General features: G+C 71.3%; 106 protein-coding genes and 3 pseudogenes (2 of these 109 cut by a window edge). 62 read left to right on the top strand and 47 right to left on the bottom strand.

The genetic code is table 11. The annotated features are described in order from the left end of the window. The 3 genes in view from tdh to ACIPJI_RS22965 are tightly spaced (at most 44 nt apart) and all read left to right on the top strand, a layout consistent with a single transcriptional unit that may run on beyond the window. Positions 1-440, top strand: the 3' portion of a protein-coding gene (tdh, locus tag ACIPJI_RS22975; protein WP_402248440.1) for an L-threonine 3-dehydrogenase. The gene continues 589 nt to the left of window position 1, outside the view; the window shows 440 of its 1,029 coding nt (coding positions 590-1,029); its start codon lies beyond the left edge, outside the window; its stop codon occupies positions 438-440. A 44-nt stretch (positions 441-484) separates the two neighbouring features. Further along, on the top strand, positions 485-1,678 hold the full coding sequence (locus ACIPJI_RS22970) for a glycine C-acetyltransferase (protein WP_189472117.1): 1,194 nt from the start codon (positions 485-487) through the stop codon (positions 1,676-1,678). Next, the gene (locus ACIPJI_RS22965) at positions 1,675-2,589 is read left to right on the top strand and encodes a LysR family transcriptional regulator (protein WP_402248438.1); all 915 of its coding nucleotides are present in this window, start codon (positions 1,675-1,677) and stop codon (positions 2,587-2,589) included. The genes ACIPJI_RS22970 and ACIPJI_RS22965 overlap by 4 nt, the downstream gene beginning before the upstream one ends. 111 nt (positions 2,590-2,700) lie before the next feature. Here ACIPJI_RS22965 and ACIPJI_RS22960 read toward each other — a convergent pair whose 3' ends face one another. Continuing rightward, positions 2,701-3,210 (bottom strand): SRPBCC family protein, encoded by a 510-nt coding sequence (locus ACIPJI_RS22960; protein WP_005307704.1) that lies wholly within the window; start codon positions 3,208-3,210, stop codon positions 2,701-2,703. A gap of 343 nt (positions 3,211-3,553) precedes the next feature. Here ACIPJI_RS22960 and ACIPJI_RS22955 point away from each other — a divergent pair, with 343 nt between their 5' ends. The 3 genes from ACIPJI_RS22955 to ACIPJI_RS22945 all read left to right on the top strand — a co-directional run bounded on the left by ACIPJI_RS22955 (position 3,554) and on the right by ACIPJI_RS22945 (position 5,631). Next, complete coding sequence (locus ACIPJI_RS22955) at positions 3,554-3,919, top strand: hypothetical protein (protein ID WP_402248436.1); 366 nt, start codon at positions 3,554-3,556, stop codon at positions 3,917-3,919. Positions 3,920-4,254: 335 nt separating this feature from the next. Then, positions 4,255-4,656 carry a GNAT family N-acetyltransferase gene (locus ACIPJI_RS22950; protein ID WP_402248751.1) on the top strand — a complete coding sequence of 134 codons (402 nt, stop codon included), beginning with the start codon at positions 4,255-4,257 and terminating at the stop codon, positions 4,654-4,656. A gap of 207 nt (positions 4,657-4,863) precedes the next feature. Beyond that, positions 4,864-5,631, top strand: a complete 768-nt coding sequence (locus tag ACIPJI_RS22945) for an NPP1 family protein (RefSeq protein WP_402248434.1) — start codon at positions 4,864-4,866, stop codon at positions 5,629-5,631. Positions 5,632-5,800: 169 nt separating this feature from the next. On the opposite strand, the gene ACIPJI_RS22940 is transcribed toward ACIPJI_RS22945, so the two are convergent. Then, positions 5,801-7,078: a ricin-type beta-trefoil lectin domain protein gene (locus tag ACIPJI_RS22940; protein ID WP_402248432.1), complete on the bottom strand. Its 1,278-nt coding sequence runs from the start codon at positions 7,076-7,078 to the stop codon at positions 5,801-5,803. Positions 7,079-7,316: 238 nt separating this feature from the next. Between ACIPJI_RS22940 and ACIPJI_RS22935 the strand changes: the two genes are divergently transcribed. Next, complete coding sequence (locus ACIPJI_RS22935; RefSeq protein WP_402248430.1) at positions 7,317-8,585, top strand: MFS transporter; 1,269 nt, start codon at positions 7,317-7,319, stop codon at positions 8,583-8,585. A gap of 129 nt (positions 8,586-8,714) precedes the next feature. Then, entirely contained in the window at positions 8,715-9,173 is a 459-nt protein-coding gene (locus tag ACIPJI_RS22930; protein WP_402248428.1) for a heme-binding protein, read from the top strand. 88 nt (positions 9,174-9,261) lie between these two features. On the opposite strand, the gene secD is transcribed toward ACIPJI_RS22930, so the two are convergent. Beyond that, positions 9,262-11,592: a protein translocase subunit SecD gene (gene secD / locus ACIPJI_RS22925; RefSeq protein WP_402248426.1), complete on the bottom strand. Its 2,331-nt coding sequence runs from the start codon at positions 11,590-11,592 to the stop codon at positions 9,262-9,264. 160 nt (positions 11,593-11,752) lie between these two features. Further along, positions 11,753-12,175 carry a hypothetical protein gene (locus ACIPJI_RS22920; RefSeq protein WP_402248424.1) on the bottom strand — a complete coding sequence of 141 codons (423 nt, stop codon included), beginning with the start codon at positions 12,173-12,175 and terminating at the stop codon, positions 11,753-11,755. A gap of 322 nt (positions 12,176-12,497) precedes the next feature. Between ACIPJI_RS22920 and ACIPJI_RS22915 the strand changes: the two genes are divergently transcribed. Genes ACIPJI_RS22915 through ACIPJI_RS22905 form a run of 3 tightly spaced genes read left to right on the top strand, consistent with a single transcriptional unit; the run spans position 12,498 to position 14,919 of the window. Continuing rightward, positions 12,498-13,265, top strand: coding sequence for an ABC transporter substrate-binding protein (locus ACIPJI_RS22915; protein ID WP_356619612.1), 768 nt, complete (start codon positions 12,498-12,500; stop codon positions 13,263-13,265). After that, the gene (locus ACIPJI_RS22910; protein ID WP_402248423.1) at positions 13,232-14,062 is read left to right on the top strand and encodes an amino acid ABC transporter permease; all 831 of its coding nucleotides are present in this window, start codon (positions 13,232-13,234) and stop codon (positions 14,060-14,062) included. Before ACIPJI_RS22915 ends, ACIPJI_RS22910 begins: the two co-directional genes overlap by 34 nt. A gap of 53 nt (positions 14,063-14,115) precedes the next feature. Continuing rightward, complete coding sequence (locus tag ACIPJI_RS22905) at positions 14,116-14,919, top strand: amino acid ABC transporter ATP-binding protein (RefSeq protein WP_356619480.1); 804 nt, start codon at positions 14,116-14,118, stop codon at positions 14,917-14,919. A 66-nt stretch (positions 14,920-14,985) separates the two neighbouring features. Here the strand turns inward: ACIPJI_RS22905 and ACIPJI_RS22900 are convergent, their stop codons facing one another. The 3 genes from ACIPJI_RS22900 to ACIPJI_RS22890 all read right to left on the bottom strand — a co-directional run bounded on the left by ACIPJI_RS22900 (position 14,986) and on the right by ACIPJI_RS22890 (position 17,927). Beyond that, the gene (locus ACIPJI_RS22900) at positions 14,986-15,636 is read right to left on the bottom strand and encodes a DUF4360 domain-containing protein (protein ID WP_189472143.1); all 651 of its coding nucleotides are present in this window, start codon (positions 15,634-15,636) and stop codon (positions 14,986-14,988) included. A gap of 303 nt (positions 15,637-15,939) precedes the next feature. Next, positions 15,940-16,899 (bottom strand): hypothetical protein, encoded by a 960-nt coding sequence (locus tag ACIPJI_RS22895; RefSeq protein WP_402248420.1) that lies wholly within the window; start codon positions 16,897-16,899, stop codon positions 15,940-15,942. Next, positions 16,896-17,927: an SPFH domain-containing protein gene (locus ACIPJI_RS22890; RefSeq protein WP_307710078.1), complete on the bottom strand. Its 1,032-nt coding sequence runs from the start codon at positions 17,925-17,927 to the stop codon at positions 16,896-16,898. The genes ACIPJI_RS22895 and ACIPJI_RS22890 overlap by 4 nt, the downstream gene beginning before the upstream one ends. Positions 17,928-18,066: 139 nt before the next feature. On the opposite strand from ACIPJI_RS22890, the gene ACIPJI_RS22885 reads away from it, so the two are divergent. Next, a complete protein-coding gene (locus ACIPJI_RS22885) occupies positions 18,067-18,888 on the top strand; it encodes a class I SAM-dependent methyltransferase (RefSeq protein ID WP_402248419.1) in 822 nt (273 codons plus the stop codon). A 69-nt stretch (positions 18,889-18,957) separates the two neighbouring features. After that, on the top strand, positions 18,958-19,455 hold the full coding sequence (locus ACIPJI_RS22880; RefSeq protein WP_307710080.1) for an HIT family protein: 498 nt from the start codon (positions 18,958-18,960) through the stop codon (positions 19,453-19,455). 97 nt (positions 19,456-19,552) lie between these two features. On the opposite strand, the gene ACIPJI_RS22875 is transcribed toward ACIPJI_RS22880, so the two are convergent. After that, positions 19,553-20,296 carry a carbonic anhydrase gene (locus tag ACIPJI_RS22875; RefSeq protein WP_402248418.1) on the bottom strand — a complete coding sequence of 248 codons (744 nt, stop codon included), beginning with the start codon at positions 20,294-20,296 and terminating at the stop codon, positions 19,553-19,555. Positions 20,297-20,394: 98 nt separating this feature from the next. Next, positions 20,395-21,528 (bottom strand): DNA polymerase III subunit beta, encoded by a 1,134-nt coding sequence (gene dnaN / locus ACIPJI_RS22870; RefSeq protein WP_402248749.1) that lies wholly within the window; start codon positions 21,526-21,528, stop codon positions 20,395-20,397. Between the two features lie 107 nt (positions 21,529-21,635). Between dnaN and ACIPJI_RS22865 the strand changes: the two genes are divergently transcribed. From ACIPJI_RS22865 to ACIPJI_RS22855, 3 genes are all read left to right on the top strand, one after another. Then, positions 21,636-22,664: an endonuclease/exonuclease/phosphatase family protein gene (locus ACIPJI_RS22865; RefSeq protein ID WP_402248416.1), complete on the top strand. Its 1,029-nt coding sequence runs from the start codon at positions 21,636-21,638 to the stop codon at positions 22,662-22,664. Between the two features lie 224 nt (positions 22,665-22,888). After that, a complete protein-coding gene (locus tag ACIPJI_RS22860) occupies positions 22,889-23,851 on the top strand; it encodes a lytic polysaccharide monooxygenase (RefSeq protein ID WP_402248414.1) in 963 nt (320 codons plus the stop codon). Positions 23,852-24,061: 210 nt separating this feature from the next. Further along, on the top strand, positions 24,062-25,039 hold the full coding sequence (locus ACIPJI_RS22855) for a glycosyltransferase family 2 protein (RefSeq protein ID WP_402248412.1): 978 nt from the start codon (positions 24,062-24,064) through the stop codon (positions 25,037-25,039). On the opposite strand, the gene ACIPJI_RS22850 is transcribed toward ACIPJI_RS22855, so the two are convergent. Next, a complete protein-coding gene (locus ACIPJI_RS22850) occupies positions 25,014-26,537 on the bottom strand; it encodes a DUF6056 family protein (RefSeq protein WP_402248410.1) in 1,524 nt (507 codons plus the stop codon). The two genes, ACIPJI_RS22855 and ACIPJI_RS22850, sit on opposite strands and share 26 nt — an antisense overlap. A 482-nt stretch (positions 26,538-27,019) precedes the next feature. Here ACIPJI_RS22850 and ACIPJI_RS22845 point away from each other — a divergent pair, with 482 nt between their 5' ends. Both ACIPJI_RS22845 and ACIPJI_RS22840 read left to right on the top strand, forming a co-directional pair. After that, positions 27,020-28,072: a LacI family DNA-binding transcriptional regulator gene (locus ACIPJI_RS22845; protein WP_402248408.1), complete on the top strand. Its 1,053-nt coding sequence runs from the start codon at positions 27,020-27,022 to the stop codon at positions 28,070-28,072. 391 nt (positions 28,073-28,463) lie between these two features. Beyond that, entirely contained in the window at positions 28,464-30,659 is a 2,196-nt protein-coding gene (locus tag ACIPJI_RS22840; RefSeq protein ID WP_402248407.1) for a discoidin domain-containing protein, read from the top strand. A gap of 127 nt (positions 30,660-30,786) precedes the next feature. Here ACIPJI_RS22840 and ACIPJI_RS22835 read toward each other — a convergent pair whose 3' ends face one another. Together ACIPJI_RS22835 and ACIPJI_RS22830 are read right to left on the bottom strand one after the other, a co-directional pair. Continuing rightward, on the bottom strand, positions 30,787-31,422 hold the full coding sequence (locus ACIPJI_RS22835; protein WP_356619501.1) for a hypothetical protein: 636 nt from the start codon (positions 31,420-31,422) through the stop codon (positions 30,787-30,789). Continuing rightward, positions 31,419-33,092, bottom strand: coding sequence for a protein kinase (locus tag ACIPJI_RS22830; RefSeq protein ID WP_402248405.1), 1,674 nt, complete (start codon positions 33,090-33,092; stop codon positions 31,419-31,421). The genes ACIPJI_RS22835 and ACIPJI_RS22830 overlap by 4 nt, the downstream gene beginning before the upstream one ends. 254 nt (positions 33,093-33,346) lie before the next feature. On the opposite strand from ACIPJI_RS22830, the gene ACIPJI_RS22825 reads away from it, so the two are divergent. Continuing rightward, entirely contained in the window at positions 33,347-34,480 is a 1,134-nt protein-coding gene (locus tag ACIPJI_RS22825; protein WP_402248404.1) for a S1 family peptidase, read from the top strand. A 162-nt stretch (positions 34,481-34,642) separates the two neighbouring features. On the opposite strand, the gene ACIPJI_RS22820 is transcribed toward ACIPJI_RS22825, so the two are convergent. After that, positions 34,643-36,277, bottom strand: coding sequence for an FAD-dependent monooxygenase (locus ACIPJI_RS22820; protein ID WP_402248402.1), 1,635 nt, complete (start codon positions 36,275-36,277; stop codon positions 34,643-34,645). 247 nt (positions 36,278-36,524) lie between these two features. On the opposite strand from ACIPJI_RS22820, the gene ACIPJI_RS22815 reads away from it, so the two are divergent. Then, on the top strand, positions 36,525-36,794 hold the full coding sequence (locus ACIPJI_RS22815; RefSeq protein WP_307710092.1) for a hypothetical protein: 270 nt from the start codon (positions 36,525-36,527) through the stop codon (positions 36,792-36,794). A 58-nt stretch (positions 36,795-36,852) separates the two neighbouring features. Here ACIPJI_RS22815 and ACIPJI_RS22810 read toward each other — a convergent pair whose 3' ends face one another. Further along, complete coding sequence (locus tag ACIPJI_RS22810; protein WP_402248400.1) at positions 36,853-37,482, bottom strand: helix-turn-helix domain-containing protein; 630 nt, start codon at positions 37,480-37,482, stop codon at positions 36,853-36,855. A gap of 43 nt (positions 37,483-37,525) precedes the next feature. On the opposite strand from ACIPJI_RS22810, the gene ACIPJI_RS22805 reads away from it, so the two are divergent. The 4 genes from ACIPJI_RS22805 to ACIPJI_RS22790 all read left to right on the top strand — a co-directional run bounded on the left by ACIPJI_RS22805 (position 37,526) and on the right by ACIPJI_RS22790 (position 41,392). Further along, positions 37,526-38,230 carry a response regulator transcription factor gene (locus ACIPJI_RS22805; protein ID WP_402248747.1) on the top strand — a complete coding sequence of 235 codons (705 nt, stop codon included), beginning with the start codon at positions 37,526-37,528 and terminating at the stop codon, positions 38,228-38,230. A gap of 7 nt (positions 38,231-38,237) precedes the next feature. Further along, a complete protein-coding gene (locus tag ACIPJI_RS22800; RefSeq protein WP_402248398.1) occupies positions 38,238-40,238 on the top strand; it encodes a sensor histidine kinase in 2,001 nt (666 codons plus the stop codon). A 102-nt stretch (positions 40,239-40,340) separates the two neighbouring features. After that, the gene (locus ACIPJI_RS22795) at positions 40,341-40,682 is read left to right on the top strand and encodes a sortase-dependent protein (protein WP_402248396.1); all 342 of its coding nucleotides are present in this window, start codon (positions 40,341-40,343) and stop codon (positions 40,680-40,682) included. An 80-nt stretch (positions 40,683-40,762) separates the two neighbouring features. Then, positions 40,763-41,392, top strand: coding sequence for a class F sortase (locus ACIPJI_RS22790; RefSeq protein ID WP_402248394.1), 630 nt, complete (start codon positions 40,763-40,765; stop codon positions 41,390-41,392). A gap of 45 nt (positions 41,393-41,437) precedes the next feature. On the opposite strand, the gene ACIPJI_RS22785 is transcribed toward ACIPJI_RS22790, so the two are convergent. Both ACIPJI_RS22785 and ACIPJI_RS22780 read right to left on the bottom strand, forming a co-directional pair. Continuing rightward, the gene (locus ACIPJI_RS22785; RefSeq protein WP_402248392.1) at positions 41,438-42,313 is read right to left on the bottom strand and encodes a PaaX family transcriptional regulator C-terminal domain-containing protein; all 876 of its coding nucleotides are present in this window, start codon (positions 42,311-42,313) and stop codon (positions 41,438-41,440) included. Then, on the bottom strand, positions 42,310-42,954 hold the full coding sequence (locus ACIPJI_RS22780) for a GNAT family N-acetyltransferase (RefSeq protein WP_402248390.1): 645 nt from the start codon (positions 42,952-42,954) through the stop codon (positions 42,310-42,312). Before ACIPJI_RS22780 ends, ACIPJI_RS22785 begins: the two co-directional genes overlap by 4 nt. A 105-nt stretch (positions 42,955-43,059) precedes the next feature. Between ACIPJI_RS22780 and ACIPJI_RS22775 the strand changes: the two genes are divergently transcribed. Beyond that, complete coding sequence (locus ACIPJI_RS22775) at positions 43,060-44,124, top strand: alpha/beta hydrolase family protein (RefSeq protein WP_402248388.1); 1,065 nt, start codon at positions 43,060-43,062, stop codon at positions 44,122-44,124. Between the two features lie 132 nt (positions 44,125-44,256). On the opposite strand, the gene ACIPJI_RS22770 is transcribed toward ACIPJI_RS22775, so the two are convergent. Next, positions 44,257-44,997 carry an NAD(P)-dependent oxidoreductase gene (locus ACIPJI_RS22770; RefSeq protein WP_402248387.1) on the bottom strand — a complete coding sequence of 247 codons (741 nt, stop codon included), beginning with the start codon at positions 44,995-44,997 and terminating at the stop codon, positions 44,257-44,259. 97 nt (positions 44,998-45,094) lie between these two features. Between ACIPJI_RS22770 and ACIPJI_RS22765 the strand changes: the two genes are divergently transcribed. The 4 genes from ACIPJI_RS22765 to ACIPJI_RS22750 all read left to right on the top strand — a co-directional run bounded on the left by ACIPJI_RS22765 (position 45,095) and on the right by ACIPJI_RS22750 (position 48,335). Then, positions 45,095-45,775 (top strand): TetR/AcrR family transcriptional regulator, encoded by a 681-nt coding sequence (locus tag ACIPJI_RS22765; protein ID WP_402248385.1) that lies wholly within the window; start codon positions 45,095-45,097, stop codon positions 45,773-45,775. 116 nt (positions 45,776-45,891) lie between these two features. Continuing rightward, positions 45,892-46,461, top strand: a complete 570-nt coding sequence (locus tag ACIPJI_RS22760; protein WP_402248384.1) for a DinB family protein — start codon at positions 45,892-45,894, stop codon at positions 46,459-46,461. A gap of 381 nt (positions 46,462-46,842) precedes the next feature. Further along, entirely contained in the window at positions 46,843-47,046 is a 204-nt protein-coding gene (locus ACIPJI_RS22755) for a hypothetical protein (RefSeq protein ID WP_356619530.1), read from the top strand. Between the two features lie 335 nt (positions 47,047-47,381). Further along, positions 47,382-48,335, top strand: a complete 954-nt coding sequence (locus ACIPJI_RS22750) for an immunity 49 family protein (RefSeq protein ID WP_402248382.1) — start codon at positions 47,382-47,384, stop codon at positions 48,333-48,335. Positions 48,336-48,458: 123 nt separating this feature from the next. Here the strand turns inward: ACIPJI_RS22750 and ACIPJI_RS22745 are convergent, their stop codons facing one another. Then, positions 48,459-49,013 (bottom strand): pyridoxamine 5'-phosphate oxidase family protein, encoded by a 555-nt coding sequence (locus ACIPJI_RS22745; RefSeq protein WP_402248380.1) that lies wholly within the window; start codon positions 49,011-49,013, stop codon positions 48,459-48,461. Positions 49,014-49,142: 129 nt separating this feature from the next. Here ACIPJI_RS22745 and ACIPJI_RS22740 point away from each other — a divergent pair, with 129 nt between their 5' ends. The 6 genes from ACIPJI_RS22740 (at position 49,143) to ACIPJI_RS22715 (ending at position 52,273) form a co-directional block, all read left to right on the top strand. Continuing rightward, entirely contained in the window at positions 49,143-49,391 is a 249-nt protein-coding gene (locus tag ACIPJI_RS22740) for a shikimate kinase (RefSeq protein WP_402248378.1), read from the top strand. Further along, a complete protein-coding gene (locus tag ACIPJI_RS22735; RefSeq protein ID WP_402248376.1) occupies positions 49,367-49,810 on the top strand; it encodes a hypothetical protein in 444 nt (147 codons plus the stop codon). Before ACIPJI_RS22740 ends, ACIPJI_RS22735 begins: the two co-directional genes overlap by 25 nt. 24 nt (positions 49,811-49,834) lie before the next feature. Further along, on the top strand, positions 49,835-49,990 hold the full coding sequence (locus ACIPJI_RS22730) for a hypothetical protein (protein ID WP_402248374.1): 156 nt from the start codon (positions 49,835-49,837) through the stop codon (positions 49,988-49,990). A gap of 10 nt (positions 49,991-50,000) precedes the next feature. Further along, positions 50,001-51,221 carry an MFS transporter gene (locus ACIPJI_RS22725; RefSeq protein WP_402248372.1) on the top strand — a complete coding sequence of 407 codons (1,221 nt, stop codon included), beginning with the start codon at positions 50,001-50,003 and terminating at the stop codon, positions 51,219-51,221. A 302-nt stretch (positions 51,222-51,523) separates the two neighbouring features. Beyond that, on the top strand, positions 51,524-52,066 hold the full coding sequence (locus tag ACIPJI_RS22720) for a GNAT family N-acetyltransferase (protein WP_307710112.1): 543 nt from the start codon (positions 51,524-51,526) through the stop codon (positions 52,064-52,066). 39 nt (positions 52,067-52,105) lie between these two features. Then, positions 52,106-52,273, top strand: coding sequence for a hypothetical protein (locus ACIPJI_RS22715; protein WP_356619622.1), 168 nt, complete (start codon positions 52,106-52,108; stop codon positions 52,271-52,273). A gap of 131 nt (positions 52,274-52,404) precedes the next feature. Here ACIPJI_RS22715 and ACIPJI_RS22710 read toward each other — a convergent pair whose 3' ends face one another. Continuing rightward, positions 52,405-52,818, bottom strand: coding sequence for a DUF3995 domain-containing protein (locus ACIPJI_RS22710; RefSeq protein WP_402248370.1), 414 nt, complete (start codon positions 52,816-52,818; stop codon positions 52,405-52,407). Positions 52,819-53,033: 215 nt separating this feature from the next. Between ACIPJI_RS22710 and ACIPJI_RS22705 the strand changes: the two genes are divergently transcribed. Continuing rightward, positions 53,034-53,396 (top strand): DUF952 domain-containing protein, encoded by a 363-nt coding sequence (locus tag ACIPJI_RS22705; protein ID WP_402248369.1) that lies wholly within the window; start codon positions 53,034-53,036, stop codon positions 53,394-53,396. Between the two features lie 68 nt (positions 53,397-53,464). Here ACIPJI_RS22705 and ACIPJI_RS22700 read toward each other — a convergent pair whose 3' ends face one another. Both ACIPJI_RS22700 and ACIPJI_RS22695 read right to left on the bottom strand, forming a co-directional pair. Next, the gene (locus ACIPJI_RS22700) at positions 53,465-53,851 is read right to left on the bottom strand and encodes a VOC family protein (protein ID WP_307710116.1); all 387 of its coding nucleotides are present in this window, start codon (positions 53,849-53,851) and stop codon (positions 53,465-53,467) included. A gap of 32 nt (positions 53,852-53,883) precedes the next feature. After that, positions 53,884-54,498 (bottom strand): dihydrofolate reductase family protein, encoded by a 615-nt coding sequence (locus ACIPJI_RS22695; RefSeq protein ID WP_402248367.1) that lies wholly within the window; start codon positions 54,496-54,498, stop codon positions 53,884-53,886. A gap of 230 nt (positions 54,499-54,728) precedes the next feature. On the opposite strand from ACIPJI_RS22695, the gene ACIPJI_RS22690 reads away from it, so the two are divergent. Genes ACIPJI_RS22690 through ACIPJI_RS22675 form a run of 4 tightly spaced genes read left to right on the top strand, consistent with a single transcriptional unit; the run spans position 54,729 to position 58,953 of the window. Continuing rightward, positions 54,729-55,751: a LacI family DNA-binding transcriptional regulator gene (locus tag ACIPJI_RS22690; RefSeq protein ID WP_402248365.1), complete on the top strand. Its 1,023-nt coding sequence runs from the start codon at positions 54,729-54,731 to the stop codon at positions 55,749-55,751. Positions 55,752-55,805: 54 nt separating this feature from the next. Beyond that, positions 55,806-56,930: an aldose epimerase family protein gene (locus tag ACIPJI_RS22685; RefSeq protein ID WP_402248364.1), complete on the top strand. Its 1,125-nt coding sequence runs from the start codon at positions 55,806-55,808 to the stop codon at positions 56,928-56,930. Between the two features lie 34 nt (positions 56,931-56,964). Next, positions 56,965-57,582 carry a dihydrofolate reductase family protein gene (locus tag ACIPJI_RS22680; RefSeq protein WP_402248362.1) on the top strand — a complete coding sequence of 206 codons (618 nt, stop codon included), beginning with the start codon at positions 56,965-56,967 and terminating at the stop codon, positions 57,580-57,582. Between the two features lie 54 nt (positions 57,583-57,636). After that, the gene (locus ACIPJI_RS22675) at positions 57,637-58,953 is read left to right on the top strand and encodes a hypothetical protein (protein WP_402248360.1); all 1,317 of its coding nucleotides are present in this window, start codon (positions 57,637-57,639) and stop codon (positions 58,951-58,953) included. A gap of 236 nt (positions 58,954-59,189) precedes the next feature. Here the strand turns inward: ACIPJI_RS22675 and ACIPJI_RS22670 are convergent, their stop codons facing one another. After that, positions 59,190-60,227 carry a PRC and DUF2382 domain-containing protein gene (locus tag ACIPJI_RS22670; RefSeq protein WP_402248358.1) on the bottom strand — a complete coding sequence of 346 codons (1,038 nt, stop codon included), beginning with the start codon at positions 60,225-60,227 and terminating at the stop codon, positions 59,190-59,192. A 198-nt stretch (positions 60,228-60,425) separates the two neighbouring features. Here ACIPJI_RS22670 and ACIPJI_RS22665 point away from each other — a divergent pair, with 198 nt between their 5' ends. Next, on the top strand, positions 60,426-60,812 hold the full coding sequence (locus ACIPJI_RS22665) for a VOC family protein (RefSeq protein WP_307710123.1): 387 nt from the start codon (positions 60,426-60,428) through the stop codon (positions 60,810-60,812). Further along, a complete protein-coding gene (locus ACIPJI_RS22660; RefSeq protein WP_356619559.1) occupies positions 60,809-61,444 on the top strand; it encodes a TetR/AcrR family transcriptional regulator in 636 nt (211 codons plus the stop codon). Before ACIPJI_RS22665 ends, ACIPJI_RS22660 begins: the two co-directional genes overlap by 4 nt. 7 nt (positions 61,445-61,451) lie before the next feature. On the opposite strand, the gene ACIPJI_RS22655 is transcribed toward ACIPJI_RS22660, so the two are convergent. Further along, positions 61,452-62,342 carry an LLM class flavin-dependent oxidoreductase gene (locus tag ACIPJI_RS22655; protein ID WP_307710125.1) on the bottom strand — a complete coding sequence of 297 codons (891 nt, stop codon included), beginning with the start codon at positions 62,340-62,342 and terminating at the stop codon, positions 61,452-61,454. Positions 62,343-62,501: 159 nt separating this feature from the next. On the opposite strand from ACIPJI_RS22655, the gene ACIPJI_RS22650 reads away from it, so the two are divergent. The 4 genes from ACIPJI_RS22650 to ACIPJI_RS22635 all read left to right on the top strand — a co-directional run bounded on the left by ACIPJI_RS22650 (position 62,502) and on the right by ACIPJI_RS22635 (position 69,674). Further along, entirely contained in the window at positions 62,502-63,980 is a 1,479-nt protein-coding gene (locus ACIPJI_RS22650; RefSeq protein WP_356619562.1) for an ornithine decarboxylase, read from the top strand. A gap of 214 nt (positions 63,981-64,194) precedes the next feature. Next, positions 64,195-66,369: a SpoIIE family protein phosphatase gene (locus ACIPJI_RS22645; RefSeq protein ID WP_402248355.1), complete on the top strand. Its 2,175-nt coding sequence runs from the start codon at positions 64,195-64,197 to the stop codon at positions 66,367-66,369. A 176-nt stretch (positions 66,370-66,545) separates the two neighbouring features. Next, a complete protein-coding gene (locus tag ACIPJI_RS22640; RefSeq protein ID WP_307710128.1) occupies positions 66,546-67,274 on the top strand; it encodes an SDR family NAD(P)-dependent oxidoreductase in 729 nt (242 codons plus the stop codon). Between the two features lie 174 nt (positions 67,275-67,448). Continuing rightward, entirely contained in the window at positions 67,449-69,674 is a 2,226-nt protein-coding gene (locus ACIPJI_RS22635) for a catalase (RefSeq protein ID WP_402248353.1), read from the top strand. A 69-nt stretch (positions 69,675-69,743) separates the two neighbouring features. Here the strand turns inward: ACIPJI_RS22635 and ACIPJI_RS22630 are convergent, their stop codons facing one another. Continuing rightward, complete coding sequence (locus ACIPJI_RS22630) at positions 69,744-70,490, bottom strand: class E sortase (RefSeq protein WP_402248745.1); 747 nt, start codon at positions 70,488-70,490, stop codon at positions 69,744-69,746. Between the two features lie 211 nt (positions 70,491-70,701). Here ACIPJI_RS22630 and ACIPJI_RS22625 point away from each other — a divergent pair, with 211 nt between their 5' ends. Beyond that, a complete protein-coding gene (locus ACIPJI_RS22625) occupies positions 70,702-71,094 on the top strand; it encodes a helix-turn-helix transcriptional regulator (protein ID WP_307710607.1) in 393 nt (130 codons plus the stop codon). A gap of 56 nt (positions 71,095-71,150) precedes the next feature. Beyond that, positions 71,151-71,600, top strand: a complete 450-nt coding sequence (locus ACIPJI_RS22620; protein ID WP_307710131.1) for a VOC family protein — start codon at positions 71,151-71,153, stop codon at positions 71,598-71,600. 75 nt (positions 71,601-71,675) lie between these two features. On the opposite strand, the gene ACIPJI_RS22615 is transcribed toward ACIPJI_RS22620, so the two are convergent. The 3 genes from ACIPJI_RS22615 to ACIPJI_RS22605 form a co-directional block, all read right to left on the bottom strand. Continuing rightward, positions 71,676-72,812 (bottom strand): aromatic acid exporter family protein, encoded by a 1,137-nt coding sequence (locus ACIPJI_RS22615; protein ID WP_402248351.1) that lies wholly within the window; start codon positions 72,810-72,812, stop codon positions 71,676-71,678. 299 nt (positions 72,813-73,111) lie between these two features. Further along, a complete protein-coding gene (locus tag ACIPJI_RS22610; protein ID WP_356619572.1) occupies positions 73,112-73,993 on the bottom strand; it encodes a YegS/Rv2252/BmrU family lipid kinase in 882 nt (293 codons plus the stop codon). A 29-nt stretch (positions 73,994-74,022) separates the two neighbouring features. Further along, positions 74,023-75,621 carry an FAD-binding oxidoreductase gene (locus tag ACIPJI_RS22605; protein ID WP_356619574.1) on the bottom strand — a complete coding sequence of 533 codons (1,599 nt, stop codon included), beginning with the start codon at positions 75,619-75,621 and terminating at the stop codon, positions 74,023-74,025. Positions 75,622-75,706: 85 nt separating this feature from the next. Here ACIPJI_RS22605 and ACIPJI_RS22600 point away from each other — a divergent pair, with 85 nt between their 5' ends. Both ACIPJI_RS22600 and ACIPJI_RS22595 read left to right on the top strand, forming a co-directional pair. Next, entirely contained in the window at positions 75,707-76,306 is a 600-nt protein-coding gene (locus ACIPJI_RS22600; protein ID WP_356619576.1) for a TetR/AcrR family transcriptional regulator, read from the top strand. Beyond that, the gene (locus ACIPJI_RS22595; protein ID WP_402248348.1) at positions 76,303-77,928 is read left to right on the top strand and encodes a glycerol-3-phosphate dehydrogenase/oxidase; all 1,626 of its coding nucleotides are present in this window, start codon (positions 76,303-76,305) and stop codon (positions 77,926-77,928) included. Before ACIPJI_RS22600 ends, ACIPJI_RS22595 begins: the two co-directional genes overlap by 4 nt. A 136-nt stretch (positions 77,929-78,064) precedes the next feature. Here the strand turns inward: ACIPJI_RS22595 and ACIPJI_RS22590 are convergent, their stop codons facing one another. Further along, positions 78,065-78,478 carry an SRPBCC family protein gene (locus ACIPJI_RS22590; protein ID WP_402248346.1) on the bottom strand — a complete coding sequence of 138 codons (414 nt, stop codon included), beginning with the start codon at positions 78,476-78,478 and terminating at the stop codon, positions 78,065-78,067. A gap of 399 nt (positions 78,479-78,877) precedes the next feature. Between ACIPJI_RS22590 and tgmA the strand changes: the two genes are divergently transcribed. Next, positions 78,878-79,069: a putative ATP-grasp-modified RiPP gene (tgmA, locus tag ACIPJI_RS22585; RefSeq protein ID WP_159682530.1), complete on the top strand. Its 192-nt coding sequence runs from the start codon at positions 78,878-78,880 to the stop codon at positions 79,067-79,069. Positions 79,070-79,081: 12 nt separating this feature from the next. Beyond that, the gene (gene tgmB, locus ACIPJI_RS22580) at positions 79,082-80,011 is read left to right on the top strand and encodes an ATP-grasp ribosomal peptide maturase (protein WP_307710138.1); all 930 of its coding nucleotides are present in this window, start codon (positions 79,082-79,084) and stop codon (positions 80,009-80,011) included. Positions 80,012-80,105: 94 nt separating this feature from the next. Here tgmB and ACIPJI_RS22575 read toward each other — a convergent pair whose 3' ends face one another. After that, the gene (locus ACIPJI_RS22575) at positions 80,106-80,504 is read right to left on the bottom strand and encodes a DUF1992 domain-containing protein (RefSeq protein ID WP_402248743.1); all 399 of its coding nucleotides are present in this window, start codon (positions 80,502-80,504) and stop codon (positions 80,106-80,108) included. 528 nt (positions 80,505-81,032) lie between these two features. On the opposite strand from ACIPJI_RS22575, the gene ACIPJI_RS22570 reads away from it, so the two are divergent. The 3 genes from ACIPJI_RS22570 (at position 81,033) to ACIPJI_RS22560 (ending at position 83,481) form a co-directional block, all read left to right on the top strand. Continuing rightward, on the top strand, positions 81,033-81,503 hold the full coding sequence (locus tag ACIPJI_RS22570; RefSeq protein WP_402248344.1) for a hypothetical protein: 471 nt from the start codon (positions 81,033-81,035) through the stop codon (positions 81,501-81,503). After that, on the top strand, positions 81,500-81,892 hold the full coding sequence (locus tag ACIPJI_RS22565) for a peptidase inhibitor family I36 protein (RefSeq protein WP_402248342.1): 393 nt from the start codon (positions 81,500-81,502) through the stop codon (positions 81,890-81,892). Before ACIPJI_RS22570 ends, ACIPJI_RS22565 begins: the two co-directional genes overlap by 4 nt. A 755-nt stretch (positions 81,893-82,647) precedes the next feature. Continuing rightward, on the top strand, positions 82,648-83,481 hold the full coding sequence (locus tag ACIPJI_RS22560; protein ID WP_356619583.1) for a CAP domain-containing protein: 834 nt from the start codon (positions 82,648-82,650) through the stop codon (positions 83,479-83,481). A gap of 121 nt (positions 83,482-83,602) precedes the next feature. Here ACIPJI_RS22560 and ACIPJI_RS22555 read toward each other — a convergent pair whose 3' ends face one another. Then, positions 83,603-84,433, bottom strand: coding sequence for a DUF427 domain-containing protein (locus ACIPJI_RS22555; protein WP_356619585.1), 831 nt, complete (start codon positions 84,431-84,433; stop codon positions 83,603-83,605). 386 nt (positions 84,434-84,819) lie between these two features. Here ACIPJI_RS22555 and ACIPJI_RS22550 point away from each other — a divergent pair, with 386 nt between their 5' ends. Next, positions 84,820-85,809, top strand: coding sequence for an aldo/keto reductase (locus tag ACIPJI_RS22550; RefSeq protein ID WP_402248339.1), 990 nt, complete (start codon positions 84,820-84,822; stop codon positions 85,807-85,809). A gap of 187 nt (positions 85,810-85,996) precedes the next feature. Continuing rightward, positions 85,997-87,427: an amino acid permease gene (locus ACIPJI_RS22545; RefSeq protein WP_356619589.1), complete on the top strand. Its 1,431-nt coding sequence runs from the start codon at positions 85,997-85,999 to the stop codon at positions 87,425-87,427. Between the two features lie 549 nt (positions 87,428-87,976). On the opposite strand, the gene ACIPJI_RS22540 is transcribed toward ACIPJI_RS22545, so the two are convergent. Further along, complete coding sequence (locus ACIPJI_RS22540) at positions 87,977-88,537, bottom strand: hypothetical protein (protein WP_402248337.1); 561 nt, start codon at positions 88,535-88,537, stop codon at positions 87,977-87,979. Between the two features lie 712 nt (positions 88,538-89,249). Between ACIPJI_RS22540 and ACIPJI_RS22535 the strand changes: the two genes are divergently transcribed. Together ACIPJI_RS22535 and ACIPJI_RS22530 are read left to right on the top strand one after the other, a co-directional pair. Then, complete coding sequence (locus ACIPJI_RS22535; RefSeq protein WP_402248335.1) at positions 89,250-90,935, top strand: ribonuclease J; 1,686 nt, start codon at positions 89,250-89,252, stop codon at positions 90,933-90,935. 116 nt (positions 90,936-91,051) lie between these two features. Continuing rightward, positions 91,052-91,780, top strand: coding sequence for a spermidine synthase (locus ACIPJI_RS22530; RefSeq protein WP_356619593.1), 729 nt, complete (start codon positions 91,052-91,054; stop codon positions 91,778-91,780). A gap of 121 nt (positions 91,781-91,901) precedes the next feature. Here ACIPJI_RS22530 and ACIPJI_RS22525 read toward each other — a convergent pair whose 3' ends face one another. The 10 genes from ACIPJI_RS22525 to ACIPJI_RS22480 all read right to left on the bottom strand — a co-directional run bounded on the left by ACIPJI_RS22525 (position 91,902) and on the right by ACIPJI_RS22480 (position 103,600). Next, positions 91,902-93,749 carry a glycoside hydrolase family 15 protein gene (locus ACIPJI_RS22525; RefSeq protein ID WP_402248333.1) on the bottom strand — a complete coding sequence of 616 codons (1,848 nt, stop codon included), beginning with the start codon at positions 93,747-93,749 and terminating at the stop codon, positions 91,902-91,904. Positions 93,750-93,793: 44 nt separating this feature from the next. Continuing rightward, complete coding sequence (locus tag ACIPJI_RS22520) at positions 93,794-95,131, bottom strand: diacylglycerol kinase family protein (RefSeq protein WP_402248331.1); 1,338 nt, start codon at positions 95,129-95,131, stop codon at positions 93,794-93,796. A gap of 39 nt (positions 95,132-95,170) precedes the next feature. After that, positions 95,171-95,617: a hypothetical protein gene (locus tag ACIPJI_RS22515; protein WP_402248329.1), complete on the bottom strand. Its 447-nt coding sequence runs from the start codon at positions 95,615-95,617 to the stop codon at positions 95,171-95,173. A gap of 211 nt (positions 95,618-95,828) precedes the next feature. Continuing rightward, positions 95,829-96,236, bottom strand: a complete 408-nt coding sequence (locus ACIPJI_RS22510; protein WP_402248327.1) for a hypothetical protein — start codon at positions 96,234-96,236, stop codon at positions 95,829-95,831. Positions 96,237-97,128: 892 nt separating this feature from the next. Beyond that, on the bottom strand, positions 97,129-97,737 hold the full coding sequence (locus ACIPJI_RS22505) for an RBBP9/YdeN family alpha/beta hydrolase (RefSeq protein ID WP_402248326.1): 609 nt from the start codon (positions 97,735-97,737) through the stop codon (positions 97,129-97,131). Continuing rightward, positions 97,734-99,017 (bottom strand): MFS transporter, encoded by a 1,284-nt coding sequence (locus ACIPJI_RS22500; protein ID WP_402248324.1) that lies wholly within the window; start codon positions 99,015-99,017, stop codon positions 97,734-97,736. Before ACIPJI_RS22500 ends, ACIPJI_RS22505 begins: the two co-directional genes overlap by 4 nt. Before the next feature lie 105 nt (positions 99,018-99,122). Beyond that, positions 99,123-100,037, bottom strand: a complete 915-nt coding sequence (locus ACIPJI_RS22495) for a TauD/TfdA dioxygenase family protein (protein WP_402248323.1) — start codon at positions 100,035-100,037, stop codon at positions 99,123-99,125. A 48-nt stretch (positions 100,038-100,085) separates the two neighbouring features. Then, entirely contained in the window at positions 100,086-101,060 is a 975-nt protein-coding gene (locus ACIPJI_RS22490) for a quinone oxidoreductase family protein (protein WP_402248321.1), read from the bottom strand. A 125-nt stretch (positions 101,061-101,185) separates the two neighbouring features. Beyond that, on the bottom strand, positions 101,186-102,238 hold the full coding sequence (locus tag ACIPJI_RS22485) for a 3-keto-5-aminohexanoate cleavage protein (RefSeq protein WP_402248319.1): 1,053 nt from the start codon (positions 102,236-102,238) through the stop codon (positions 101,186-101,188). A 339-nt stretch (positions 102,239-102,577) separates the two neighbouring features. Next, positions 102,578-103,600, bottom strand: coding sequence for an AraC family transcriptional regulator (locus tag ACIPJI_RS22480; protein WP_402248317.1), 1,023 nt, complete (start codon positions 103,598-103,600; stop codon positions 102,578-102,580). A 168-nt stretch (positions 103,601-103,768) separates the two neighbouring features. Here ACIPJI_RS22480 and ACIPJI_RS22475 point away from each other — a divergent pair, with 168 nt between their 5' ends. After that, complete coding sequence (locus ACIPJI_RS22475; protein WP_402248315.1) at positions 103,769-104,836, top strand: TauD/TfdA family dioxygenase; 1,068 nt, start codon at positions 103,769-103,771, stop codon at positions 104,834-104,836. Further along, positions 104,833-106,326 (top strand): long-chain fatty acid--CoA ligase, encoded by a 1,494-nt coding sequence (locus ACIPJI_RS22470; protein WP_402248313.1) that lies wholly within the window; start codon positions 104,833-104,835, stop codon positions 106,324-106,326. Before ACIPJI_RS22475 ends, ACIPJI_RS22470 begins: the two co-directional genes overlap by 4 nt. A gap of 366 nt (positions 106,327-106,692) precedes the next feature. On the opposite strand, the pseudogene ACIPJI_RS22465 reads toward ACIPJI_RS22470, so the two are convergent. The 3 genes and pseudogenes from ACIPJI_RS22465 to ACIPJI_RS22455 form a co-directional block, all read right to left on the bottom strand. After that, a pseudogene (locus ACIPJI_RS22465) lies at positions 106,693-107,031 on the bottom strand (hypothetical protein); the annotation flags it as partial. Positions 107,032-107,264: 233 nt separating this feature from the next. After that, positions 107,265-108,611 carry a hypothetical protein gene (locus ACIPJI_RS22460; RefSeq protein ID WP_402248312.1) on the bottom strand — a complete coding sequence of 449 codons (1,347 nt, stop codon included), beginning with the start codon at positions 108,609-108,611 and terminating at the stop codon, positions 107,265-107,267. Between the two features lie 26 nt (positions 108,612-108,637). Further along, a pseudogene (locus tag ACIPJI_RS22455) lies at positions 108,638-108,854 on the bottom strand (DUF308 domain-containing protein); the annotation flags it as partial. Positions 108,855-109,274: 420 nt separating this feature from the next. Here ACIPJI_RS22455 and ACIPJI_RS22450 point away from each other — a divergent pair. After that, a pseudogene (locus ACIPJI_RS22450) lies at positions 109,275-110,482 on the top strand (DUF2252 domain-containing protein). A 128-nt stretch (positions 110,483-110,610) separates the two neighbouring features. On the opposite strand, the gene ACIPJI_RS22445 reads toward ACIPJI_RS22450, so the two are convergent. The 3 genes from ACIPJI_RS22445 to ACIPJI_RS22435 form a co-directional block, all read right to left on the bottom strand. After that, positions 110,611-110,808: a hypothetical protein gene (locus ACIPJI_RS22445; protein ID WP_356625171.1), complete on the bottom strand. Its 198-nt coding sequence runs from the start codon at positions 110,806-110,808 to the stop codon at positions 110,611-110,613. A gap of 131 nt (positions 110,809-110,939) precedes the next feature. Beyond that, positions 110,940-111,467, bottom strand: a complete 528-nt coding sequence (locus ACIPJI_RS22440) for a hypothetical protein (RefSeq protein WP_402248310.1) — start codon at positions 111,465-111,467, stop codon at positions 110,940-110,942. 18 nt (positions 111,468-111,485) lie between these two features. Then, positions 111,486-111,522, bottom strand: the final stretch of a protein-coding gene (locus ACIPJI_RS22435; RefSeq protein WP_402248741.1) for an MFS transporter. Its footprint extends 1,589 nt past the window's final position; 37 of the gene's 1,626 nt are visible here — the last part of the coding sequence; its start codon lies off the right edge, out of view — the gene reads right to left on this strand; the stop codon is at positions 111,486-111,488.

The raw sequence follows: 111,522 nt of genomic DNA, 5'->3' as shown, positions 1-111,522 counted from the left end.
GCGAGTCCAGGCTCGCGCTCGCCCGCAAGGTCGGCGCGACCCTCGCGGTCAACGTCGCGGAGACCGACATCGCCGCGGCGCAGCAGCAGCTCGGTCTCAAGGAAGGCTTCGACATCGGCCTGGAGATGTCCGGCCGACCCGAAGCCGTACGCGACATGGTCGACAACATGACGCACGGCGGTCGTATCGCGATGCTCGGCCTGCCTGCCCAGGAGTTCGCCGTCGACTGGTCGAAGATCGTCACGTCGATGATCACCATCAAGGGCATCTACGGACGGGAGATGTTCGAGACCTGGTACGCGATGACCGTCCTGCTCGAAGGCGGTCTCGACCTCAGCCCCGTGATCACCGGCAGCTACGGCTACCAGGACTTCGACGCGGCCTTCGACGAGGCCGCCACCGCCCGCAGCGGCAAGATCATCCTCGACTGGACCGTCTGAGTCCCTGTCCCCGCGTCCGAGCCCCCGACCTAGGAGAACTCCTCATGTACGCGTCCGTCCGCGACGACCTGCGTGCCACGATCGACGAGATCCGCGATGCCGGTCTCTACAAGCCCGAGCGCGTCATCGGCACCCCGCAGAGCGCGTCCGTCGCCGTCACCGCGGGCGGCGCCCCGGGCGACGTCCTCAACTTCTGCGCCAACAACTACCTCGGTCTCGCCGACCACCCCGAGGTCGTCGCCGCCGCCAAGGACGCGCTCGACCGCTGGGGCTACGGCATGGCGTCCGTCCGCTTCATCTGCGGCACCCAGGAGATCCACAAGGAGCTCGAGCAGCGTCTCGCCGCGTTCCTCGGCCAGGAGGACACGATCCTCTACTCCTCCTGCTTCGACGCCAACGGCGGCGTGTTCGAGACGCTCCTCGGCCCCGAGGACGCCGTCATCTCCGACGCCCTCAACCACGCCTCCATCATCGACGGCATCCGCCTCTCCAAGGCCCGCCGTCACCGCTACGCCAACCGCGACCTCGCCGACCTCGAGCAGCAGCTCAAGGAGACGCAGGACGCCCGCCGCCGCCTGATCGTCACGGACGGCGTCTTCTCCATGGACGGCTACGTCGCCCCCCTCGACGAGATCTGCGACCTCGCCGACCGCTACGACGCCATGGTCATGGTCGACGACTCGCACGCCGTCGGCTTCGTGGGCCCCGGCGGCCGCGGCACGCCCGAGCTGCACGGTGTGATGGACCGCGTCGACATCATCACCGGCACCCTCGGCAAGGCCCTCGGCGGCGCCTCCGGCGGCTACGTCGCCGCCCGCGCGGAGATCGTCGAGCTGCTGCGCCAGCGCTCCCGCCCGTACCTCTTCTCCAACTCCCTCGCCCCGGTGATCGCCGCCGCCTCCCTCAAGGTCCTCGACCTGCTGGAGTCCGCCGGTGACCTGCGGGAGAAGCTCGCCGCCAACACCAAGCTCTTCCGCACCGAGATGGCGGCGGCCGGCTTCGAGATCCTGCCCGGCGACCACGCCATCGCGCCCGTCATGATCGGCGACGCCGCCGAGGCCGGACGCATGGCGGAGCTGCTGCTCGAGCGCGGCGTCTACGTCATCGGCTTCTCCTACCCGGTCGTCCCCATGGGGCAGGCCCGGATCCGGGTCCAGCTGTCGGCGGCGCACTCCACCGAGGACGTGACGCGGGCGGTGGCGGCCTTCGTCGACGCACGCGCGACAATGGGCGGGTGATCGACCCCCGGCGGCTGCGAATCCTGCGGGCCGTGGCGGACCACCGTACGGTGACCGCCGCGGCCTCCGCGCTCTACCTCACCCCCTCGGCCGTGTCCCAACAGCTCAACGCGCTGGAGCAGGAGACCGGCCACGCCCTGCTGATCCGCAGCGGCAAGGGCATGCGGCTGACGGTGGCGGGCGACATCCTGCTCACGCACACCCACGCCGTCCTGGCCCAGCTGGAACGGGCGGAGGCGGAGCTCGCCGAGTACGCGGGGGGCGTGGCCGGCGAGGTGAGCGTCGCCGCGTTCGCCACCGGTATCGCCGAGGTCGTGGCCCCGGCCATAGACCGGCTCTCGAAGACCCGCCCGGGCATTCGTGTACGCGTGCGGGACGCGGAGGGCGACGAGAGCCTGCCGCTCGTGCTCGACGGGGCTGCGGACCTCGCGGTGGCGGTGGAGTACCGGGGAGCTCCCGGCGCGGGCGACCGCCGGCTCGCCCGGGTGCCGCTGTACGCCGAACCGTTCGACGCCGTGCTGCGCGCCGACCATCCGCTCGCCGCGAAGGACCGTGTGGAGCTCTCCGAGTTCGCCGACAGCGACTGGATCGGGCCCTATCCGGGCAATCCGTGCCACGACATGGTGCTCTTGGCGTGCGAGCTGGCCGGCTTCGAGCCGCGTCTGCTGCATTCTTCCGACGACTTCCGTGCCGTCGTCGCTCTCGCCGGAGCGGGCGCCGGGGTCGCGCTGGTGCCGCGTTCCGCTCTGCGCGGCATGGAACTGCGCGACACGGTCGTGCGCCCTGTCGCGGGCCCGGCGGCCACCCGCCGGGTCTTCGCCGCGGTCCGACTCGGCGCGGAGGCCCATCCGCTGATCCGGCCGGTGCTCGATGCCCTGGCGCACACCGCGCAGGGTCTGTCCACGGACTGACCGACGGCGTCCGGCGCCGGACGGGGCGCACGGGCCGCGATCACGGGAGCGGCCCCACCGTGGCAGAGCTGCCGGCGGACCACCCGGCCCGGGGTCGGGCCGGCCGGGGCGCTAGGAGACCTCGGCCTCCATCGCCTTCTTCAGGTTCTCCAGTGTCGTACGGATGTTGCGGCGCTGGAACTCGGCGAAGGTGTGGCCCCGCGTCGCCAGCTTGTCGAACGTGTTGGCGACGACGTCGGGCCAGGCGCGGCGGTCGTCGATCCAGGTCTCCGTCACCCGCGTCCCGCCGCCGGCGGCGCGCTCGAAGCGGTACTCCCAGGTCGCGATGCGTCCGGGCAGCACGGGCCGCCGCCTGCCGATGGCGCGTACCCGGAACGCGAACCGCTCGCCGGGATCGGCGGCCGTGACGGTGCAGCGGGTGGTCCAGCTGACCGGCCCGCGCGTGTTGCGGCCGTCGAAGACCATGCCCACGTAGGCCTGTTCGCCACCGCTGCGCACGGTCGCGCCGCGGTTCTCGGGGCTCCAGCGCCCCATCAGCGCGGGATTGCTCACATGCGCGTAGATCACCGAGGGGGCGGCGCCGATCACGACGCTGTCCGAGACGCTGAGTATGCGGACCATGCGTACGACTCCGATCATCGTGGGCGTCCGACGCTATCGCGCCGCGTCCGGTCGTCGTGCGGAGGGGCGGCTTTGTCCAAGTCCGCTCTGCTGTCCGGCTGTTGGGCAATGTGGTGCAAACGCGTACGGCGTGCCGCGGCGGTGCGGACGGACGCGCCGAGGACCGTGCCCGGCCGGATTCCGGCACCGTGACCGTACGGCGGACGGCCCCTGGGGCGAACAGACGGCCGGGGCTCGAGCGAGAAGTCTCGGCGAGAGCACGTCGTGGCGCTTTGCGGACCGGCCCTGTGGGCAGCTTCAATACGGCCAAACCTCTCATAAGGCGCGTGATCGGAGAATCGCGATGCTTATTCATGCGGTTGACCGGGGAGTCCTGGTCGTCACGATCCGCGTCGACATCGACATCACCGCCCGGGCGGTCACGGCGGAGAACATCGCACGTCTCGTCCGCTGCCATCTGCCGCTGCCGGTGGTCATCGTGCTCGCGGCGCCGGTGATCGGTGCCGCCACCCTCAGCGCGGTGCTCCGTGTCCACCGCGCGTGCAGCGGCCTGCGGGTCCCCCTGTCCGTCGCCACACCGAGCGCCGCCGCTCGACGCGTGCTGAGGGCGAGCGCCGATCCCTCCCGCTTCCCGCTGGGTGTGTTCGCCACGGCCGACAGCGCGATCGCCGCCGCGGTCGCCGCCACCGCCCACGACGCCTCGGCGTGAGAGGCGTGACCGGCCGTCGTCGGCGTGAGGGGCGTGTACCGCCGTGACCGCCCGACCGTCGGCGTGACGGCGTGACCGTTGCACCCGTGTGCGGTCGTAGTGGTCGGGCATGGCCGTCACGGCGGGCGGCGCCGTCCGTGGCGGTCGGCGTGAGGTGACGGCCCCCGCCCCTGGGGGGACGCGTGGCCGGCGGCAGCGGGGAGAGCGCGGGCGGCGGGGCAGCCGCGTCCGCCCGTCATCTCACGGCAACGCTATTGCAGTTGACGGCCTCGCGATGGACACGGTCTTCTGTGGCCGTGTCCCCACTTCGAATCCAGCAGGTGGACGGCGATGCCATGCTCCGTGACTGGCAGCACGTCCACAACACGATCATCCCTTCGCACGTCCTGTCGCTCGACGAGGTCCGTGAGCGCTCTGGGCGCCATCGCCTGACCGTGGCGTACCTCGGCGACGTCCTCGTCGGCTGCTCGACCGTTCGTCCGCCGGCGGACGGCACTTCGACGGCCACGGTGATCTCCAGGGTGCTCCCGGCTCACCGTCGCCAGGGCATCGGCGGACGGCTCTACGAGCGGGAGTTGGCGCAGGCGCGCGCACTCGGCGCGGACGTGATCGAGACCGTCGTGCTCGCGTCCAACGAGGACGGGCTCCACTTCGCCCGGTCCCGGGGGTTCACCGAGATCGAGCGGTATCTGCTGCCGGGCGACAGCGTGCCCTACATCGACCTCCGGCTGGCCTGAGGTCGGCATGCCCGGCGGCCCGCGAGGGTGAGGTCGGCCGCCGAGCGGCGCACCGAGTGCCACGCACCGTACGGCGCGGCGCCCGGCCGCCCCGCATCCGGACGGGGAGGGGCAAAGCGTGGTGGCGTCAACGAGGTTGGCACGGATTGATATGGGCATGCCAATTGAGCCGCGTGCCCCACACCGCCGGCCGACCAGGAGGACGCATTGCGCAGCACATCACGAATCCGCAGGGTCTCGCTCGTTCTCGGCAGCGCCGTCGTGCTCGTCATGGCGTCTTCCGGCAGCGCCGTCGCCGCCCCGCCCGCAGCCCTGCCCGCCAACGCGGACGGACTCGAGCAGACCTTCCAGCCGGCCTACGACTACGACACGGACGGGTGCTATCCCACACCCGCCATCGGACCGGACGGGACCATAGCCACCGGACTCAACACGACCGGTGCGGTCAACGGCCAGTGCCGTGACGCATGGGACCTCGACAACACCAACGGATACGCACGCCACAAGTGCAACAACGGCTGGTGCGCGATCATGTACGGCCTCTATTTCGAGAAGGACCAGGCCGTCGCCGGCAGCGGACTCGGCGGGCACCGCCACGACTGGGAGCACGTCGTGGTGTGGGTGCAGAACAACGAGGCGCGGTACGTGTCCACCTCCGCCCACGGCGACTTCGACATCCACGGCCGGGACCGCATCCGGTGGGACGGCACACACCCCAAGATCGTCTATCACAAGGACGGTATAGGCACGCACTGCTTCCGCCCGGCGAACTCCAACGACGAGCCGCCGGAGAACCACTACCACGGATGGCAGTTCCCCCGGCTTGTCGGCTGGAACGGCTACCCGGCGGGCCTGCGCGACAAGCTGAGCCAGGCTCAGTTCGGCAGTGCCGTCTTCGGTCTGAAGGACGGGAACTTCAACCACCACCTGGAGAAGGCCAAGCCGGCCGGTATCCCGTTCGACCCCCACGCCTGAGGGGCTGCGGGGAGCGGATGCCTCTTCACGGACCGTCACCCGATGGCGACGGTCCACAGACTCGCGGCCCGGGCATCCTTCGGCGGATGCCCGGGCCGCAGGCCTTCTTGGGCGGCAGGCGGACCGTGAGTGGCGCGGCACCGGACCGGGGAGAGGCCGCTTCAGCGGTTCATCTGGTGACCGTCCACTTCTGGTTGGCGGCTCCGGTACAGGTCCAGAGCTGGAGCCGGGTTCCGTTGGCGGAGCTGTTGCCGCTGGCGTCGAGGCACTTGTTCGCCTGAGGGTTGACGATGTCGCGTGCCCCGTTGGCGTCCCAGCGCTGGGCTCCTGAACCGTTGCAGTCCCAGAGTTGTACGAGGGTGCCGTCGGCGGTGCCGCCGGAGGCGGCGTCGAGGCACTTGCCGAGCGCCCGGATGGTGCCGTCGGCGCCCACGCTCCAGCGCTGGGCCGCGGTGCCGTTGCAGTCGTAGAGCTGTACGGGGGTGCCGTTGGCGGTGTTCGCTCCTGCCACGTCCACGCACTTGCCGCCGATGCCGGTGATCGGCCCGCCGGTGGCCGGGCTGTCGCCCGTGGTGACCCGCACATGGTCCACGACGAGCTGCTGGGGGAAGACCGTGCTGCCGTCGGGGTCACCGGGCCAGTAACCGCCGACCGCGAGGTTCAGGATGATGAAGAACGGCTTGTCGAACACCCATTGGCGACCGCCCAGATCGGCCGGCGTACGGGTCTGGTAGACGTTGCCGTCCACCGACCACGTCACCTTGTTGGGCGACCAGTCGACGGCGAACGTGTGGAAGGCGTCCGCGAAGGCCTGGCCACCGGGGAGCGTGTATCCGGCACCGATGCCGCCGGAGCCCGAGTAGCCGGGGCCGTGCAGGGTGCCGTGGACGGTGGAGGGTTCGAAGCCGACGTTCTCCATGATGTCGATCTCGCCCGAGGCGGGCCAGCCGATCTGCCCGATGTCGTTCCCGAGCATCCAGAAGGCGGGCCACATGCCCTGCCCGCGGGGCACCTTGAGCCGGGCCTCGACCCGGCCGTAGGTGGTGGTGAACTTGCCCGCGGTGTTCAGCCGGGCCGAGGTGTACTCGCAACGCCCGTACCAGCACTGGTAGTTTCCGGGGTTCTCGCGCCGGGCGGTGATGACCAGGTGGCCCTGCCCGTCGAGCGCGGCGTTCCGGTTGCCGGCCGTGTAGTACTGCCGCTCGTGGTTGTTGACGTTGTCGCCGGTCTCGATGTGCCACTTGCCGCTGTCGACTGCGGAGCCGGCGGGCCCGTCGAAGTCGTCGGAGAACGTGACCGCGGCGGCCGCGGCGGCCGGCCGGAGGGCGGAGTTCGCCTGTGGTGACGGTGCGGGCGCGCCGGTCGCCAGGCCGGTGCCGACCGTGGCCAGGACCAGTACGGAGACGACGGTCGCGAGCAGGCGCCGTGGGGAGCGCGGGGAGTCCATGACTCTCCCTTCCGAGGCGTGAGGGAGGAAGGGGCTCCTGTCATGGATATGACAGGGCTTAGTTCATTACGTGATTTAAGAAGTGAGCTAAGCGGCTGTCAAGGGTTTGGTACGGACCTGGCGGGGGTGCTGCTCCAGGTGTCACCACTCTGCAAAATGGAGCGCTTGCAATCAAATGCGTCTGCAACTATTGTTGACGCTCGTAAGGCGCACTCGCAAACCTCTGAAAGGTCCTCCCATGCCTCTTGCGCTGCTGGCCCTGGCTGTCGGTGCCTTCGGCATCGGCACAACCGAGTTCGTGATCATGGGGTTGCTCCCCGAGGTCGCGGCCGACTTCGGGGTCTCGATCCCCACCTCGGGTCTGCTGGTGACCGGCTACGCCCTCGGCGTGGTCGTCGGCGCCCCGCTCATGACCGCACTCGGCGCCAAGGTGTCCCGCAAGCGGATGCTGATGTTGCTGATGGGCCTCTTCGTCGTGGGCAACGTCCTGTCTGCCCTGGCGCCCACCTTCGGCATGATGCTCACCGGCCGGATCGTGGCCTCCCTGGCCCACGGTGCGTTCTTCGGCATCGGCTCCGTCGTGGCGGCAGGACTGGTCGCCCCGGACAAGAAGGCGGGCGCGATCGCGATGATGTTCACCGGTCTGACCGTCGCCAACGTGGTCGGTGTCCCCGGGGGCACCCTGATCGGCCAGTCCATCGGCTGGCGCACCACCTTCATGATCGTCGCCCTGCTCGGTGTCATCGGCCTGGCCGGCATCGCCCGGCTCGTCCCCGACATGCCGAAGCCTCAGGGCGTGCGGCTGCGTGACGAGGTGGCGGCCTTCAAGAACGCCCAGGTGCTGCTGGCCATGGCGATGACCGTGCTGGGCTTCGGCGGCGTGTTCGCCGCCATCACCTACATCGCGCCGATGATGACCGATGTCGCCGGCTTCGCCGACACCTCCGTCACCTGGCTGCTCGTCCTCTTCGGAGTCGGCATGGTCGGCGGCAACCTGCTCGGCGGCAAGTACGCCGACAAGCACCTCATGCCCCTGCTCTACACGACTCTGACCGCACTGGCCGTGGTCCTGGGCCTGTTCACCGTCACCGCGCACCACAAGGTCCTGGCCGCGATCTCGATCCTGCTGATCGGTGCCCTCGGGTTCGCGACCGTGCCCCCGCTGCAGAAGCGCGTGCTGGACCAGGCCCACGGCGCCCCGACCCTGGCCTCCGCCGTCAACATCGGCGCCTTCAACCTCGGCAACGCGCTGTCCGCCTGGCTCGGTGGCATCGTGATCGCCGCCGGCATGGGGCTCACAGCCCCCAACTGGGTCGGCGCGGTCCTCGCCGTGGCCGCGCTCGTCCTCGCGGTTCTCTCCGCCTTCCTCGAAGGCCGGGAGTCCCGCGGAGGCAGCCGTGTCCTCGCCGGGTCCACGGCCGCGGGTCCGGCCACCGCAGCCGTCGGCACCACGCCCGCGGCCGTGACGACCGCAGAACCGGCACCGGTCACAGCGGCACGCCGCTGACGCCCGCGACCACCACCGCAGAACCGCACCGCAGAACCGCACCGCAGAACCGCACGGAGCAATCAGCGGAACCGCCCCGCACGAAGCAATCAGCGGACCCGCACCGCAGCAGTCAGGAGAACCATCCCCATGAGCACCACCGCCGCCGCCACCGCCCCGCTGACCGTTCAGGACGCGGAGACCCTCCTCGACACGGCCCGCGCCGCCGCGGAGGCCGCCGGGGTCACCGTCGCCGTCAGCGTCCTCGACGCGGGCGGCCACCTGCTGGCCTTCCGCCGCGACGAACGGGCGGTACTGATCGCCGGCGAAACCAGCACCCGCAAGGCGTACACCGCGCTCCAACTGGGCGCCCCCACCGCCGACCTCGTCGACGCCGTGCAGCCCGGCGGCCTCTTCCACAGCCTGCCGACCGCGCTCGACCGGCCGCTGCTCTTCATCGCCGGCGGCATACCGGTCTTCCGCGACGGACGCCTCGTCGGTGCCGTCGGAGTCGGCGGCGGCGCTCCGGAGCAGGACCACGGCTTCGCCACCGCTGCTGTCACCGCGCTGGAGGGTGGCACGCGCACGGACGGGGACCTCGCCGCCTGACGTCCGAGGAATCCGACCCGGCCCGCCCGCCGCCGCTGTGGCATCACCCGCCGCAGCGGCGGCGCCGCATGTCCGGCCGGGCCGTGGGTCAGACCACCGCGCCCGAACGGTCCCTCGCCCTGCCGCGCTCCTTCGCCGGCTTCACGCGCCCGGCCCCACCGGCACCGCGTGACTCGGGGTACCGGGACTGGAGGACGAGCGCCACGGGCATCGCGGTGAAGACGGTGGACGCCATTCCCAGCACCACTCCCGCGAGCAGGGCGATCGAGAAGTCGGTCAGCGAGTCACCCCCCAGGACGGCCAGCGCGACGAGGACGAACAGCGCCCCCATGCCCGTGTTGACCGTCCGGGGCAGGGTCTGCGCGACGGCCCGGTCCGCCAGGGACTCCAGTGGGATCGAGCCGCCGGCCCTGCGGAGTTCGCGCAGCCGGTCGAGCACGACGACCGTGTCGTTGACCGAGTAGCCGACGACGGTCAACAGCGCGGCGAGGAAGACGCTGTCCATCGGCTTGCCGAGCCAGGCGAACAGACCCACGACCAGTGCCACGTCCTGCGTCATCGCGACGACGGCCGCCGTCGCGAACGTCCACCGGAAGCGCACGGACAGGTACAGAAGTTGTGCCGCGACGGCGACGCCGAGCGCGATCAGCGCGTACAGGCGCAGCTCGCTGCCCAGGCTGGGCCCGATGAGATCGTCGCGTTCCACGGTCAACTGCCCTGCCACGTCGTCGAGCGCGCCGCGGATCCGTTCCTGTTCGTCGTCGCCGCTTTCCTTGGTGCGTACGGAGATCCCGTTGTCGTCGGTCGACTGCACGACCGCGTCGGGGAATCCGGCGCCGACGACCGCCTCGCGGGCCGTGTCGGCGTCGACGGACCGCTCGGCCGTGTACTGCACGACCCGGCCGCCGGTGAACTCCACCCCGAACTCCACCCCGCGCACACCGATCCCGGCGACCGCGAGGAGCAGCAGCCCCGAGCAGATCCCGAGCCAGCGGCGCCGGTGCCGCATCAGGCGCGGTGTACGCCGGGCGAGCCGCTCACGCAGCCGCCCCGGCCCGGCCATGCCGGTCAGCTCGGGACGGCGCCGGACGTACGGCACGCTCAGCGCCCACTCGGCGAGCAGCCGGGTGATCAGCATGGCCGAGACCATCGACGCCAGCACGCCGATCGCCAGGGTCACACCGAAGCCCTTCACCGGGCCGGTCGCGAATACGAACAGCAGCCCGGCGGCCAGCAGTGTGGTGATGTTCGAGTCGGCCACCGCGCTCCACGCCTTGCTGAACCCGGTCCGCAGCGAGGACTTCAGGTCGCGCCGCCGGGCGCCGCCCCGGCCTTTCGGGCGTGCGAACTCCTCTCGCGCGCGTTCGAAGACGAGCACGTTGGCGTCCACGGCGATGCCGATGGCCAGCACGAACCCGGCGAGTCCCGGCAGGGTGAGCGTCGCCCCGAGTGCCACGACGGCGGCGTACGAGATCAGCCCGTACAGCGCGAGCGCCACCGTGGCCAGCAGGCCGAGGAGCCGGTACACGACGATGACGAACAGGCCGGTGCAGAGCAGTCCGATCACCGCCGCCGCTGCGCTGGCCCGGACGGCCTCCGCGCCCAGCGTCGGCCCCACGGTGCTCTGTTCCACGGTCGTCACCGGGACGGGAAGCGCGCCGCCCTTCACCAGAGCGGCCAGGTCGCGGGCCTCGTCCGGGGTGAACCCGCCGGTGATCTGCGCGGAGCCGCCGGTGATGCCCGCACCGCAGGGCACGCTGCTCTGCATGCCCGGCGCCGACACCACCGCGTCGTCGAGGACGATCGCGACCCTGCGCGCGGGATCGGCGGGTGCCGCGCAGGCCGCCTCGCCCGTGATGCGTGCCCACTGCTTCGCCGCGTCGTCGCGGAAGGAGAGGTCGACGGTCCAGCCGCGGCCCTCGAGGGTGTCGAGCACCGCCTCCGCGTCCTCGACCCCGTCACCGGTGAGGGCGGGCGGGCCGAGCCGCAGGAACTGCCCCGGTGCGTCGGGGTCGGCGAGGACGCGCGCGCCGTCCTTCCCGGAAGGGCCCGCGGGCCCCTCCGAGGTGCCGGTGACGGGGTGGAAGGTCAGCTGGGCGGTGCGGCCGACGACCTTCGCGGCCTCGCGCGGGTCCTTCAGGCCGGGAAGTTCGACGATGATGCGCCGCTCACCGGAGCGCGCGAGGGAGGGCTCGGTGACACCGAGCCCGTCGACGCGCCGGCGCAGCACCTCCATCGCCCGGTCCGTGGCCTCCCGGTCGGCGGTCACGGTGGGGGAGTCCCGGGTCTCGAGGACGATACGGGTTCCGCCCCGCAGGTCCAGGCCGAGCCGGGCCGGTGTGGTCAGGGCGACGTACAGGGACACGGCGACGACGGCGAGCGCGATCAGCGCCCGCCAGAACGTTGCGCGAGATGACATGGGTGCTCCACGGGCAGCACGCAGGCGCACCCGGCGCCTGCGCTGATTGAGGACGCGAGGAAGAGGACGTCACGCGCACCGGTCCGCGGACACGTCGCGGTACCGGACGGCGGACGCCTTGGGGTCCCGTCGGCGGATCGCGGTGACGGGCCCCGGAACGTCAGCTGCGCCAGGTGGAGGGAGGACCGCGGGTGTGCCGCGGGTCGTACGCGCCGGAGGGCGGGGCCCGCTCCTGGCGCGGGCCGGCCGCCTCACGGCCGTGCAGGGGAGGGGTGTGCGCGGACACCGGAGCACCGGGCAGCGCCGGGGGAGTGCCGGGCGGCCGTTGGGTGTTCTCCGCGGCCAGGAGTTGGGGGACCGCCGCGACAGGCCGGGCCTGGAGTGTGTGGGGCACGGTCCGGTGCGCCGCGACGGGGCGTAGGGGAGTACCCGCGCCCGCCTTGGCAGGCGCCACCGCGACGGGGCCGGCGACAGCCTGCGCACCGTGGCCGGTGGCGCCGGTGAGAAGGAGGAACACAGACCAGACGCCGAAGAGGGCCGCCGGCAGTGCGGTCGCGAGGACGAGCCGGACCCGTCTCCCCATCCCGCCCTCCCTCACCGGTCGTCGCTCCCTGGGGACGTCCGAGATCCCGCCGGACGTCTGCCGCCGCTCAGCCTAGAGCCTGGGGAGCGCACCGCCGCCGTGGGTGTCCGTCTCCCCGGAGTGTCCGAAGGATGGAACACCTGGTGGACGGCTCCGGCGCACCACGCATCCCGTGGCTTACGATCTCGGCGGACGGTCGCGGACGGCGGCCTTCTGTGTCCCCCCACTCCTGGAGGTCATCGTGTTCGGGACGGCCAGCGGCCATCGCAGCCACCGCAGCAGCTTCCGCGTCCGCGCCACAGCCGGTGCCGTGGCTGCCGGGATGTTCCTCGCCGTCGGATGCGGCTCGTCCGACGAAGGACCGGGCGAGGCCGCGGGAGGTGTCCCCGTGGTCGAGAAGGGCAAACTGACCACCTGCACCCACCTGCCCTACCCCCCGTTCCAGTTCGAGCAGGGCGGCAAGGTCGTCGGCTTCGACGTCGCGCTGATCGACCTGGTGGCGAAGAACCTCGACGTCGAGCAGAAGATCCTCGACACGCCGTTCGAGAACTTCAAGACCGGTGCGTTCCTCAACTCCGGGGAGTGCGACCTCGCCGCTGCCGGTATGACCATCACCGACGAGCGCAAGAAGAACGTGGACTTCTCCGTCCCCTACTTCGACGCGACCCAGGCGCTGCTGGCGACCAAGAAGAGCGGCGTGACGTCGCTCGACGAGGTCAAGTCCGGGAAGAAGAAGCTCGGCGCCCAGGCCGAGACCACCGGCGAGAGCTACGCCAAGAGCCAGGGCTTCGACCCGGTCGCCTTCGAGAGCTCGGACGCGGTGCTGAACGGGCTGCGCACCGGCCAGGTCGACGCCGTGATCATCGACTACCCCGTCGTCCAGGGCTGGCTCAAGGACAAGGCGAACGCTGCCCAGTTCGCCCTCGGCCAGAACATCGAGACCGGTGAGCAGTACGGCTTCTCGGTGAAGAAGGGCAACGACAAGCTGCGCGCCGCCATCGACAAGGCGATCCAGGACGCCCGCGCCGACGGCACCTACGACAAGCTCTACAAGCAGTGGATCGGCCCGCTGCCCAAGGCGCAGTCGTGACCTCACGCCTCACCCGCCGCCAGCGGCGGCGGGTGTCGCAGGGCATCCAGTACGCGGTCTTCGTCGCGGCGCTCGTCATGGTCGGCCTGCTGGCCGACTGGGACCGTCTGCAGAACCAGTTCGCGCAGAAGGACCTCGCCTCCGAGCTGTTTCCCGCCATCATCACCACCGCGCTGCGCAACACGGTGGTCTACACGGTGTCCGGTTTCGTCTTCGGCCTGGTGCTGGGTCTGGTCATCGCGCTGATGCGGTTGTCGTCGGTCGCCCCGTACCGGTGGGTGGCGGGCGTCTACATCGAGATCTTCCGCGGTCTGCCCGCGCTGCTGATCTTCATCTTCGTCGGTGTGGCCGTGCCGCTGGCCTTCCCCGGCACCGAGATCCCCGGCGGCACCTACGGCAAGGTCGCCCTCGGTCTCGGTCTGGTCGCCGCCGCCTACATGGCGGAGACGATCAGGGCGGGCATCCAGGCGGTGCCCAAGGGACAGATGGAGGCCGCCAGGTCGCTGGGCTTCTCGCACGCCAGGGCCATGGTCTCGGTGGTCATTCCGCAGGCGTTCCGGATCGTCATTCCCCCGCTCACCAACGAACTGGTCCTGCTCTTCAAGGACTCCTCGCTGGTGCTGTTCCTCGGTGTCACCCTCGAGGAGCGCGAACTGACCAAGTTCGGCAGGGACCTGGCCAGCCAGACCGCCAACTCCACCCCGATCCTCGTCGCGGGGCTCTGCTACCTCCTGGTGACCGTGCCGCTCAGTTTCGTGGTGCGCCGCCTCGAGGTCCGCGCCGACAAGGCGAGGTGAGGGTTCTCATGCCGGTCGGGTCGCAGTCGTCGGGAAGCGGGAGCAGCGGGATCATGGACAGTACGGACCGCCCCGAGATCGAGATCCGGGGCCTGCACAAGTCGTTCGGTGACAACCACGTGCTGCGCGGCATCGACCTCGACATCGCCCGGGGCGAGGTGGTGTGCGTCATCGGCCCGTCCGGCTCCGGCAAGTCGACGCTGCTGCGCTGTGTGAACCTGCTGGAGGAGCCGACCGCCGGCCAGGTGTTCGTGGGCGGCACGGAGGTCACCGACCTCGATGTCGACATCGACGCCGTCCGCCGCCGGATCGGCATGGTCTTCCAGCAGTTCAACCTCTTCCCGCACATCAACGTCACGGAGAACCTCACGCTGCCGCAGCGGCGGGTCCTGCGCAGGGACAAGACGAAGGCCGCGGAGGTGGCACGGCGCAATCTGGAGCGGGTGGGTCTCTCCGACAAGGCCGACGCCTTCCCGTCGCAGCTCTCCGGCGGTCAGCAGCAGCGGGTGGCCATCGCCCGGGCGCTGAGCATGGGACCGGAGGTGATGCTGTTCGACGAGCCGACCTCCGCGCTCGACCCGGAGCTGGTGGGCGACGTCCTCGCGGTCATGCGACAGTTGGCGGCCGAGGGCATGACGATGATGGTCGTCACCCATGAGATGAGCTTCGCCAGGGAGGTCGCCGACCGTGTGGTCTTCATGGACGGCGGGGTGATCGTCGAGGAGGGGCCGGCGGAACGGGTCGTGGGTGACCCACAGCACGAACGCACCCGGAACTTCCTGATGCGCATCCTGGATCCGGCCGCCGCCGAACAGCCGGGGGACACCGGCTCGGAAGGCCCCGCCAAGGAGCTGTGACCCCGCACGGGGCACCTGCCCGGTGCCCCGGCCGGGCGTGGGCGTTCCCGGCCGGGGCCGCGCGGATCAGCGTCCCGGGCACTCCTTCCAGGCCAGGTGATAGATGGTGCTGATGTCACCGTCGGTGGAGTCCATCGTCATGAAGCTGGTCTGCGACGGGTCCGACGTGCCCGCACTGACCCGCAGCTCCGTGTTGATGTTGAAGTTGCGCTGGACACCGCAGGGCGCCCACACCAGCTGCGCCCAGTCCGTCTCGTCCGTGGCCTGCCAGTTGTCGTCGTACGGGCCGCGGAACGAGTGCGTGCGCGACTCGGTGTTCGGCGAGCCCTGGAAGTAGTACGACGCCTTCTCGGTGCTGCTCGCGCCGGGCTGGAGCGAGGCATAGCCTCTGTAGTCGGCGCTGGCGACCGCGTACGTGAATCCGTGCGGTACGTGCACGATCAGATTGAGCTGGCAGTTCTTGCGGAAGGCCGTGCTCGGCGCGCCGCCGCCGACCTGGGCGAGGTAGTCGCTGTACGTCACGGTGAAGGCCGTGTTGTCCTGTGAGACGGCGACGGCGGCCGTCCCCGCGGGACACCCGGAGCCGTTGACCGTCGCCACCTCGATCACGATCTTGTCCGGCGGCGGGTCGGTGATGACGGACGGGCTCTGTTGCGAGGGGATCGCGGAGGCGAACAGCGCGGCCAACGCGCCGCTCACCAGCAGTCCACCGGTCATGGGTTCTCCAATCCATTGCTGTCGGTGCCGGGCGGACCGGGCATGGGGATGCCCGGCCGTCAGGTGGGGGGTGCGGCCGTCCGCTCGCGTGGCGTGGGCCGTCACGGACCAAGTGCGCTGGACCGTCCTGTGATTCGGCCGTGGCATGCCGGGCTTGGTTGAAGAGTCATGCACATGACACGTACGGCCGATGCTCCCGGGCGTTCGCGGCCCGGGAGTTGGTCGAATGGTAGAAACCGATGGAGGGGAGGACTAGAGCGATGTCCGGCCAATCGGCAGGCCGGCCCGGCGGTGGCCGTCGGCTCAATCCAGCAGTCGCAGCGAGACGTCCGCGATGCCCAGGGATACCGACTGCCCCCATGTGAGGCTCAGGGCGTCGCTCTCCATACCGTCGCCGAAGACGACCAGCCGGTCCGACTCCACGGTGATCCGCAGCCGTTGTCCGCGCCCCAGCGCACCGGCCACCTTGCTCGTCCCGGTCGCCGGGGACGGCCAGGCCTCCCTGACGAACCACACGAGCCGCGGCTCGACGGGGCCGGGCAGCGCGAGCGTGCTGCCCCGCTCCTGCCACAGCGAGCGCAGCCAGCCGGTCGCGCCCGTCCCCGTGCCCACCAGCACGCCCGAGGACGCCTGGGCCTCCCCGCCGGATTCCTCCCCACCGGATTCCTGCCCGCCGGATCCCTTCCCGCCGGATCCCTTCCCGCCCGGTCCATCGCCGTCCTCGTCCAGCCGGTAACGGGCGGTCTGGTGCCCGGGGCGCCCGAGGTAGATCTCGTTCAGCGCCGGCAGCCGCTGGGTGTCGTCGGCGACCGCCTCCACCATGGTCAGTTCGTCCGCCGAGCGTCCGGGCAGCACGGCCGAGCGGAGCAGCCGCCGCGCGTCCTCGACACGGTGGCGCACCAGAACCCCCGGATTGCGGCCCGGTTCCGTGTCGATACCCACCACCGGCTGGCCGGCGAGGTACTTGGCGGTGTTGGCCACCAGCCCGTCCTGGCCCACCACGACCACCACGTCCTCGGGTGCGAACAGGAACCGGTCGAGGTCCGCACGCTCCACCCTGGTCTGCCGCCACTGGAGCGGAACGGCGGCCGCCACCTCCGCCAGCGCCCGCTGCGCCCGATGGTGCCGCAGGGCCACGTCGCGGATGCTCCGGCCCCGCGAGGCGAGGAAGAAGTCGGCCTGGCCGTGGGTCCCGTGCCGGGCGAGCAGCTCCTCGTACTCGGTGGTCCGGTGCACGAGGACGGCCCGCGGGGCCAGGCTCACGAGCCGCCTCCGCCGCCTGCCCCGCCCGGCTGCCGCTGTCCGCCGAGCCGGGCGAGCAGACCGGTGAGCACGTCGGGGGAGAGGGTGACGCTGTCGATCCGCGGCAGGTTCTCGGCGAGCCGGGTGACCGCCAGGGCGTGCAGGGTGGCGGGATCCACGTCGCCGTGCACCCGCAGCCAGGCGGCCTGGGCCCCGGCACGCGCCGCGCCGACCGCCTCCGCCGCCTCGGCCTCCGCCCGGGCGAGGCGCACCTTCCGCTTCGCCTCCGCCTCCGCCCGCACCGCGTCGGCCGCCGCGCTCTCCTCGGCCTGGCGTCGCGCGTTGGTGCCGTTCTGCTCGACCAACTGCTCCTCGCGCCTGGCCAGTTCGATCTTGCTGGCGAGTTCGTTCTCCGCGATGGCGCGCTCGCGCTCCACGGCGACGGCGCGGCGTTCGTACGTCGCGCGGTCCGCCTCCTGCTGGATCTGCTCGCGTGCCGGGGTCCGCAGGGCGCGTTCGACCTCCGGTTCCGGCCGGATCGCCACGACCCGCACGGCCACCACTTCGATACCGGTCGCCGGCAGGCGGGGCTCGGCGGCCAGCCCTTCCGTGATGCGCCCGCGTACGGACGCGACTCCGTCGGCGAGCGCCGACGACAGCGGGGTGCGCGCCAGCACGTCGAGCGCGTGCTGCTGCGCGGTCTCCGTGAGCAGGGTGGCGATCTGCTCCAGCGGCGCGGCGCGCCACGCGCCGGTGTCCGGGTCGATGGAGAAGTCCAGACGGGCGGCGGCCGTCGAAGGCTCGCTGATCCGGTACGTCACGGTGGCCTGCACCGAGACGTCCTGGAAGTCGGCGGTGCGGGCGTGGAACGACACCGCGAGCTCGCGGTCGTCGACCGGCACTTCGGAGAGCGCGGCGGTGAGTGCGCGGAACCAGAAGCTGAGGCCCGTGCCGTCGTGGGCGAGGCGTCCGCGCCTGTGGTGGCGGACATGGGCGGTGGGTGCGGCGCGCAGGTGGCGCCAGCCGAGACGTGCGGTGATGTCGGCCATGACAGAACCCCCTCTTTTCGTCTCTCTGACGATATAACTCAAGGGGGTTATCGTCAATACGACGAAAGGCGGTGGTCGGGCCGTGTTCGAGGAAGGCGCGGAGATCCTGACGGCACGCCAGGCGCTACGCTGATCCGCGATGTTCACCGAACAGGGCCCCACATTCCGCGAACTCGCCGTCCAGGCGCTCTCCTCCATCGAGCACGGCTACGACCTGCTCGCCCCCAAGTTCGACCGCACGCCGTTCCGCACCCCGGACCGGCTGCTGGAGGCCGTAGCCGCCGCCCTGCGCCCGCTCGGCCCCTTCACCGCGGGCCTCGACATCTGCTGCGGGACCGGTGCGGGCATGGATGTGCTCCGGCAGGTGTGCCGGGAGCGGGCCGTGGGCGTCGACTTCAGCGCGGGAATGCTCGCCGCCGCGGCCTCCCGGTCCGCCGCGGCCGCGGGTCCACCGGACCTGGCCGCGTCCCCCGCCCCGGCCCCGGCCGCCGGGCACGCCGACCCACCAGGCGTCGTCCAGGACGGGCCGGTCGTCTCCTGGGTACGGGCCGACGCGCGGGCGCTGCCGTTCGGCCCCGCCTTCGATCTGGCCGTGAGCTTCGGCGCGTTCGGGCACTTCCTGCCCGGAGAGCGCCCGCTGCTGTTCGCCCAGGCACACGCCGCCCTCCGCCCCGGGGGCTGCTTCGCGTTCCCGGTCATGGCACCGCCCGGGCCGAACTCGCTGCTCTACTGGACGCTGCTCGGATTCGACGCGGCGATGCGGATCCGCAACGCCCTGTGGCGGCCCCGGTTCGTCATGTACTACCGCACCTTCCCGCTCTCCGCCGTGCTCAGGGACCTCGAGCGCGCCGGATTCACCGTGGAACTGCTTCCGTTGACGAACCTGGGCCGGCTCCCGGACGGCAGCCCCCGCGCCCGCCTGGTCGTCGCCCGAGCAGCGGTTCTCGAGCGGGACGACTGACAGGCGCCGCAAGGCCTCATCGGTCGGCGTTCCCGGAATCGCCACCACCTTCGCGGGTAGGTTGAGGCCGTGGACGGTGATTGGCGGACGGATCGGATCGGGGCCGCTCTGCGAGGCGAGAACCCTACGGTGCTACGGCGGCTCGAGTCGGCGTTCGCGGTGATCGGGGACGTTCAGTTCCTGCCGGGTTACTCGGTTCTTCTCGTGGACGACCCGGCAGTTCAGCGGCTGTCCGATCTGCCGAAGGCCAAGCGGTCGGCGTTTCTGTCCGGCATGGATCAGCTCGGAGAAGCGGTTGAGCGGGCCTGTCGGCGGCGGGACCCTGATTTCCGCCGGGTCAACTTGGAGATCCTGGGGAACACGGACCCGTTCCTGCACGCACATGTCTGGCCCCGTTTCGACTGGGAGCCGAGCGAGTTGGTGGGCAGACCTGTGTGGCTGTATCCGCCGGACCGGTGGAAGGACGAGCGCTTCGGACTCGGTCCGCAGCATGACGTGCTGCGGGAGGCGATCGGCAGCGAGCTGGACCGGTTGCGTTCGACGGCGCAGGTCGCCGTGGAGTCATAACGGTGGGCATCGTCGGCGCGCGGAGACTGCCGCGCCGAACGCCGGGGCCCTGCCGGGACGGCCGAGTCGCCCCGGACGGCCCGGCTCTGCGGAGACGTCAGACGACGGTGTGCACCAGCTGTGAGGTCAGTTCGTAGCGGGCGCCGACGACCGCGAGCTTCCCGGTGGCGATCCTCTCCGCGAGGTCGGGCTCCTGGGCGAGGAGGCGCGTGACCATCCGGACGTTGCGGGTGATCGTGGAGTCGACGCGTGCCGCGCCCTGCTGGGAGTGGTCTATGGCCGGCCGTATCCGATCGGCGATGTACTGGATGTGAGCGGGGAGTTCCTCGCCGGTCTCCTCCGCGTGCACCGCCGCGGTCACCGCGCCGCAGGACTGGTGGCCGAGCACCATGACCAGGGGTATGTCCAGCTCCAGGACCCCGTACGCGACGCTGCCGAGGACCGCCTCGTCGAGCGCCTCGCCGGCCGACCGCACGGTCATCAGGTCGCCGAGGCCCTGGTCGAAGACCAGTTCCGGCGGCACCCGCGAGTCGATGCAGCCGAGGACCACGGCAAAGGGTGCCTGACCGGATATCAGCTCCTCCCGCACGGACGAGGTCTCGTGCGGATGCTGCTGCCGGAAGGTCCGCCAGCGGCGGTTGCCGGCCGCCAGCTCACGCAGGGCCTGCGCGGGGGTGTCCGGCCGGGGGCGGCGGGCCGTTGCCGGTCCGGGGGACGCCGATGCCGGCGTGCCTCCCATTACGAGGGCGCCGGAGGCCAGGGCCCCGCCCGCGACGGCGGCGCGCAGCAGGGTACGCCGGCTTCCGCCGACGGATGAGTTCGTTCGCGGTGTCTGCTTCACGAAGCGAAGGTAGATCCATCGGCAGCCGGCGCGTTCGTTCATGTGTTTTCTTTGCGCATGCTTGATCAATCCATGCCCTGAGGGACGGTGACAGCTCGTCAGGCCGGTGACTTCACCGACATCAGCAGATGCTGATGGGAGTGCTGTCCGGCATCGCCGGCCGGCCGCGTGCCGGTATCCGCCGCGGCGCTGAGCAGCGCCCGCTGCCCGGGCCCCAGCAGCCGGAACCGCACGCTGTCCGTGTCGAACGACGACAAGGCGTCCACGAGATACGACGGGTTGAACGCCACCGTCATCTCCGGGGCGCCCTCCAGGGCGGCGGGCAACTGCTGGGAGGCGACATCGTCCTCGTAGCCGGCGTGGAGACGGACCGAGTCCGCGGAGAACGACAACTGCAGCGGGCTGTCGCCCTCCGCGACCACCGACACCCGCTTCACCGCCTCGAGCAGCGGCGCCCTGGCCGTGAGCGCCACGGCACCGTCCGGCAGGGCGAAGAGCTTGTCGTGCCGCGGCAGCCGGCCGTCGAGGAGCCGGGTGCTGAGCCGCCTCCCCGCGTTGTCGAAGCCGATCGTGCCGCCGTCCAGCGCGATACGGACCGTGCCCGACCGGTCCAGCGACCGGGCGATGTCGGAGAGCCGCCGCGCAGGCACCACGACATCGGCGGACGCCTGCGGCGACAGGGGCTTCCAGCCCAGCGTGCGCACCGCGTACCGGTACCTGTCCGTCGCCGCGAGCGTCATCGTCTCCCCGTCCACGCTCAGACGGATGCCGGTCAGCACTGGCAGCGAATCGTCGCGCCCGGCAGCCACCGCCACATGCGCCACGGCGGCGGCGAACACCTCCGCGTCCACCGCACCGCAGAATTCGGGCAGCGCGGGGATGGCCGGACGCTCCTCGCACGGCAGCAACGACATGCCGAAGCGGGCGCCGGCGCTGCTCATGGCGAAACGCCCGCCGTCGAGGGCGCACCGCACCGTCCCGCCCGGCAGGACCCGGCAGATGTCCAGCAGTCTGCGGCCCAGGACCAGCACCTGTCCGGGCTGCTCGACGTCCGCCTCGACCTCGATCCGGGCCGAGGCCTCGTGGTCCAGCCCCGAGACGCGCAGCAGACCGCCGGCGCGTGCCTCGAGCAGCAACCCGCCGAGCACGGGCACGGGGGACCGTGCCGGCAGCACACGCGCCGCCCACGCGACCGCGTCCGCCAGTGCCCCGCGCTCCATCCGGAACTCCATCAGCAGCCCTCTTTCCTCGGTGGTGGGGACGCTATCGGCCGCCACTGACAACGCCCGGCCGGGAAGCTGGCAAGATCGTCGGTCCGACGGGGAAACGGAGCGATGGCATGAGCGACGCGGACGGGCACCGCACGGCGGTGCCCAGGCCCTTCGCGCAGCGGCTCGGCATCCGGCTGCCCACCAGGGGCAGTTGGGGAACGGACCACCGCGGCCACTCGCGCTTCCGCCGGGGCCGCGTCCTCGCGGCCCTCGCCGTACTCGTCGCCTGCCTGCTCGCCTTCCACTTCGCCGTGCCCAACACCGTCGGCAGGATCGGCAGTCTGCTGGAGACGTTTCTGCCGTGGCTGGGTCTCGCCGTTCCCCTGCTGCTGGTCGCGGCGTTGCTGCGCCGTTCCGTCACCGCGCTCGTCGCTCTGCTGCTGCCCGTCGCCGCGTGGTCGTTCCTCTTCGCGCCCCTGCTGCCGCCCGCGTCGGGGGAGCGGGCCGGCCTCGTGGCGGTGCAGCACAACGTCAGCGACGTGAACACCGACCCGGCAGGCACGGCACGGGCCCTCCTGCGTGTACGCCCGGACCTCGTCGCCCTCGAGGAGGTGACGCCCGCCGTGCTGCCCGCCTACGAGAAGGAGCTGGCGCGGCACCTGCCGTACCACGCGGTCGTGGGGACCGTCGGCCTGTGGTCGGCGCATCCTCTGGAGGACGTGCGGCCGGTGGACATCAAGCCGCGCGGTTTCGGGCCGGGGTGGAACCGCGCCCTGCGCGCCACGGCGGTGACCCCGCAGGGCCCCGTCGCCGTCCACGTCGCTCATCTGCCCTCGGTGCGCCTGGGACTGCACGGCTTCAGCTCGGCGTGGCGCGACGAGAGCGCCGGTCTGCTGGGCGCCGCGCTCGCCGCCGAGAAGGAGGCCAGGGTGATCCTGCTGGGCGACCTCAACGGCACCGTCGACGACCGTGGTCTCGACCCGGTGCTGGCACATGTGGGGGTGGCGGGACCGGGTTTCGCGTTCAGCTGGCCGGCGTCGTTCCCCGTGGCAAGGATCGACCAGATCCTGGCCCGGTCCGCGGCGGTGACGCGTGTCCGTTCGCTGCCCGCCACCGGCAGCGACCACCTGCCGATCGCCGCCACGATCACCCTGTGACGCGCTGCCTGGCCGCCCGCCGGGCGCTTCCCACGTCACCGCACTGCCTGCCGGGCGGCCGCCCCTGTGACCGCACAGCCGGCCGCGCGCCCACGACGACTGCCCGCGCAACCGGCCGCGCGCCCGGCCCCGTGACCGCCGGCACGCCCGTCCTCACAGTGAACGCCCGCGCCGCCCCGCCCGTACTCCACGGCAGCCGTCGAGCCCGAGGAGGTCAGCAGCCGATGTCCGGACGTCGCCGTACCCCTGTTGCCGTCGCCGTTGCCGCACTGACCGGCGCCGTACCGCTGTTGCTGGCCACCGGCGGCCCCGCCCTGGCCCACGGGACGCCGACCGACCCGGTCAGCAGAGCCGCCGTCTGCGGGCTCGACGGAGCGCAGCGCGCGTCGGGCGCGTGCCGGGCCGCCGTCGCCGCGAACGGGGGAGCCGCGATCGGCGCGTGGGACGACCTGCGGCTGCCCGGCGTCGAGGGCAGGGACCAGGAGGCCGTACCCGACGGGCAGTTGTGCAGCGCGGGCCTCGACGCCTACCGCGGCCTGGACACCGCCCGCACGGACTGGCCCGCCACACCGCTGAAGGCCGGTGGCACGTTCACCCTCACCTACCGCTCCAGCATCCCGCACGAGGGAACCTTCGAGCTGTACCTGACCCGGCAGGGGTACGATCCGTCCGCGCCGCTGCGGTGGGCCGACCTCGACACCCGCCCGTTCGCGACGGACACCGATCCCGCGCTCACGGACGGCGCCTACCGGATCAGCGGACGTCTGCCGGCGGACCTCACGGGGCGGCATGTGCTCTACACGGTATGGCGGAACACGGACACCCCTGACACGTACTACTCGTGCTCGGACGTGGTCCTCACACCCGGGGACGGCGGGCAGGCCACGACGCGGCCCGGAACCCCGCCCGCGCAACAGCCCTACGACCCGGCCGGCCGGACCTCCGGCCCGGCGACGCCGGGATCGCCCGACGAGCCCGCCCCCTCCCAGGCGCCCGGTGAGCCGGCACCCGGTGAACCGCCGGCCGGCGCCCCCGCTCCGGCACCGTCCTCCGGCCAGGCCGCCCCGGCGCCCGCGGGCAGCGCGTCCGGCGACCGTCCCACGGTCCTGTTCGGTGCGGCAGCAGCCGCCCTCGCCCTCGTCTCCGTCTGCGGATCGGTGGTCCTGTGGCGACGGAACCGTCTCTGACAGCACGTCACCGAAGGGCAGTACGTCACTGAAGGGCCGCGAGACCGGCGTCCCGGCGGGGGCACGCCCTCCGACAGCTCAATTGCGGGTGACGAACAGGCACCGGAGCCATCATGAGAGCAACCTCCGCGGCCCGCCGGCCCTCTTCCCTCCATGCAACGGGCCCACCGGGAAGCACAGCCCGCCCGCACCACAGCTGCATGGAGTGACATGACAACGGTCCATACTTCGGTCGTCGTGCCGTGCTTCAACGAGGACGACGTGCTCGACCTGTTCCATCAGGAACTCGTCGCGGCACTCGAGCCGACCGGTACGGAATTCGAGATCTGCTACGTGGACGACGGCAGCGGCGACGGCACCGGCGCGCGCCTCAAGCAGCTCGCCGCAACGGACCCGCGCGTCCGCTACACCTCCTTCAGCCGCAACTTCGGCAAGGAGTCCGCGATGCTCGCCGGACTGCGTATGTCCCGCGGGGACGCCGTCGTCCTCATGGACGCCGACCTTCAGCATCCGCCCCATCTGCTGCCCCGAATGCTGGAACTGCACCACCACGGCTACGACCAGGTCGTCGCCCGCCGCGACCGCACCGGCGAAGGCACACTGCGGACGGTCCTCAGCCAGGGCTACTACCGGCTCGTCCGCCGCTTCATGGACGTCGAAGTCGTCGACGGCGCAGGGGACTTCCGGCTGCTGTCCCGCAGGGCCGTCGAGGCGGTGCTGAACATGCCCGAGTCCAACCGCTTCTCCAAGGGACTCTTCTCCTGGATCGGCTTTGACACCGTCAGCTTCGCCTACACCAATGTGCGTCGGGCCGCCGGAAGCTCCAAGTGGGGCGGCCGGCGGCTGGTCAACTACGGCATCGACGGTCTGCTGTCCTTCAACACCCGCCCGCTGCGCCTGGCGATCCACACCGGGCTGTGGCTCTTCCTGTCCGCGCTCGCCTACGCGGTGTGGATCATCCTCAACGTCGTCCTGGACGGCGTCGAAACCCCCGGCTACGCGACCCTGATCGCCGCCATAGTGGGTCTCGGCGGAATCCAGCTCGCCACCCTCGGGATCATCGGCGAGTACGTGGGCCGCATCTACCACGAGACCAAGCGCCGGCCCCACTACGTGGTCCGGGAGACCGACGAGACCGGCGCCACACAGCCCGGGGCGCCCGTCAGGGAAGCCGCTCTGAGTAAGTGACCTTGTCCAGCCGGTAGTAGTCGGCGACGCACTGCGCGGGCCACACCTTGCGCCCCTGCTGACCGAACGGCTCCAGCATCCTGGCCACCGGCGTGGGTGAGTAGGGGAGTTCCTTCGCGCCCCGGGCCGCTCCCTCGCGCAGATACCGGTCCTGGTGGTCCCACCGCTCCGCCCGCACCCGCATGTCGTGGCCCAGATCGACCAAGGGCCCCACGAGGCTCAGCACCGTGGCCGCGCACACGGCGGCCGCGGCCGCGACGGTTCCCGCGGACCGGAGGCCGCGCACGTACGGCCGCAGCGCGCGCCCCAGGAAGGCCCCGGCCACGACGAGGAGGCCCACAAGGAGCAGCAGGTAGTCGTTCCATGTCCGTTCGGTGGTCACCACCCGCTCCCCGAAGACCGGATACGTGATGACGGTGCAAAGCCAGCCGGCGACAAGGAACGCCGCCGCGCCGAGCCCCACCAGCAGCAGCGGCCTCGGCAGCAGCACCGGGGCCCGGCCGGGCCGGCCGCGCGCCACCAGCCCCAGCAGCACTCCGGCGGCCACCGCGCCCAGATGCTGCCAGGTACCGAATACCGTGCCGAGGATCTCCGTGTAGCCGCGCAGCGAACCCAGCAGTGAGTCGGGGGACAGCATCGACGCGCTCTCGGCCCCGTAGCGCTCGCGGCGGTTGCGGGAGCCGGGGGAGAAGAACAGCAGCAGGGTCCCGACCCCGACACCGGCCGCGCCGGCCAGCGACCAGACCCGGGCGACGCGGCGCACCGGGGCCGCGAGAACCCGGTGCGCGAAGAGCACCACGCCCGCGAGCACCACCAGCGCGACGACCGACGCCTCCTCCGACAGCGTCCCCATGAACACTCCGGCGAGCGCGGCCGACACCACCGCGGCGATCCTGCCCGCGCGGCCGCGTGAGCACAGCAGTGGCAGCACGGCAGCGCACGCGAGCACCGGCGCCACCGTGTGCGACACGGACGCGGCGGGCCAGTAGAACGTCTTGTACGTGTTGGGCGTGGCGAACAGGAAGACGGCGCAGACCATGGCTGCCACGAACAGCGGCACACCGCGCGGCACTTCCTGTCCGGCCCTGCGCAGCACCTGCACGACCAGGGCCCACAGCAGCACGAGCATGACGAGCCCGCTGACGAGCCCGAACCACTGGTGACCCGCGACCGGGAACTCGGCGTACAGACCGACGAGCAGGCCGTTGCCCAGCCGCCCGTTGTCGGTGAACCAGAACTTGCCGATCAGTCCGGAGATGCCGTCGTCCCGTACCACCGGCAGGAAGCACCACTCGTCGGCGCTGGGCCGCACATGACGTCCGAACCACGACGCGACCGCCAACAGCCCGAGGGGCAGGCCCGCGAGGACGAACGGCCAGAGCCCCACCCACGCCGCCGGGCCACCACGCCGCCCCTCCGGCCGCCCGACCGCCCCCGCCGGCCCGCCGTGGCCGTCCATTTCACTCGCGACGGTGACGCCCGATGCGCCGACGGCCATATCACCACTGCCTTTCCGCGAACACTGATCCGGCACCGAAGAGGCGAATTCCTGGTGCACCGTTCCATCAGCATCCAGTGGCAGCCGGCCGTGGCGTGGGCGACGCGCAGGGGTGGCCGACCAGAGCGGCCGGCTCCGTCGTGCGGCGGCGGAGGACACCGGTCCGCTCGCCCGGTCCGCTCGCTGGTCCGTTCGTCCGGGCTGCTCGTCCGGGCAGGGCGCCATTCGCGGCGGGCTGCCGACGTAGCCGCTGCTCAGCGCGGTGACGGGGCACGGCGGCCGGGTGACTCGGCCGGCCGCCCGCGACACGGCGGGCCCTGCGCACGGCGGCACCGCGCGGGACCGTGTGGACCGCAACCCCGCGGGGCCGCTCATCGCGCGCGATCCGTCGGCGTGCCCGCCCACCGCCCGCCCCTGCGGGCGGACCCCTTGAGCAGGCAGGATCGTCCGGCCGCGCCCACCGGCCCCGGTATAAAGAACCCATGACTGCCGATGCCCCCGTGCCCACCCGCCCCGCGACGCTCGAGGACGTGGCCAGGGTGGCGGGCGTCTCCCGGGCCACCGTCTCCCGGGTGATCAACGGGGCGCCGACGGTGGACCCCGGGCTGCGTGGGATCGTCGAGGAGGCGATAGAGGCGACCCGTTACGTCCCCAACCGGGCCGCCCGCTCCCTGGTGACCCGCAGGACCGACTCGATCGCGCTCGTCGTCTCGGAGCAGGAGCAGCGGTCCGGTGCGACGCCGTTCGTGGGGCGGATGTTCACCGACCCGTACTTCGGGCGGGTGGTGAGCGGCCTGCTGGAGGTGCTGCGGCCGGCGGGTGTCCAGATGATGCTGATGCTGGTCGACGACGAGACGTCGCGCGGGCAGTTGATGTCGTACCTGCGCCAGGGCCATGTGGACGGCGTCGTGCTGGTCTCCTCGCACGGGTCCGACCCGCTGCCGCAGTTGATCACCGGTACCGGACTGCCGGCCGTGCTTTCGGGACGCAGCAGCCGCAGCGGCCGGCTGACCTATGTCGAGGTGGACCAGCGGGCCGGCGCCGAACTGGCCGCGGAACACCTGGTGTCGCTGGGCCGCCGCCGGATCGGCACGGTGACCGGACCGCAGGACATGCCCGCCGGACAGGAGCGGCTGGCGGCGTTCCGCAGCGCGCTCGCCCGGCACGGGATCGACGATCTGGCGTGGGTGGAGGGCGACTTCACGCATGTCGGCGGCGCCGCCGCCATGAAGCGGCTGCTGGCGCGGCGGCCCGACCTGGACGGTGTGTTCGTCGCCTCGGACCTGATGGCCATGGGCGCGCTGCCGGTGCTGTCCCGCGAGGGCAGGCGGGTGCCCGAGGACGTCGCCGTGGTGGGCTTCGACGACAGCAACGCCGCGCAGGCGTGCGACCCGCCGCTGACGACGGTACGGCAACCTGTCGAGGAGATGTCCTCGGAGATGGCGAGGCTGCTGCTGCGGCAGATCCGTGAACCGGGCGACCCCCTTCCCTCGGTGGTCTTCCACCCGTCGCTGGTGATCCGGGAGTCGGCCTGAGCAACGGCCGGGCCGGGGGAGGAAGCCGTTCGGATGGAGGGAGAGCGCTCCCTCCCGGGAGCGCTCTCCTGAGCCGTGAACCGTCGCCGACGTACGGGGTGTGGGATGAAGGAACGGAAGTCAACAGCCCCGCCGATCCCCTTCCGTGGCCCCAAAGGGGCCGAAAGGGTTCGGGACTTGAAGCCTGCGGCCTCAAAGTGCCCCCAGCTTCGGTGAGTTGTTGCACACGTCTTGACGGCGGTGTGACACCGGGAGAATCATCCGTGTACCTGAGAGAGCGCTCTCTCGTCAGGTTGAGCCGGCCTTCCGTGCGCAGCACCTCCGTACACGGCACCTCCGTACACAGCACCAGCATCAGCACCCGCCCCTGACCCCCTCAGGAGAGACAGCCATGTCCGCTGCCCCCACAAGACAGCTCGGACCACCCGCGAACCTCGCGCACCACCGGCGGCGCGGCACCGTCGCGCTGATCGTCACCGCCATGGTCGCCGCCCTGCTCGGTCTGCTGCCCGCGGCGCCCGCGCAGGCCGCGCCCGTCCTGCTGTCCCAGGGCAGAACGGCGACCGCCTCGAGCCAGGAGAACGGCGGCACGGCCGCCGCCGACGCCGTCGACGGCAACGCCGGCACCCGCTGGTCCAGCGCCTTCTCGGACCCGCAGTGGATCCAGGTCGACCTGGGCGCCAGTGCCACCGTCACCCAGGTCGTGCTGGCCTGGGAGGCGGCCTACGCCAAGGGCTACCGCATCGAGCTGTCCGGCAACGGCACCGACTGGACCACCGCCCACTCCACCACCACCGGCCCCGGCGGCACGGAGACCCTGAACGTCTCCGGGACCGCGCGCTACGTGCGCATGTACGGGACGGCCCGGGCCACCCAGTACGGCTACTCGCTCTGGGAGTTCAAGATCTACGGCACCGTGAACGGGGGAGGCGGCCCCGAGATCCCCGGCGGAGGCGACCTCGGTCCCAACGTCCTCGTCTTCGACCCCTCCACGCCCGACATCCAGGGCAAGCTCGACGAGATCTTCCGACGCCAGGAGTCGGCGCAGTTCGGCACCGACCGCTATCAACTGCTGTTCAAGCCGGGCACGTACAACAACATCAACGCGCAGATCGGCTTCTACACCTCCATCTCCGGTCTCGGGCTCAACCCGGACGACACCACCTTCAACGGTGATGTGACGGTCGACGCCGGCTGGTTCGACGGCAACGCGACCCAGAACTTCTGGCGCTCCGCGGAGAACCTCGCCCTCAACCCTGTCAACGGCACCAACCGCTGGGCCGTCTCCCAGGCCGCCCCCTTCCGCCGGATGCACGTCAAGGGCGACCTCAACCTGGCCCCCAGCGGCTACGGATGGGCCAGCGGCGGCTACATCGCCGACAGCGAGATCGACGGCACGGTGGGGCCGTACTCCCAGCAGCAGTGGTACACCCGCGACAGCTCCGTCGGCGGCTGGACCAACGGCGTATGGAACATGACGTTCTCCGGCGTCCAGGGCGCGCCCGCCACCGGCTTCCCGAATCCGCCGTACACCACGCTGGACACCACACCCGTCTCCCGCGAGAAGCCCTTCCTCTACATGGACGGCGGCCAGTACAAGGTGTTCGCCCCGGCCAAGCGGGTGAACGCGCGCGGCACTTCATGGGGCGACGGCGCACCGCAGGGCGAGTCGATCCCGCTCGACCGGTTCTACGTCGTCAGGCCCGGCGCGACCGCCGCGACCATCAACGCCGCGCTCGACCAGGGCCTCCACCTGCTGTTCACGCCCGGTGTCCACCACGTGGATCAGACGATCAACGTCAACCGCGCGAACACCATCGTGCTCGGTCTCGGCCTCGCCACGATCATCCCCGACAACGGCGTCACGGCCGTGAAGGTCGCCGACGTGGACGGCGTGCGGCTCGCGGGCTTCCTCATCGACGCGGGACCCGTCAACTCGCCCACCCTGCTCGAAGTCGGGCCTCAGGGCGCGTCCGCCGACCACGCGGCCAACCCCACCACCGTGCAGGACGTCTTCATCCGCATCGGCGGAGCCGGCCCGGGCAAGGCCACCACCAGCATGGTCGTCAACAGCGACGACACGATCATCGACCACACCTGGGTCTGGCGCGCCGACCACGGCGACGGCGTCGGCTGGGAGACCAACCGGGCCGACTACGGCGTCCGCGTCCACGGCGACGACGTGCTGGCCACCGGCCTGTTCGTCGAGCACTTCAACAAGTACGACGTCGAGTGGTACGGCGAACGCGGCCGGACCATCTTCTTCCAGAACGAGAAGGCCTACGACGCGCCCAACCAGGCCGCCATCCAGAACGGCGCCACCAGGGGCTATGCCGCCTACCGCGTCGACGACTCCGTGAACACCCACGAAGGATGGGGGATGGGCAGCTACTGCTACTACAACGTGGACCCGACGATCCGGCAGGACCACGGCTTCAAGGCCCCGGTCAAACCCGGGGTGAAGTTCCACAGCCTGCTGGTCGTCTCGCTCAGCGGCCACGGCCACTACGAGCATGTCATCAACGACATGGGCTCTCCCACGTCAGGGACCTCGACGGTGCCTTCGACCGTCGTCAACTTCCCCTGACGCGGCGGTAGGCGGGCCGACGCAGACGGCCCGCGGCCGCACGGGAGCGAGGGGCGTATCCACCGGCACGGGCACGAACGTGGCCGTCCGGCGGGTACACCCCTCGACCGGCTGCGTGTGAACGCTCCTACGGGCAGCGGTAGGTGAACCGAGCGTCCGCGGAGTGCCTGGAAGGCGAGACGATCCACAGTTCCGCACTCGCGCGGTACTCGCCCCGTCCCTCGAACGTCCACAGCAGGTGCAGCCGGGCCTGCTTCTGGCCGCGCCCCACCCGTTCGCGCAGCAGCCCCGAGTCGGTGCCGTCGCTGCGCACCCACCGGTAGGTCAGCGTGCCTGGCCGGCCGTCGGTCCGCACCACGCCGACCACATCGGCGGTCCCGCCGCAGCCGGGCCCGTCCGGCGAGGTTCGGACCACCACGTCCCGCACGGCAACGCCCGGCCCGTACCGCTGCCAGGCCAGGAACCCGAGCACGGCCAGGAGTACGGTGGCGGCCAGGGCGTACCTGCGCAGGCCGCGCCGGCGTCCGCGCGGCCCGCGGTCGTCGGCGGGCTGCCCGGCGAGCGTCCCGTGCCAGACCCCGGCGGCCGTGGTTCCGCTTCCGTGCTGCCGCACGAACGCGGTCACTCCTGGGCCGAAGCGCAGAACGTCGCCCTCGACGCGGTCGGGGACAGGCCCCGGGTCGGGACCTTCGAACCAGTGGCTGCCCAGCGCGGTCGCGCTGTACTCGTCCGCGTCGTCCGCGGGCGTGCGTGGGTCGTTCACAGGACCGGGCACCCCCTTCTGGTCAGAAGCTGCTGGGTGGAACTGCCGCTCGCCGCCGCCGGGTCGGTGCCGGCCTGCACGGCCCAGTAACAGCCCGTCCCCTGGAACGTGTGGTCCAGCGCGAGGGTGTACTGCGTCGCGCCGCTCCGCTCGAAGGACTGTGTGCTCTCGACGGCGCCGAGGACCCCCTTCTCGTTGCTCGTGAACCACGAGATGACGACCTTCACGGGTCCGGTGCCGGAGGTGACGACGTCGACGGTCGCGGCGGCCGTCGACGGGCCGGTCTGCCGGAAGCCCGTCACGGAGACCGACTTGACCTGCACCGGCGCGAGGGTCGGCGGGGCGCTGGTCGTCGGCTCTGTGGACGGCTCGGTGGAGGCGGTCGGGGTGGGTGACGCGGCCGGCGGGGACGTCGTCGGCGGGGCCGGCGGCGTGGACGACGTCGCGGGCGACGGGTCGGCGGGCCCGGTGGTCGTGCTCGCCGAAGGGGAGGGCGAGCCGCCGTCCGAAGGCGACGGCCCGACGTCGCCGTCCCCGTCCGCCACCGGCGAGGCCGAGCCGCCCGGCATCGCGCTGGTCGTCGCCACGGCCTGCGCGGTCGCCTTCGGGGCGGCGTCCTCGCCGGCCCGTGCCGCGACGGCCATCACCGCGACCACGGCCAGCGCGGCGACGCCGACGAGCGCCTTGCGCAGCGCCGGCGGCACGTATCCGCCGGTGCCGATGCCCGAGCCGATGCCCGCCCCTGGGCCCGGTCCGGCGCCGATCGACGTGGTGGCGTGGTCGGTGGTCCCCGCGGGCCCGCCGGCCGACGGGAACAGCAGAGGCAGCAGTGCGGCGAGCGCCGCCAGCTTGCGCTGGCCCCGCTCCTCCCAGTCGGGCCCGTAGGCCGCCCGGGCGATCGCCTCGAGCTCGGCCACGAACGCCGCCGCGTTCGCGGGCCGTTGTGCCGGCGACTTGGCAAGACCCCGCCGGATGAGGGGGCGCACCGGCTCGGGCGCGTCGTGGTCGGGGACCGGCGCGTCGATGTGCTGGAGCGCCAGCTCGGCGAAGTTCTCGCCGCGGAAGGGTTTGTGGCCCGTCAGGCACTCGTAGAACGTCGCGGTCGCGGCGTACACGTCGGCGGCGGGGGAGGCCGGTTCGCCGTTCCACTGCTCCGGTGCCATGTACGCCGGGGTCCCCGCCACCCCCGGTGTGCTCCCTCGGTGCGCGGCGATGCCGAAGTCGACGAGCTTGGAGGAGCCGTCCGCCGCGACGAGCACGTTCTCCGGTTTGTAGTCCCGGTGCACCACACCGGCGCCGTGCGCTGCGGCGAGGCCCAGCAGCGAGCCCTTCAGCACGGCCAGCGCCGCCTCGGGACCGGTCGCGCCCTCCCGGACCAGCAAGGTGCGCAGCGCGATGCCGTCGACCAGCTCCATCACGATGGCGGCGCCCTGCGGCGCCTCGACGTACTCGTAGAGCCGTACCACGTAAGGGGTGTCGAGGCCGCCGAGCAGCTGGGCCTCCGCGCGGAACTCGCGTACGAAGCCGGAGTCCGCGCGGAGCCGCTCGTTGAGGTACTTCACCGCCACCGGCACGCCGGTGGTGTCATGGACGGCGAGTACGACACGCCCGCAGCCGCCCGCACCGAGCTCCCGGGACTCGGTGTACCCGGGCACCGACCAGGTGTTCATCACGTTCCCCCTGCCCACGCGCTGTCCCCACCACAGACACATTTCTTTCACCTCCGGTTCCCGCAGAAAGGCCCGGGCGTGCGACGCCTCCGAAGTTCCGGGGTGCACTTGGCATGGACCTGTCCCTGGAGTTCGGCTACGCTCCGGGCGGGCGCAATGAGAGCGCTCTCAATCGCCTCTCGACGCGCGCTCCCGTACGGCCTGTTCCATCCCCCACGATGCTGGAACAACGAAAGGTCAACGCCTTGAGACGCATGACAGCCATTCGCACGGGCCTGTCCGCACTCCTCCTCCTCGGCTCATGGGCCGCGGTCGGCGCCGGCCCCGCGGCCGCCTCCGTCCCCGCTGCCGAGCCCGAGCTCTCCTCCGGCCTGCTCGCAGCCATGCAGCGCGACCTGGGACTCGACGCGGACGAGGCGACAGCACGCCTCGCCGCCGAGAAGACCGCCACCGCCGTCGAAGGAAAGGCCCGCCGCGCCGCCGGAGCGGCCTTCGGCGGCTCCTGGTTCGACGCGGACACCGGCAGACTCACGGTGGCCCTCACCGACGCGGGCAGGGCCCGCGCCGTCCGGGCGGCCGGCGCCGACACGGCGCTCGTCCGTCACAGCGCCCGGCAGCTCGACTCGGCAAAGCGTGAGATCGACGCCCTGAAGGCGCCCGCGGGCGTGGCCAGTTGGCATGTCGACCCGGAAGCCAACCGGGTCGTGGTGAACGTCGTCGCCTCCGAGCGGCATGACAACGATGTCCGGGCCTTCCTGGACCGCGCGAGGGACGCCGGCCCGATCGCGGTCCGGGAGACCGCGCAGGCCCCGACGCCGTTCGCCGCCGGGACCGTCGGCGGTGATCCGTACTACACGGGCAACGTGCGCTGCTCCATCGGCTTCTCCGTGCACGGCGGCTTCGTCACGGCGGGCCACTGCGGTCGGGCCGGCGCGGCCGTGCGCGGCTGGGACGGCACACACATCGGCACCTTCCAGGGATCCTCGTTCCCCGGTGACGACTACGCCTGGGTCAGTGTCGGCAGCGGCTGGTGGACCGTCCCCGTGGTCCTCGGCTGGGGAACCGTCCCCGACCAGTTGGTCCGGGGCTCCGCGGAGGCCCCGATCGGCGCTTCCGTGTGCCGCTCCGGCTCCACGACGCGCTGGCACTGCGGCCATGTCCTCGCCAAGAACGAGACCGTCAACTACAGCCAGGGCGCGGTCCATCAGATGACCAAGACCAGCGTCTGCGCGGAACCGGGCGACTCCGGCGGCTCGTTCATCAGCGGCGACCAGGCGCAGGGCGTGACCTCCGGCGGCTGGGGCAACTGCTCCGGCGGCGGCCAGACCTGGCACCAGCCGGTCAACGAGATCCTCGGCCGCTACGGGCTGCGTCTGCACACCGCCTGACGCAGCCGCACACCCGCGAACGGTTCCGGGAGGCGCGGGCCACCACGGCGGTGGTCCGCGCCTGTCCCCGTCATCGGTGCCAGGGCCGGTGCCGGGCACGTGCACACGTGCCTGTCCCCGGCACGGTCGGGCGGCACCTCCGGCCCCCGGCCGCCGCGCGGGTCAGATCCGCAGGACCGTGGCAAGGTGCGCCGACAGCTCGGACGCGGACGGTGGTGTCCGCCGCAGCGACACGTAGCCGTCCGGGCGGAGCAGCAGAGCGGTCGGGCCCCGCACGTCGTAGACGCGCCCGAACTCGCCGCGACTGTCCCGCCACCCCTGGGGGATCGAGCCGTCCGCACCGATGGGGGCCGGGACGTCGGGGTGGAGGACGAGAGTGGACCCTACCTGTCCGTGCGTCAGGCGTGCGGCCTCGTCCGCCAGCCCCACGCACGACTCCCAGCCGCTCTCGTCGTCGGCGTACAGCAACAGCGTGTGCGCGTCGCGGCCGCGCAGCACGTCGAACAGCCGCACCGGGAACGTTGCGATCGGCCCCACGAGACCGCCGCAGTCGGGTGCGCGGTCGCCCGCGTCGGGACCGGCGTGGCCGCTTCCGCGGGAGGCGACGACCGGGCTGTCCGGGTAACCGACGAGCAGTTGGGCCTCGCGCAGCATGAGCGTCTGCGGCTCCTCGGGGTCCGTCTGGACGCCGCCCGCGGTCGCATGCCGCACAGTGCGCCCCACCACCTCCTCGCCCACCGGGCGCCGCTCGGCGTCGTAGCTGTCGAGCAGGCGCGGGTGGGCGGTCCCGGCAACGGCGAGCGCGAGCTTCCAGGCCAGGTTGTACGCGTCCTGGACGCCGGTGTTCATGCCCTGGGCCCCGGTCGGCGGATGGATGTGCGCGGCGTCGCCCGCGACGAAGACCCTGCCGCGCGCGTAACGGTCCACCAGCCGGTGGCTGATGCGGAACACCGACGACCAGCGCAGCGCCGACGCCGTGGTGGGCTCCGGAGCCAGCCGGTCGAGGACGGCCTGCACATGCTCCAGCTCCGGCGCGCGGCCGCCCTCCAGGCCGTGCGCCACGCTGTCGGCGTCCGGCTGCTGCCGCACGGACAGCTCCGGCGGCACCAGCATCGACATCCGGTAACGGCGGTGTCCGGGCAGCGGGATGCACACCAGCAGGTCGTCGGCGGCACCGTCGCCGACATGCGTGGCGCGCACGCTGTAGCCGGACGGCAGACCCCAGTCCACCTCGACGTCCGCCAGCATGTACTCCTCCGGGAAGGCGCCTCCCTCGAAGGTGAGGCCCAGCGACTTGCGGACGATGCTGTGTGCGCCGTCGCAGCCCATGAGGTAGCGGGACCTGATCTCCTCCGTGCGTCCGGACGGTGTGGTGACCGTGCTCCACACCCCGTCCTCGTCCTGGGCGAACGACACCAGCTCCGTTTCCCGTTCGATCCGGGTGCCCCGGCGCGTGAGGTGCTCCTCGATGATCCGCTCGGTCTCGTACTGCGGCAGGGCGGCGAAGCCGTAGGGGACGTCCGGCGGCAGCTTGAGCTCGATCCGCATGCGTTCCACGCCGTTCACGTACATCAGCTGGCCGCGCATGGGCGCGGCGGCGGCGAGGGCGTCGCGCGCGATCCCCATCCGATCCCAGATCTCCAGGGTCCTCGGCTGGATGCCGACGGCCTTCGCGTAGGGCAGCCGGGCCGGCAGCCGGTCGATGAGACGGCAGGTGACACCGCGTCCGCGCAGTTCGGCCGCCGCCGTGAGCCCGACGGGGCCCGCGCCCACCACCAGCACATCGGTCTGGTTCATCCGGCATCTCCTGTCGGGAACCCCGGCGCGCGGGGCGATCGGCCCCCGTCTCTCATGGTCGCCCCGTGAACGCGGCTGCGTCGACTCGGGAGTCGTGGCCTGCGGCGTTGCACGGCGTGGCCCTCAACCGAGGGTGCGCGTGCCGCGCCCCGATGCCCGACGGCCGCCGTGCCGGGCGCGCCGGCGGCGGGCGAGGGCGGCCCGCTGTACCCCCGGACTGTCAGTGGCGGCTGCGACGCTGGGCAGCATGGACGAGCAGATCATGCGCGGACGCGTCTACGGAGCCGATCACGACGATCCCGACCCCGGCCCGCAGCCAGGACACGACTACGTCGAGCTGGTAGGCGGACCGCTCGACGGGCTGCTGCTGGACGTCACCGGGTGGACGCCCCGGCAACTGCACGAAGGAGCCGCGCTGGCCACCGAGCTCGGCCGTTACGGAGCGGGCGGCCGCTCACTGTACGGACCGAGGAACGGCACCCCCAGGCTCTTCGACTGGGAAGGGGACACGCCCTGAGCCCCCAGGACCGGACCCTTCCCGGCTCCACTCTCGCCCGGTCGGCCCGCGCGGATCGTCAAGGTGTCCGAGGTGCGAGCAGGCGTCGCAGCGCCGTCGGCGTACGGCCCAGGTACTGGCGCACGGTCCTGCACAGGTGTGCCTGGTCGGCGAAGCCGAGATCCGCGGCGAGGGCGCCGAGGCTGGTCTCTCCTCCCTCCAAGCGGTCCAGGGCCCGGCCGACGCGGACGCGATTGCGATAGCGGGTCACCGACACCCCCAGTTCTCGGGTGAAGGACCGACTCAAGCGATACGGCGAGACCCCGAGCAGTTCTGCGAGCGGAAGCAGTCCTTCCGAGGCCGGGTGGCCCTCGCTGATCGCCTGTCGGGCCGCCGCGACGAGAACCGCTTCCGTCCCGGGGGCTTGCGCGCCGAGCGGTGTGGGCCCGGAGACGACTTGGCCGATGGCGGTGGCGAGCAGGCCGAGCAACTCTTCCGTCAGCGCGTAGCCGATGTCGCCCGTCCGGGCGGTCGCGAGGAGCCGGCGATGGGCGAGGTCGAGGCGCGCGTCGACGTACACGCTCTGCGTGGCCAAGCGGGTGACGTCCCCGGCCATCACCCGCCAGAGCGCCGGCGTCGGACCGATCGATGTGCAGTCGTCGCCTCCGGCGGGATGGGCGAAGCGCTCTTCCTCGCCCGGCACGCCCACGTAGGCGCACCCGCATAGGATCGAGCGCGTGTGCGCACACGTCATGGTCGCGGAAGACGACGAGAAGCAGGCCGAGTTGGTCCGCCGTTACCTGGAACGGGAGGACCACACGGTCACGGTCGTACGCGACGGCCGCGCCGCCATCGAATCGGTCCGCCACCGCGCACCCGACCTGCTCGTCCTCGATGTGATGATGCCGCGGGCCGACGGCCTGGACGTCCTGCGTGTGCTGCGCGCCGAGGCCCGTGAACTGCCGGTGCTCATGCTGACGGCCCGCTCCACCGAGGACGATCTCCTGCTCGGCCTGGACCTGGGCGCCGACGACTACATGACCAAGCCGTACAGCCCGCGTGAGCTGATGGCCAGGGTCCGCACGCTGCTGCGCCGCCCGCGGCTCGCCGCCGTGGGCGATGCGGCAGCACCCTCCGCCCTGTCGGTGGGCACCCTCGTCGTGGACCCGGACCGGCACGAGGTGAGCGTCGACGGCACCCCGGTCGACTGCACGCCCGGCGAGTTCCGCATCCTCCTGGCGATGGCGACCGAACCCGACCGGGTGTTCACCCGCCAGCGGCTGCTGGCGCAACTGCACGGCTTCGACCGCTACATCAGCCTCCGCACCGTCGACATGCACATCATGAACCTGCGCAAGAAGATCGAAGCCGCGCCCCACCGGCCCGCCCGGCTGCTCACGGTCTTCGGCGTCGGCTACAAACTGACCGACCCGAGCGCCTCCCGTGTCCCCTCCTAGGCCTCGCGTGTTCCGCCGCGACCCGGCCGTGTCCCGCCCGGGGCGGGGCGAGCGGCTGCCGCTCCGCAAGAGTCTCCTCGGCCGGCTGCTCGCCGTCTCCGCCCTCGTCGCCGTCTGCTCGGTCGGCGCCACCGCGTGGCTCGCCGTGCAGACCACCTCCGGCGCCATCAAGCAGGAGCAGGGCCAGAACCTCACCGACGACGCCCGGATCTACCACACCCTCCTCGGTTACGCGGCAACTCATCGCCGGTGGGACGGAGTCGAGACGACCGTACGTCACCTGGCGCGCCAGACCGGCAGGCGCGTCGCCCTGACCACCGAGGAACGGGAGCCGATCACCGACTCCGCAACCGGGGCTTCGCCACCGCGACTGCCGCCCCGGGCCTCCGCGATCGTGGACCCGCTCTCCTCGGACACCGCCCTTGCTCCCGTGTCCGGTGACAGTTCCGAGGCCGGCGCGGACCGCATCGACCCGCGCGCCGTCGGCCCTTTCCGGCTGCCGGAATCCGAACGCGCCGGACTACGGAAGATCGCGGAACGGACGGCCGACTGCCTGCGCGGGTACGGCATCGGCTCGGACATCGTCGCCGGCCCCAGCGGGCGTCCGCGCATCGAGGTCCTGGGCGACGACTTCGAACGCGTCCAGTCCACCACCGCGTGCGTCGCCCAGGAACTGGACGAACCCACCGCGACCGAGGCCAAGGCGCTGGCCGCGCTCAACAAGCTCACCGACGCGTGCCTGAGCCGACAGGGCCGCGAACCCGTCAAGCTGACCCTGGGCCTTTCCTGGCGCAGCCCCAGGGCCGCGGCGCTGCCGGGCCAGGACCGGTTCGCCCGGATCACCGAGGACGCCGTGCCGGCGCCCGCCCCGACCGTGGCCCCCGCCCCGGCCGAGACCCCGGCGCCCGCCGGGCCCGGCAGCGACGCCGACGACCGCGCCGTGGCGTCGTGCGTCACCACCGCACGCAGCGAACAGCTCAGCGCGTATGTCGCCTCACCCGCCCTGCTGTTCATCGGCGACCCCGACTCCACCACCGTCCCCGGTTTCGACCTGTCACCCGCGAACACCGCCCGGATCGCCGGCGCCGCGGCGCTCGTCCTGGCCCTCACCGTCGGGGCGTCCGTGCTGGCCGCCGCCCGGGTCGTACGCCCGCTGCTCGCGCTCACCGGCGCGGCGCAGCGCATGAAGGACGGCGGATACTCCGACGCCGCCCCCGTCCCGGTACCGGCCGGCGCCGTCAACGAGGTCGGGCGGCTGGCCGCCGCCTTCAACGACATGTCGGCCCACCGCGCGCGCATGGAAGGACAACGCAAGGCGCTGGTCAGCGATGTCGCCCACGAACTGCGCACCCCGCTGAGCAACATCCGCGGCTGGCTGGAGGGAGCACAGGACGGCGTCGCCGACGTCGACGGCGCCTTCGTCTCGTCCCTGCTGGAAGAAGCGGTCCAGTTGCAGCACATCATCGACGACCTTCAGGACCTGGCGGAAGCGGACGCCGGCGCCTTGCGTCTGCACCCCGAACCGGTCCGGATCCACGACCTCCTCGGCCAGGTCGCGGCAGCACACCAAGGCCTGGCCGAGACGGCGGGCGTCACGCTGACGGTGGTTCCGGCTCCGGCGGACATGCCGGGGGAGTTGACCGCGGACCCGGTCAGGCTGCGCCAGGCGGTCGGCAACCTCCTCTCCAACGCCGTACGCCACACGCCACCCGGCGGCAGCGTCACCCTGCGCGCCCACAGGGACGCGGGGACGGTGGTGATCGATGTGAGCGACACCGGCGAAGGACTCTCGCCCGAGGACCTTCCTCACGTCTTCGACCGGTTCTGGCGCGCGGAGAAGTCACGCAGCCGGCGGACCGGCGGCAGCGGACTCGGGCTCGCGATCGTACGGAAACTCACCGAGGCGCACGGCGGCACGGTGCAGGCGGTGAGTACCGAGGGGAAGGGTTCCGTCTTCACCCTGCGGATCCCGGCCGGCGGGCCGGCGGACAGCAGCCGTGAAGGCTGATGCGATGACGACAGCGTTCTGACAGGTTCCTCACAACTCCACGCCAGCATGGCGGGTGCCATCAAGGCCTCACGGCCTACCCAGCTGGAACGGAGCCACTCAATGTCCCACCGTCTGTCCCTGCGAGCCCTCGCCGTCGCCACCGTCGCGGCCGGATCGCTCGCCCTGCCGTCGACCGCCGCCTTCGCCGACACCACCCCCGGTCCCGCCCCGACGGTCGAGCCCCGCGAGGCTGCCCAGAAGACCCCCGCACCCTCTGAGCCGACCGTGGCGAAGGACAGGGAGGCGAAGGAGACACCGCGCGGCGGCGTCGACGCCGGCGAGCAGCCGGCCGGGACCGCCACCGGCGGCAGCAACGCCGTCACCCTGGGCGGAACGGCCGCCGGTCTCGCCCTGCTGGCGGGCACCGTCACCCTCATGGTCCGTCGCCGCACCAACGGCTGACACCCCCCGCCGAACACAGCGGCGCCGCCTTCGGGCGGCGCCGCCCCCGTGCCGAACACGTCCGGAGACCTGGAGAGTTCATGCCGCACACGCACCACCGGACGCGGTGGGCCCGCCCCTTGGCCGCGGTCGCCGCCATCGGCTGCCTCGGCCTGGCCGGCTGCTCGGCCGGCCCTGCCGACCCTGCCGGCACGACGGCGACCGTCCCGGACACCCGCGCCACCCCACCACCGACCGGCTCGACACCCCCGCCCGCGTCGGCGAATTCCGCCGAACCCGCGCGCGTGACCATCGCATCGATCGGCGTGGACAGCGCCCTGATGCGACTCGGCCTCAACGAGGACGGCACCGTCCAGGTCCCGCCCGCCGAAAAGGGCATGACCGCAGGCTGGTACACCGGAGCAGCCGTCCCCGGCGAGCCCGGACCCGCCGTGATCATCGGCCACAACGACACCCGTTACGGCAAGGCCGTCTTCCACGACCTCGCCAAGGTCACCAAGGGCGCGGACATCGCCGTCCGCGACGCGGCCGGCCGTACCGCCCACTTCACCGTCACCGCCAAGGAAACCGTCCGCAAGAACGCCTTCCCCACCGACAAGGTCTACGGCGCGACCGACGACCGCGCCCTGCGCCTGATCACCTGCTCGGGCCGGTTCGACAGTGAAGGCCACCCGGTGGACAACCTCATCGTCTACGCCGTACTGCGCTGACAGCGCTGCTCACCGCGCGGGTCCGGTCGGCCCGCGCCGCGCTCTTCAGCGCGCGGCCCGGCCCGCCGCTCCTCGGGTGATGTCGGCGTAGAGGCGGAAGAGGGCCGGGCGGGCTTCGCCGCCTTCTCGATCGTGCAGGGCCGCCCAGCATCGGGCGACGGTCTCCCGGGCCCCGGCGCCGGGCCAGGGCCGGGGGAGGAGCTCGGGCGGCAGCAGCGGGTCGGGCTCCATGGCGCGGGTGAGTTCGGCGGCCAGCTCCACCGCGATGGTGAGGAGTTCGGACGGGGAGAGTTTGGCGGTGCCCGTGAGCCGGTCGAGGCGGGGCCGGGCCAAGCGGCCGAGGCGGTGGTAGCGGTCGGCGATCTCCGGCAACGGCCACAGCAGGCGGGCGAGTTCGGCGGGCTCCCGGGTGTCACCCCTGCGCAGGTCCGTCGAAGTGAGGAGGGTGAGCCCGCCATGGGCGCCGAGGCGGTGGGCCGCTTCTTCGACGTACCGTTCCCAGGCGTTGGCGCACACGTACAGCCCGCCCTGGAGCGGGGCGCCGCCGAGGTGGACGAGCGTCTCGCGCAGCAGGTCGCGGGACGTGCGCTCCGATTCGGGCACCGCGAAGGCGGCCAGGTGCCAGACGCCGTCCCAGGGGGCGAGCCCGGCGTCCTGGTCGAACGCGTGCCGCAGGAAGTCCGCGTTGGGGGCGAGGGCACGTACGGTGTCCGGGGTCGCGTGCAGCCGCGCCTTGCGGCCCCGGCCCTCGTGGGTGAACCGGCCTTCGGCCACGAGGCGTTTGACGCACAACCGCACCTGCTGGTCGCTCATGCCCAGGGTGTTGGCGACGGTGTACAGCTCGCCCGCGTCGACGGTGCCGTCCTCGCGGATCAGTGCGTGGACGAGCATGCGGGTGGGGATCTCGATGCGGTCGGTCATGGTGTGCGCAGTCCTCTCGGTCCGTTCGCCTCGACAGGGCGGCGCATGCTGGTCACCGCGCCGAACCCGAGCAGCCCGCGCAGGTAGGGGGTGTGCTCGGTCCGTACGGCCGTGAAGCCGCGCCGTTCGTACAAGGCCCTGGCGCGCGGATTGGTGTCGATCACGTCCAGTCTGATCTCCCGGCAGTCGTGCTCCGCCGCGACGGCGGCCACTTCCTCGAGGAGCAGGCTCCCGACGCCGCGGCCGCGTACGACCGGGTCCACCGCGATGCCGTCCATGACGAGCTGCCCGGCGGCCGGGTGGCGTTCGAACAGGGCGAGCAGCAGGACCCGGTGCAGTCCTCGCAGGTGTCCGTACGCACGCAGCACGGCGGAGGCCGATCCTCCGGTGAGGGCCCGGCCGCCGAGCTGGTAGCCGGCGAGGCCGACGAGCTGCCCGTCGAGGAGCGCGCACACCGCCCGATCGGCGTTCAGGTGGGCGGCGATGAAGGGCACCGCCTTGTCCGGCGGGTTCAGGGCAGGGCCGAGTTTGCGGCCGAAAGCGTCCCAGTACAGCTCGGCCGCCCGCCGCTCGGCTCCGGCGGGAACGCCCCGCCGGACCGTCACCGGCCCCGTAGCGGCGCCCGTCTCGTCCAGTCCCATGCGGTGCCCCCTTCGCGCTGTCGTCTCGAAATGAAAACTATCATCCATGCGACGATCGTTCTCGCAATGATAGTTTTATGTTCCCGAGCAGAGGCGGTCAGACTCATGAGTCCGAAGATTCGGCCCCGACGGCGCCGGTTCCGCATCGCCGCGTGGTCACTCGTCACGGTCCTGGTCGTGGCAACCGGTCTCGCCGGTGTGGTCGTGTGGCAGCACTCCTACGAGATGGACGAGCAACGGGTCTCGATCCGGCACGGCGGCCACATACTGAGGGGCGTACTGGCCACCCCCAAGGACGGCCGCGAACCCCACGGCCTGGTCGTGTACATCCACGGTGACGGCCCCATCGACGCCACCCACGACGACGGTTACAAGCCCATGTGGGAGGCGAACGCCAAGGCCGGATACGCCTCCCTGTCCTGGGACAAGCCGGGCGTCGCGGGCGCCCCCGGCAACTGGCTCGAGCAGTCCATGAACGACCGGGCCGACGAGGCGGCCGCCGCCATCGCCTGGGCGCGCACCCGCCCGGACATCGACGGCGGCCGGATCGGGCTCTGGGGTGCCAGTCAGGCGGGCTGGGTCCTGCCGAAGGTCGCCGCCAGGACGCCCGTCAGCTTCGTCATCGCCGTCTCACCCGCGATCAACTGGCTCCGGCAAGGCCGCTACAACCTCCTCGCCGAGCTGCGCGCCGACGGCGCGTCGGCCTCCCGCACCCGCGCCGAGATCGCCAGGAGCGACACCACCCGCCGGCTGCTGGAACGCCGCGCCACCTTCGAGGAGTACGTCAGGGCGAAGGGCGGCGACGCGGACGGCATGACCGCCGGGCGCTGGGGCTTCATCTCCAAGAACCACACCGCGGACGCGACGCGAGACCTCCGCGCCCTGCGCCACGTCCCGGTGCTGCTGACCCTGGCGGGCCATGACCTCAACGTGGACACCGCCGACACGGAGCGCGTCTACCGCAAGGTGCTGGACGCGGGCGGTGCCTTGACGGTCACGCGCTACCCGGACGCGACCCATTCGCTGCTCAAGCAGTCCGTCGAACAGTCGGATCTCAAGATCACACTCACCGCGCTCTTCGCTCCCCGCTCGCTCTTCGCGGACGGGTTCCTGGGCGGCCAACGACAGTTCCTCAACGGTCTCGGCCGCGGCGGCAACGCCACCCCATGACGCTCCCGGGGCCTCACGCCCGTCGCGGCCGCCTGCGTCGCACGGCGGTGGACCCAGCGGTGGGCAACAGCCGCCCGTGGCGCGATTCGGGATTCAACGGTGGGTACCGCGCCCAGCCTCACCGAACGCGGATCACGCCGCACCCTTCGTAGGGGCGTGGGCCACGGCCGACGGGGTCAGCCGGCCGACGATGGCCGGGGCCTCCCGGACGAGGGCGTCGTCCTCCGCCGCGGCGACCATGAAGAGCGCGAAGTCCACGCGACGGGTCAGGTTGCTCGCGAGGACCGGGTCGCCGACATGCCGGCTCCACACGGGCAGGCCCTGGCTCTCACCCTCCTCCAGGGCGCTGCCGCGGACGACCGTCCAGTCGGTGTCGCTGGCGAAGATCCTCCGGCACGCCTCCACCTGGTCGTCCAGGTCGCCCACACGAGCCAGTCTGGCCAGCCGCCCGAAAACGGCCACGAACGCCTTGAGCTTGCGCGTGTAGACGTCCTTCCCGTCACGGGTGATGTGCCAGCCGCAGGAGAACACCAGCCGGGCCCCAGCAGGCGCCGCCTCGAGCACGGCCCGGGCCGTGCCGGAGGAGTAGTTCTTCATCCCCCACGGGGCCAGCACCGTGAGTACGGCCTGGCAGCCGTCCACCGCCCGTGCGACGGCCGCACGGTCGTCGGTCGCCGCGGGGACCACCATGATCCGGCCCTCGAACTCGGCGAGCTTGCCGACGCTCTGCTCCCGGCACACGCCCACCACTTCGTAGCCCCGGTCCAGCGCGTGCCGCACCATGTACCGCCCGAGCTTCCCGGACGCGCCGACGACGCACATCTTCTTGCGCGGGCCCGTTCTCCGGGACTCCTCCGAGCTGTTCTGTTCCATGACCTTCGCCCTCCCTCTCCCCGCCCCGTCCTTACGCTGTAAGGGTGTGCCTTACGAAGTAAGGTTGTCAACCTGTGAAACCCCCGAGGAGGAATCCGTGGCCACCGAGCCCGCCCGCACGCCGGCACCCCGCCGCCGACCTCTCAGCAAGGACACGGTCCTGCGCACGGCGCTCGCGCTCGCGGACGAGGCCGGCACCGGCGCGCTCACGATGCGCAAACTCGCCGACCGGCTCGGCGTCGAAGCCATGTCGCTCTACCACCACGTCCGCAACAAGGAAGCGATCCTCGACGGCATGGTCGACCTCCTTTTCAGCGAGATCGAACTCCCGCCCCCTGACCTCGCCTGGCGGGCGGCGATGCGACGACGCGCCGTATCGACACGCGACGCGCTGATCCGCCACCCGTGGGCGATCGGCCTCATGGACTCCCGCAGCAACCCCGGCCCCGCGACACTGCGCCACCACGACGCGGTCATCGGCTGTCTACGAGCGGGCGGCTTCACCATCGCCGGAGCCGCGCACGCGTTCTCCGTACTCGACAGCTACATCTACGGATTCACCCTGCAGGAGCTGAGCCTCCCGTTCGAACCGTCCGCCGGCATCGAGGACCTGGCCGACTCGATCATGCAGCAGATGCCCGGCGACGAGTTCCCTCACCTCACCGAGATGATCACCCACCACGCCCTGAAACCCGGCTACACGTACGCCGCGGAGTTCGACATCGGACTCGACCTGATCCTCGACGGACTGCAACAACAGCGCGAAACCTGGCTGTGACCCGTCCGCCGAGCCTCGCGACGCTTCAAGGCCCCGCGTGTTCACCGAGTCGCTCGCACAACGCGACCCGTCGCGATGAAGAATCCTGTAGCGGACGAGGGCTGTCGTAGATCACCATGCACCGTATGAGTGATCAACCTGCACGATGGACCCAGGCAACCGTCTACCCCGATATGTGGGCAGACCCGGACGACGACCCCCGCAACAAGGAAGCTGTCAGTCCGGACGGCGAGCTTGCCACGCTGCAGGACTTTCTGACGGGCTACCGCATGACCCTGCGGATGAAGTGCGAGGGCCTGGACGCGGAGCAACTGGCCCGTCGGTCCGTTCCGCCGTCGACGATGTCGCTGCTCGGCCTGGTCCGGCACCTCGCCGAGGTGGAGCGGGACTGGCGCAACTGGATCACCGACGGCGACCCCCTGCCGAAGCTGTACGGCCGGCGTGACGCGGACTTCGACGAAGCTGTCGCCGAGCAGGCCATGGTCGACGCCGCGTACTTGGATCTGGAGCGTGAGCAGGCGGCGACCGATGCCGCGCTGGCCGAACACCCCGATCTGGGCGAGCGGGTGGGGAAGGACAACACCTCGATCCGGGAGCTGATGGTGCACCGGATCGAGGAGTACGCCCGTCACTGCGGGCACGCCGACCTGCTGCGTGAGTGCGTCGACGGAAGGGTGGGCCAGTGACGAGGGGCACCCCTGCCCACCGGTGAAGTCACCGGCAACTCCTGGTCCTGCCCCCGGCAACTCCATGTCCTGCCCCCGGCAGATCCGGGACAGCACCCGGACAGAGCTGTGAGCAGGCCGGACAGCGGCGCCCTGTCCGGGACAGCCCGTACCTGTTGTTCCGGATCTTCCTGAGCCAACAAGCTCTTGGCGCCGCCCAAACAGGGAGAGCCCCCCACCACCGTGGGAGGGCACTCACAGGGAAAGGGACACCAGAGAATGCCGCGTACCCGCAATATCCTGACGCCCTTGGCCATGGCAGTCGCGGCGGGGACCCTCGCTGCGACCGGAGCAGCACCGGCGGTTGCTGCCGCACCTGGGCCGTCCGGGACCACGCCCGTTGTGTCGTCCGTCGGATGCGCCTCGCTGACCAGCAACGCCAACGGCAGGGCGCAGGTCAGGAACATTTGCAACCACACGATCAACGCCACTGTTTCCATCGACTGGGGTTGGGACCCCGACTGCAAGAGCATCCGCGCCGGAAGGTCCGCCACCTTCACCTGGGACTCGACCGGCGGCAGGGCGGAGTACGCCTACGAATGCTGATGCGTCGCGACGAGCCGCGCTGAGGCCGACGCCCTGCAGGGCACAGCCGAAGCGGTGGGACGGCTGACAGCCACGTCACCGGGAACCCGGAACCTCGACTCCGGTCCCAGGTAGGGGGAGACACCCGAGAGTGTCTCCCCCTTCGCCGTACGGCGCCGCTCCGCCGGCGCCCGTGCCAAGCCCCCGGCTTCGCCGGAGTGCAGACAGAAACGTGGCAGCACCGCCCGCTCAACGCCCCTGTCCGTGCCCGGACTTCGCCGTCCCGGCCCGGGCACTGTCCGAGCCCGCTGATAACTTGCCGCTCAGGCCGGGAAGATCATGAAGGGACGGCAGCCGTGCAGGAAGTGACGCGCCACGAGGTCGGTGCTCAGCACATCGCTCACGCACTCGACGACATCAGCGGACGGACCCGGCGGCGGTGGCACTGGATGCGCTACGACGACCCGTCCCCGAGGAAGCTCCAGGAGATGCGTGACGAGCTCCTCGACCACGTCGCCGCCCGCGCCGTTGACGACCCGGCCCTCGACGAGTCGTCGCGCACAGCACTGCGGACCGCGGCGGAGTGCTCCCTGGGAGTGCTGAGCGTCGGCTGCTTCCCCAACGGCGACCAGGAGATCCAGTTCCCGCTCATCGGCGAGCGGCTCAGCAGCGATGACGTCGCCTTCGCCGATGTCATCGAGCAGGCCCCCACGGCCAGGACGTGGCTCGACACGTTCGAGATCTGTGTGGTCGGCGGCCTGGTGCGGGACTGGCAGCGGGTGATCGGACTGCTGCTGCGGGAGGACTACGCGCCCGCGATCCGCGACGGGGTGCCGTACTCGAAGCTGACCTCGACGTCGGACCCGGCCGACCTTGCCGCGATGGACGCACTGTGCGGCTACCTGACCCAGGCGCGCGGGCACCTGCCCCGCGACTGGCCCACCGTGACCCTGTGCAGGCCGGACGCCCTTGAGCGCGTCGCCGCGGCCCGGCAACTGGACGCAGCCGTCACCCTGACGCCCGACCAGCGTCTCCTTCGCGTACTCCTCGACGACGATCAGCACGCCTTCGAGCAGGCTCTCGTGGCCCGGCTCGTCGAGCACCGGGAGAGCGTGGGACCGGACCCCGCACCCCGAACTCTCCTGCCGGTCGGGACCGTTGCCCTGGCCGCCCTCGCGGTCCAGGTGCACGGCTGGGAGTTGGAGGTCCGGTCCGGTTATCTGCCGCACGGCATGCTGGGTTCGCCCGAGGCGCTGCATCGAGCGGCCGACGCCGGCCGGAACGACCTGGGCCGGTGGACCGCCACGTAGCCGGTCGGTAAAGCGTCCGTGCCTCAGGACGGCATGCCCGGTCCAGCCCACGGGTTCTGCCGTGCAGGGCGCGGGGGTGATCGGGGCCGGCAGCTGCGCCGGCCCCAGGGGGAGCCCCGCCGCTCAGAACACCCACCGCGTATGGGTGTAGACCCCGTTGTCCCGACCGAAGCCGTACGCCGTGGTCGGCGCCACCGCGAACACCACCGCGCCCCCTGTCCGGAACGTGTCCCCGATCCCGTGGAACGTGCCCTCGGGCGAGGTGATGTGCGGCCCGTACTTCGTCTCGTGCGCGGCGATCACGTCCTCCAGCACCGCCGGATCAGTAACCGGCTCCGCCTTGCCCTCGACGACGATGTCGAACCCTTCGGTCAGCGCATTCCCCCCGGTGGTCAGGGCGCAGTGCGCATCATGAGTGAGGTTCTTCGCCTTCTGCTCTTCCGGGCCGGTGGAGAAGTACAGCGCCCCGTCGTGCCACGCGGCGATCACGGGCGTGACATGCAGCCGACCGTCGGCCCGCACTGTGGACACCCAGAAGATCTCGGCGGCCTCCAAGTGCCGTAGAGCCTCCGCCCACTCGGTGGCGGTGACACCCGCAGCACCCGGGCGAGGATTGAGCGCGGAACTGTAACGGGCATCGAGCTCAGCCGTAGGTTGCTGTGCCGGTCCTGTGGGCATGGCGGATCTCCTTCTCGTCCCTCTCCTAACGACCGTCGGCCCACGCCGACACCACCACCCCACCCGTTCGTGTCCGTCTGCACGCCCCCTGAAGTGCCTGTTATCGATCCCCGGTCTCCAGTGAGAGAGATGCAGCCCGGACAGTACGAAGAGGCGGCCGACGCCACAGAGCTTCCGGCCAGGCTGCGGCACGTTTTCTGGATCGGTGGCGGGAGCGGTGCAGGCAAGTCGACGATCGCCCGCCGACTCGCCGACCGCTACGGTTGGCGCCTCTACGCGACCGACGACATGATGCGGGACCACGCGGGGCGGACCACCCCCGAGGAGGCTCCCTTTCTGCACGGTTCATCGCCATGGACATGGACGAGCGATGGGTGAACCGGCCTCCTGAAGTCATGCTTGAGACGTTCCATTGGTTTCGAGGTGAGGGCTTCGGCCTGATCGTCGAAGACCTAATTCGCATGCCGCGGGAGCCGTGCGTCATCGTCGAGGGATTCCGGCTGCTGCCGCACCTCGTCAAGCCACTGCTTGCTGCTCCTGAGCACGCCGTCTGGCTCCTCCCTGCACCCGATTTCCGCCAGGCCGCCATGCGGAGTCGGTCGGTATCGGGGGAGGGGTTCGTATCGAAGACCAGCGATCCAACAAGGGCGGATCGCAACATGGCCGAACGTGACCGCATGTTCACAACATGCCTCGAGGAGGAAACCGAGCGTCTCCAACTGCGCACCATCCAGGTCGACACCACGATGACGGAAGACGATCTCGCTGAGCAGGTGACCACGGCGTTCCGACTCTGACGTCGGCCGGTCGCCGAGGGTGCCATGGCCTTCCCCGAGAAGGAGCCGTCCGACGTGGCCCAGGCCGCGCACGCGGTGGTCAAGGATGTCGAGGACGCCGGCGTGACACCTACGGTCCGCACCCCGACGCCGCACTCGCGACGTCGCAAGGTCCGGCCGCTCCCGCCCCGGCGCTCGTAAGGTGAGCCACATGATCGTCCGCAAAGGTGAGGGCCGCCGTCCCGGCTACGCCGCGGCCGCCCTGGTGTTCGCCATCGGCATGGCCGGGACGACCCTGCCCACGCCGCTGTACGGGCTCTACCAGGAAAAGATCGGCTTCTCCGAGCTGATGGTGACCGTGGTCTTCGCCGTCTACGCCGTCGCCGTGATCGCGGTGCTGCTCGTGGGCGGAAACTACTCCGACGATGTCGGGCGCCGGCCCGTCCTGTTCTGCGCCATGGCCCTGTCCGCCGCCAGCGCCGGATGCTTTCTGCTGGAAACCGGTCTCCCACTGCTCTTCGCGGGGCGGCTGCTGTCCGGGTTCGCGGCCGGACTGCTCAGCGGCGCGGCGACCGCCGCGGTCATGGAACTCGCCGGACCGGGACAGCGGGCCCGGGCCGGTTTCGCGGCCACCGCGGCGAACATGGGCGGTCTCGGCTGCGGACCGCTGCTGTCCGGGATCCTCGCCCAGTACGCGGCCCGCCCGCTCGAGCTCGTCTTCTGGGTCCACATCGGCTTGGTCGCCATCGCCGCCGTGATCATCCGCCTCCTCCCCGAGACCGTCGAGCGGCCGAAGAGGCTTCCCCCGCTGAAGCCCCAAGGCGTCTCCGTACCCGACGAGGTGAGAGGAGTGTTCGCCCCCGCCTCCGTCGCGGCGTTCGCCGGCTTCTCCCTCCTCGGACTGTTCACCGCCCTCGCCCCCAGCTTCGTGGCCAGGACACTCGACGTGCACAACCTCGCCGTCACGGGAGCGGTCGTGTTCTCCGTCTTCCTCGCCTCCACCGCAGGACAGTCACTGAGCGAACGCATCGGCACCCGGCGCGCCCTCCCCATCGGCTGCGCTGTCCTCATCGCCGGCCTCGTGCTCGTCGCCTCGTCCCTCGTCGCCGAATCCCTCGCCGTACTCGTGGCCGGAGCCTTGTGCGGAGGCGCAGGCCAGGGACTCGCGTTCCGGGCGGCCCTGTCCCTCGTGGGCGGAGCGGCACCCGCCGAACACCGCGGCGGCACCATCTCGGCGTTCTTCGTCGTCGCCTACACCGGCATCTCGCTGCCCGTGGTGGGCGTCGGCGCCGCCGCCCAGTTGTGGGACCTGCGCACCGCCGGGCTCGTCTTCGCCGGCTGCGTGATACTGCTCGCCGCGTGCGCCGGCGTCTACTCCGCACTGAGACCACCGACCGAACTCACTCAGGCGCGTGACGAGACCCGCCGGTGAACGGCGAGGGCCACGACGTCGACCCTCTGCGCAATCGGCCGCGGCGCAGGCCATCGTGCCCGCTTCGCCCGCCGGGGCGTAAAGACATCCGGCCGCCCGCGCCGCCACCGCCGGGTGGTCGAGCGCACCATGGCCTGGCTCAAGAGCAGTAGCCGCACGCACAGGTGTTACGAGTGCGAAGCCGAGCTTCTCCAGGCTTCCGTCGGCATTGTCGGCACCCTCGTCCGCTACCGTCGCCGCACCAACTGAGACGACCCCTTATTGGTTTGCCGCCGACCGGACCGGTCGGATATCAAGTCCGCATGTTGAGGGGTAACACGGTCGGGCTCAGGGCCCGGCACGAGGACGACATCCCGATCCTGCGGGCCGAGCTCTACGACGACGTGGTCAACGCCGCGCGGGCCGAAGGCGGGCCGTGGCGGCCGATCACGCCCGGCTCGAAGGATCCGCGGCTCGTGGTGGACGACAAGAACCAAGGGCTCGTCCAGTTCTCTGTCGTGGAGTTGGACGGCGGTTCGCTTGTCGGCACCGCGACGCTGTGGGGCATCGACAACCACAACCGGTCCGCGCACATCGGCCTTGGACTGCTGCCGTCCGCCCGCGGCAAGGGTTACGGCACCGACGTGGTCGCGGTGCTGTGCCACTACGGTTTCGTCGTGCGCGGCCTGCAGCGGCTGCAGATCGAGACGCTGTCGGACAACGCCGCGATGCTGCGCTCCGCCGAGCGCAACGGCTTCGTCCGCGAGGGCGTGCTGCGCTCCTCGGCCTGGGTGCTGGGCGAATTCCTGGACGAGGTGCTGCTCGGGCTCCTCGTCCAGGACTGGAAGCCGGACTCGAAGGGCTAGTCTGCCGCCCGACGGTCGAGGGCGAGCCGCAGAGCCGGCATGGACGGCCGAAGGCCAGGACGACGCCGCCGCCCGCACAGGCGCTACGAGTGCGAAGCCGAGCACTTCCTGGCCTTCGTCGGCATCGCCGGCGCCCTCGTCCGCTACCGCCGCTGCACCAACTGGGACGGTGTCTCAGCGGGTTCGGCGCAATGGGTGAGCACCTGAGCCTGCCGGCCCTCACCGACGGCACCGAACTCGTCGGCGAATACGCGTACTCCACCTGTGCGGCACCGAAGCCTCCGCCGAGCGGATCCTGCTCCGCATCCGCTCCCCATCACCCTGACCAGCGGCAACGCTCAGCCGACCGCGACCACGACGCTTAGGAGGGCGAGCACGACGCAGAACGGTGCGTACACCCGTCGGTTCAGCCGGTTGTAGAGATCATTGCCCTTGTCGCCGGTGAACGGCTCGACCAGCCCACGCAGGACCATGACCGCGGCCAAGCCCCAGATGCCCGTGCGGTACAGCCAGTCGGGGACAACACGCAGTGCGTCCCAGTTCGCCGCCAGGGCCACGTACGCGGCACCAGCCAGCAACGCCGCCACCACGGCTGTCAGCAGTCTCGGGATTTCTTCCGAGTCGGGTATGGCCTTCCGGGCCAGGTCCTCTTGGGAAGTGGCCGGCCAGTAGACGCCGATGGCCCAGAGGAAGTGGAGCACGCCGACCGTGAAGAGCGCGGCGGCGAGGAGCAGGCTGGCGATGTCGGTCATCCGGGGCTCCGCCGTTCCGTTCGATCAGCAGTGGACGACATTCGTCCGACGGCGCTGACGATAACCCTCGGCAAATCGGGCCGCTTCATCGCCCCGACGGAAGTGCTGGTCCCGGTACGGTGAACCGCGCCCCACACCACCCAGCCACCCGCAAGGCGACCACCCAACGGCGGCCGGCGACAACGTCTCCACGCCAACTGTTGTACAACCTGAAGATGATCTACCACGTGGTCACGCAAAGCGACTGGACGGCCGATCCGGACCAGCCCTACACGCCCGCATCCCTCACCGAAGACGGCTTCGTCCACTGCGCCCCCGACGAGCCGACGACCCTCGCCGTCGTCAACGCCTTCTACCGCGACACGCCGAGACCGCTCCTGGTGCTCGTTCTGGACGAGAGCCGCCTCACCGCCAGGACGGAATGGGAAGCAGCCGTCCCGTCCCCGCCGCCCGGAGTCCCCGACGGGACCCTGTTCCCCCACGTGTTCGGTCACATCGACCGCGACGCCGTCGACCAGATCCTGGAAGTCACCTGGGACGAGAACGGCCGCGCCACAGGAACGCAGACGACCGTCTGACCCGTCAGGCCGAGGCGGACCCGGGCGTCGACGCGCGCGGCGCGGGCGCGGTCCGCGGCTACGGGACGTCAGGGACGGTAGCGCAGTGGGTGGTCCTCAGGTACCTCCACGACAGCGATGCGCACCCCGTCCGGGTCCGCGATCCACATCTCGATCAGCCCCCAGGGCTCTTGCACCGGAGCGCGCAGCACCTCCACCCCGGCTGCCCGCAACTCCTCGAACGCCGCCTGCACATCCTCGACCTGGAGCCACAGCTGGAGGCCTGGCGCGGGTGGGCTCTCGGAGCGCCCCGAGACCTCCAGGAATCCGCCGCCCAGGAAATAGACCGTGCCACGCTCCGGGCCGGTCCCGAACTCGCGACTGACGGCGAGTCCCAGTGCTCCGCCGTAGAAGGCGCGGGTGCGGTCCGGATCCGTCGGGTGCAGCAGAACCCTGCTGCCGAGTACATGCACCATGCCTTGAACCTACGTCGTCTTCGGCCCGCCGGTCACAGGACGTCGTACGTCAGGTGTGTCGCCGTCGATGTCGAGATCACGCTCCGTTGCACCAGCGTGCGCGGCGCTCTGCCGGTGAACAGTGGCGTCCCGGCGCCCAGTACGACGGGCGCAAGGTGCAGTGTCAACACGTCGACCAGCCCGGCGTCGAGCGCCGAGCCGATCGTGGCGCCGCCGCCCATGAGGACGACGTCGAGGTCCTTGCCGTTGTCCGACGACGCCGCCTCGGCGCGCTCGCGCGCGGCGGTGACGGCGTCGGGCAGACCGGTGGTGACGAACGTCCAGTCGAGGCCGGTGAGCCGCACCGACTCCGGCGGCGAGCTCGTCACGACGACGAACGCGGGTCTGCCGACCTCGCCGGCACCGTAGCCGGTCTCGTCGTCCCAGCCGTTCGGTCCGTCGACCACGTCGAAGAGCCGGCGGCCGAGGACGACGGCGCCCGAGCGGGCGGTCGCCTCGCGCAGGACCCGGCGGTCGTCGGGGTCGTCGGAGAACGCCCAGGTGTGCAGGGCCTCACCGCCGGTGCCCAGACCGGTGTCCGGGCCGGGGTCGGGCCCGGTGACGAACCCGTCGAGGGAGACCGAGATGTCAGCGATGATGCGAGTCATACCAGGGCAGACCCGATCCGCCGCCCGAACTCATCGCCGGTCGGTCGTCCTGGCGAAGCCGCTCGGCGTGGGCTCGGATCCGCCTGCTCAATTCGTCCCACCGCTCCGTGAGGGGGACACCGCTTCCTTATCGTGGTCGTCGTGGCGCGGCGCCGTACGGCGTGAAGCCGCGGGAGGGCCAGCTACACACCGTCACAGCGGTACTGCCGCACCGAGAGCCGAGGAGTGCCGTGGGCGTCAGCCTCAAAGACGTTGCCAGTCGGGCGGGCGTGTCCATCAAGACCGTCTCGAACGTCGTCAACAACTACCCGCACGTCACGCCCCAGATGCGGGCCAAGGTGCAGCAGGCCATCGACGAGCTCGGCTACCGGCCGAACCTCACCGCCCGCCACCTGCGCAAAGGGCGGACGGGCATCATCGCCCTCGCCGTGCCGGAGTTCGGCAACCCGTACTTCGCCGAACTGGCCGGCGCGGTCGTCGACGCCGCTGCCCGCCACGACTACACCGTCCTGGTGGACCACACGGCGGGACTGCGGGAGAAGGAACTCCTCGTCAGCCAGGGCTTCCGTGCCCACGTCATCGACGGGCTCATCCTCAGCCCCATCCACCTCGAGACGGAGGATCTCACCGCACGCACGGACAGCGCCCCGCTGGTGCTGCTGGGGGAGCGGGAGTACGAGGCGCCGTACGACCACATCGCCATCGACAACGTCGCCGCGGCGCGGGAGGCCGTCCGGCATCTCATCGGCCTCGGCCACCGCCGTATCGCCTTCCTCGGCTCCCGAACCGGCCGTGAGCGCCAGCCCGCCCACCTGCGGCTGCGCGGCTGGCGCGAGGAGCACGCAGCGGCGGGGCTGGAGGCCGACGACGCCTTGGTGGTCGTCACCGACGGTTACGGGCGGGAGGACGGGGCGAGCGCCATGGCCGCCCTGCTCGACCGCGGCGAGCGGCCCGACGCGGTCTTCGCGTACAACGACCTCATCGCCGTCGGAGCGATGCGCACCCTCACCGAACGCGGACTGAGCGTCCCCGGCGACGTCGCCGTGGTCGGGTTCGACGACATCGAGGAGGGCCGGTACGGGGCCACGACACTGACCACGATCTCCCCGGACAAGGAGGCCATCGCCAGGCTGGCGGTCGACAGCCTGATCGAACGCCTCGCCGGCAGCACGGCCCCCGAACCGCGGCGGCAGCGGCCCGGATACCGCCTCGTCGTCAGGGAGTCGACCACCCGCCCGCCGCGCTCCCGCTGACCCGCCCGCCACGGTTTCCCGCCCACCCACCCGCTTCTCGCCCGAAGGATCCCCATGCCCCGCCCCACCGTCACCCGCACCCCCTACGGAGCCCTCCCCGGCGGTGAGGAGACCGAGCTCTGGGCTCTCGATTCCGGGCACGGGGTACGGGCCGAGATCCTGACCTACGGCGCCGTCCTCCACTCGCTCACCGTCCCGGACACCCGGGGCGAAGCCGCCTCGGTGGTCCTCGCCCTCCCCGGCATCAGCGACTACGCGGAGAAGAACGCCTACGTCGGCGCCGTCGTCGGCCGCTTCGCCAACCGGATCGCGAACGGCACCTTCACCCTCGACGGGATCCGCTACCGCGTCCCGGCCAACGACCGGGGCCATGCCCTGCACGGCGGTCCCGGCGGCTTCGACACCAAGGTGTGGGTGGCGAGCGAGGTGCCCGGAGAGGAGACCGCGGCCGTGCGGCTGTCCATGCACAGCCCCGACGGCGACATGGGCTTCCCGGGCGCACTCGACGTCAGCGTGACCTACAGCCTCGATGCCGAGGGGACCCTCGCCGTCGACTTCACCGCCACCACCGACCGGCCCACCGTGGTCAACCTCGCCCACCACGCCTACTTCGACCTCGCCGGCGAAGGCGACATCCGCGGCCATGCGCTGCAGGTCGACGCCGAGAGCTATCTGCCCGTCGACGCAGCGGGCATCCCCCAGGGGCCGGCGGCGGACGTACGCGGTACGGCCTTCGACCTGACCGAGCCGCGTGTCCTCGGCGAACGGCTCGCGATGCCCGACGAGCAGCTGCGCGCCGCCGGCGGCTTCGACCACTGCTGGGTGCTGGACCCCGCCGGCCCCGCCGCCGCACCGCGCCGCGCCGCCCGGCTCAGCGCGCCGGGCGGACTGCGCGTCATGGAGGTGTGGACCACGGAACCCGGCGTGCAGGTGTACACGGCCAACCAGCTCGACGGGTCGCTCGCAGCCCCCTCGGGGCGGCGGCACGAACGGTACTCGGGCGTCTGCCTGGAGACCCAGCACCTGCCCGATTCCCCCAACCGGCCCGAATACCCCACCACGGTGGTACGCCCGCACGAGCCGTGGCACAGCCGCACCGAGTTCCGCTTCCCGCACCTGACCGCGAAGTCGCCGGGCGACGATGTCGAAAAGGGCGGCTCCCGATCGACGCAAGGGTGAGACCCCGCACACCGCACCCCTCGAGGAGCCCAGCATGACCACCGTCACCGCCGATCTCGCCATGTCGCTGGACGGCTTTGTCGCAGGCACGGACATCGGTCCCGACTGTCCGGGAGGCAAGGGCGCGGAGGCGCTGTTCCAGTGGATCCACAACCTCGCCTCGTGGCGCGAGCGCCAGGGCATGACCGGCGGAGAGGACAACGAAGACTCCGAGATCATGCGGGAGTGGTTCGACTCGACCGGGGCTGTGGTCATGGGCAGGACGATGTACGACACCGGCGAGGTGCCCTGGGGCGACGAACCGCCGTTCCGCACTCCGGTGTTCGTGCTCACCCACCGCCCCCGCCGGCCGCTGGTCAAACAGGGCGGCACCACCTTCACGTTCGTCACGGACGGCATCCACAGCGCGCTGGAACAGGCCAAGGCCGCGTCGGGCGGGCGTAATGTCGACATCGCCGGCGGGGCCCGCACCGTCCAGCAGTACCTGCGTGCCGGGTTGATCGACGAGCTCCAACTCCATGTGGTCCCGGTCCTGTTCGGCGCAGGGCTGCGGCTGTTCGACAACCTCGGGGCGGAGGAGCGGCGCCTCGAGGTCATCAGGGTCGTCGACACCCCGCTGGCGACGCATCTGAAGTACCGCGTCCACAAATAGCCGTCGTGCGGCGGCCGTCCGGCTCCGCCCGGCGGGACCGGGTACGGTGCTGATGTGCTGATCACAGGGGAGAACCGGGAGAGTCCGGCCCCGGGTACCGCGCTGCTTCTCGCAGCCGCCCCGGCCGGCAAGGGGCGTCTCATCGACGCCGCGTCCGTGCTGCCCGCGCTCGCGGCCGTACCGGCGGACGTCCTCGCCGGTACGGCCGGCGCGGCCGCGGCAACGGTGATCGAGCTCGCCGACCCGCTCGATCCACAGACCGTCCTGACCCGCATCCGCGCCGCGGCGGCCTCGCCCGGACCGCTGCACCTGTATCTGGCGGGGCAGTTGCACGTGGACCGCAAGCAGCGGCAGCTGCACCTCGCCCTCGCCCGCACCGCACCGGCGACGATGCGCTACACGGCCCTGCCCTGGCACTGGCTGGCGGGAGAGCTGAAGACCCGGCGGCCTGGAACCACCACGGTGGTGCTGGACCTCGTCGCCGACGCGGAGGCCTGGCAGCAGGTCACCGGCGGCAGACTGCTGCTCGGCGACGGGACACGGATGTACGGCCGGATCGCCCCCGCTCCCGGCCGTCGCACCGTCGCCGCTCCCGTCCACCTGAAGGCCGTGGCCGCGATCTGGCGCAGCGGGGCGCGCCCGCCGCTCCCGGATCTCCATGAACAGGCCGCCGCGCAGACGGCGTCCCAGGACGCTCCCGACGGCGCGCTGCTGTTCGGCATCGCCCCCACCGACGTGCCCTCGAACGCCCCGGCGCACGCTGTCGGGCCGCCCCTGGTGGGCCACCCGGCCGGACACACCGCGGGACCGGTGCACGGACACGCCACAGTGCCGCGCCCGCGCGTCGCACCGGCCCCCACCGGCGGTCCCCACCCGGCCGAGGCCCACCCACGTCCGGCGAGCCTCCCGGCCGCAGGGGCAGACCCGCATCCGGCGATCCTCGCCGCCGCGCGGGCCGGACGCCACGACGAGGCGGCGGCCGCGGCTGCCGCGTGCGAGAACGAGGCGCTGCGGGCCCACGGGCCCGGATCCGTCCAGGTGCTGCACTGGCTGGAGGTACGGGCGGACCTCGCACGACTCGCCCAGGACCCGGCCCGCAGCTGCGAGTTGTGGATGACCGCCGCCGATGTGCGGCTCGGCCGTCAGCAGACCGCCGACGATCCGGACGTCGAAGCTGCCGTGGACCGTGCGCATCACCAGTGGGAGCAGGTCGGGGACGCGGCAAGGGCACGGCAACTCGCCCCGGCCCTGGTGGCGTTGAGACGGCGGGTGCCGGGACGTCAGCGCGGCGCGCTCCAGTTGCTCCAGCGACGCCTGGAGCAACTGCACGACCGACGCGCGGGCACGACACCCTCCGCACCGGCCCGCTGACATGACCTGATCCGCCCGTGGACGGCGGAACGTGCGGCGCCGGAGCGGTGCCGGGTTCGCAACCCGTCCTGGCGGCAGCGGTCTGCGCATCGGCACGGAGCCGGCGCGCATCGGCACGGAGCAGGCGAAGGAGCACTGAGGCGGACGACGCCCGCACGGTTCTCACAACCGCCGGGACCCGTCCGCCTCTCACCCTCACCCCGCCACACGGCCGGCGAAGGCCGCTGTGGACCGCGTCAACCCGGTCCGCCCGGGCCGCGGCGCTCGTGCTTCTCACGCGAGGCCCGCTCGGTGCGCTCGTCCGGCATCTCGGCCTCGATCCGCTCCTTGCGGACCCGGCCCTTGACCGTCTCCTGCTGCGTGTGCTCTTCGGTCGTCAGCCGGACACGCTCGACCGGCTCGACGCGGGTCTCCACGACCGGCCGCTCCTCGTACAGGGTGACCTCGTGCTCGGCCTCGGAGATCTCCGGCCCGGACAGTGCCTCGCCCCGGTTGCTCTCGGTGATCGGCTCACGTTCCACGCGCACCTCGTCGTGGCGCAGCGGAATCGTCTGCTGCTGCTCCTCCGTCACCACGTACTTGCGCAGCCGCGCACGGCCGACCTCGTGACGCTCGGTGCCGACATGCATGGTCTCCTCGGACCGGGTCATCGCCGAGTCGGTGTCCTCCCGGCGTTCCTTGCCCGCCATGTCCCGGCGCTCGCCGCCCATGTCGCGTCCGTGAGTCGGGCCGGCCGCCGCCGTGCGTTCGTGGGCCGGGGTCTCGCCCGCCATGCCCTGGCCCGCTCCGGCCCGGCTCCTGCCTCCCTTCCCGGCCTTCCCGGCCGCTCCGGCGGCACCCGCCGCGCCCGCGGCACCCGCCGCGCCCGCGGCTCCCGCCGCCCCCGTGCGGCCCGTTCCGCCTGAGTGGGCCCAGCCGCCCTCGGAGGGCTGGTTGGCGCGCTTCCACGCGGAGTCCCAGTCGATGTTGTAGTGCCGGTAGAGGCGCTCTTCCTCCTCGGCCGAGAGATGGCCACCTGCGTCCACGTCGACGTTGGGGGCGTCCTTGATGGTGTCCTTCGGGTAGGGCACCTCGAGATGGTCCTCGACCATGTTGGCGTCCCGGATCGGCACGAACGACTCGTTGCCGCCGAACATGCCCGTCTGGACGCTGACCCAGTCGGGCTCGCCGGTGGCGTCGTCGAGGAAGACATGTTTGGCGTTGCCGACCTTGTTGCCGTCGGTGTCGTATACCGGGTGGTCCAGTACGTTCCGGATCTGTGCTTTGGTGATCACGACTTCCTCCTTCTCGGACGTCCCTGGACGCCCGGGTAGCCACCAGAAAAGCGACTAAACGATTCAAAACGGCATGTAAAGCTCCCTGCTGCGCCCCTGCCGTCCTCCCGTATCGCGCACAGCCGCCTCTTGCCGGGGGAGGGGCGCCAGGATTACGATACGAACCGGATCGGATTCAAATGAGGGGGAGGAATTGTCATGCGAGTGAAGGACTTCGACCACCTGGTGCTCAACGTCCAAGACGTCGAACGAGCCCTGGAGTTCTACTGCGGACCGCTCGGGCTCGAGCCCGTACGTGTGGAGGAGTGGCGGGCGGGCAAGGTGCCGTTCCCGTCCGTGCGCATCACGCCCGCGACCATCATCGACCTGGTCAGCCGCCCCCGGGGTGAGTCCAACGTGGACCACATATGCCTGGTCGTCGACCCGTTGGACTGGCAGGAGGTCATCGACTCCGGCGTGTTCAACGTGCTGGAAGGACCGGTGGAACGTTACGGAGCCCGGGGCGACGCCTGGTCGCTCTATGTGCAGGACCCCGACGGCAACACCGTCGAGCTGCGCTGGTACCCGCAGGACGCCGCGCAGTGACACCCCCCGCGGCCGGCCGTCCGCGCGACCCGGCGATCGACGCCGCGGTGGTGGCCGCGACGCTCGACGTGCTGCGGGAGCACGGATACTCCCGCTTCGCCCTCGAGACGGTCGCGGCGAGGGCGGGCACCACGAAGGCGTCCATCCGGCGGCGTTGGCCCACCCGTCAGAGCCTGGTGATCGACGCCCTCGCCTCTGTGCTGGTCACGCCGCCGGTGCCGGACAACGGCTGCACCCGCTGTGACCTGACCCAGAGCGTCGGCGTTCTGACGGAGGCGCTCCTCGACCGGCTGCCGGCGGGCGTGCTCGCTCCGCTCGTCGCGGACTGCGCGCACGACACCGCTCTGCACCGGCGCCTGATCGACGTGCTCGTGGAGCCCAGCAGGCACGCCGCCATGGTCGCGGTGCGGCGCGCCGTCGACCGCGGCGACCTGCGGGCCGGCGTCGATCCGGACCTGCTGGTCGATCTCCTCGCATCGGTGGTCTACCAGCGGGCCCTGTTCGGCGACACCGTGGTCGGGAGGGCGGCCGCACGCCCCCTGGTGGACCTGCTGCTGCAGGGCGCGGCGGTCGACTTCGACCATCTGGTCAGGGTGAGCGAGATGCCGGCGCACGCCAGGCACCGGCACTGACGCGGCGTCAGGGTCCCTCGGGCAGACGGGGAACGAGGGGGCGCACCTCTTCGGCCACGAACCGTACGAAGCCCTCCGGATCCGGCTCGTCGGCCGTCGGCTGGAGCACCACGGTGTCCGCTCCCGCGTCCACCAGCCGCTGGACGGCCTTGGCCACCGCGCCCGCGTCGCCCGCAACACCGAGTCCAGGCGTCGACGCCCCGCCGGAGCGCTCCAGTTCACCCGTGAGACGGTCCTCGGCGCCGGGGCCGGTCGCGGTGTGGAGATAGACGACGATCTCGTGCCGGCCGGTCCGTCCGGCCGCCGCCCGGCCCTCGTCGATCAGCCGGCGGGCGTTTCGCACCCCGTCGGGCGGAACGGCCGCGTCCAGGATCGTTCCGTCGGCCGCCTCGCCGGTCAGCCGCAGTGAGCGCGGCCCCGTCGCCCCGGCCAGCACCGAAGGAGCCGTCGCCGGAGGCCAGTCGAGGGCGACGTCGTCGAGCTTCACGTACCGGCCGTCCACCGTCACCCGCTCGCCCCGCAACAGGGCCCGCATGGCGGTGAGATGCTCACGCAGCAGCGTCAGCGGTGATTCGACGCGCGCACCGACCTGCCCCATCCACGCCTGCACGCCGTGCCCGACGCCCAGGGCCACCCGCCCGGGGAAGAGCCGGTGCAGCGTGGCGGCCTCCATCGACGTCAGGGCGACGTTCCGCAGGGGGACCGGCAGCAGGCCAACGCCCACACGAAGACGCTCCGACCAGGCGAGGGCGGCGGCCGCCGTGGCGATACCGCTCTCCAGGAAGCAGTCCTCCCAGAGCCACAACTCCTCCAGCCCGGCGGCATCCGCCGTGCGGACCACCCCGCGCAACCGTTCGGGAGGCAACTGCGGACGGAACACTGCGCCGAGAGAGGTCATGCAGAACCAATACCCGCCCGGCCGCGCCGCCCACAACCGCTTTTCATGACAACGGCGTTGCATCCGTGGATCCGCGCGAGCGGCCGGGAGCCCCGCCGGAATGCCCCGTTCGGTCCCGCCCGTCAGTTTTCGTGCCGCCCCGAAGGGAAGCGGAGTCACATGGACCACTCACGGACACCGGTACTGGAAGCGCTGGCCGCGTACCACGCGGAGGAACAGACCCCCTTCACGCCGCCCGGGCACAAGCAGCACCGCGGCGCCGACCCGCGGGTCCGCGCCGTCATGGGCGACGAGGTCTTCCGGTCCGACGTGCTCGCCATCAGCGGCCTCGACGACCGGACCTCCTCGCACTCGGTGCTCGAGCATGCTCAGGAGCTGATGGCGGACGCCGTCGGGGCGGAGCACACCTTCTTTTCCACGTGCGGCAGTTCGCTGTCCGTGAAGGCGGCCATGCTCGCCGTCGCAGGCCCGCACGAGAAGCTGCTCGTGGGCCGGGACGCGCACAAGTCCGTGGTCTCCGGCCTGGTGCTCGCCGGCATCCGGCCCGTCTGGGTGGAACCCCAGTGGGACGCGGAGCGGCGCATGGCCCACCCGCCGTCCGCCGACGCCTTCCGCGCCGCGCTCGCCGACCACCCCGACGCCCGCGGCGCTCTGGTGACGACCCCCACCCCCTACGGGACCTGTTCGGACCTGACGGGCATCGCCGAGGCGTGCCACGAGCACGGGGTGCCGCTCATCGTGGACGAGGCATGGGGCGCCCATCTCCCCTTCCACCCCGACCTCCCGACGTGGGCCATGGACGCCGGGGCCGACGTGTGTGTCACCTCTGTCCACAAGATGGGCTCCGGACTCGAGCAGAGTTCGGTGTTCCACCTCCAGGGCGACCTGATCGACCCGACGGTCCTCAAGAGCCGTGAGGACCTGCTGGGCACGACGAGTCCCTCCACGCTGATCTACGCCGCGCTCGACGGCTGGCGCCGCCAGATGGTCGAGCACGGCCGTGCCCTGTACGACGCGGCGCTGGCACTGGCCGGCGACGTGCGGGCCCGCATCGAGGACATCGACGGCTTGCACGTCCACGGCAGGGACGACCTCTGCGGTCCCGGCCGTGCGACCGACATGGACCCGATGCAGGTCGTCATCGACGTCAGCGCACTCGGCACGACCGGCTACCGGATCGCGGACCGGCTGCGCCGGACCCATCGCGTCAACCTCCATCTCGCCGACCACCGGCGCATCAGCGCGCAGCTGACCCACGCGGACGACGAGACCTCCGCGGGCCGTCTGCTCGCCGCCCTGCGGGACGTGCCGGAGCAGGCGCCGCACCTGCGGCCCGCGCCCGAGGTGGAGGTGCCCGACCCCGCGGACCTGCGGCTGGAACAGGCCATGCTGCCCCGTGACGCCTATTTCGGCAGGGTCGAGCAGATCCCGTGGGAGAAGGCCGTGGGCCGTGTCAGCGCCGAGATGCTCACCCCCTACCCGCCGGGCATTCCCGTGGCGCTGCCCGGCGAGCGCCTGAACGAGGCGGTGCTGCGGTATCTGCGCAGCGGTGTCGACGCCGGCATGGTCGTCCCCGACGGCGCCGATCCTGAGGTCAGGACGGTCCGGGTGAGTGTCGAGGACCGGCCCGGCTCCTGAGCGTTCCCGTGTAGGCGGCCCAAGGGTGCAGGCTGCCAAGGTATGGGCGTAATGTCCTCAAATGATGAAACCTGTACCTTGTCCCGCCCCGACCGGCCGCCCGGAACACTCCGGTCCCGGCCCCCGGCCCGGTCGGCCTGTACCGCGTGTCCGCCTCACGCCGCCGCACCGCGCGGGTACGGCACGGCCCGCCCCGGCCGCGAAGGACTAGGTCATGGCATCGGTCGACGAGGAAGACGGCACCGCGGAGGCCCTGCAACGGCTGTTGGCCCGGATGCTGCGGGAGACCGGCGGATACGGCGGCGGAATCTACGTACTGCCTCCGGAGAGTCAGGTACTCAGTGCCGTCGTCCTCGCCGGAGTGCCCTCCAGCCTCGCCATGCCGTGGGCCAGGATCGGCGTCTCCGCCTCGGGCCCGCTCGCCCAGGCGGTCCGCGAGGACCGCCTGATCTGGGTGGGGGCAGAAGGCGAACTGGCACGCCGCTACCCGCGCCTCGGGCTGGCCCTGCCCTACTCGTTCGCCCTCGCCGCCGCCCCCGTCACCAGCACCGGGCGCACTTGGGGCGGGGTCCTGGTGCTCTGGCCCGGCTCGCAGTCCATGGAGATCGACCCTGCCCGGCGGAAGGCCGTCGAAAGGACGTGCGGTCACATCGCGGCCGCCCTGCGCCGGGCCGAGGAGAACGGCCACGCCGTCCTGCCGACCACCGAACCCCGGCTGATGCCGGTGCCTCGCGGGCGCCGGGTCACCCAGTCCCAGGCCTTCGCCGCGGTGGACTACACCGAACGCCTGCCGGAGGGCTGCTGCGCCCTCGACCTCGACGGCAGGGTCACCTTCGTCAACGCCACGGGGGCGAAGCTGGTCGGATCCGACGTTGTCGCCCTGACGGGCGCGCGGCCCTGGGAGCTCCTGCCGTGGCTCGACGACCCCGTCTTCGAGGACCGCTACCGCTCGGCCGTGATGAGCCGCAGCCCCACCTCGTTCACCGTGCGGCGCCCCGACGGCCTGTGGCTGTCCCTCGAGCTGTACCCCGACGCACGGGGCATCAGCGTCCGCATCTCTCCCTCCCGGCTGGGCGGCGGCGAGGCCTCCCCGTCGTCCGCCGACACCGCCGAGACCGCCGACCCGTCGCCCGCCGTCGCGCCCGTGCTCCAGCAGGCCGGTACGGCCCCGGAAGGGACCGCGCCCCGCGCCGATGTCCTCTACCGGATGGCGCACCTCGCCGCCGCGCTCACCGAGGCGCTCAGCGTGCCCGATGTGATCAAGCTCGTGGTGGGCCAGATCGCCCCCAGCTTCGGCGCCCACGCCGTCGCCCTGCTCGCCACCCACGCCGGCAGACTGCGGCTGCGCGGCCACAGCGGCTACGGCCCCCAGGAGGCCGAACACCTCGGCGGAGTGCCCCTGACTCCCGACAACCCGAGCGGGCGCGTCGTGGTCACCGGCGAGCCGGCCTTCTTCGCCTCCCGCCGCGAACTGGAGCAGGCGTTCCCGAACGCCGTCGGCGACGACGGCCATCACGCATGGGCGTTCCTGCCGCTCGTGGCCGCCGGCCGCCCGCTCGGCTGCTGCGTCATGGCGTACGACCGTCCCCGGCCCTTCGCACACGACGAACGGGCCCTGCTCACCGCGTTCGGCGGCCTGGTCGCACAGGCCCTCGACCGGGCCCACCTCTACGACACCAAGAGCGGCCTCGCCCGCAGCCTCCAGACGAGCCTGCTCCCGCAGACCCTGCCTTCGCTGACGAACCTTCAGGCCACCGCCCGCTACCTGCCCGCCACCCGCGGCATGGACATCGGAGGCGACTTCTACGACCTGATCCGCCTCGACGACACCACGGCAGCGGCCGTCATCGGCGACGTCCAGGGCCACAGTGTCCCCGCGGCCGCGCTGATGGGCCAGGTCCGTACGGCGGTCCGCGCGCAGGCCCTCGCCGGAGCGTCCCCCAGCGACGTCCTCGCCGGCGCCAACCGCCTGCTCACCGACCTCAATCCGGGGCTCTTCGCCAGCTGCCTCTACGTCCAGATCGACCTCGCCCGCGGCCGCGCCTGCCTGGCCACGGCCGGCCACCCGCCGCCGCTGCTGCGCGACCCCGGCGGGAGGGCACGGACCGTGGACGTGTCTCCGGGCCTGCTGCTCGGCATCGAACCGGGCTCGGACTACCGGTCCGCCGAGGTCACCGTGCCGCCCGGCAGTGTCCTGGTGCTCTTCACCGACGGGCTGGTGGAACGACCGGGCTCCGACATCGGGGCGGCGATCGACGAACTCGCCCGTTCCCTGGCCGCAGGCGCCCACGACCTCGAGGTGCTGGCCGATCAGCTCATGCAGGGTGCCCTGCCCTCGGGCGACCGGACCGACGACACCGCGCTGCTGCTGCTCCGGTCGATGCCCTGACCGGCGGACCCGCTCCGGCGGGCCCGGTCCGTGGTCCCTCGGCCGGTGGTTCCCGGTCCGGCGCGGGCTGCCAGGAACGCCGAGGTGACCGCCCGAGCGGGCCGAGGTGAGGCAGTGGGGGAGGGCGGATTAGAGTCGGTCCGCATCAGCCCTCCCCCGTACGACCGGAGCCCGCCTTGCGTCAGCCACTCACCATCGTCACCGGCGGCAGCCGCGGCATCGGCGCCGCGGTCTGCGCCCGCCTCGCCGTGGAAGGCCACGACGTGGTGGTCGGCTACCGGTCCGACGAGGCCGCCGCGCACGAGGTCGCCAAGGCGGTGCGCGTGGCCGGGCGCCGGGCCCTGGCCGTCCGCGTCGACACCGCCGACGAGCAGTCCGTCGACCGGCTCTTCGACAGTGCGGCCGAACTGGGCAGCGTGACAGGGCTGGTGAACAACGCCGGCATCAGCGGGCCCAACGGCCGCCTCGCGGACGCCGACGCGGAAGGGATGCGCCGCGCCCTCGAGGTCAATGTGTGGGGATATCTGCTCTGCGCCCGCCGTGCCGTCCGTGACATGACCGGCTCCGGCGGCGGCGCGATCGTCAACATCTCCTCCGCGGCCGCCACCCTCGGCAGCCCCGGGCAGTACGTGCACTACGCGGCCACCAAGGCGGCCGTCGACGCCATGACGACGGGTCTGTCCAAGGAGGTCGCCGCCGACGGCATCCGCGTCAACTGTGTCGCCCCCGGCACCATCTGGACCGAGTTCCACGAGGACCCGCAACGACCCGCGAAGGTCGCGGTCAATGTGCCCATGGGCCGGGCCGGACAGCCGCAGGAGGTCGCCGGCGCGGTCGCGTGGCTCCTCTCGCAGGACGCGTCGTACACGACGGGAGCGGTGCTGCGCGTCGCGGGCGGAATGTAGGCGCCGGACGTCACGGGAAGGGCCCTTCGCCGAAGCTGTCCGACGTGCGCCGCCAGTTCCACCGGGATGGGCGTACCCGGACTGCCGTGCTCCTGCCGGGGCAGAAGAATCGGCCGAGTATGTCGAGGCGACGGAGACTCTCCGGCGTCCGGCACCCCTATCCGTGGAGGACGCATGAACCGGAAGAACTCCGGCGCCGAAGGCGGCATCCCCGGCAGGCCGTCGCCGCAACCGCCCACCGTCGACGAACCGACGGAGCCGAGGGAGCCGCTCCCGCCCAAACCGGACCAGAGCGGACCGGCGACCGTGAGCCCGACGGGACAGGAGACGGGGGTCGACCAGGCGGCCGTCGCACAGGCCGGCCCGTACCTGACCACCGCACAGGGCGCCCGGCTCCCGGACACCGATCACTCCCTGAAGGCCGGCAGCCGCGGCCCCGTCCTGCTGCAGGACCACCACCTGCGCGAGAAGATCACCCACTTCGACCACGAGCGCATCCCCGAGCGGGTCGTCCACGCGCGCGGCGCCGCGGCGCACGGCGTCTTCCAGGGCTACGGCACCGCCGCGCAGATCACCAAGGCGGCGTTCCTCGGCAAGGGCGTGGAGACGCCGGTCTTCGTACGCTTCTCCACGGTCCTCGGTTCCCGCGGCTCCGCCGACACGGTGCGCGACACCCGCGGCTTCGCCACCAAGTTCTATACGACAGAAGGCACTTTCGATCTCGTCGGCAACAACATCCCGGTGTTCTTCATCCAGGACGCGATCAAGTTCCCGGACATCATCCACGCGGGCAAACCGCAGCCGGACCGCGAGATCCCGCAGGCGCAGAGCGCCCACGACACGTTCTGGGACTTCGTCACCCTGCACACGGAGGCCACCCACCACACCTTGTGGAACATGTCGGACCGGGGCATCCCGCGCTCGTTCCGCATGATGGAGGGCTTCGGCGTCCACACCTTTCGGCTGGTCAACTCCGTGGGCGCCACGACACTGGTGAAGTTCCACTGGAAACCGAAGCTGGGCGTGCACTCCATGGTGTGGGAGGAGGCGCAGATCACCAGCGGGATGGACCCGGACTTCCACCGCAGGGACCTCGCCGACGCGATCGAGGCGGGCGCCTACCCGCAGTGGGAACTGGCCGTCCAGACCTTCCCCGACACCCCGGAGCAGACGTTCGAGGGCATCGACCTGCTCGACCCGACGAACATCGTCCCCGAGGAACTGGCGCCGGTACAGCCGATCGGACTGCTGACCCTGAACGCCAACCCGTCGAACTTCTTCGCGGAGACCGAGCAGGTCGCCTTCCACCCGGGCCACCTCGTCCCCGGTATCGACATCACGGACGACCCGCTGCTGTCCGGCCGGCTCTTCTCCTACCTCGACACCCAGATCAGCCGGCTCGGCGGCCCCAACTTCGCGCAGATCCCCGTCAACCGCACCCACGCACCGGTCAACGACATGCTGCGGGACGGCATGCACCAGACCGCCGTGCACCGGGGCGTGGCGCCCTACCGGCCCAACTCGCTCGACGCCGGCTGTCCGTTCCAGGCGGGGGCGGACCTGGGCGCCTACGTCGAGGTGCCCGTCGCGGTGCCGGCGGCGAAGAAGGTCCGCGAGGCGCCGGACTCTTTCGCCGACCACTTCAGCCAGCCCCGCCGGTTCTGGCTCAGCATGTCGCCCGTGGAGCGCGAACACATCATCGCCGCCTACTCGTTCGAGCTGGGCAAGTGCTACGAGCAGGCCATCAAGGAGCGCGGCCTGCGGGTCCTCGCCAACATCGACCCTGAGCTGTGCGCCGGTGTCGCCGCCGCCCTCGGCCTGCCTGCTCCCGAGCCGACGGAGCCCCTCGCGTCCGTGGAACCGAGCCCGGCGCTCTCCCAGCTCGGACAGACGTGGCCGCTGGACGGCCGCGTCATCGGGATCGTCGCCGACGCCGGCTGCGACCTCGACGGAGTCCGTTCCGTGCGCGGGGCCGTGCTGGCGGCCGGCATGGTCCCGTTGGTCGTCGGCCCCGACGGCGGTGCGCTCGGCGGCCGGGAACCGGTGGCCGTGCAGCGCACCTTCGCCACCGCGCGCTCGATCGAGTTCGACGCCCTGCTGCTCGCCGGAGCCCCCGGCCCGGCCGCCGACGCGATCGGCGCCCGCGACGCCAAGGCAGGAGATCCCGCGGCGGGACGCGGCGGCGCGTCCGACCCGAGGGTGCTGCTGATGGTGTCCGAGGCATACCGGCACGGCAAGGCGATCGGCGGTTGGGCAGGCGCGGAAAGCGTGCTCGCGGCGGCCGGTGTGCCCGCCGGCGCGCCGGGAGTGGTGACCGGCGACGACGGGGACGGCACGCTCGAGGAGATCACCCGCCTCCTGGGCAGCCACCGCGTGTGGGAACGCTTCACGGCCGCCTGACAACCGGAAACACGGCACCGCCCGACCGGCCCCCGCGGCGGGGGACCGGGCCGGGTGGCACCGTGCCGGCTACGGGGCGGACACCTCGCGCAGCACGCCTATCTTGTCGATGCGGTGCTCCGGGTTGCCCTTGTCGTCGCGCCAGAAGTTGCCCGCCGCGTCGTCCTCGGGAGTCGCGCAGGTGGACAGCGTGATCATCGCCTTGGTGGGCTTCTCTCCTGGGTGGCCCGGTACCGCGGCCCGCTGCTCGGCGAGCGAACGCTCCGAGCGGAACGACGTCTGACGGGTCTCGGTGATCACGTACTCGTACACCGAACCGCCCGCGGTCACGAACACGGAATCGCCCTTGTCGAGGGCCGGGAGGTCCCGCATGGGTCCGCCGGCGGAGAGACGATGCGCCGTGACCAGGTAGTTGCCGATCTCGCCCGGTCCGACGCCGCCACGGTCGCCGTAGGGACTCGCGGCCACACCCCGGTTCTGGATCCGGGTGCCCGGCCAGTCGTCTGTCGTCCCCTCGTACGGGACGACACGCAGATCCTCGAGCCCGATGGCCGGGACGGACAGCACCGCGGTCTCGGTGCGGGGATCGAACGCCGGGGCGGGTGGCTCCGTGGAGACGGGTGCGCCGGACCCCGGGGCGGGGGAGGCGGGTGTGACGGAGCCCGGCGCGCCCGCCGTGGCCGAGGGCGCTGCCGCGGCGCTGACGGCTGCCTTGCCGGACGTGGCGGGGCTTTCGGCCGCTGTGGCGCCGGCACAGCCGGTGAGGAGGGCGGCCACGCCTGCGAGGGTGGCGGGTGCTGTTCGGGAGAGCATCATGGGCAGCCGGAATCCGTAGCCGGGAACGGCAGGCACAGCGGAGTCGCTGTGACCTGTATGCGCTGAAAACAACACGATCCGACCAGATGTTCCCCTCGTCCGTCAATGCCCACCGCCCCCGCTTCGCGCCCCCGCTGTCAGTGCCCCGTGCCAGCATGGGACCGTGACGAATCCGGCCCATCTACGGCAGCTGCGCCTCGCGAAGGACGCGATGGACCGCGACTGGGCGGAGCCGCTCGACCTCGACGCGATCGCGGCCCACGCCGGATACTCCCGCTACCACTTCGTCCGGGCCTTCAAAGCCGTCTACGGGCAGACACCGGGCCAGTACCTGTCCTGCCGCCGGGTCGAACGGGCGGAGGAGATGCTCCGCACCGCCAATCTCTCCGTCACCGAGATCTGCACGCTCGTCGGCTTCAACAGCCTCGGCACGTTCTCCGCCCGCTTCAAGAAGCAGACCGGACTCTCACCGAGCGAGTACCGCGCCAAGCACGTGGGCCGCGGCGCCGCCCTCATACCCGGGTGCTACGCGATGCTCTGGGCCGGCGGCTTCTCGCCGTCCCGCGTCACTGACGGGCCCAGCAATTCTGAAGAAGCAGGCTGAGGCGCCCGCGGCCTACGGTGGCAGGGCCGCAGAAACCTCTCATCCAGGAGCACGAAATGATCAAGGGCCTCGCCATCTCCACCGTCTGGGTGCTCGACCAGGACCGGGCGAAGGAGTTCTACACGCAAAAGCTCGGCCTCGAGGTCCGTACGGACATGACCATGGGCGAGGGAGGCATGCGCTGGCTGACGGTGGGCGCCAAGGACCAGCCCGATGTGGAACTGACCCTGATGGTGCCGAGCGCCTCCTCCATGGACCCCGAGTCCGCCAAGGCCATGACGACCCTCGTCTCCAAAGGCGTCCTCGGCGCGGGTGTCCTGGCCACCGACGACATCCACGGCGACTACGAGAAGCTCAAGGCACGCGGCGTGGAGTTCCTTCAGGAGCCACAGGAGCGTCCCTACGGCACCGAGGCGATCTTCCGCGACGACTCGGGCAACTGGTTCTCGTTCACCCAGCGCCGCCAGGGCGACGACCTCGACCCCGACAAGGACTGGGCCTGCTGACACGTCCGGCGCCGGCTGGTCCGGGCATGAGGACGGGCGGCTGTCAGCACGGCCGCGTAGGGAGCCGGCCGGGCCTCACGACTGCCGGGCCGGAGCGGGGCCGGCCTCCAGGGCGTACAGCAACTGCTGTGTCTGTGCCGCGAGCCCGCCCACCGCGGTCGCCGTCTCATGGTCGTGCGCCGGCAGATGGCGCTTGAGCAGGCGATGCGCCTCCCAGGCCCGGCCCATCGCCTCCTTGCGCACGTCGCCGTCGGGCGGCACCGCGGAGCCGAGCGCGGCCCGGTCCGCCTCGCAGACGTCCGCCATGGCGCGGAACAGTTCGGGCAGGCAGCGAAGTGCGGGCTCGGGCGGCGAAGCGAGGCTGCGCCACTCACCGGTCGTGTCCACCAAAGTCGCCGTGACCGACTCGAGCCGGTCGGCGAGCTCCGTCCAGTACGTGTCCCAATGGCCCGGCGGCGGGGCGGGGTGGCGCCGTAGCCGGCGCCCCGGATTGAAGCGGTAGCTCTCCTGCGTCCACCCGCGGGCGCTGCGCAGGTCCTGGACGGGGCCGCCGAGTCGCCGGGCGCCCTCGTGCCACTGCCCGGCGCTCGTACGGTCGTAGCCGCTCTCCACGTCGTCGGCCATGGCACGCAGCAGATCCGTGCTGTCACGGCCGAGCCTGTCCAGGCTGTCGCGCACATCGCGGAGATGGACAGGGGGCAGGACCAGGGCGTTCACGCCGATGCCGATCACCGCTCCGACGAGCGCCTCGAAGAGGCGGTGGGCGATGGCCGTCCCGGAGAAGGAGCTGTACGCGAGCACGAAGATGGCCGTCGTCGACGCGTAGACGCCCTGGTCGCCGAAGCGCGAGTAGTTCCCCAGCAGCACCGCCGGTGGAAGGGCGAGGGCCATCGCCGCCATGGTGTTCCCGGTCAGCGCGGCCGCTCCGGTCGCCAGCAGTGTGCCGAGTGTGATGACGACGAGTTGCTGCGTTCCGGCCCGCAGCGAGCGGTAGACGGTGCTCTGCACGAGGACCACCGCGGTCCACGGCGCCATCAGAGCCATCGGCGCCTTCCACCACCAGCCGACCAGCGCCCACGCCAGAACGGCGGCGCCGGCGGCCTTCAGCGACTGGACCGCAAGGTCCCGTTCGGGCCCGGCCGCGGTCAGGGCCCTGCGTACGGACGTCCACACCGCGGACAGCTCCCACGCTGCCCAGCGCCGCAAGGCCACCGGCCACCTCCACTTCGTGCACCGTCACGGACCGGCCCGGGACGCGACAACCGTCACGGCGTCACCGGGACCACGTACGTCTAACCAGCAGACGTCGGCCGAATCCTCCCCACGCGTCCGGTCCCGTCCGCCGTCGCAGCCGGGCCCGTCTCTCGGGCGGGGGTAGCCGGCGTCGCTCAGCAGCCGGTACGCGCCGCCGGCGACACCGAACAGACGGCGCCACCAGGCCGGTTGACGACGGGGTACACCGGGACCGGCCGCACCGGACCGACGCCGCCCGCCCCGACGCCGCTCCGGCGTCAGCAGATCACGTTCAGCGCGCCCGGCTCGACCCTGACCGTCACGGGAAGGGCCGCGTCGACCTCGCCGTCCGCGCCGTACGGCACACTCCGGTCGGCCTCGATACGGATCTCGCGGCCTCTGAGGATCTCCACCTGCGGGCGCTCGAGGTGCGCTCCCGTCTTCAGCTCGTTCATCATCGCGAAGAACAGCCGCTTGGGGGCGTGATTGATGACGACGACGTCCAGCAGCCCGTCGTCGAGCCGTGCGCCCGGGGCGATGTTGCGACCGAAGCCGTAGAAGCCCGAGTTGGCCGCGACGACCGTGTAACCGCGCCGTTCGTGCTCGGTCCCGTCGACCGTTATGCGGTAGGCGGCGGGCCGCCAGCCGAGCACGGCCCGCAGGCCGCCCGCATAGTAGGACGCGGCACCCCGCAGCAGCCGCGAGGTGTTGGCGTGCCGGTTGGCCACCGCGTCCACGCCCGCGTACACACTGCCCAGCACCGACGTCCCCGCATGGACGGCGGAGGTGACCTCGATGGTGTCGACCGGCCGCGGTGAGCCGTTCAGCAGCAGGTCCGCCAGGTCCTCCGTCCGTGACGGCAGGCCCAGCGCCCGGGCGAAGTCGTTGCCGCGCCCGGCGGGGACGACACCGAAGACGGCGTCGGAGCCACTGAGCGCCCCGCCGACGCGGCCGGCCATGCCGTCCCCGCCGACGGCCAGCACGACGTGCCCCTGCCCGGCGGCCTGCCGCGCCACCTCCTGGGCGTGCTCCAGGCTGCGGCTGTACTGCGTGTCGAACCGTGCGCCTGCCTCCCTCAGGAGGCGGGCCAGCGGGAGCAGGGCCGCCGTACCGCTCGACCCGCCCGCGGCGGGATTGACGACGGCGGTGAACTGTCGCATGAATGCGCCTCCGGAAGGCAGGGGGCCGGTCAGCGGACGGGGACGAGAACGCCGGGGTTGAGTGTCCCGGCCGGGTCGAGCTCGGCCTTGAGGGCCTGAAGGATACGGACCCCGAGCGGGCCGATCTCCCGCGCGTACCAGTCGCGGTGGTCGGTGCCGACGCCGTGGTGGTGGCTGATGGTGCCCCCCGCCGCGATGATCGCGTCGTTGGCGGCCCGTTTCGCCGGCGCCCAGTGGGCCACCGGGTCGTCCCCCTGCGCGCTGACCACGGTGAAGTACAGCGACGCGCCGTTCTCGTACACATGGGATATGTGGCACATCACCAGGGGAGGCGTTCCGGCCTCGGTCAGCGTGCCGGTGAGCGCCTGGCGCACCGCTTCGTAGAGCCCCGGCAGGGCGGACCAGAAGCACGCCGTCTCCAGGGTCTCCGCGAAGGCGCCCGCGTCGAGCAGCGAGTCGCGCAGGTAGGGCGCGTTGTAGCGGCCGTGCGCCCAGCGCTCGCCTGGCTCCTCGCCGACGTACTCCCCACCGCAGGCGAGCAGCACCTCCCGGGCCCGGGCGCGCCGGTCGGCGGTGTCCTGCGCGGTGCCCTCGTAACCGGCGATCGCCATACAGCCGGCGGGCGTCCCGCCCTCCTCCGTGCTGCCGATCCGGTCGGGCTGAGCCAGACCCACGAAGGTCTCCGTCTCGTCCGACAGGCGTAGCACGGTCGGACGGGGGCCGTCCTGGGCGAGCCTGCGCAGGGCCGTGGCGCCGGCCTCGAACGACGTGAAGCGCCAGCCCTCGTAGACCCGTGTCTCCGGCAGGGGCCGGATGCGTACGGTCACGGAGGTGATCACCCCGAGCGCGCCCTCGGAGCCGAGGACGAGCTGCCGCAGGTCGGGGCCGGCCGCGGAGCGCGGGGCCCGTCCGACCTCCAGGGTCCCTTCCGGGGTGGCGAGGGTGAGGCCGAGCACCATCTCGTCGAAGCGGCCGTACCCGGCCGAAGCCTGGCCGCTGGAGCGGGCCGCGGCGAAACCGCCCACAGAGGCCCACTCGTAGGACTGCGGGAAGTGGCCGAGCGTCCAGCCCAGTTCGCCGAGCAGTTCCTCGCACCGCGGTGCGCGCATGCCTGGCTGGAGGACCGCCGTGCGGGAGATCTCGTCGACGGAGATCAGCGCGTCGAGCCGGCGCAGGTCCAGCGCGACGAAGCAGTGCTTGCCCTCGGGGGCCAGCCCGCCGACGACGGAGGTGCCGCCGCCGAAGGGGACGACGGCCAGCGCATGTTCGGCGCACGCCCGCAGGACGGCCGTCACCTCGTCGTGACTGCCCGGCAGTACGACGGCCGCGGGGATGTCATCGACCTCGCCGGCCCGGATGCGCAGCAGGTCGGGCGTGGACTTGCCGCGGGTGTGCCGGACGCGGCTCTCCGCGTCGGTGCACACATACGCGTCCCCGCCCACGCATTCGGTGAGCGCCGCGCGTGCGGCGGCGGTGAGTCCGGACGGCGGGACGTCGATCTCCTCGAGGGAGGCCGGGCCGCTCTCGCGGGGTGTCACGCCGAGCAGATCGCGCAGCAGGCCGGTCACCGTGTCCGGCAGCGGGGCTGCCTTGGCCGGGTCGCCCCAGCCGCTCCACAACATGTCCACTGGGGCTGTTTCCTCACCATCGGTTACGCGGGGTGTTCGCGGGGCGCACTGCCGCGCGGCCTGCACTGGCATTACACTGTGACAGATGACGCCCATTCGTCACAACCATTCGGACGGAGATGCCGTCCTCGACGCGGCACGCGACTGCGTCCTGGCCGTCGGCGTACGCCGGACCACCCTCACCGACATCGCCCGGCGCGCCGGGGTCTCCCGCATGACCCTGTACCGCCGCTGGCCCGATGTGCGCACCCTCGTCGGCGACCTGATGACCAGGGAGTGGATCGCCCTCGCCGTCGGCGCCATGCCCGAACCGGAACCCGGCGCACCCGCACGACAGAGGCTGGTCGAGGGACTGGTCGCCGGCGTCACCGCCTTCCGCGCCCACCCGCTCTTCCACAAGATCATCGACGTGGATCCCGAGCTGCTGCTCCCGTACGTCCTCGACCGCCGCGGCGCCAGCCAGGACGCGCTGCTGGGACTCATCGCGGGCGGCCTGGCGGAAGGTCACGCCGACGGCTCCGTGCGCCGGTCCCACCCCGACCGGCAGGCCCGCTCGCTGCTGCTCGTCGTGCAGTCCTTCACGCTCTCCCTGCGCACCATGACCGAAGAAGACGAGCCCGAACTCGCCGACACGGCCTTCCTCGACGAACTGCGGACCATCCTGGAGAGGACCCTCACACCATGAGCCGCCCGAACCGTTCGAGCCGCCCGGACCGTGCCGCCGGGGCGGCAGCCGGGCCCCCGCTCCGAGGACCGCTGGCGGCGTCCCTGGACGCCGGACGCCGCAGCCGCGAACTGGCCCGCCTCGCCGAAGGCGCCATCGTCGACGTCCTCGTCGTCGGTCTCGGAGCCACCGGTGCCGGAGCCGCTCTCGACGCCGCCTCCCGCGGACTCACCGTCGCCGCGATCGACGCCCACGACCTGGCCTTCGGCACCTCCCGCTGGAGCTCAAAACTCATCCACGGCGGCCTGCGCTACCTCGCCACCGGCCACCTCGACGTGGCCCACGAGAGCGCAGTCGAACGCGGCATCCTCATGGAACGCACCGCCCCCCACCTCGTGCGCCCCCAGCCCTTCGTCCTGCCGCTCACCCCCCTCGTCTCCCGCAGTCAGGCCGCCGTGACCTGGGCGGGGCTGCGCGCCGGCGACCTCCTGCGGGCCTCCGCCCGCACCTCGCGCACCACCCTTCCCGCGCCCCGCACGCTCTCCGCCGTCGAGACCCGGCACATGGCACCCGTACTCCGCCCGACCGGGCTGCGCGGCGGCCTGCTCTCCTGGGACGGCCAACTCACCGACGACGCCCGCCTGGTGACCGCCGTCGCCAGGACCGCCGCCGCCCGCGGCGCCCACATCCTCACCCGGACCCGCGCACTCGCCGTGAGCGGAACCGGCGCCCGCGTCCGCGACGAACTCACCGGCGAGGAACTGGAGATCCGGGCCCGCACCGTCATCAACGCCGCGGGCGTATGGGCCGGCGGCCTGGTCGACGACGTCCGGCTGCGCCCCTCCCGCGGCACCCACCTCGTGCTGCGCTCCGAGGACCTGGGCGGCCTCACCGCCGGCATGCACATCCCGATCCCCGGGGAGTCCAACCGCTTCGTCCTCGTCCTGCCGCAGGGCGACGGCCGGGTGTACGTGGGACTCACCGACGAACCGGTCGAAGGGCCGGTGCCCGACGTGCCGGACGTGCCGGAGACGGACATCGGCTTCCTCCTCGACGTCCTCGGCTCGGCCCTCGACGTACCCCTGCGCCGCGACGACGTGGTCGGCGCCTTCGCCGGCCTGCGGCCGCTCCTGGACACCGGTCCGGCGGCAGGCTCCGCCGGACCCGGCCGGACGGCCGACATCTCCCGCAGGCACGCGATCCTCACCTCGGCCGGCGGCGTCGTCACCGTCGTCGGCGGCAAGCTCACCACCTACCGGCGCATGGCCCAGGACGCCGTGGACGCCGCGCTCGTCGCGGGCGGTGTGAGCGCCGGCCCCAGCCGCACGGCCGCCCTGCCGCTCGTCGGGGCCGCCCCGGCCGGTGTACTCGCCAGGCTCGACGCGCCCCGGCGCCTGGTCCGCCGCTACGGAGTGGAGGCGCCGGCCGTCCACGCCCTCGGACTCGCCGACCCCGACCTGGCCGCGCCCGTCGTCCCGGGCCACCCCGTCACCAGGGCCGAACTGGTCTGGGCGGTACGGCACGAGGGCGCCCTCGACGAATCGGACGTACTGGACCGGCGCACCCGCATCGGCCTCGTCGACGACGACCGCCGGGCGGCGCAGGACGCGGCCCGCGAGGCGCTGGAACGCTGCTCGTCCTGACCCGTCCCGGCCGGCGGCGGTTCCCGGCCGGGGTCAGGGCACGGTCACGGCTCGCGCCGCGGGGGGCGGTCGGCGGCGCCGTCGGTCCGAGCGGCCCCGTGGCGCGGCCGGCGACCCTTCGATGCGAGCAGGTCGTTCAGCCGGCGGCACCTTCGACCCTGATCCGCACCTGCTCCTCGAGCCGCCTCAGGCTCCGGTCGAGGGCGTCGTTCACGGCCTTCTCCCCAGGGTCGTGCGACTCGTCGAAGAACGACAGGTGGACGGTGACCTCGCTGGCGCCCGAGCCGATCCCGGCGACCTGGAGCCATCCGGCGTAGGCACCCCCGTTCCGCGTCCCCCACTCGACCCGCATCTGGTCCTTCGTGGCCTTCAGCAGCGCCGGGGTGTCCTCGTCCGTCCGGTCCTCGTGCACGGTGACCGCGGGCAGTTCCTCGGCCCTGACGTGCAGGGCCTCCGGGAGCCAGCTGTCGAGCTGGTCCACCTGGGCAGCCTGGTCGTAGACATGCTCGGGGAGAGCGGGCATCGTGTGGGAACGCTCATATTCGCTCATCAGTGCGCCAATCCTTGCTGATCCACGGAAAACGGAATCCTCGACGAACGCTTGCCCCGACGGCGTGACTTGAAGCTTCGACGCCGGTCGGCCCACCCGTTCGCCGGGATGTCCCGAATCGAGGAGGTTTGGAGTGTCGCCTCGGTCACGTTGGGGCCATGGTGTGAAACCTGTGGGGCTGATGGTGCGTCTGTCTTGACGGCGCCGGGAGGCAGCGGAAGGCAGCGAAGGGGTGGCGGGGGTGCCGCCGCGGAGCTGGCGGCCGGTGGCCTCAGGTGGGGGAGCCGTAGAGGAACAGCATTCACATGGTCACGGTGCGTAATGAAACCATTACTTCTCAAACACGTACTGTCACATGAGGAGCCCGGGCAGGCGCGCACGGGCAGGGGAGGAAAAGACATGAAACCGTTCGCGTGGAACTATGCACGCCCTGCCGAGCCGGCCACGGGTATCGAGCCCTATGCGTACGACGCTGCCTTGCAGTTGAACGTGCTGCCCGACGGGAGGCCCGCCATCATGGACCGGGGTCTGCTCGCCGCTGCGGGGACGACGACCTCCAAGGCCGGTTCCGCGACCCACTTCGACGACTGACCGGCGTGCGACGTGACAGTGCTGGTGCTCACGTGCGAGGCGGATGTCACCGCTGACATGGTCGTGGCGGAACTGCACGAACAGGGCGTCCCGCTCGTCCGGTTCGATCCCGCCGACCTCCCTGGCACAGGGGCTCTCTCCGCGGAGTACGTGCGCGGGGAGTTCCGCGGCTATCTGTCGATCGGCGGCCGTGTGGCGAGCATGCAGGGCCTGCGATCCGTCTGGATCCGCAGGCCCGGTGAACCGGCGGCACACGCCGTCGAACCGTCCGAATGGCTGAGCGTCGAGACCGCCCACGCCCTGTACGGAATGCTCGACTGCACGGGCGCGCGGTGGATGAACCATCCCAGCGCCGCGGCCAAGGCCCGGCGCAAACCCTGGCAGTTGCGCGTCGCGCACCAGAGCGGCTTCCCGGTGCCGGCCACGTTGCTGACCACTCATCCGTCGATGGCCCGTCAATTCGCGGAGCAGTACCGGAACGTGGTCGTGAAGTCGGTGTCCGGGAAGTCGCCGGGGGATCCGCCGATGGCGCTGCCGACCACGCTCGTGCCGCCGGACGCCGACTTCTCCGGTGTGGCCGCGGCGCCGACGTTGTTGCAGCGTTATGTCGCCAAGCGTGCCGATGTCCGGTTGACCAGTGTGGGGGACCAGCACTTCGCCGCCCGTAAGGCGGCGGAGCCGGGGCAGGTCGACGGCCGTTACGGGGACACGGGCCACGAGTGGGAGCCGGTGGAGGTGCCGACCCAGATCGCCAGGGCTGTCGAGGCGTACAAGAAGCAGACCGAACTCGCCTACGGGGCCTTCGACTTCGCCGAGGACTCGACGGGCACCTGGTGGTTCCTCGAGTGCAACCAGGGCGGGCAGTTCGGTTTCGTGGAGCTGGAGACGGGGCTGCCGATCGCCCGGGCGGTCGCGTCGTGGCTGGGGGCCGAGCCGGTGTGATCGCCCGGCAGGCGCTGCGGCCGCGGTGGCGACGAGTCCCGGATCCAGGGCGGCAGTTCCGCGGTTGCAGGGGTGCGGGGTACGGCTGCGCTGTTCAGGTGCGGCCGCGTCGCCATTCATCGACGAGGGCTTCCACGTCGTACGGCTTCAGCCCGAGGGGCGGCCCAGGCGGTGGCCGGCGGATCGCTGCCGCGATCTTCTGATTGATGTCCTCGACGATGCGCCGCACCGTGGATTCCGACGGTGCCCGCGCGGCCTTCTCCAAGGCCTCTTCCGCCTCTTTGCGCAGTGCGAGCGTCGGAGGCAGGAAGCCGAGCCCCTCGCGGTGCATCTTCCCTTTGATCCACCACATCTCGTCGTACGCGTCGTCGGCAGCGGGAAGAGGCCGGCCGAAACCAGGCAGATCACGGAACTCGCCGCGCTCCGCGGCTTCGCGGATCTGTTTGTCGACCCAGGACTCGAAGCTGACGCCTGGCGGTTTGCGCTCGGTCATGCGTTCCAGCGTACGTCGCCCTTTGCGGTCGGCGGACACCCGAATGTGCCCCGTCCGGCGCACGGCTACGAGCCCCTCACCAGCAACTCGCCGTGCTCGACGCCTTGCCGGTATGACTACTCACCGTCATGGGCGATCTTGAGGGCTGTCTGCGGTTCCGCCGTGGGAGGTTGCAGCCAACCACCGTTACTGCACTGCGAGGACGCCTGCATGCGCCTGCGAGCCGCCGCTTTGTCGACCGCCGTCGTCTGCACCGCCGCCACACCGGCCGCTGCGACCGGCTACGCCCTGCCCGCCGTCTAACCAGAGCCAGGAGACCTTCTACGCCCTCCACTTCCCTGGAGGCGGCGGCTGCCTGTACCGGACGGTCCACGGCGGTGACTACGCGTCGTACAGTGGTGGGACAAGCTGGACGGCGTCCAGAGCAGCCGTCCCACGGACTGCTCCCCTGGCTGAGCCGTGCCTGCCATGTCCGCGGCCCCTCCCTCGCGGCGCCCGGGACGGCCCCGGCGGGCGGCACCCGGCCTGTTGGCCTTCGCAAGCCTGTTGCTGGCCGGCTGCACCGCAGCCGCAGAGCGGATCGAACTCGGCCCCGAGGAAACGGTCAAAGCCGCGCAGCAACTGCTCACCGACCGCTGCCTGACCAGGCAGGGGCTCACCCCGCCCCGGCCCGGGGAGGCGACCCCGACACCGGCCGAGGCACGCCGGATCGCGGACGCGCTCTTCGGCACCGGCCGGGCCGAGCTCGCTCTCACCCTGCCCAGCGGCCATGTCGTCCGACAGCACACCGACGGCTGCCTGGCCGCCGCGCAGCAGCGGCTCTACGGCGACCAGCGGCGCTGGTTCCGGGCCTCGACCACCGTGGGCAACCTGCGCTCCGCGACCCCCGAGGCGGAGCGCGCCGTCTACCAGCGGCTGAAGGCCCGGGCCCTCGACGAGTCCCGGTCCCTGCTCGCACACGTCACATCCACCGCGTCACGGAAGAGCACCCATCCATGAAGCACGCCCTCGCCCTCGTCTCCGCCGTCCTGCTCGCCGCCGGCGGAGCCCTCGCCGTACCGGCCACAGCGAACGCCGCGCCGTGCCCCAGCGGATCGTTCTGCGTCTGGCGCGATGTCAACTTCACCGACCCCGAGGGCAAGGTGTTCGCCTCGTCCGGGGACGACGAGTGGTGGGAGAGCTGGATCGCCGACGAGGACTCGTCGTGGGCCAACCACGGCATCTCGGGGCCGGGCATCAAGGACCACGTCATCGTCTACGCGGAGGCCGTCCAGTGGCCGTCGACCGGTGGCGACCGGACGATCTGCCTGGCCCCGGGGCAGGAGGTCGCCCATAACGCCAACGCCAACGACCGCGGCGACGCGCACGTGTGGGCGATGCAGTGCTGATCCCCGGCGGGTGACCGGACACCGCCGCGCTCTCCGCGTCAGGCCGAGTCGGGCCGGCGCGTTGTCGTGGCGCAGGGCCGGCCCTGCGCCACAGGCGCCCCTGGCGCAGCAGAAGCGCCTGACCCCGCGGATCACGGTCCGGTGCTTCGGGCCGCGTGGTCCTGCTGGGACGGGAACGTTCCGCGTCAGCGCGAGCTCGGCCAGGACCGCGTCGTAGGCGAATCGTCACAGCTCCGGACCCCGGCGACGACGCCAGGGCCCGACAGCGCGCTCGGAAGTCATGGCGGTGCCCGACCCAGGGTGGCGGGGCATGCCGCGCCGCCATGGGTGAAGGTGAAGCGGAATCAATGGTTCCGTGACATCTGCCACAGCCGTTTCGGGCACAAGGGGGGCCGATAGTAGACGCCACCCTTGGTGACATAGGGTTATTTGTCCCTTTCGGTAGGGACATACTTCGCACAGCGTTCGGCGGCCTTCGATCCTCCCGGTGGATGTGCCCGCTTGCCCAGCCGCGAAAGCCTTTTGGCGAGGCGTCAAGAGGTCCGGGAGGTTCCCGCGTGCGGGCCAGCACGCCCCTTCGCCCATGGCAAGGGGGGGTCGGATCTACTACCGACAGTAGTAGCAGGCGCTCGTTGCCCTCGGTACGCAGCCGTCCTAACAATGGCTGCCCCGCAAACGGCGCCGCCGCAGGTCGCACGCAGACGGGCCGGGCAACAGATCTCGGTGGCGCTCCGCGATGACAATTGAGGTCACACATGAGCAAGCACCGCAGAACGACGCACTACCGGAAGATAACCATCGCTGCCGTCGCCATGGCGGCCGTGGGCGTGCCCTCTGTCGCCATGGCCTGTATGGACGGGCAGGGGAGCCAGGGCAGCCGCTCCCACGACAGATGGAAGAGTGCGTATTCCGACCAGCGGTGGGACGGGGAAGAGTCCGACCAGCGGTGGGACGCGGACGAGTCCGACCGGCGGTGGGACGGGGGCAAGTGGGACCGCAAGCCGGCCACGCCCGGGTCGCAGACCCCCACCACGACGCCGAGCACCCGGAAGCCGGCGGCGCCCAAGCCGACCGCGCCCAAGCCCTCCGCGCCGAAGCCCACCGCATCGAAGCCGGCGGCGCCCAAGCCCTCCGCGCCCAAGCCGGTAGCCCCTAAGCCGACCGCGCCCTCGACCTCGCCGTCGACCGCCCCGTCCACGGCCGCGCCGGCCTCCGGCAACGTGTCCCGCATCGTGGCGCTCGTCAACAGTGAGCGCAGCAAGGCCGGATGCTCCCCGGTGACCTTGAACGCGAAGCTGACCAAGGCCGCGCAGGATCACAGCGAGGACATGGCAGCCCACCGGAACATGTCCCACACGGGCTCCGACGGATCCGACGCGGGCACCCGTATCACGCGCGCCGGGTACACCTGGAGCACTTACGGCGAGAACGTCGCCTACGGTTACGCGACTCCCGAGAGCGTCATGGCGGCCTGGATGGCCAGCCCCGGCCACAAGCGCAACATCCTCGACTGCGGGTTCAAGGAGATCGGCGTCGGACTCGCGCAGCCCGACAACTACTGGACCCAGGAGTTCGGCACGGCCCGATAGTCGGCAGCGCCAGAGCCGGTGCGTCGGCGCGAGGCCCCTGTCGTGCTAGAACGGCGGGGGCCTCGCCGCGTCTGCGGCCGGTGATCACCGCACTGCCCCGACCCCGTGTCCCGCCCCCGTCTCAGGCCGCCCCGTGCGACGGCTTGCTGAAGAACGAGACAGGGCGTTGCAGGCGCTCGCCGTCCACGACGATGTCGACGGACTCGTTGTAGAAGGCCACCCGGTCCTTGATGATCTCCATGGAAGGCAGCGGATCGGGGTAGCTCCAGGCGATGTCGGGCCGTACGTCGCCGCTGCCCGCCCACGACCAGTAGTCAGTGGCCACACCCTTGTAGGGGCAGCGGGTCCGCGAACCGGTCGGGGTGAAGAGATCGAGGCGGACGTCCTTGCGCGGGAAGTAGTAGCGCACCGGCAGGTGCGTCTCGAACAGCAGGACTGGCGTACGCGTGTCCGCCACGACTGTTCCCTCGATCTCCACCTGGACGTGCCGGCTGCTGGGCAGGGCGTCCACCCGCTTATGAGGATCACGAGGGTGCACGAAGATCTCCTCGTCCTCTTCGTACCAGTGGTCGAGCACGTCCCGCCCGAACCACTCGAAACTGACGTAACCCGCCAGTTCCTCACCGGGGTAGGTCCAGGCCGCCGCCGGGACGGTCCCGTCGGCGAGCACGAGATCGTAGAAAAGCGTGGCGCCCGCATGACGCCGGGGGTTGGCCGGCCGTGCGGTCTCCCGCAGCAGATCCATGCGCACGTCGTCGGCCGGAAAGGCGTACAGAGGTACGGGACGACCAGGCTCCCACACAAGCACCGGCCGGCGGCTGTCCACGACCGTGACCTCCCCCTTCGTGGCACGCACCCAGCGTTCACTCGGCTCCCAGACCAGGCTGTCGATCGTGTCGGACCCACGGCGTACGACCGGCACGGACGGCGCGCCCTCATGAGGTGTGGTCATGGCTCTCTCCCTCCTCGCTCCGGCAGCGGCCGGCCGGAGGTCGTCAGCGACCGGCGCCGCGGTGCCGCGCCGTCATCCATGCCCACGCTGCTCCGGATCACGGTTGCCCGCAAACGTCCTTTTCGACCCCGACCCGACCCGACCCCGATCTGATCCGGCCTCGGGCGGCAGGGTGGGGCGGTTCTTGACTTGGAGTGCACACCAAGACCTAGCGTTCATGGCACGGCCCCACCGAGAAGGTGCGCGGCGCCTCCGGCCTTCCTATGCCTTCGCGCCGAGCGCCGGGCCAGGGCTTCCGCGCCGACTCGCCGCGGAGCGCGGGCGAGCTCCGGGCGCCGCGCCCACTGAACGGTAGATCAAGACTGCGACGAAAGGCTTCGACCAACATGAAGCAGCGCAAGCTTCGAGACCTCGAGGTGTCCGCCATCGGCCTCGGCTGCATGGGGATGTCCGCCTTCTACGGGTCCACTGACGAGGACGAGGGCGTCAAGACCATCCAGCGCGCACTCGAGATCGGTGTCACCTTCCTCGACACCGCCCAGATGTACGGGCCGCTCACCAACGAGACGCTGGTCGGGCGCGCGGTCAGGGGACACCGGGACGAGTACGTGATCGCGACGAAGTTCAACTACCGGATGGATGACGCCGTCCCCGGCGACATGAGCACGGTCGGGCGGCAGGACGGTTCCGCGGAGCATGTACGCAGTTCGATCCACGGCTCACTCGAACGGCTCGGCACGGACTACATCGACCTCTACTACCAACACCGTGTCGACCCCCGCGTGCCGATCGAGGAGACCGTCGGTGCCCTGGCGGAGCTGGTCGCGGAGGGCAAGGTACGCCACATCGGTCTGAGTGAGGCGGGGGCGGAGACGATCCGCCGCGCGAACGCCGTGCACCCGATCACGGCGGTCCAGACCGAGTACTCGCTGTGGACCCGCGACCCGGAGGCCGAGGTGCTGCCCACGTGCCGTGAGCTCGGCATCGGGTTCGTCCCCTACTCGCCCCTGGGGCGCGGTTTCCTGGCGGGCCGGTTCTCCTCTCCGGACGAGCTCGACGAGGGAGACTTCAGGCGCAGCGGCCCGCGCTTCACCGGCGACAACCTCAAGACGAATCTCACGCTCGCCGAGAAGGTGAAGGAGATCGCCGCGGAGAAGGGCGTCACAGCGGCGCAGCTCGCGATCGCCTGGGTGCTGGCACAGGGCGACGACCTGGTCCCCATCCCGGGCACCAAGCGCCGCGCCTACCTCGAGCAGAACGCGGCCTCGCTGGACGTCGAACTGACCGAGGACGATCTCGCACGCATCGCCGCCGAGCTCCCCGAGCCGGCCGGCGAGCGCTACGACGAGGCCGGGATGGCGGCCGTGGACATCTAGGGCCTCTCGGACCGATCACCTGAGCGGTCCACGCAGCGCGGGCCGGGCGCCGGTCCGTGACGTGGCGTCCGGCGGACCTCCTCGTAACCATCACCTCAGCGTCACCGCATGTCGTCTCCCGCCGTCGGCCGACCTGGGCCATCATGAGCCGCCATCGGACGACAGCAGTCTGCGAAGAGGTGAACTCATGGCAGGGCTCCGGACGGGCCAGGGCGTATTGCGCCGTAAGCCCATCGAACAGATCGAAGAAGGCGCTCCGAGCGAGCAGCTCACCAGGACGCTCGGCCTCGGGCAGCTGACGGCCATCGGTGTCGGCGGCATCATCGGTGCCGGGATCTTCGCCCTCGCCGGCGCCGTCGCGAACGGCACGGCGGGGCCCGCGGTGCTCGTCTCGTTCCTGATCGCGGGCGTGGCGAGCGCGGCCGCGGCCTTCTCGTACGCCGAGTTCGCGGGCCTGATCCCGAAGGCGGGGTCGGCCTACACCTACGGCTATGCCGTGCTCGGCGAGCTGGCGGGGTGGTTCATCGGCTGGGACCTGTTGCTGGAGTACACGGCGATCGTGGCAGTCGTCGCCATCGGGATCTCGGGCTACTTCGGCTTCCTCCTGGGGGCGCTGGGGGTGGATCTGCCCGCGTGGATGCTGGGCGCGCCGGGCACAGGGGAGGGGCACCAGGTGGATCTGTTCGCGGTGGTCCTGTGCCTGTTCACCGCGTACCTGCTCACCCTCGGGATCAAGAACGCGGCCCGGTTCGAGACGGTCGTCGTGGTGCTGAAGGTCCTGGTCGTCCTGCTGGTCATCGTGGTCGGCGTCTTCCACATCGACACCTCCAACTACAACCCGTTCTTCCCGTACGGCGTCGGCGGGGCGTTCACGGGTGCGGCGACCGTCTTCTTCGCGGTGTTCGGGTACGACGCCATGTCGACGGCGGCCGAGGAGTCCAAGGACGCGCAGCGCCACATGCCGAAGGCGATCATCTACTCGCTGGCGATCTCGATGGTGCTGTACGTGCTGGCCTGTCTGGTGCTGACGGGCATGCAGAACTACTCGGAGATCGACCCGGAGAGCGGCTTCTCCTCGGCCTTCGAGTCGGTGGGGCTGCCCGGTCTCGCGAACCTCATCGCGGTGGGCGCGATCATCGGCATCCTCACCGTGATGTTCACGTTCATGCTGGGTGTGACCCGGGTGTGGTTCTCGATGAGCCGTGACGGGCTGCTGCCGCACTGGTTCGCGAAGACGCATCCGACGCGGCATGTACCGGTGCGGGTGACGTGGATCGTCGGGGTGGGCTCGGCGCTGATCGCCGGATTCCTGCCGATCGGCGAGGCCGCGGAGCTGACGAACATCGGCATTCTGCTGGCGTTCGTCGTGGTGTGCATCGCGGTGATCGTGCTGCGTTACCGGCAGCCGGACCTGCCGCGGAAGTTCCGTTGCCCCGGGATGCCGTTCGTCCCGGCGATCGGTGTCGCGTTCTCGCTCTGGCTGATCACGTTCCTCGCATGGCAGACCTGGCTCCGGTTCGCGGTGTGGCTCGTGATCGGCCTGGTGATCTACTTCGGCTACTCGTACCGGAACTCGAACCTGGCGAGGGAGAACGGGGCGGGTCCGAAGCAGCCGTGACCTGACCGGCCGCGCCGCCCCGCGGGCGAGTTCGCCGGTGCCGAAGCTCTGCTTCCGGCCGGGCCGGTACCGACACCAGCTGCGCCTTGGGACTGCGGCGCCTGGCCGCGATACCGGGCGATCCCGGTGGCCCGATGCGGACTCGGTGTACGCACACGGCGACGGGGCCGCGATGACGGGAGCGCAGGCGTCGGCCCTCCCGCGGGGAGGGCGGGAGGGACGGCGGGGGATCGCCCCTGATCAGGGGGAACCTGCCGCTCAGCATGGCACCGATTCCAGCCACTGGGCAGGGCCGTGCCGGCTTGAGTTCGGGCAATGAGCCGAGGCGTGCCTCGGCTCCAACGCCGCCGCCCCGCCTGAGAGGTTCCCAGGCCGCACCGGTCTCCCTCGCCGCGGGGCGCGAGCTGGAAGGCAGCCGGTGGGGGATGCCATCGAACGGGCGATTGATCGTGTGGAACCGGCTCGTACAGGCGGACCTCGAACAGGCAACTCGGCCGTCCCCCTGACCCGGCCGCACTCGCCCAGGGCGTAGTGGCGGCCCGGGGCGACTCAGCCGGCGGGGGCCAGGTTCCGCTTGGCGGCCGAGGCTATGTGGTGGCGGGTCACCCGGGCGCACTCGTGCCAGAACGGTATGGCGGTCAGGTATGCGCCGAGCGCGGAGAGGATGCCGAGGGAGACATCCACACTGAGGCGTCCTTGCTTGGCCCAGTAGACGTCCTGCAGGTCGAGAAGCAGGGCGAATTCATCGGCGATGAGTGCGGTTCCTGCGCCGTAGGCGGCCGCGACGGCGGGGTGGCCGACGGCGCGTTCGTCACCGCGCACGGCGATGATCCCGACGCCGGCGAGGGTGCCGATGCCGATGTTGTAGTGGTGCAGGTGCTGGCCGCCGGCAGAGATGTTCCCCCAGGGCAGCCAGCCGCCGCGGATGCCGTGGGTGATGGTCCGCACGGTTCCCCATGTGACGCCGAACGCGATCCATGTCACGAGCAGCGATCTCTTCGTGGGGCTGAGGTTCCGGCCTGCCGACTCGCGCCATCGGGTGATCAGCCGCGGCCCGTGCTGGTTCGGTTGCCCGTCCTGGTTCAGCTGCTCGGAGGTGTCACTGACCATGGGGGTGACCTCCCGCAACCGGATTGCGTGGATCCCCGACAGAGGAAGAGCGAACTGCGTCACCCACGGCGTTCATGCAGCTGCGGCAGTAGTCCTCACGGTCGCTCGCTCCGTCCGGTGTCGGTGCCGCGCTGAAGATCCGCGCGCACATCGTGTTGCCGTTGCCGTCGACGGCATGCCACAGGAGACCGGTGCCGGTCTCCGTCGCTACGTGCTCGGCGCACATGTTGTACATCGGCCACCTCCCGGTCGAACGCTGTTGCGGTCTGTCTCAAGAGAAGCCGACGTCGGTCGGGGCGGCCATTCAAACGATCCGAACCGGTGAATCGGGAGATCGATGAGGTCCGGGGCTCCAGTTGCGAGGCAACATCACCCCAGCGGCCGTTCCGGTGTCACCCTCGCGAGGGATACCTTGGTACCGGCCCGCTGGGCCCGCCGCTGGTCGGCCGACCGCCACGGAGACCGGGGCCGGCCGGCCGTGCTGGAGCCATGCGCCTACGGCAGGCCGGTCGGGGCAGCCAGCGCCAGTTTGTTCCCACCGCAGTCAGCGGCGACGTGGTTCCGGCCACGTGGCCGCCGCCGTCGGCGCCGAGGGGCCTGGCACAGGGGCCGTTGACGGTCGTCGGGAGCACCCGCCGTCCATTGCGGTGGACCGTGCCTCTGTGCCATCCCCAGTGGATCACTTCCCACGGACTGTCGGTAGCGTCAGGGTATGAGTCATCCGCATCCCGAATTGAAAGCTGCTCCTCCGCTGCCGGCAGGAGGACTGAGAGTCGTCGCGCTCGGTGGACTGGGCGAGATCGGCCGCAACATGACGGTGTTCGAACACGCCGGAAAACTGCTGATCGTCGACTGCGGCGTCCTGTTTCCCGAGGAGACACAGCCCGGGGTGGACGTGATCCTTCCGGACTTCACCTCCATCCGCGACCGCCTGGACGACATCGTGGCCGTCGTCCTGACACACGGGCACGAGGACCACATCGGGGGCGTGCCCTACCTGCTGCGCGAGCGGTCCGACATTCCCGTCGTCGGATCGAAGCTCACGCTGGCCTTCCTGGAGGCCAAGCTGAAGGAGCACGGCATCAGGCCGCGCACGGTGCGGGTCCGCGAGGGCGACCGGCGCGGGTTCGGCCCCTTCGACTGCGAGTTCGTCGCCGTCAACCACTCCATCCCGGACGGGCTCGCCGTGGCGATCCGTACCGGTGCCGGCATGGTGCTGCACACCGGTGACTTCAAGATGGACCAGTTCCCCCTGGACGACCGCATCACCGACCTGCGCGCCTTCGCCCGGCTCGGTGAGGAGGGCGTGGACCTCTTCCTCACCGACTCCACGAACGCCGAGGTGCCCGGTTTCACCACGTCCGAACGGGAGTTGAACCCCGCCATCGAGCAGGTCCTGCGCACCGCTCCGCGGCGGGTGATCGTCTCCAGCTTCGCCAGCCATGTGCACCGCATCCAGCAGGTGCTCGACGCCGCGCACCAGCACGGGCGCAAGGTCGCCTTCGTGGGCCGGTCGATGGTCCGCAACATGGGCATCGCCCGTGATCTGGGTTATCTGAAGGTCCCCTCCGGCCTGGTCGTGGGGATGAAGGACATCGAAAAACTGCCGGAGCGTCAGATCGCCCTGGTGTGCACGGGATCGCAGGGCGAGCCGATGGCCGCGCTGTCCCGGATGGCCAACCGCGACCATGTGATCCGCATCGGGAAGGGGGACACGGTCCTGCTGGCCAGCTCCCTGATCCCGGGCAACGAGAACGCCATCTACCGGGTGATCAACGGCCTGACCCGCTGGGGCGCCAACGTCGTCCACAAGGGCAATGCCAAGGTTCATGTCTCCGGCCACGCCAGCGCCGGCGAACTCGTCTACTGCTACAACATCGTCAAGCCCCGCAACGTCATGCCGGTGCACGGCGAATGGCGTCATCTGCGGGCCAACGGCGACCTGGCCGTTCGCACCGGGGTCGACCCGGACCGCGTGGTGATCGCCGAGGACGGTGTCGTCGTCGATCTGGTCGACGGGCGCGCCTCGATCACCGGCAAGGTGCCCGCGGGCAACGTCTATGTGGACGGCATGACGGTCGGCGGCGCCACCGAAGCATCGCTCAAGGACCGTGTCACCCTCGCGGAGGAGGGCGTGGTGACGGTGGTCGCGATCGTGGACGCCGACACCGGGGCGCTCGCGGAGGCACCGGACTTCCTGGCCCGTGGGTTCGTCCACGACGACACCACCTTCGAGCCCGTTGTCCCGGTGATCGAGAAGACCCTGGCCAAGGCGGCGGAGGAAGGCGTCGGCGACGCCCACCAGCTCGAACAGCTCATCGCCCGCGCGGTCGCCAACTGGGCCTTCCGCACCTACCGCCGCAAGCCCCTCATCATTCCAGTGATCATCGACGCCTGACCGGCGCCGCGCGCGGGTTACGGGCGGCGGCGACTCGCCCGCAACCTGGCCGGTCCCTGCTGCGGGCCGACTGAACCGCCCGGCCCGGCAGCCGGCAACGAAGAATTGGAGCAGGGATGAGCGCGCGTTTCGCCGAGCTCGACTGGCAGCCGACGCCGATGGGCGACATCTCTCTGCGGCGCCGGCGGGACCCGCGGTCCGGTGACGACGTGTACGAGGTGAAGCTCGGCGACGAGTACCTCATGTCCAGCCTCTTCACAGCGGGCGAGATCGCACTCGCCCGCCTCGGCCTCGCGGCTCTGCCGGAGACCGGACTGGACGTGGCCGTCGGCGGTCTCGGCCTCGGATACACGGCACGGGCCGCCCTCGACGACGCCCGGGTACGCTCGCTGGTCGTTGTCGACGCGCTCGCCGAAGTGATCGGCTGGCACAAGCGCGGCCTCGTACCACTGGGGGCCGGTCTGGTGGCGGATCCCCGCTGCCGGCTGGTCCACGGAGACTTCTTCGCCGGCGTCGGCGACGGGGGTGGCCTCGACCCGGGAGACCCGGACCGCCGCTTCCACGCCGTCCTGCTCGACATCGACCATTCGCCCCGTCAGGTCCTGCACCCCCGTCACGAGGCGCTCTACCGGCCCGACGGAATGCGCGCCCTGGCCGCACGTCTGCGGCCCGGCGGCGTCTTCGCTCTGTGGTCCAACGACCCGCCCGACCAGAGCTTCGGCGCCGTGCTGGCGGACACGTTCGCGGAGTCCGAAGCCCATGTCGTCCATTTCGACAATCCGTTGCAGCACGGCACCGCCGCCAACACGGTCTACGTCGCACGGAAGGAACCTGCCGGACCATAGACGGCGCGAGCAGGTGGCGCGAACAGTCCGCCGAGGTGGGAACCCGGTCCCCGCGGTGGCCCTCGCGGTCCGCCGTGCGTTGTCCGACCAGGCATACTTCGCGTTCTCGTGCGGACGGTCGTCAGCGGGCTCGGTGTTCTGCCCGGTCGAGCTCCTCGTCGAGCGCCATGGCGGCATCGATGAGGGCAAGGTGGGTGAATGCCTGGGGGAAGTTCCCGAGTTGCTCGCCGGACGGCCCGATTTCCTCGGCGAAGAGACCGACGTGGTTGGCGTAGGTGAGCATCTTGTCGAAGGCGTAGCGGGCCTGGTCGATGCGGCCGGCCTTGGCGAGGGCCCGCACGTAGAGGAAGCTGCACAGGTTGAAGGTGCCCTCGGAGCCTTGGAGTCCGTCCGGGGAAGCGGCCGGATCGTAGCGGTAGACGAGGCTGTCGCTGACGAGTTCCTCGTCCATTGCGTCGAGGGTGGTCAGCCAGTCGGGGTCGTTCGGGGCGAGGAACCCTACGCGGGGCATGAGCAACAGGGACGCGTCCAGGACGTCCGAGTCGTAGTTCTGGACGAAGGCACGGCGCTTGTCGCTCCAGCCGCGATCCACGATCTGGCGGAAGACGGTGTCGCGAGTGGTGACCCAGCGGGCGAGGTCGGCCGGGCGGGAGTGGGCGGTGGCGAGCTTGACGCCGCGGTCGAAAGCCACCCAGGTCATGAGGCGGCTGTAGGTAAAGTCCTGGCGGCCGCCGCGGGTCTCCCAGATGCCCTCGTCGGGACGGTCCCAGTGGTCGACCAGCCAGTCCAGGAGGCCGGCGAAGGCCTTCCAGCCGCGGATGCCGCCGATGTCCTCGGCCTGGGCGAGGGCGTAGGCGGCCTCGCCGTAGATGTCGAGCTGGATCTGGTCGGCGGCAGCGTTTCCGGCCCTGACCGGTGCGGAGCGACGGTATCCCTCCAGGTGGTCGAGGACCTCCTCCGTCAGGTGGGGTTCGCCGTCGACGCGATACATGATCTGGAGCGGTTCGCCCGAGGCGGTGACTCCGGTGTCGAGGCGATCGCGCAGCCAGTGGCGGAAGGCCTGGGCCTCGTCGGTGAAGCCGAGGTCGATCAGCGCGCGGACGGAGAGCGAGGCGTCGCGGACCCAGGTGAAGCGGTAGTCCCAGTTGCGTTCGCCGCCGATCTGCTCGGGCAGGCCCATCGTTGCGGCGGCGATCGGGGCGCCGGTGGGGGCGTAGGTGAGGAGCTTGAGGGTGATGGCGGATCGTACGACCATCTCGTGCCAGCGGCCGCGGTAGCGACAGGAGCGCAGCCAGGTCAGCCAGAACATGCGGCAGGCGTTGAAGGCGAGGGTGATCCCCTCGATGTCGAGTGGCGGGCCGCCGGGGCGCCCGCTGCGGGCGGCGGTGTCGCCGCTCTCGGTGGTGAGGACGATCCCGGCCCGTTCGCCGGCGTGCAGGGTGAAACGGGCGGTGACATCGGTGCCGTCCGGGCGGAGGACGATCGGGGCGGTGGCCTGCAGGTGCAGGTCCGTGCCGGGGCCGTGGAAGACGACGGACCCGTCGTCCAGGCGGTCGAGGGAGTGCACGGCGCGGCCGTAGTCGAAACGCGGCCGACAGATCAGCTCAAACGGCAGGCTGCCCCGCACCACGCGCGCCACCCGCACCAGGCGGTGCCGGTCGGACGGAGTCGTCGACGCGTCCGGCTCCATGAAGTCGAGGACCTCGCCGACGCCGTCCGGGGCCATGTAGCGGGTCACCAAGACGGCGGTGTCCGGCATGTACAGCTGGCGGACGGTGACCTCGTCGCCGGCGTCGACGGCCAGCCGGCAGTCGCCGCCGCGATCGCTGTCGAGCAGGGAGGCGAACAGGCTGGGAGAGTCGAACCTCGGGGCGCACCACCAGTCGACCGTGCCGTCGGCGGCGATCAGTGCTGCGGTCTGCAGGTCGCCGACGAGCCCGTGGTCGGCGATCGGTGGGTAGTCGTTCATGGCTTCTCCTCGCGGTGCGGGGGCACGAGCGTGTCCACCGCGGGTCAATCCGATGCCGTGGCAGGGCGGCCCAGCGCCAGGCGTGCCACGCGTGGCCAGTCGGCCGCCGCTCCGCTCGCCCGTGGCGTACCGGGGCGATGCCGTGGCACGCGGACCCGAAGTACGCGGGGTGCGCTGTGGCATGCGACGGGTGCAGGCAGCACGGTGTGCTCCCCGTCGATGCCGACGGGGAGGGCGGCCGTGTCGGCTTCTACGACAACTTCCTCGGCGCTCAGCCGGATGAGTCCCTCGGCGCGCGGACCGCGCACCATGCGCGCCGCCTGAGCCGCGCTGTCGACCCGCACGCAGACCACGCCGAGCCGCCCCGCGTCCAGCCGCTCCCTGCGCCCGGGACGGGCGGCGTCGACGGCACGCCCGTACAGGTTGTTGCTGACGAGCAGTGCCTGAAGTCCCTCGGCGTAGGTCCGGTCGGCCCTCATCCGCAGCCTGGGTGCGTCAGCCCCGGTGAGGAGGCCGGGGAGGGATTGGAGGACTGTGTGTGCCTTCGCGTTCCGGTACGCGGGGTCGGCGACCACGGACGCGTACGTTCCGAAGGAGGCGTTGTTGACGAAGACCCGGTCTGCGGCGTACCCGAGGTCGACGCGCAGCTCCACGGCGTCGGACAGGGCCTCCAGTGCCGCCGCCGGATCGTCGCGGTCGAGGCCGAGATCGAGGGCGAAGTGGTTGCGGGTCCCGACGGGAACCACCGCGAACGGCAGGTCGTGGCGTGCCGCGACCTCGGCCACCAGGGCCTGGGTGCCGTCACCGCCCGCCACCGCCAACAGGTCGGCTCCGTCGGCGACGGCCTGTCGCGCCAGCTCGGCCACATCCTGGTGCCCGTCGAGCAGGTACACCCGGCAGCCGGCGGCCCGGGCCTTCTCCACGACGCCGAAGCGGCCCACCTTCCCGCCGCCGGAGCGCGGATTCATGAGGATCCAGGGGTGCCGGGGCGCCTCGGCAACCGCCTGTTCGAAGTTGCTGGGCCCGGGTGCCAGAGCGGTACGCGCCGTCGCGACCGCCAGCACCCACAAGGCCAGGGACAAACAGGCCGCCCACAGCATGCCGGCCGTCGCGTACAGGGCGAGCACGGCAACCGGCGCGGCCACCGAAAGAGCCACCCCGAGCGCACGGACCACACCGGTGTGCGCCAGGGCCCACCACACCCCCACTGCGGCGAGCGCCAACCCGGCGACGCAGACCAGCACCCACAGCACGCTCCGCAGACCGGCCGTGATGAGCGGCACCAGGATGCTTCCCAGCAGAGCGAGGACGGCAAGGCGAGCCTGTCCGGGATGGCCCGCCCGTGGCGTTTTGGGCCTGCCCTCTCGGGGGTTGTTGTTCATGAGCCACCGTGCCCTTACTTCTGCGGGCCCGCTCAACACTCACCGGTCGTGAGGTGCGCGCCGGTGCGTGTCGAAGGACTCGTCGCGCCGGACCACGCACAGCGCCCAGACGATGAAGGTGGACATCGCGATCATCACGACCGACCAGATCGGGTAGTACGGCAGGGAAAGGAAGTTCGCGATGATGACGAGTGCGGCGATGGCGATGCCGGTGATGCGGGCCCACGTCGCGGCGCGGACCAACCCAAGGCTGACGAGCATGGCGATTGCGCCCAGAGCGACGTGGACCCAGCCCCAGCCGGTGAGGTCGAACTCGAAGACGTAGTTGGGTGTGGTGACGAAGATGTCGTCCTCGGCGATCGCCATGATGCCGCGGCAGATGTCGAGCACACCGACGATCATGAGCAGAACGCCCCCGACCACCGTCAGACCGCCGGCGATCTCCTGCTTCGTCGTGTCCGCCTGCCGTGTGTGTGTCGCAGTCATGCTGGTGCCTCGTTTCGCGTCGTCCGGCACATGTTCAGCGTCCGGAGGTCGGCCCCTCGCCCGTTGGGTGCTGTCTTCAGCGTGGGCGCGGCCTGGGCGGGTGGCTTCACCCGACGCGGGTGAGACTGCGGGGGCCCGGCAACCATCGATGGACGCACCCTGCGGCGGGATCAGGGTCCCGGAGTACGGGTGCGCGGCGGCAGTTCTGGTTTCAGTCCGTCGTGGCAGGGCCGTGCGGGCCCGTCGGGGGTGCCATTCTGAGCGCGGCCCGCCACCCGAGGGCGACGGCCGCCTCGGCGAGGCCGAGCAGGACGAGCCACAGGCCGAGCAGCCGGATCAGAGCACGGGCCGACTCCATGGGCAGGGCGAGCACCACGATTCCCGCGACGATGCCGAGAACGGCGACGACCACCGCCAGGACGTGCAGGGTCCCGTCCAGCCACACCAGTACCAGGAGGCCCGGCACCAGCGTCGCTACCGCGGAGCCCAGCACCCAGGTCCACGAACGGCCGAGGCGCGCCAGCACGTCCGCAGGACGGGGGATCGCCCCGTCGGCCATGAGTTCCGGGCCGGTGTCTTCCGCTCCGGTACGTGGACCAAGGCCACGTGATTCGGTCATTGCGTACTCCTCGCGCATTCGATGCGGGTCGCTTGCGTACCCGACGGGGCGGTGCGCGGGGACCTGCCCCTCAACGTTCCGCGCGCCGCCGGCTCCCGGATCACCCACGGCGGGTGATCCGCCGGTGCCGCCGGGGGTGTGGGATGGGCACCGGAGGCGTTCGCCGTCCTGCGACGGAACGACGTGTGACGACACAGGACTTGTCGTGGAACGAAGCGAAGAGACGTGCGCGATGAGCGACCCCAAGGCTGCCCGGACGGACCGCCCAGGACCGGGACCGGTCGCGATCCTGGGCCCGGCGGCTCCCACCCCGGTCAGCAGGCGGCGGTCGCGGCCGTCCGACTCCACACCATGCCTGCCTGGCTGTCCCGGAAGCGCCGGGCGGCAGCCCGCCTCTGCTGGTCCAGAGTGGCCCTGCGACACGCTCGCGGACTGTTGCGTGTCATGGAATCAAGTGAACCGCCGCCGGTCCGGGCGATGTGAGGGACACGTCCGTGGCCGAACCGCGGGCGGCATGAATCACATCGTCCGATCCACCGGTAAGCGGCAGCTGAGCGACGCGGCCCTGCCAACTGGCGCGAGCGCTTGCACCGCATCCCGCGGGGAGACCGACGCCGACGCAGGACGGGTCCAGTCAATGCCGCCGCTCCCGACGCACTGGTCTCTACGTCGGGGAAGGGACCGCCACGAAGCTGCGCAGCCGCCTGGCAGTCGACCAGGGCGAGGCCGACGCCCTGAAGGCGGACGCGGAGGTGTGTGAGTCCAGCGTTCCGTGCGGCAGCCCCCTGGCCCGTGCGGCCGGGGGCTGCTGTCAGTGGTCTCAGGTATGTGCGTGGTGGTGCGGACCAGGCTCTGCAAATGCTGTTGTCGTACGGAGTCTGAGCGCGGCGGTCTATGAGGCCGGCCGGGGGCCCGCATGGCACCAGCCGTGTGCGAGTGCCTCGACGAGCTCCTCGGCCTGGTGCCACGGACCGTGTCCCGAGGCGGGGTTGAGGTGTCCGACGGGGCCGAGTTCCACCAGGCGGCTTCCCCATTTGCGAGCGAGTTCGGCGACACGCCCCAGGGACGCCAGGGGATCGTTCGAACTGGCCGCGACGATGCTGGGGAAGGGCAGCGGCTTCCGGGGCACCGGTGTCCAGCCGTACGCCGCCAGCTCGTCGGGAGTGGGGTAGCCGTCCGGCAGCGGCGTCTCGAAGTCCGGGGGCGCGGCCAGCAGTGCGCCCCGGACGTCCGCGTCGTGCCACTGGGCCCACTGCACCGTGGTCATGACGCCCGCGCTGTGGGCGACGATGACGACCGACCCTGTGATCTGCACCATCACCTCGACCACGTTGGCGACGTGGGCGTCACGGCTGAGACGGTTCCACGCCGGCGGGGGGACGATGCGGACGGTGCGGCCGGCTTGACGGAGCTGCTCGGCAAGTATGGTCTGCCAGTGGTCCTCGACGTGGTCCCGCATGCCGGGAACGATCACGATCGTGGGCTTCGAGGTTCCTGTCATGAGGACGCCTCCGGTTCCTCGGGCTCCGTCGTGGCGACGGGTCGGGTGAGACGGTGAAGATCGCGTTCGTACCGGTGGCGGCCGATCAGAAGGGCCCCGGTGGCCGCGATCGCCACGAGCGGGACGAGCTGGAGTGCGCCGAGCAGACCGAGCCGGTCCGCGAGCGCGCCGGTGACGGCGGGGCCGGGGGCCAGTCCGAGCAGGCTCTGGGCCAGCGTGAGTGTGGCGAACGCCGTCGCTGCGATGGCCGCGGGGGTCAGGTTCGCCACCATGGCGGCCCCCGGCCCGGCCGTTCCGGCGCACAGCAGGGCTCCGAGCGCCAGCATCAGCAGCTGCGTCGGGCCGGCAGGCAGGCGGAACGCGGTCATCAGCAGGACGAGAGAGCCGACGCTGCAGCTGATGGCGACGGTCCACTTGCGGATCGGGGCGCGCCGGCTGAACCGGTCCGAGGCGATTCCGCCGGCGATCATGCCGATTCCGATCACCAGGGCGAAGAGGCCCGCGGTCGCACCGGCCTTGGCGGTGGGCATGTCGTAGTAGCGGTTGAAGTAGCTGGGCAGCCAGGCGATCAGGGCCCCCGCGATGAACAACTGCAGACCGCTGCCGATGTAGGCGCTGATCACGGAGACGGAGGAGAACAGCCGTGGGAGGAGCACGCGAAGGCGGTCGGGCGCGCCGGCGCCGGCCGCACCCTCGACCGGATCCTGTCGCGAGGCCAGCCGCTTCTCCGTGACGACGACTGCGTAGATGCCGGCGAGCACCAGGCCGAAGACGCCCATCACGGCGAACGCCCAACGCCAGCCGTATGCCTGGGCCACGGCGCCGCCGATGGATATGCCCAGGACCGAGCCGAAGGCCCCGCCGGCGATGAAGGCCCCGGAGAGCGTGGCCCTCAGGGCGCGGGGGAAGACGCTGAGGACCACGGCGATGCCGACGCTGCCGTACGCGGCCTCACCGATGCCGACGAAGAGCCGGCCGACGAACATCTGGCCGTAGGTCGCTGCCACCGCGCAGCCGAGGGTCGCCAGGCTCCACATCGTGGCCGCGACGACCAGCGATCTGACCCTGCCCCATCGGTCGGCCAGCAGTGAGAGGGGGAAGGTGAGCAGACCGACCATCAGCGCCACGATGCCGCTGAGGGAGCCCAGTCGGGCGTCCGAGAGCAGCCAGTCGGCCTTCAGCATCGGGAAGACGGCGTTGAGGACCTGCCGGGACATGTAGTCCGAGAGCAGGAGTCCGAAACTCAGTGCAAAGACGACCCAGGCGTAGCGCCGGGACACGGGCCACTCCGGGGAACCGGCACCGGTTCTGCCCGGGGCGGGTTCCGCAGTGGTGAGAAACCCCATTGTCATCACCTCAACTGCTCTTGGCGGAAAGGGAATGGGTCAGAACGGCCTGTCGCCGACGATCCCGGCGCGCTCCATCCGGCGGACGGCGGGCCAGTAGTCCTGGACGGCGTAGTGCTGGGTGGAGCGGTTGTCCCAGATGGCGACGCTGTTCGGCGTCCAGCGCCAGCGCACCTGGTACTCGGGGACTGCGGCCTGGCTGATCAGGTAGTTCAGCAGCAGGCCCGCGCCGGGGGCGTAGTCCTGCCCGAAGCGGACGTTCCCGGGCGTGTGGTAGTTGACGAAGTGTGTGGTGAAGGCGTTGACGAAGAGGATCTGTTCGCCGGTCTCGGGGTGGGTGCGCACCACCGGGTGCTCCGCGTCGGGGAACCGAGCCTTGAGGGCGTGACGCTCCTTCTGCGGCATGACGGCGCCGAAGGTGGCCTCGATGCTGTGCCGGGCCCGCAGGTCCCGGATCTGGGTCCTGATGTGTTCCGGCAGCCGGCGGTGGGCCTCCACCATGTTGACCCAGATCGTGTCGCCGCCGACCGGGGGCGACTCGATGCAGCGCAGCACGGCGCCCATGGACGGGTTCTCACGCCAGGTGCCGTCGGTGTGCAGTGCGTTTTCGTAATGTTCCGGCGCGCTGTCGAGGTTCTTGTAGATGCGGACCAGGCCAGGGTGGTCGGGGTCGCTGCCGGCCACCGGGTGGTCCTCCAGCGGGCCGAAGCGCTCGGCCAGGGCCACGTGTTCGGCGCGCGTGATGTCCTGGTCGCGCAGGAACAGGACCTTGTACTGCAGGAGCAGAGCCCTGATCTCGGCGAACAGATCATCGTCGCGCGAGGCGTCGCCGAGGTTCACGCCGGAGAGTTCGGCGCCGATGGTGCAGGTCAGCGGCTCGACGCCGATCGAGCCTCGGGAGTGGGCGCGCACTGACGCGGGCGCGCCCTCCCGAGGGGCGAGTGTCTTGTCCATGGTGCTTCCTCCTGGAGCGGGTGGTAGTGCGCGTGGGTCGGCAGGGGCTCAGAGGACGAAGACGGACGATCCCGTGGTCCGTCCCGCTTCCAGCTCGCGGTGTGCCTCGACGGCGTCCTCGAGCGCGTAGCGCTGGTTGATCTCGATGGCGATGCGGCCGGAAGCGACGTGGTCGAAGAGCTCGCCCGCAAGTTCGGCCCGTTCCGCCGGTTCGGTGATGTAGTCGGCGAGCGCAGGCCGGGTGACGAACAGGGAGCCGTTGACGGCCAGTTGCATGGCGTCGATGGGTGGGACCTGGCCGGAAGCCGTACCGAAGCAGACCAGCAGCCCGCGGCGCCGCAGCGAGGCGAGCGAGGCGGCGTAGGTGGTCCTGCCGACGCTGTCGAAGGCGACGGGGACCCCTGCGCCGTCGGTCAGTTCGCGAACCCGCTCGGCCACGTTCTCGCGCTGGTAGTGGATGACGTGGTCGCAGCCGTGGGCGCGGGCGAGCTCGGCCTTCTCCTCGGTGGAGACGGTGCCGATGACGTTCAGCCCGAGCAGCTTGGCCCACTGGCAGACGATGAGGCCGACGCCTCCCGCCGCTGCGGTCAGCAGGATCGTGTCGCCGGCCTTCAGCGGATGGATCCTGCGTAGCAGGTACGCGGAGGTGAGTCCGCGCATGGTCATCGCAGCCGCGGTCTCGAAGCCGATGCCCTCCGGCAGCTGGATCAGGGAGTCGGCGGGCATCACCCGTTCCGTGCTGTAGGCACCGAGCGGGCTTCCGGTGTACGTGACCCGGTCGCCCTCGGCGACGTGGGTGACCTGCTCGCCCACTGCCTCGACCACACCCGCGGCCTCGACGCCCAGTCCGGCGGGCAGCGTCGCGGGATACAGGCCGCTGCGGAAGTAGGTGTCGGCGAAGTTCAATCCGACGGCTTCGTGCCGGATCCGTACCTCGCCCGGACCGGGGTCGCCGACGACGACCTCTTCCCGGCGCAGGACTTCGGGACCGCCGGTCTCCTTGAAGCGGATGGCGTGAGCCATGGGCGTACTCCGTTGTTGGTGAGGTGAGGAGGAAAGGGGACCGCCGGTGCCGGGGGTTGGCCCCGGCGGTCTCATGGGGCTCGGATACGCGGCGGGCGCGGCGGCGCGGTGGTCCCGTGCCGCGATCAGACGTCGCGCAGCATGAAGCCGCGCCGGCCAGGACGGCGGTTCGGCACCATGCCGAGGCGGGCCAGCGTCTCGTCGGCGCCCGAGTAGTACTCGCCGAGCTTGTAGATCTTCTTGGCCTCTGCGCCGGTCGCGATGTCACGGCCGAGCGCCTCGGAGATCTTCACCATCTGCTCGACCTGCTCGACGGTGGTCATGCGCTCGCCCTTGCGCCGCCACAGGTTGTCCTCGTTGCCCACGCGCACGTGCACGCCGAGCGCGATGCCGATCGCGTTCATCGGTGCCACAGCACGCATGGAGCTCTCGATGGTGAGGACGGCGCCGTCCGGGGTGCGGCGGACGAACTCGATCAGGTCGGCCGGGTGCCGGCCCGCGAAGCCGCCCCCGATGGCCACGTAGTTGAGGACCAGCGGACCCGCGTGGACTCCGGCCCTGACGAGCCGCTCCACGGTCTCGAGCTGGGCCAGCGTGGCGAGCTGGAAATGCGGCTGGATGCCGTTCGCGTGCAGGCGCTTGAGGTGCTCCAGGTAGAAGTCGGGACCCGCCTCGACGACCATGTCGCGATACGCCTTGTAGTACTCGGGCTTGGCGATCGAGGTGCCTTCCAGGTCGTCGTCGGTCATGATCTCGACGATGTTCATCTGGCTGGTGTTGATCGCGATCGTCACCTGGTCCGGCGCCGGGGTGAGGTCGGCCAGGAGGTGGCGGGTGTCGTAGCTCAGCCACTTGGCCTCGCTGCCCTCGTCCTCCGGGGCGAACGAGATCGAGCCGCCGATCTGCAGGACCATGTCCGGCACGGCTTGCCGCAGTCGGCCGAGCAACTCGTTGAACATGGACATCCGCTTGGAGCCCTTGCCGTCGAGCTCACGTACGTGGATGTGGAGCACGGTGGCGCCGGCGTTGTAGCAGTCGACGGCCGCCTGGACGTGCTCGTCCATCGTCAGGGGAAGGTCGTCGGCGTCCCCGGGTAGCCACTCCGGCCCGTAGGGAGCGGCCTGGATCACCAGCTTCTCCTGGTTCTCCGGGAAAAGTGAGTCGTCGTGGAAGTGCACGGTCCGTCTCCTTCGTGCGATCGGTGATCACTCGCCGGGAGCAGCGCCCCGTGCGATGCGAGGCCATGAGGTGTCGGCGAGGATCGATGCGGGTCACCGGGGGACAGCGGGCGCATGGCGGCCCGGTACGCTCGACCGGTCCGGAGGGGACGTGCACTGGGGGAGTACCACGGCTCTCCTCCGGCGGCCGACCGCGTCTCTGCGGTGCTGCCAAGGTAGGGGGGAGCGCCCGAGCCCGCTTGACCCTCGGGGACGGATAACTTGTCATTTGGGGACAGCGGTCAGTGACGCGCCGAGTGAGCCGGTCCGCCCCGGCCGGCCTCGGTGCCGCTTGTGGCGTCAGTCCTGGCCGGGGTGTTGCTGCCGGCTCCTGTCGGTGCGCCACGACCTCGGGCTGCATCCGAACTGCTCGCGGAACCAGCGCGAGAAGGCGCTCAGCGACGAGAAGCCCAGCAGGTCGGAGATCTCCGTCAGCGTGCGCCGCGGATTCGCGACGAACTGCTCGGCGAGGTGCATGCGGGTGGCGTTGAGGAGTGAGGAGAACGTCTCGCCCGAGGAGGCCAGATGCCGGTGGACGGTGCGCCGGTCGACCCCTAGGCTGCGCGCGACCTGCTCGATCGAGCAGCGTCCGCTCGGCAGCAGGACCTCGATCAGCTCCCGTACCCGGTCCGCGACGGTGGTGTCCTTGGGGACCGCGATCGCCTCGAAGTACCGGCGGGCGTACTCCCGCAGCAGCGGGTCCGCCGTGGCGTTGGGTGCATCGAGGTCGTCGGCGTAGAAGACGATGCCGTCGAACTCGCGACCGAACTCCACCGTGGGGCCGAACGCGCGTCGGTGCGTCGCGGCGTCCGCCGGTCCGGGGTGCCTGAACCACACGGAGAGAGGCTGCCACCGTGGGTGCAGGAAGCCCCGCAGGATCCGGTGGAAGGCGGCGACGGCCAGTTCCGTGGCCTGCCGGGTCTCCATGGTCTCGCCGAGCCGCAGGTCGACCTTCAACGTGGCCAGCCCGTCGTCTTCGGACAGCCGGGCGTGCAGGACCTCGTTGTACATGTGCTGATGACGGATCAACAGCCCCAGTGCGCTCCGTACGTCGGGTTCCTCGCGGACGACCAGACTGACGGGGCCGAGGTTGGAGAAGCGCCGGAACTCGGCCATCAGTACGCCGAAATCCTCGTGCCCGGAGGCGGCTGCCGACAGTTCGAGCACCTGGACCGCGGCCGCCCCGGAGATCCACCGGTCCTGGACCGCGAGGGCGGCGGTATCCAGGCCCACGCGCTGCATCAGGGACTGCGGATCGATGCCGAGCGAGCGGCACAGCTCGACATAACCGCTGAGGGCCGCGGTGCGGACCAGAGGCCTCATGTGGCCCTCCAGGGGCTGTCCGGGTCGTGTCCCGAGAAGACAAGTCACATGTCACGCCAGGACAAGCAAGGCGGGTAGGGGCAACCTAGCATGGCGCACGTTCACCGGCCCGGTCCCCCTTCGGCGACGGCCCGGGCCGGTATAGCGCGTGACGGGACGGAGGCGCACATGACCGGTACGGCAGGCCCAGGTGGGGCGCTGCACACGCCCTGTTCGGGCCCTTCGTTGTGGCGAGGCGGAGATCTGGCTGACCGCGAGGAGTGGACCCTGCGGCTCTCGCCCCACCACCTCGCCGAGCTCGACACCGCCCTGTGGGAGGCGCGCGGGCGCGATCTCACGCTGCTGAAGCTGACGGCGGCCGACTTCCCGCTCCCCACGCTCGCCGGTGAACTCAAGCGCATCGCCGGGACACTGGAACACGGGCGAGGGTTCGCGATCGTGAAGGGCCTCCCGGTCGAGCAACTGGGCGAGTCGGCCGCGAGCATGGTCTTCTGGGGCCTCGGCCAGCACTTGGGGCGGCCGGTCCCGCAGAACGCGGACGGGCACATGCTCGGCCACGTCCGGGACACCGGCCGCAGCCTGACCGATCCGGCAACACGCGGCTACCAGACCCGTGCAGCGCTGCCCTTCCACACCGACGGGGCCGATCTGCTCGCGCTCCTTTGCCTGCGGGCGCCCCGTACCGGAGGGCGCACGTCCCTGGTCAGCGCGGCGGCCGTCCACAACGCGGTACTGAGCCTTTGTCCCGATCTGGCCGAGCGGATGTACCGCCCGTACTGCTTCGACCGTCGGCAGGAGCATCCTCCCGAGGAGCCGCCCTACACGGCCGCCCCGCTCGCCGCCCGGTTGCCGGGGGGAGCACTGAGCATGCGCTACAACCGGTGCTACCTGGAATCCGCCCAGCGCTTCCCCCAGGTGCCCCGCCTGGAACCGGCGGATCTGGAGCTGTTCGACCTCATTGACGACGTGGCGGGCTCCCCGCAGTGCCGGCTCGACATCGACCTTCAGGTCGGCGATCTGCTGTTGCTCAACACCCACACGATCATGCACGCGCGAGAGCAGTTCGAGGACCACGACCAGCCCGAACTCAAGCGCCATCTACTGCGACTGTGGCTGAACGTGCCACACCGCCCCTCTACCGGCGGTGCTCGCGGCGGGGTCACCCCGCGTGATGTGATCCGCCCCCGGAACACCGCCTCGCAGGCGGGGACGAACCCAAGGAGATTGCCGACATGACCAACCTCGCCACGTTCCTGGTGAACTCCGCCACGGCCAAGGGCGATGGCATCGCCGTGCGCCACGACGACAGTATGCTCACCTACGCCCAGTTGGACGACGCGAGCGCCAGACTAGCCGCCCTCCTGCGCGACCGTGGCGTCCGGCCCGGCGACCGCGTCGCGGTGACCATGCCCAACGTGCCGCTGTTCCCGGTCGTCTACTACGGCGTCCTCCGGGCCGGCGGGGTGGTCGTGCCGATGAATCCGCTCCTGAAGGCCCGTGAGGTGGCCTTCACCCTGCGCGACTGCGGGGCACGGATCGCGCTGGTGTACCCCCTGTTCGCGGACGAGGTGGCGAAGGCCGCCGCCGAGACCGGAACCCCATGCCTGGTCACTGAGCCCCTGGCCTTCGACGATGTGCTGCGGGCCCACGAACCGATGCCCGGAATCGTCGACCGGATCGATGACGACCCGGCCCTCATCCTCTACACCTCGGGCACGACCGGGACGCCGAAGGGGGCCGAACTGTCCCACCGGAACCTGGTCACCAACACCGCCACCACGGCCGAGACACTCCTCCAGGTCGGACCTGAGGACGTGCTCTTCGGCGGCCTGCCCCTCTTCCATGCCTTCGGCCAGACCTGCGCGCTCAACACAGCCGCCGCCGCCGGCGCCACGCTGACCCTGCTGCCGCGGTTCGAGCCAGGGCGCGTCCTGGAGATCATGGCGCGCGACGGGGTCACCGTGTTCCTCGGCGTGCCGACGATGTACGCGGCGCTGCTCCACGCCGAGCTCCCCGAAGGCTTCGACACGCACAGGCTGCGCCTCGCCGTCTCCGGCGGCGCTTCGCTTCCGGTCGAGGTGCTGCACGGCTTCGAGCGGCGCTTCGGCGTCACGGTACTGGAGGGATACGGACTCTCCGAGACGTCGCCGGTTGCCGCGTTCAATCATCCCGACCGCCCGCGCAAGGCGGGCTCGATCGGGCAGCCCATCCGCGGAGTCGAGATGAAGCTCGTCGCCGAGGGCGGCGGCGCGGTCCCCCCGGGCGAGGTCGGCGAGATCGTGATCCGCGGCGAGAACGTGATGACCGGCTACCGCAACCGTCCGGAGGCCACGGCGGAGGCGATCCGCGACGGGTGGTTCCACAGCGGCGACCTGGCCCGCATCGACGAGGACGGCTTCTACTTCATCGTCGACCGCAAGAAGGACCTGATCATCCGAGGTGGCTACAACGTCTACCCACGTGAGGTCGAGGAGGTGCTGTACGAGCACCCGGCCGTCGCCGAAGCCGCCGTCGTCGGCGTGCCGCACCCGGTTCACGGCGAGGAGATCGCCGCGGTGATCACACTCCGGGCCGGTGCCCGTGCCACGGCCGAGGAAATTCGCGAACACGTCAAGGACCGGTTGGCGGCGTACAAGTACCCGCGGATCGTCACCTTCGCGGCCGAGCTTCCCAAGGGCCCCACCGGCAAGATCCTCAAGCGCGAGATCGTGGTCACCGATCGGTGACGACGCGGCGTCCGGCGGCGAACTGGCTCCCCAGCCGTGCCCCGGCACGTTGGTCGGCCGTGGCAGCAGCCGGCTGAAGATGGCCGCGGGCGCGACGCGCTCCGGGGCGATGCCGTGCACCGCCGACATCAGGCCGGCGCGGTATCGGGTCCCCGGACCGGACGGCGCAGCGCCAACCGTGCCACGCGCGGGCAGTCGGCGGACGCCCCCACGACCCGCGGCGCGTGAGGGCGACGGCGCGGTACGCGGTCCCGGCGAGGGCCAGGCGGCGCTGTGGCACACGTCGGGAGCCGGCAGGACGACGTGTTCACCGTCGAGGCCGACCAGCACCCACAGCACGCTTCGCAGACCGGCGGCGACGAGCGGTCAACGCCGCTCGGACAGTTCGAAGATGTTGCCGCGCTCGACCACGCACAGGGCCCAGATGATGAAGGCGGAGAGCGCGATCATCACGATCGACCACACCGGGTAGTACGGCAGGGAGAGGAAGTTGCCGATGATGACGAGTCCGGCGATGCCCACGCCGGTGACGCGCGCCCACGTCGCCGTCCGGAGCAGTCCGATGCTGACGATCACGGCGAGCGCCCCAAGGACGAGGTGGATCCATCCCCAACTGGTCAGGTCGAACTCGAACACGTAGTTGGGCGTCGTGACGAAGATGTCGTCCTCGGCGATGGCCATGATGCCCCGGAAGATTTCAGATAGGTCTGCGCGGTCATGTCAGGCCTCCGTCCCGGGCGCTCACCCGGCAGCGCTTCTCTGTCCCCTTCAGCGTGCCCACGGCAGTCAGCGGGCGTCTCACCCGGCGCGGGTGAGTGTGCGCTGCGCTGAAATTGCCGCCGCTCGACCCGTTCCCCGCCGTCTCGGATCAGGGGTCGCTCTCCTTACCCGGGTGCGGGTGCGGCAGCAGCCTCAGGACCACGGGTTCCGACCATGCCTCACGAAACCGCCCGGTCCGCCGCCCGGTCGGTCGGTCCGGAGGCGGCCCCGAGGATCGCCAGGACGATCAGGACGGCCAGGGCGACGCCGAGTACGAGCGCCACCGCTCCGACCGTGGGGTGGTTCCAGAGCACCAGCGCCAGAGCTGCGGCCGCGATGATCCCACCCGTGGTCCACGCCCGGTGGTCCGCCAGCCAGCGTCCGGTGGACCCGGTGCGCACTCCCGCGCGGCGCAGGCCCCGGCCGGCGGCCGTCGTGCCCCGTTCCGCCGTGGTGCGGACGGCGCGGGCGGGGCGCCCGGGACCGTACAGACAGGCGACGAGTGCGGTGATCACCGAGAGGACCAGCAGAGTGCGCGTGCTGTCGCGCAGGAAGCGGACGAACGTGTCGTAGATCGCCGCGGCCGCGTCGGTGGGCAGCGCCGTGGGCGGGACAGAGTCCAGATAGACACGTCTGACGACGGCGAGAGCGACGAGCAGCACGACCATCATCACGCCGACACCCGTAGCGGTGATCATCAGCATCGCCCGGTGTGCCGGAGCGGTCCACACGGCGAGGGCGGCGAGTGCGACGGTCAGGACGGGCAGCCAGACGCCCAGAACGTCCAGCAGGCGCATGGCGTCCTGCGCCTTGCCCAGCTCCTCCGTCTGGAACAGCGTGATCGTCCGGTCGGTGTCCGGGATGGCGGCGGCCTTGTCGAAGCCCGCGTCGACGAGTCGCTCCCGTGCCTGGTCGACGACCTCGCCCACATCCAGTTGGACGGTTCCCCCCTCGGCGCGCAGGGCGCCCCCTCCGTCATCGGTGAGCATGTTCACCACCGCTGCGTGCGACCGCCGGTTGGCGCCTTCCCAGGCCTGCTGGAAGGCATCGCTGGTGATCACACCGCTGACGGTGCGGTCCACGACGTTCCTGACCGCGTCCTGCAGGGGAGCGGTGAGGGCATCGGCCCCCTCCACGACGCGGGGTGGTGCTCCCGCGTCCTGGAGTGCCTTGGTGAGCGAGTCCGTCACCGCCCCGACGTCCACCCGCTCCACCACGCGGTTCGTGAGCCGGTTGATCACGGCGTCCTGTACGGGCGGCTCGGACGCCAGTGGCGCCATGGTCTCCACGTACCTGTCTGTGTCGGAGACCGTCTCCTGGACCCAGGCCGCGACGACGGCCAGGGGCGCAAGCAGCAGGGTCAGCACCAGGAGTGCGGAGGAGCTCGCCAGGCGTACGCGCCGGTGGCGCACCGCCGCGTGGCGGCGCAGCCGCTCGTACTCCGCACGTTCCTCGTGGGTAAGGGCGTGCTTGCCGTTCGTGGCTCCGCCGGAGTCGGAAGGGCCGGGGGGCGCGGTCGGGTTCACGGGTACTCCTTGGGGCGGTTGCGGTGTCAGGCCGCAGGAGGGGAACGTAGCGGCCCCGGGACGTGCGTCCTCGCGAGCGCAGCCCGCACGCGAGGGCGACCAGCGCTTCGGCGAGGCCGAGCAGGACGAGCCACATGCCGAGCAGCCGGGTCAGGGCGTTGGCCGACTCGGTCGGCACGGCGAGAACCACGACGCCTGCGACAGTGCCGAGCACTGCGGCGACCAGGACGGGCCACGGTGCGCGATGCCCGACGATGCGGCATGGTCATGGCTCCTCCACACCTGATCGAGCGGTTGCTTCAGGACGTCCGCGGGGTGGTGGGAGGGGGCGGTGTGCCACCCGACCGTTTCAGGATCACGACTGTCACCGGGGCAGGGGTCACCCACCACGGGTGATCCGGCGACGCCGCCCTGGCGGTGAGCCGGCCACCGGTCTGCCGAGCGGGACGGAACGAAGAGGCACGAGATGAGAGCGATACGAGCACAGTCCGGACCCACGACCGATCACGGCCCCCAGAGGGCGGGACGGCTGCTGCTCGTCGGCCTTACCGCACGGGTGCCGGCGACCGCTGTCCAGGCGGACCCACGTCGGCAGCGCCGAGAGCCGTCGCACGAGCCGCGTTCCGGCACTGATGCCGGGACGCCGGACCGGGAGGCCGGATCATGACCGTACCCAGCGCGTTCACCGCGTCCCTGTCACCGGCCGAGCGGGCGGCGTACGGCAGGAACGCGGGCAGGCGGGCGTCTCGTTCGTGCCATGACTGGTACGAGACGGCACAGCAGCGACCCGACCCGATCGATGCGATGGAGCGGCAGTCGGCCGACCGGGTGGCGCAGTCGTGCCAATCCGCTACGGCCGCATTGCTGGAGTCGCCGTTCCGCTTCTACCGCGGCGCAGCCGCGATCATGGCGGCGGACGTGGCACCACTGCCCAACACCGGGCTGCTGGTGCAGCTCTGCGGGGACGCCCACCCGCTGAACTTCCGGCTGTTCGCCTCGCCGGAGCGACGTCTGGTCTTCGACATCAACGACTTCGACGAGACCCTGCCCGGACCGTTCGAATGGGACGTCAAGCGGCTGGCGGCAGGTTTCGTGACGGCGGGCCGGGCCAACGGCTTCTCGCTCAAGGAGCAGAAGAGGACCGTGCCGGCCTGTGTGAGGGCGTATCGGGAGCGGATGCACCAGTTCGCCGGCATGCGCACTCTGGACATCTGGTACGCGCAGGACGACGACGACCGGATGCGGGAGCTGCTGGCCTCGTCGATGGACAGGGAGGCCGGGCGCCGTACCGCCAAAGCCACGGCGCGTGCCCGCACACGTACGCATCTCGAGGCCTTCGCGAAGCTCACCCGCGTCACGGCAGAGGGCCGGCGCATCGCACGCGACCCACCGCTGATCCCCCCACTCGGACAACTGTCGCCGGACCCGTCCGAGAGCGGGCGGGAGCAGGAATTCCAGGCCCTCCTGGACGAGTACGCCCGGACCCTCCCGTCCGAACGCCGGCACCTGTTGCGTCATTACCACCTGGTGGACATGGCGCGGTAGGTGGTGGCCGGGCAGCGCCCTGATGCAGACGGCCGGCGACATCTTCCTCGGCTGGACCCACGTCGTCGGCCTCGACGGGCAGGGTCGGGACCGTGCGCCAGCTGTGGGACTGGAAGGGCATCGCACGGCCGGAAACCATGGGGCCGGGTCTGCTGTCCCTCTTCGGCCGGCTGTGCGGGGCGTCCCTCGCACGGGCCCATGCTCGCTCGGGCGATCCCATCGCCCTGGCCGCCTACCTGGGTGGCAGCGACCGTTTCGACCGCGCGCTCACGAGGTTCGCGCAGATCTACGCCCACCAGAACGAGCGGGACCACGAGGCACTGTAAGCCGCCTGTCGCTCCGGACGGATCACGGCGGAGCAGCGCTGACGCTCCTGGCCACCGTATGGGGTCGCCCGACGGGCGCAGGACGTGGTGAAAGGTTCGCGTGCGGAGCCGGTGTCCCCGCCGCCCTGTCACTCCGGCAACTGCCGCATCTCCATGACGCGCAATCCGAGCGACTGGCAGCGTGCCAGCAGACCGTAGAGGTGCGCTTCGTCCACGACAGGACCGAACAGGACCGTCTGGCCGGACATCACCACGTGGCCCAGCTCCGGAAAAGCCTTGGCCAAGGTTTCCGACACGTGTCCCTCGACGCGGATCTCGTAGCGCACGAGCTGTCCTCCCATGGACATACTTGGGACAGGCGGACGACGCCCTTCCCTGCGATCGTCCCTCCTGACGCCACAGCGCACATCACCCGCGGCAGGTGACCCTTCGCCCGGCGGCGACGGCCGACACGTCCTCAATGAGTCAGAAAGATCTTGAGAGAGACGATCAGCAGACCGAGCAACAGATTGACCGACGCGGTGACGGCCATGAGTCGCGGAGGAGCACCGGCGCGGCGTGCCGCGGCCATGGACCAGCCCACCTGGCCGGCCACAGCGACGGACAGAGCCAGCCAGAGAGCACCCCGCACATCAAGCCCCAGGAGCGGACTGACGGCCACCGCGGCGGCCGGCGGGACGGCCGCGTTGACGATCGGCCACTCCTCGCGGCACACGCGCAGCACGACCCGGCGGTCCGGAGCCTGCTGCGCCAGGCGCGCCCCGAACAACTGGGCATGCACGTGCGCGATCCAGAACACCAGAGCGGTGACCAACAGCAGCAGCACCAGCTCGGTGCGTGGGAACGAGCCCAGCGAGCCGGCGCCGATCACCACGGAGGCGGCAAGCATCGATCCGTAGACGCCGCCTGTGTAGTCCGCGTGGGCACGGTGCTCGGCATCGCCCGTCCCACGCGCAGTGTTCGGGCCGGACCTGCTTCTGGGCACTGGTGACTCCCCTCGGACTCAGCGCGTCGATCCGGTCGCGCCGGCCGAAGCGCCG

Origin of the sequence: Streptomyces sp. NPDC086835 (assembly GCF_044745705.1) — a bacterium.
Lineage (GTDB): Bacteria > Actinomycetota > Actinomycetes > Streptomycetales > Streptomycetaceae > Streptomyces.
The sequence above is the reverse complement of the archived record's forward strand: the minus strand, read 5'-3'. Positions and strand labels throughout refer to the sequence as shown.

Excerpts from the sequence above, each read along its gene's own strand:
- ACIPJI_RS22850 (WP_402248410.1), bottom strand. The coding sequence starts at position 26,537 with ATGGCCGTCGGCGCATCGGGCGTCACCGTCGCGAGTGAAATGGACGGC.
- ACIPJI_RS22510 (WP_402248327.1), bottom strand. The coding sequence starts at position 96,236 with ATGACCGAATCACGTGGCCTTGGTCCACGTACCGGAGCGGAAGACACC.
- ACIPJI_RS22780 (WP_402248390.1), bottom strand. The coding sequence starts at position 42,954 with ATGGGACTGGACGAGACGGGCGCCGCTACGGGGCCGGTGACGGTCCGG.
- ACIPJI_RS22840 (WP_402248407.1), top strand. The coding sequence starts at position 28,464 with ATGTCCGCTGCCCCCACAAGACAGCTCGGACCACCCGCGAACCTCGCG.
- ACIPJI_RS22535 (WP_402248335.1), top strand. The coding sequence starts at position 89,250 with ATGAGTCATCCGCATCCCGAATTGAAAGCTGCTCCTCCGCTGCCGGCA.
- ACIPJI_RS22745 (WP_402248380.1), bottom strand. The coding sequence starts at position 49,013 with ATGCCCACAGGACCGGCACAGCAACCTACGGCTGAGCTCGATGCCCGT.
- ACIPJI_RS22490 (WP_402248321.1), bottom strand. The coding sequence starts at position 101,060 with ATGGCTCACGCCATCCGCTTCAAGGAGACCGGCGGTCCCGAAGTCCTG.
- ACIPJI_RS22700 (WP_307710116.1), bottom strand. The coding sequence starts at position 53,851 with ATGGTGCATGTACTCGGCAGCAGGGTTCTGCTGCACCCGACGGATCCG.
- ACIPJI_RS22970 (WP_189472117.1), top strand. The coding sequence starts at position 485 with ATGTACGCGTCCGTCCGCGACGACCTGCGTGCCACGATCGACGAGATC.
- ACIPJI_RS22715 (WP_356619622.1), top strand. The coding sequence starts at position 52,106 with ATGGACGGCCGAAGGCCAGGACGACGCCGCCGCCCGCACAGGCGCTAC.
- ACIPJI_RS22890 (WP_307710078.1), bottom strand. The coding sequence starts at position 17,927 with ATGGCCGACATCACCGCACGTCTCGGCTGGCGCCACCTGCGCGCCGCA.
- ACIPJI_RS22525 (WP_402248333.1), bottom strand. The coding sequence starts at position 93,749 with ATGAACGACTACCCACCGATCGCCGACCACGGGCTCGTCGGCGACCTG.
- ACIPJI_RS22635 (WP_402248353.1), top strand. The coding sequence starts at position 67,449 with ATGAACCGGAAGAACTCCGGCGCCGAAGGCGGCATCCCCGGCAGGCCG.
- ACIPJI_RS22815 (WP_307710092.1), top strand. The coding sequence starts at position 36,525 with ATGGACGAGCAGATCATGCGCGGACGCGTCTACGGAGCCGATCACGAC.
- ACIPJI_RS22470 (WP_402248313.1), top strand. The coding sequence starts at position 104,833 with ATGACCAACCTCGCCACGTTCCTGGTGAACTCCGCCACGGCCAAGGGC.
- ACIPJI_RS22785 (WP_402248392.1), bottom strand. The coding sequence starts at position 42,313 with ATGACCGACCGCATCGAGATCCCCACCCGCATGCTCGTCCACGCACTG.
- ACIPJI_RS22860 (WP_402248414.1), top strand. The coding sequence starts at position 22,889 with ATGTCCGGACGTCGCCGTACCCCTGTTGCCGTCGCCGTTGCCGCACTG.
- ACIPJI_RS22905 (WP_356619480.1), top strand. The coding sequence starts at position 14,116 with ATGGACAGTACGGACCGCCCCGAGATCGAGATCCGGGGCCTGCACAAG.
- ACIPJI_RS22475 (WP_402248315.1), top strand. The coding sequence starts at position 103,769 with ATGACCGGTACGGCAGGCCCAGGTGGGGCGCTGCACACGCCCTGTTCG.
- ACIPJI_RS22865 (WP_402248416.1), top strand. The coding sequence starts at position 21,636 with ATGAGCGACGCGGACGGGCACCGCACGGCGGTGCCCAGGCCCTTCGCG.
- ACIPJI_RS22710 (WP_402248370.1), bottom strand. The coding sequence starts at position 52,818 with ATGACCGACATCGCCAGCCTGCTCCTCGCCGCCGCGCTCTTCACGGTC.
- ACIPJI_RS22625 (WP_307710607.1), top strand. The coding sequence starts at position 70,702 with ATGGACCGCGACTGGGCGGAGCCGCTCGACCTCGACGCGATCGCGGCC.
- ACIPJI_RS22805 (WP_402248747.1), top strand. The coding sequence starts at position 37,526 with ATGGTCGCGGAAGACGACGAGAAGCAGGCCGAGTTGGTCCGCCGTTAC.
- ACIPJI_RS22600 (WP_356619576.1), top strand. The coding sequence starts at position 75,707 with ATGACGCCCATTCGTCACAACCATTCGGACGGAGATGCCGTCCTCGAC.
- ACIPJI_RS22935 (WP_402248430.1), top strand. The coding sequence starts at position 7,317 with ATGCCTCTTGCGCTGCTGGCCCTGGCTGTCGGTGCCTTCGGCATCGGC.
- ACIPJI_RS22795 (WP_402248396.1), top strand. The coding sequence starts at position 40,341 with ATGTCCCACCGTCTGTCCCTGCGAGCCCTCGCCGTCGCCACCGTCGCG.
- ACIPJI_RS22820 (WP_402248402.1), bottom strand. The coding sequence starts at position 36,277 with ATGAACCAGACCGATGTGCTGGTGGTGGGCGCGGGCCCCGTCGGGCTC.
- ACIPJI_RS22665 (WP_307710123.1), top strand. The coding sequence starts at position 60,426 with ATGCGAGTGAAGGACTTCGACCACCTGGTGCTCAACGTCCAAGACGTC.
- ACIPJI_RS22695 (WP_402248367.1), bottom strand. The coding sequence starts at position 54,498 with ATGACTCGCATCATCGCTGACATCTCGGTCTCCCTCGACGGGTTCGTC.
- ACIPJI_RS22540 (WP_402248337.1), bottom strand. The coding sequence starts at position 88,537 with ATGGTCAGTGACACCTCCGAGCAGCTGAACCAGGACGGGCAACCGAAC.
- ACIPJI_RS22480 (WP_402248317.1), bottom strand. The coding sequence starts at position 103,600 with ATGAGGCCTCTGGTCCGCACCGCGGCCCTCAGCGGTTATGTCGAGCTG.
- ACIPJI_RS22620 (WP_307710131.1), top strand. The coding sequence starts at position 71,151 with ATGATCAAGGGCCTCGCCATCTCCACCGTCTGGGTGCTCGACCAGGAC.
- ACIPJI_RS22915 (WP_356619612.1), top strand. The coding sequence starts at position 12,498 with ATGTTCCTCGCCGTCGGATGCGGCTCGTCCGACGAAGGACCGGGCGAG.
- ACIPJI_RS22960 (WP_005307704.1), bottom strand. The coding sequence starts at position 3,210 with ATGGTCCGCATACTCAGCGTCTCGGACAGCGTCGTGATCGGCGCCGCC.
- ACIPJI_RS22770 (WP_402248387.1), bottom strand. The coding sequence starts at position 44,997 with ATGGAACAGAACAGCTCGGAGGAGTCCCGGAGAACGGGCCCGCGCAAG.
- ACIPJI_RS22855 (WP_402248412.1), top strand. The coding sequence starts at position 24,062 with ATGACAACGGTCCATACTTCGGTCGTCGTGCCGTGCTTCAACGAGGAC.
- ACIPJI_RS22630 (WP_402248745.1), bottom strand. The coding sequence starts at position 70,490 with ATGATGCTCTCCCGAACAGCACCCGCCACCCTCGCAGGCGTGGCCGCC.
- tgmA (WP_159682530.1), top strand. The coding sequence starts at position 78,878 with ATGAAACCGTTCGCGTGGAACTATGCACGCCCTGCCGAGCCGGCCACG.
- dnaN (WP_402248749.1), bottom strand. The coding sequence starts at position 21,528 with ATGGAGTTCCGGATGGAGCGCGGGGCACTGGCGGACGCGGTCGCGTGG.
- ACIPJI_RS22645 (WP_402248355.1), top strand. The coding sequence starts at position 64,195 with ATGGCATCGGTCGACGAGGAAGACGGCACCGCGGAGGCCCTGCAACGG.
- ACIPJI_RS22725 (WP_402248372.1), top strand. The coding sequence starts at position 50,001 with ATGATCGTCCGCAAAGGTGAGGGCCGCCGTCCCGGCTACGCCGCGGCC.
- ACIPJI_RS22655 (WP_307710125.1), bottom strand. The coding sequence starts at position 62,342 with ATGACCTCTCTCGGCGCAGTGTTCCGTCCGCAGTTGCCTCCCGAACGG.
- ACIPJI_RS22930 (WP_402248428.1), top strand. The coding sequence starts at position 8,715 with ATGAGCACCACCGCCGCCGCCACCGCCCCGCTGACCGTTCAGGACGCG.
- ACIPJI_RS22955 (WP_402248436.1), top strand. The coding sequence starts at position 3,554 with ATGCTTATTCATGCGGTTGACCGGGGAGTCCTGGTCGTCACGATCCGC.
- ACIPJI_RS22885 (WP_402248419.1), top strand. The coding sequence starts at position 18,067 with ATGTTCACCGAACAGGGCCCCACATTCCGCGAACTCGCCGTCCAGGCG.
- ACIPJI_RS22650 (WP_356619562.1), top strand. The coding sequence starts at position 62,502 with ATGGACCACTCACGGACACCGGTACTGGAAGCGCTGGCCGCGTACCAC.
- ACIPJI_RS22900 (WP_189472143.1), bottom strand. The coding sequence starts at position 15,636 with ATGACCGGTGGACTGCTGGTGAGCGGCGCGTTGGCCGCGCTGTTCGCC.
- ACIPJI_RS22735 (WP_402248376.1), top strand. The coding sequence starts at position 49,367 with ATGGACATGGACGAGCGATGGGTGAACCGGCCTCCTGAAGTCATGCTT.
- ACIPJI_RS22515 (WP_402248329.1), bottom strand. The coding sequence starts at position 95,617 with ATGACTGCGACACACACACGGCAGGCGGACACGACGAAGCAGGAGATC.
- ACIPJI_RS22610 (WP_356619572.1), bottom strand. The coding sequence starts at position 73,993 with ATGCGACAGTTCACCGCCGTCGTCAATCCCGCCGCGGGCGGGTCGAGC.
- ACIPJI_RS22825 (WP_402248404.1), top strand. The coding sequence starts at position 33,347 with ATGACAGCCATTCGCACGGGCCTGTCCGCACTCCTCCTCCTCGGCTCA.
- ACIPJI_RS22545 (WP_356619589.1), top strand. The coding sequence starts at position 85,997 with ATGGCAGGGCTCCGGACGGGCCAGGGCGTATTGCGCCGTAAGCCCATC.
- ACIPJI_RS22495 (WP_402248323.1), bottom strand. The coding sequence starts at position 100,037 with ATGGACAAGACACTCGCCCCTCGGGAGGGCGCGCCCGCGTCAGTGCGC.
- ACIPJI_RS22530 (WP_356619593.1), top strand. The coding sequence starts at position 91,052 with ATGAGCGCGCGTTTCGCCGAGCTCGACTGGCAGCCGACGCCGATGGGC.
- ACIPJI_RS22775 (WP_402248388.1), top strand. The coding sequence starts at position 43,060 with ATGAGTCCGAAGATTCGGCCCCGACGGCGCCGGTTCCGCATCGCCGCG.
- ACIPJI_RS22555 (WP_356619585.1), bottom strand. The coding sequence starts at position 84,433 with ATGACCACACCTCATGAGGGCGCGCCGTCCGTGCCGGTCGTACGCCGT.
- ACIPJI_RS22685 (WP_402248364.1), top strand. The coding sequence starts at position 55,806 with ATGCCCCGCCCCACCGTCACCCGCACCCCCTACGGAGCCCTCCCCGGC.
- ACIPJI_RS22560 (WP_356619583.1), top strand. The coding sequence starts at position 82,648 with ATGAGCAAGCACCGCAGAACGACGCACTACCGGAAGATAACCATCGCT.
- ACIPJI_RS22680 (WP_402248362.1), top strand. The coding sequence starts at position 56,965 with ATGACCACCGTCACCGCCGATCTCGCCATGTCGCTGGACGGCTTTGTC.
- ACIPJI_RS22940 (WP_402248432.1), bottom strand. The coding sequence starts at position 7,078 with ATGGACTCCCCGCGCTCCCCACGGCGCCTGCTCGCGACCGTCGTCTCC.
- ACIPJI_RS22740 (WP_402248378.1), top strand. The coding sequence starts at position 49,143 with ATGCAGCCCGGACAGTACGAAGAGGCGGCCGACGCCACAGAGCTTCCG.
- ACIPJI_RS22590 (WP_402248346.1), bottom strand. The coding sequence starts at position 78,478 with ATGAGCGAATATGAGCGTTCCCACACGATGCCCGCTCTCCCCGAGCAT.
- ACIPJI_RS22575 (WP_402248743.1), bottom strand. The coding sequence starts at position 80,504 with ATGACCGAGCGCAAACCGCCAGGCGTCAGCTTCGAGTCCTGGGTCGAC.
- secD (WP_402248426.1), bottom strand. The coding sequence starts at position 11,592 with ATGTCATCTCGCGCAACGTTCTGGCGGGCGCTGATCGCGCTCGCCGTC.
- ACIPJI_RS22720 (WP_307710112.1), top strand. The coding sequence starts at position 51,524 with ATGTTGAGGGGTAACACGGTCGGGCTCAGGGCCCGGCACGAGGACGAC.
- ACIPJI_RS22565 (WP_402248342.1), top strand. The coding sequence starts at position 81,500 with ATGAAGCACGCCCTCGCCCTCGTCTCCGCCGTCCTGCTCGCCGCCGGC.
- ACIPJI_RS22760 (WP_402248384.1), top strand. The coding sequence starts at position 45,892 with ATGCACCGTATGAGTGATCAACCTGCACGATGGACCCAGGCAACCGTC.
- ACIPJI_RS22920 (WP_402248424.1), bottom strand. The coding sequence starts at position 12,175 with ATGGGGAGACGGGTCCGGCTCGTCCTCGCGACCGCACTGCCGGCGGCC.
- ACIPJI_RS22730 (WP_402248374.1), top strand. The coding sequence starts at position 49,835 with ATGGCCTTCCCCGAGAAGGAGCCGTCCGACGTGGCCCAGGCCGCGCAC.
- ACIPJI_RS22705 (WP_402248369.1), top strand. The coding sequence starts at position 53,034 with ATGATCTACCACGTGGTCACGCAAAGCGACTGGACGGCCGATCCGGAC.
- ACIPJI_RS22505 (WP_402248326.1), bottom strand. The coding sequence starts at position 97,737 with ATGACAGGAACCTCGAAGCCCACGATCGTGATCGTTCCCGGCATGCGG.
- ACIPJI_RS22950 (WP_402248751.1), top strand. The coding sequence starts at position 4,255 with ATGCTCCGTGACTGGCAGCACGTCCACAACACGATCATCCCTTCGCAC.
- ACIPJI_RS22595 (WP_402248348.1), top strand. The coding sequence starts at position 76,303 with ATGAGCCGCCCGAACCGTTCGAGCCGCCCGGACCGTGCCGCCGGGGCG.
- ACIPJI_RS22550 (WP_402248339.1), top strand. The coding sequence starts at position 84,820 with ATGAAGCAGCGCAAGCTTCGAGACCTCGAGGTGTCCGCCATCGGCCTC.
- ACIPJI_RS22520 (WP_402248331.1), bottom strand. The coding sequence starts at position 95,131 with ATGAACAACAACCCCCGAGAGGGCAGGCCCAAAACGCCACGGGCGGGC.
- ACIPJI_RS22845 (WP_402248408.1), top strand. The coding sequence starts at position 27,020 with ATGACTGCCGATGCCCCCGTGCCCACCCGCCCCGCGACGCTCGAGGAC.
- ACIPJI_RS22790 (WP_402248394.1), top strand. The coding sequence starts at position 40,763 with ATGCCGCACACGCACCACCGGACGCGGTGGGCCCGCCCCTTGGCCGCG.
- ACIPJI_RS22830 (WP_402248405.1), bottom strand. The coding sequence starts at position 33,092 with ATGAACACCTGGTCGGTGCCCGGGTACACCGAGTCCCGGGAGCTCGGT.